The following is a 115,343-nucleotide window of genomic DNA, read 5'->3' on the forward strand; positions in this document are numbered from 1 at the left end:
ATCATTTCTACTCATGAGGTAACCTCTTTCATAAAAACAGCACACGTAATGTTACTTCGAACGCTAGTTGTTCATACGATGCTCAATGTTACTTGGAGTGCCTATTGTTACTCAAGATGCTCATTGTTACTTGGAGTGCTCGACGTTACTCGGGATGCTCAATATTACTTGAAGTGCTCGACGTTACTCGGGATGCTTAATGTTACTTGAAGTGCTCGACGTTACTCGGGATGCTTAATGTTACTTGAAGTGCTCGACGTTACTCGGGATGCTTAATGTTACTTGAAGTGCTCATTGTTACTTGGAGTGATCGCTGTCGCTTGGGTGCACGGTGTTACTTGGACTTTCAAAGTCGCTTTCGGACTCCAGAGCCGTTATTTCCCCACAAACACCTCTTTTCATGAGCTATCGGACTCCAGAGTCACTATTGCCGCAAAATCACCCCATTATGAGCCAACTTACGAGGATTAGCGCCTCTCCAGTCCGAAACTATCCAAAAAAGGACCTAAACCGGCAAATAGCTGCAGCTGAGTCCGAAAGCACAACGCCAGAGCTCCCGTAACCGCCCTACTGCCCCTAAACTAATCAATTTTCGAGCCGCAGAGTTGCTCTTGTTTAATCGGGATGATCATTGTTACTTGAAGTGCTCATCATTACCTAGAGTGCTCGACGTTACTCAAGATGCTTAATGTTACTTGAACTGCTTAATGTTGCTTGGGTGCACGGTGTTACTTAGACTTTCAAAGTTGCTTTCGGACCTCAGAGCCGTTATTTCCGCACAAACGCCTCTTTTCATGAGCTATCGGACTCCAGAGTCACTATTGCCTCAAAATCACCCCATTATGAGCCAATTTACGAGGAATAGCGCCCCTCCAGTCCGAAACTATCCAAAAAAGGCCCTAAACCGGCAAATAGCTGCAACTGAGTCCGAAGGCACACGCCAGAGCTCCCGTAACCGCCCTACTGCCCCTAAACTAATCAATTTTCAAGCCGCAGAGTTGCTCTATGTTTAATCGGGATGATCATTGTTACTTGAAGTGCTCATCATTACCTAGAGTGCTCGGCGCTTCTCAAGTTGCTTAATGTTACTTAGACTTTCAAAGTTGCTTTCGGACCTCAGAGCCGTTATTTCCGCACAAACGCCTCTTTTCATGAGCTATCGGACTCCAGAGTCACTATGGGTGCAAAACGACCCCATTATGAGCCATTTTACGAGGAATAGCACCTCTCCAGTCCGAAACTATCCAAAAAAGGCCCTAAACCGGCAAATAGCTGCAGCTGAGTCCGAAAGCACACCGACCCGCCCGCGAGCACCCTACTACCGCCCCTAACCACCCTACTGCCACCCGCAACCACCCTACTGCCGCCCGCAACCGCCCAACTACCGCTCTCCTGCAGCCGCCCTACTGCCGCAACAAACACTACTCAACAAACAACGACCGACTCTTAAACCACTCCATTGCCCATCAAGCTAGGCTTATAGAGTCCCGCTTATGTGGTTAACGAGGTGCTTCTTTTCCCGGCTCCATGTAGTGAAGCATTCTCTTCACTCAAGCCGATATCCGCTTGGCGGAGAACCTTTCGCCCCCTCCAGCGCGCCAGGACAAGCAAGCCTCTCACCAATTCGTCGGCTATCATACAACAATAGATACCCATAAGTCCCCAGCCGACGCTGATTCCTAACCAATAGGAGCAGCCCACGCCAATTAGGGACATAGACACGATGGAAGTATACATCGTATAACGCGTATCCCCGATGGCATTCAGCGCGTTGCCGAGGGCCATATTCAGCATTTTGGAGGGCTGGAGCAATAGATTTAGAGCTAACAAAGAAACCCCGATCGCAATAATCTTCGGATCAGATGTGAAATAACCGAGCAGCTGTTTTCCGAACAGGAATAGTAACAGCATGTTAGCTGACACAATGCTCAAACCAATAAAGAGTGTACGATACGCACTGCGATAAGCTTCTTTCAATTTGCCTGCTCCAAATAAATGAGCAATCTGTATCTGCCCCGCCAGCGCAAAAGCATAACCAAGTGTGAAGCAAAAGGACTCCAAGGTATTAAGATACGTGCGTGCTGCTAACGCTTCGGCTCCAAGTGCAGCCAGAAAGGAATATACAATAAGCTGGGAGAATACCCAACAGGAAGAATTGATCCCGAGAGGCCAGGCAATCTTCAAAATTTGCTTGAACAGCTTGCCATTGAATATGCGGAAATCTCTAAGTCTAACCTTGATCTCGAAAGAACGCCGGAATAAGGAGTAGAGAATAATCACTCCGACCAGTCTACTGACAATACTGGAGATCGCGATGCCCGCAAGGCCTAGCTGTGGCAGACCGAATACACCAAATATAAAAATATAGTTCAGAATTATATGAATCACGTTGATTATAATCCCTGTGTACATCGGTCCTTTGGTATTCCCTGTGTTACGGATAGCGGTACCGAGGGAAGCGATCATCCCGACCATAAAAAGTCCACCGCCGACGTAGGAGATATAGACATTGGAAAGTGACAATAGCTCAGGTGCTATATTTAGAACCCCACCAATAGGGCCCGCATAGAAAAACAACACAATACTCACGACAATCCCCAACACGAGGCTAACCGATACTCCCATAATAGCAATCGTGCGCGCTTCACCAAAACGTTTGGAGCCCATTCTCTGCGCGATCAAAATCCCCGCTCCACCCGCAAATGTTGTAAAAAGCGTGGTCAATGCACCGAACAATTGATTGGAAATGCCGACTACGGCGACTGCATCATCAGAGATACGGCTGACCATTAATGTATCTACCGTACCCAGCAGAGTCTGTAGAAATACCTCTATAAATATAGGCCAAGCCAATACCCAGAGTCCAAAACCCTGTCTTTCTTTTTTCACTATACAAACCCTCCTCGTAAACCATGCCTACAGACTTAGCCTAAAAAATAACATCTTTATTCATTAGGTCAGACTAAATTATAGATGATATACTTTGGATGATGGTACAGATTTCAAACCAATTATTACATTATTCCAACCTCACTAAAAGGAGCTTCTGACATGAACATCTTGAACTTCACCGTTCCTCCGTTGCTGTACTACATTGTAAGCGGATTCCATACTTTCTCCCCCGGCCATTATCATATGAGCCGCCATAATACCCGGGTGTTCGATTTGCTTGTAGTTAAACAAGGCAGTTTATATATGAGTGAAGGCGGCCTCCCTTTTCAAGTAAAAGCGGGTCAGGCGCTCTTGCTTCGTCCAGACAGCCATCATTTCAGTACGGACAGCTGCAAGGAATCCACCTCTTATTATTGGCTGCATTTTCAAACGGTGGGTGAATGGAATATGACCGAGGATACGGCTGCTGCGCTTGAGAAGGACAACGTCAAAATAGAGAACTCCCTGCAATCTGACGAATTTGATATCCGGCCGTTTAGCTTACGCCTGCCTCAGTATACGACTCTGCTGCAGCCGTCCAAGATAGAAGAGCTGCTCTCACAGCTGAATCAGCTTGTGCCTAATTCCCATTTAAGCGATACTCCATTTCAGCAGCAGCTGTTGTTTCAGGAGGTTATTCAGCAGTTATCCGCCTCCCTCAGCCATGAGCGCCCCTCGCCCTCCAAAACATGTGCAGAGCAAGCGGCCTCCTATTTACGCAGCCATTTTCGTGAGCACATCACTGCGCAGCAGCTAGGGGAAAGCCTAAGCTTTCACCCTGTATATATCGCTCGTTGCATGAAGAAGGAATACGGCTGTGCGCCGATGGAATATCTGCTGCATTATCGAATTCAGCAAAGTAAACTTTTGCTGATGCAGACCAGCTACACGATTGCCCGTATAGCCGAGGAAGTCGGCTTCAATCAGGCCCCTTACTTCAGCTCCAGCTTTATTCGAATAGAAGGGACCACTCCGCGGGAATTCCGCCAACGCTTTTCGTAGATCCTGAAGACTCTAAAAAACACAAAAAAAGGGATGCTCCCCATTTGGCTTAGGGAACATCCCTTGCTACTTTTATTATTTCAAACCCTTCTCCTGCACATAAGCGTCCCATTGCTTGATATATTCGGTCTGGATTTTCTCAAGGCCTGCTTGCTTAGCCTTTTCCATAAAGGTGGCTAAACCCGCATCAACATCCTCTACTAATCCAGCTTGCAATGGATACAGGTATTGCTTTTCCACCTGCTCTAGTGCTGCTTTTTCCGCCTGATAGGAGGTATAATCCTCAGCAAAACCCGTGAAAATATCCGGCTTCTGAATTTTGTCGAGCTCAGCGAAGATTTCCTTCACGCCGTCATAGGATTTATCAAACAACATGAACTCCGGATTCCGCCATGCCCAGCCGTTCATTCCCTCGCGTGTAAAACCGTTCGTTGAAGCATCTCCAATAAGTTCATAATAGCCGTTCGCATCAATCTTATAGTTCTTTCCTTCCACACCGTATTGCGTCAGCTGATTATAACGTTTATCCATGACCATTTTTTCATAGAAGGCCAGCGCACGTTCAGGGTTCTTGCTGCTCTTCGGAATGGCGAAACCATTATGAATAGGATGAACTGGTGTTGCATAACCAATGGTATTGCCATAAGGATAGTAACCTAGATCCCAATCCGGATGTGCTGCTTTCACCTTCATCAACGTATCGTTGAAGCGAGTCGGATTATCTCCGAAGATGCTTGCTGCCTTGCCCGCGATAATCGGTGCCTGGATGGTATCCTTCAAGTTCAGGACGTTTTTGGAAATCAATCCGTTTTCCTGCCAGCGTCTCATCGTCAGCAGCTCTTCTTTATGTTCCTCCGAGCCCCAATAGAGATAAGCTTTTGAAGGATCATCGTACTTAATACCAATACCGTAAGGCAGCGGACTGCCGACCTGTGCGGTAAGTGTTGAATATACATCATGAATGTTACCTCTTACATCACTGTTAAAAGAAGCCGGCGACATCTGCGGTTCATTTTTCTTGATTCCTTCCATGTATGCTTCATAGCTAGCCAGATCTGTCGGCTGAGGCAGATTGTATTTCTTGCGCAGATCCTCACGCCATACGAAGCCATTCGTTACATACTCCTTATAAGTCGCAGGAACGGTGTAAATCTTGCCATCAATCTTCACGGCATCCCACATTTCCTGTGGTACGAATTGCTGGAGTTCTGGGGCAGCTTTTGGCAGCAGATCATCTATAGCCAAAAAAGCTCCCTTTTTCGCATAAGCCTGATATTGTGTCCAGTCCGCGGTGAAGATCAAATCGATCGATTGGCCCGACGACAGCAGCAGCTTATATTTCTGATCCCAATCTGTCCAGGTTGTATAATTGAATTTAACGGTTGCATTCAGATCCTCTTCAGCCATTTTGTTAATTTCGGCTTCAATGCTTGAGAGATCCTTCGGCGCATCGCCTAGCATATAGAATTGCAGCTCTACCTTTTTGGAAGTGTCCAGTCCGGTCTTCTCCTCAGTAACTGCGTTCGTACTTTGTGCTGTGTTTCCTCCGCTATTGCTCTCTTTTACCGCCGAATTGTCTCCGTTTGCAGAATTAGAATTCCCCCCGCAGCCTGCCAGCAGCGTCAAGCCCAATACTGACGTAAGCAGAATAGACATGCGTTTGCCCCGTTGTTTATTCATCTGAATCCTCCCTTTTCACTATGCTTCTATGTTAGCCGACTGTACCTTAACCCGGTAGTGGGCAGGTTGCGGTTCTAACCTTTCACAGCGCCGATGGTTAGGCCTTTGACAAAATAACGCTGAACGAACGGGTACAGAAAAAGAATAGGTCCCGTCACGACAATTGCCATCGCCATTTTGGTAGACTCAGCAGGGACCTCCGTAGCCAGTGACACCCCGGTTCCCGCCCCCATCTGTGCGATAAACTGTGCTGAATTAATAACATTGTACAGATAGAACTGCAGCTGATATTTATGCGTATCATTGATGAACAGGGAAGAGGTGAACCAGTCATTCCAGTAATACAAAGCCAGAAACAAACCGACTGTAGCGATGCCCGGCATGGAAAGCTTGAGTACAATCTGCCAGTAAATACGGAAATCACCGGCCCCGTCTATTTTGCCAGAATCGAATAATTCCTCAGGAACTGCAGATTTGATGAAGTTTTTCATTAAAATGATCAAAAATGGCGTCATCAGACCTGGAAGCACCAGTACCGCATAGGAATCCAGCAGACCGAGGTATTTCGTAATCATGATGTACCACGGGACAAGTCCTCCCCCAAACAAAGTCGTAAAGTATATATAGAAGGAAAAGCTATTTCGATATTTGAAATCTTTACGCGCCAACACATAACCCGCCATAGTCATGAAAAAAAGTCCCATTACCGTTCCAATCGCAGTTGTGCTGACTGTGACCGCATATGCCCGCAGCACCTCATCCGGGAAGATGAATACCGTCTTGTAGCCCTCCAGTGAGAACTGTGCCGGAATCAGATGATAGCCATCGCGGATAATGGACTCATTGCTGGTCAAAGACGCAGAGATAATTAGCAAAAAGGGCAGCAGGCAAGCGATCGACAGGCCAATAATGACCACATAGGCAATCCAATGAAGCATTCGCGTATATTTATCCTTTTGAATTTTCATTCCTTATCCTCCTAGAACAGGGCGTAGTCATCGTTTATTTTGCGGATAATATAGTTGACCGTCATAATGAGGACGAAGCCGAACAAGGATTGATAAACCCCGGCAGCCGTTGCCATGCCCACATCAAAGGTTACTTTAAGCGAACGGTATACATAGGTATCAAGGATATCCGTCGTATTGTAGAGCAGCCCGTTATTGCCTATTAATTGATAGAAAAGATCGAACTGGCCCTTCATAATACTGCCGAGCGCAAAGAGCAGCAGCACCACAAAGGTTGATTTCAGCATCGGCACCGTTATATACCAAATCCGTTGGAAAATATTAGCGCCATCAATTTTGGCCGCTTCATAATATTCGTCACTAATCCCCGTAATCGCCGCCAGATAAATCACCATGCTGTAGCCAAGATTTTTCCATAGATAAAAGATAATGATCAGAAAGATCCATGCCCAAGGTTTACTGTAAACGTCGACCGGATCAAGGCCAAATTGGGTAAGCATTGTATTCAAAAAACCGCTGTCATAATTAAACAAGTTGTAGACAATTACACTGAGAATTACAAAAGATACGAAGTAAGGCAAAAACATTACCGATTGGCTAATCTTTTTAAACCATTTTCCATTGAGCTCACTCAGCAGGATCGCACAGACAATTGCCAGCACATTCCCTAGTACAATAAAAGCAATATTGTATCCTATCGTGTTCATCGTGAGCTTCACCAGCGTACCGGATCTCCAGAGGAACTCGAAATTCTGCAACCCGACAAACTTGGAATTGAACATACTGCTGTTGAAGTCGAATTGAGTGAACGCATAATAAATGCCTACCATTGGAAAATAGGAATTCACCAGAAAAAAGATCAAGGTGGGCAGCAGCATCAGAAACATTACCCGATTGTGCACCAGCTCATACAACAATCCTTTCTTCTTTCTTGTCGTTCGTAAGCGTGCTCTACCATCAGCCTGGATGCCAAGTTCGACGTTTGAAATTCCTTTGGATGAGGTTTGGCTCAAGATCTCTCACTCCCCTTAATATAGAAACTGCATAATTCCACTATAGGGGGATTCTTCTGAACACAGAAGTGAAGCTTACAAGCCTTACTGCACAAACTGGCGAAACAGGAACTGAACAATCAGGATGTTTATGTAAAAGTCTTCGGAGACCCACAGAGCTTCTCAAGCTTCGCTAACCCCGTATAATCCTTGTAGAAAAGGCTGTTTTGTACATGAATATTTAATTTGTTCACTCCCTTCAGATTGGAAAAATGCAGGATTATAAGGTTGCTCCACTGTTCCGTTCACTCTTGGGGACTTATAATAAAGGAACTTCATAATATGAATTCATCCAGAGTCTTGTCCGAGTAAGTCATATGATGATCAGGGGGGACGGTATGAAGAATAATGATCTACGGAGAAAAAGACTACTGTATGGCAAGCTGCTCACTACCATAACCCTGTGCATATCGTTAACCCTTCTTATCTCTACGTTTGTTTACTATACGTACTACATCGGTGTCGAGAAGACGCAGACCTTCCGCTCCGATCTAAGGGACCTGACCCAGACCGGCAAAAAAGTAGTCAACATGGCTGAAGTCGCGCAAACGCTTTCATTTCAACTGTATCGAACCAGCACGATTTCTCATCTGTTGTTCTACAACAAGCCTTCTATTTATGAGGTAACCGCAGCGATGTCCGATCTCGGAAACTACTTAAATTCCATGCCCTATATTGAATCCATCTATGTATATAATCCGAATAATGACACGGTTTATATTTCGGCAGCACAGGGCCAGAATGGCGTATTCACCACCCGCGAACTGGTGGACACTGAAATTATTCAGATGCTGAATCATTATCAGGATTACAAAACATTCACGCCGATTCCGCGAACCTATTCCGTAAATGAACCTGAGAAGAAAACCATCTCAGTCTATACTTACCTCTGCTATGATGCCATCAATTGGGACCGCTCTATTAACTCTGCGGTTATTGTTAACATATCCGCGGCTTGGATCAATAAAGAACTGGCTAACGGCAATACACCCGGTAGTGGCAGTACCTACATTTTAGATGACCAAGGCCGTTTTCTGTCAGGAAATAAGCTGACACTGGAGAAGCTCTCCGGGGATGAAAACAGTTGGCTGGAGCATCAAGTAAAAGCACGTTCTGCCGGCTATTTCACTGCCCCTTTTAGAGGGAATAAATCACTGGTGTCCTATACTTCGCCCGATTCGCTTGGCTGGCAATATGTGCGCATTACTCCTTATGAGGTAATTACTGAACAGACCAATCATATCCGCAATACTACACTTCTGATTTCTTTAATTATTTTATTGTTCGGTCTTGTTATTTCTAGGGTACTGTCCAAACGGCTTTATCTGCCGATTGATTCGATCGTAAGCCGAATGAACACCCTTGAGGCAGATAAACGCAACAGCATGTTCACGATCAGGCAGAATTCATTACGCAATCTGGTGCTTGGTATTAAATCTCCTCATAACAGCCGGCAAAATGATGTTCAACAGCTGGGTATTTCTTTTAATTTAAACGAGGGCTACCGGCTAGTATTACTACGCATTGATGAGTACGAAGCTCTGCGAAAGGAACGAGGCTCTTATCTCCTTCCGTACAAGTTTGCCATCATGAATATTGCCTCAGAGATCTGTGGACAGACTTATCAGGTGGAAACTGTAGATATGAATGACGATAGCGTGGTCATGTTGCTTAGCAGCATGACCTCCACTGAACATCTGGATACCGAGCTGATTGAAGTGCTGCTGCGGCAGATCCGCGTGGCCTGCTGTGATTATCTAAAAATCGGACTGTCGTTAGTGTACAGCCCCATCAGTGATAATCCAGATGTACTAAACCGGCTGTACAGTCAGGCCAGAGAAGCTTCCAAACATAGACTGTTTTATGGTCATGGCAGCTTGATCAATGCTGAGCGCATTAGCGAGCTTCAGAACAATCTTTACTCCTATCCGGCTGACAGCGAGAAAAAGCTGGTCGATGCGCTCACAAGTGGCAGAACAGACGAAGCCCGCAGTCACTTCTCCGAAATGGTACGTGAAATGGAGCAATATCCCTATCATGTGCTGGAACTTACTGTTTCAAGGGTGACGCTAACGATTAAACGAATCGTCGATAACATCAAGAAGCTTAGTCCTACCTCCACCGAAGGGATGATGGTGATGCCTTCGCTTGAACATTATGAAACGATAGAAGAATTTGAAGCGGCTTTTTACCAGCTTTTCGATCATATTCAGGAATTCCAAGCGGATAAGCGTAGCTCCAAGCAAAGCGATCTAATCCGGCAAATCAACCAAACCATTCAGCAATCTTACATGGACCCTTGCCTAAGTCTGAACCAAATCGCTGATGAACTTAATATGTCTCCGATTTATGTCAGCAGACTTTATAAGCAGCAGACCCTAACCACTATTGTGGATGTCATCATGGAGGTACGGATGAAGGAAGTTTGCCGCCTGCTTGTAGAGAGTGATTTGTCGGTATCGGATATTGCTGAAGTAACTGGCTTCACCAGCAGTTCTTATCTCCACCGGATGTTCAAACGCAACTTCAGCCTTACACCAATAGAATTCAGACGGACCAAAAACAGTTCATAACATGAATCACCTATCCCCCAAAAAGAAGGGTGTTCCAGCAGCCTTTAACCCAGCCTTTGGAACACCCATCGATATCATATGAAATATTAAAATACCTTCGCAATATTTGCTTCATTCTCACCTGCAAGAATGGTGTATTCTTTGGTCAACAGATTCGCTTCAAGCTTCGCCACACTGTTCTCATTTTTCCAAGTGATGTTCAGCTCATTCTCACTACCTTGTTCAATCTTGATCTCACCATCAAAAGCTGGACAGCTATTTCTGAATTTTAACAATGCGAACAGCTTTTGAACAACAGGACGTTGTACCTCAGCAGCAATTTCATCTTTAGAATAATAATGGCGGTTAATATTGCGTCCTTCTTTTGTGCTTTCGAGCAGCTCAATATCATTCTCGCCAGCGAATAGACCTACATAATAAATCTGTGGAATACCAGGGGCGAAGCACTGAATAGCTCTGGCCAAAAGATATGCCTGATCATCATTGCCAAGTGCAGAATAATAAGTGCAGTTAATTTGATAAATATCCAGATTATTATAAGCGGCGGAGCTATATTTTTTCTTAACATTCGCTCCTTGGCTATATAGGCTTTCTCTGGTCATTTCAGCTTCTTCGTCGGTCATCAGGTCCTTAACATCCACTACGCCGATGCCGTCATGCGTATCCAGGGTAGTGAATTGTTTTCTCGGACAGATTTCCAGCCAATGCGCAAGCCGATTTACTTTTCCACTATACAGAGCATGTAATACCAACATTGGCAGGGCAAAATCATAGACATAATAATCCTTGTCTGCAATCTTCAATTGAATGCTGTAATGCTCATGGATTTCCGGAAGAACAGTTACGCCATAAGGTGCTACTACTTCTTTAGACAAATTCAACATTTCCCAAATATCCGGTTCTACGAAAAAGCAGTTGGTACCGATCTTTTTGTTGGCATAGGCAAAAGCGTCCAGCCGGATAATCGATGCTCCTTTATCAGCAAGAAAGGTCAGATTGTCTTTCACGAATTTCTTCGTAGTTTCCGTAGTCACGTCCAGATCAATCTGCTGCTCATCAAACGTACACCAAACCTTTTCCTTCGTCCCATCTTTAAAAGTAACCTCTACGTATGGCGCCCGCGGTTTACGTTTATAAATTAAATCCACATCAACCTCAGTTGGTTCACCGTTAGGCCAGAAATCCTTGTAACGAATGAATAAATCCTTATATTCCGATTCATCCTTCTTCTCAAGGAAATCTTGAAAGTATGGAGACTGCTGTGAAATGTGATTGATCATGAAATCATACATCATGTAGAACTTCTGGCTCATCTGTTCAATTTCCGCCCAGTCGCCAAAAGCTGAGTCAACCTTGGTGTAATCCATCGGGGCAAATCCCCGGTCGCCCGAAGAGGGGTAAAACGGCAATAAATGAACCCCACCCACGACTCCTTGCAAGTGTGTATCCAGTACTTCGTTTAGTTCTTTTAAATTGTTTCCCATGCTATCTGCGTAAGTGATAAGCATAGCTTCATTTTTAATCTGCATATTGGAGTTCTCCTTCTATTTCAATTTATACACTCTTGCTTCATAAGGTCTGAGAAATCATCAAACTAATGTAATTTAATGAAAGCGTTCTCCTAAGAATCCTGTTCCTCCCTAGATGAACGTTTATTCAAAACCAATTTTATAGATGCGCAAATAATATGTCAAACGTTTTCATATAATTATATTCATATAATATAGACAAAATTATTGATATTTAATATTATACCTAAATATTTTGTGGTAACGTATAACATACCTATTATAACTATCAAAAACAATCTATGCTTTTACAATTGTTAGTCTTGATTAGTGTCAACAATCCAAGAAACGTTGTAGAATATAGATTAGAGCATTTTATGAAACGGGGATGAGGGTATGGCAAGTATTAAAGATGTTGCCAAGGAAGCGGGCGTTGCTGTAGCTACCGTGTCCAGAGTAATGAACAACCGGGGATATATCAGCAAAGAGACGCGTAAAAAAGTTGAACAAGCGATGGACGCCTTAGATTATCATCCTAATCAAATCGCCAGAGCCTTACAGAAGAATCAATCCTTTTTTATTGGGATTATTGTTCCAGATTCGAACCACCCTTTCTTTTCCGATCTCATCAAGTATGTTGAAATGAGTGCTAATGAAAAAAACTATAAATTGCTAATATGCAATTCTCTTGACGATCCTGAGAAAGAAGCCAACTATATTAGCATGCTTCGCCAGAATCAAGTAGATGGCATTATCATGTGCAGCCACACCATGAATATTGAAAGCTATAAAAAGGTCCCTTTCCCTATTGTCTCTTTTGACCGTTTTATTTCCTCCAACATTCCTTGTGTGGGATCGGATAATTACCGCGGTGGTGAGCTAGCTACCGAACATTTGATACAGCTGGGCTGTAAACGGTTGCTACATATCTCCGGCCCGCTAGATCTGGATATTCTAGCGAATCGTCGTCGGGATGCTTTTGTCATCACTAGTATGAAACATGGTGTAACCTACGATATTATCGAAGGTGCGCACAATAAGCTTACCTTTGATTATTTTTGGTCCTTTGTCACCGAAAATATCTCTCCAGCCCAACTTCGAGAATATGATGGAGTATTTTGCAGTAATGATATTGTGGCTTATGCTTTATACATTTATGCTGAACAGCAAGGCATTCGAGTGCCCGAGCAACTGAAAATCATCGGTTATGATTACCACAGCTTTACCCGCATGCTTCAGAGTCCTAAATTGACTACCATTATGCAACCTAGTGATCGGATCGGGGTCATGCTGACCAATACTCTCCTGCAAATGATCGAAAGTGCTGACGGAGAGCTAATCAACAACACTACTGTAGACGTAACTCTTATTAAAGGAGAGACTACTTAACGTATCTATTAAAAAGGTAGACTACCGTAATTAGCGGTGGCCTGCCTTTTTTTTGTATTGCTTCATTAATAACGACTTTCAGGAATAACGGCTTTCAGGGCAATTATTGTAACAACTTCCGCTTCTCAGAATATGCTGATTGGGCAGGTTCCCATTTTTTAAAGGAATGAACAGGAGAAGTTCAAGGAGGAGATATAGAAATATGCCTGATTACAGACCATTTAAAGGCGATGCTATCCTAAACAAGCATGGAAGGATCAGCAGTCCTATTAGAAAGAGGGAGTGTAACGCACTATTAAAAATAGTCACTGATCTCTCTGCAGTGGTACCCCCCGTACTTACGAATCCCACAACACTTCATATTGTCAATCTCCAAAGAGTGTTAAGAGAGCTATTGGAATTCTTGCATACTTCTAAGTTATGCAGCCCTTTTAGAACTGAGCTACTTTCTGTAGTAGAGATAACCATTGTATCGACCGAAGTCAGTCCCTTCTCAGTCGTAAGCGTTGGCACTAATCTTCAACTGCTATTAGCTGAGTTATTATCTTTTATTCTCGCCACGAAGATTGACCCTAATTGCAAAGATCAGCTGATTATTCAGATCAGACATATTCAGGCTTCTATTACACAAGCAATTGGATTACCTATTAAAGGTGTGACTGGACCTCAAGGGCCACAGGGACCACAGGGACCTCAGGGGCCGCAAGGATCTCAGGGGGTTCCGGGAGCAACGGGAACTACAGGGGCAGGGCTGCAAGGAATTGTTGCTTTTAATCCTGCATTAAGCCCTACTTATCCTGCCGGTCAAGTAGTAACCTTCAATGGCAGTACCTATATAGCTACTGTTGCGGGACCAACGGGAACACCTGGAAGTTCACCAGATTATTTATTAATTGCTGGGGGCTCCACAGGCCCCCAAGGACCTCAAGGCCCTCAAGGAACACCGGGACTTCAAGGACCTCAGGGGCCGCAAGGGGTAGGGCTGCAAGGGATTGTAATCTTTAATCCTGCACAAAGTCCTACTTATCCAGCAGGTCAAGTAGTAACCTTCAATGGCAGCACCTATATTGCTACCGTTTCTGGACCTACTGGAATACCCGGGAGTTCACCAGATTACTTGTTAATCGCTGGTGGCGCGATGGGACCTCAAGGACCACAGGGTGTGCAGGGGATTCAAGGGCCAACAGGTGCGCAAGGACCAGCAGGTCCAGGCGTAGGAGCAACTGGAGCGACTGGCTCGACTGGCGCTGCAGGCTTGGCAGGCCCTGCTGGTGCAACGGGCGCGACTGGCGACCCCGGCGCGGTCGGCGTTGCCGGAGCTACGGGTGCAACGGGTGCGACTGGTGATCCCGGTGCGGTCGGCGTTGCCGGAGCTACGGGTGCAACGGGTGATCCCGGCGCGGTTGGAGCTACTGGCATTACCGGAGTCACTGGTGCAACCGGTAACGGTGCAATTATTCCGCTGGCATCCGGAGGACCTATTATTATGACCACGGTTTTAGGTGGTTTGGTGGGAACAACAAGCCTTGTAGGCTTCGGAAGTTCAGCCACAGGCATTTCTCTTGTTGGCGGTAATGTTGATTTAACAGGTACTCTCCTTGGACCGCTTATCAACTTTGCATTCTCGACTCCTCGTGCAGGAGTGATAACATCCCTTGCTGCTTATTTCAGTAATACCATAGCTTTATCGCTGCTTGGTACTACAATAAATGTAACAGCACAGTTGTACCAATCGGCCACACCAAATAACACATTTACTGCTATTCCAGGGGCATTAGTAGCGCTCCCACCTATCACAGGTACTATTAATCTAGGAACTTTTGTCAATGGAATTACAAATGATATCAATTTTGCTGTAACACCACAGACACGTCTGCTTATGGTATTCTCAGCCACTGCTACAGGCCTCACCCTTGTAAATACAGTCACTGGTTATGCAAGTGCTGGCTTTACGATTGTATAATCATTAAAACAAATTCAAAAAAAGGCATCTGCCATTCCTTCTAAGGAGTGACAGATGCCTTTTTGGTAATATGCGGTACAATTACTTGATCTTTCGGACTCAAATGCCGCTATTCGTTAATTTATCCCTGTTTAGAGAGATCATCGGACCTGAGAGGCGCTATTGGGCAGAAATGGTGCTCAATAGCGTCTATTTTGTACAAATAACGCCTATGGGGTCCAATAGCAACTCAAAAATAGGAAAATATTGCAAATAAGAGCGCTTGAGTCCGATAGTCTGTCAATGCCACTCCCCGCTCTTCTTCTCTCCTACTCATGTCCGGAGGCTGAATCCCTATTACCGAAACCTTCCTTTCCTTTGGTCTCGATCAGGAGCTGCAGATACGCTGCTTATTACACCTCCTTCTATACACTTACAATCACTACTTAGAGTCTACTGTTTCTTTCCCACGTCGGATGAGCTGCTTACTATGCCTCCCTCTATACACTTACCTTAACTACTTAGGTCTACCGTACTCTCCCACGTCGGATGAGCTGCTTACTACGCCTCCTTCTATACACTTACCTTCACTACTTAGGGTCTACCGTTCTTTCCCACGTCTGATGAGCTGCTTACTACACCTCCTTCTATACACTTACAATCACTACTTAGGGTCTACCGTTCTCTCCCACGTCGGGTCAGCAGCTTATTACGCCCCTTCTATACACTTACCATCACTACTTAGGGTCTACCGTTCTTTCCCACGTCTGATGCGCTGCTTACTACGCCTCCCTCCATACTCTTACCATCACTACTTAGGGTCTACTGTTCTTTCCCATGTCGGGTGAGACGCTTACTACGCCCCTTCTATACTCTTACCTTCACTACTTAGAGTCTACTGTTCTTTCCCATGTCGGGTGAGACGCTTACTACGCCCCTTCTATACTCTTACCTTCACTACTTAGAGACTACTGTTCTTTCCCACGTCGGGTGAACTATATTTGATGCTGTGGTAGGGTAGGGACATTAAGTGGCGTTCTAGGTACAATATGCTTGTAAATGTTCAACATCCACCGGTTAGTAAAATACCAAAGGCTGGCTCATTCGTAGATTTCACTACTGATGAGCCAGCCTTTAGTTAGATATCCATTATATTAGGGAAATCCTCCCTAATATTCATCGATAATCGCTTTAAAATAAGGTTTTTAGGGAAATCCTCCCTAAAAATTCTTGCAAATACCCATTTATGGCTAAAAACACCCTATTATTAGGGAGGATTTCCCTAATCCACGTTCTAGGAGCCATAATTCCCTTCACTTTAGGGAGAATTTCCCTAATCCACGTTCTAGGAGCCATGCTCTCTATCACTTTAGGGAGAATTTCCCTAATTCACGTGCTAGAAGCCATAATCCCCTTCACTTTAGGGAGAATCCCCTAAAGTTCTACCCAGAAAGACGTCCCATAGCCAGCTCATGCTCCCTGGCTATGGGACGCCTTTTTCCACTTAAACGCTTCGCTTGTAAAGGTCTCCCTATAGATCAGCTAATCTGCTGACTGCCCTGCTGCTTCTCTAAGAAACGTTGAAGAATCGCATTGAATTGCTCCGGCTGGCATAGATTACTTGGATCTAATGCGTTCGGAATAATCGCCAACTGCGCATGTGGCAGCTGAGACACCATTTCCTTCATACAATTCACTCCAAATTCATTAAAGTCCCCTACAATACATAAAGCAGGACGTTTAAAAGCCTTTAAGCATCTGGTGTAATCAACATGGCTTGTAGCCAGTCTTTGCCGATATAGCTCCCGGGGACGTTTGTCCAGCAGCCCTCTTCTAATCTCATTGTAGGCCAGACTCCAGCGCTCTCGGTACATCATCCGAATCGAAGGCAACACCAGCTCGCTTGGGAGATAATACATTAGCAAACTGCAATATGCTGCCATAGTTTGTATTTTCCCTACAATTGTTGATCCGTGAGTCCTACAGAAGCTATCCGCGACCACAATGGCTTTCACACGCTCAGGATATTGTTTGGCAATATGCTGAACGACTAAGCCACCATAGGCGATTCCTACAAAAACTGCTTCACGAATACCTAGGTCATTCAACAGCATAATCAAATCCAGACATTGCGTCTCAATAATCTCATGTGGGGCCTCCAGCAGTTTACCAGACTTGCCATTCCCCCGTAAATCGCACAAAATCACTTTATATTTATCGGAAAAATACTCCAGCTGTGGTTTGAACATACTGTGTGTTAATCCATGTCCATGGATAAACACAACCGGAGTGCCAGTTCCATTGATTTCATAATAGAGCGAAGTTCCGTTCAGTTTAGCGATAGGCAAAGGTAACACCTCTTTCATAATAAATTCTACGTCTATATCTGCTTAAAAACGCAGCAAAAAACCACAGAGGGATTCTCTGTGGCTATTCATCACTAAACACGCCATTCATCCTCTCTCCATACGCTTACGAGGTTAGCTGTCGGATTCGGGCAGTGAGAGTTGCCCTACCTGCAGGGATGCATGTTATGCACCCGGAACAGGATTCACCCCATAACCAGTGCCGACTCTCACATCGGCTGCCAGTTGTTGGTTCCCCCGCTTTCCAGAAACGGAAATTAAGCGGATTGCTTATGTAATTGTAAATTTAAGATAATTGTCAGTTCTGAGATGAATCATACTCTTGTAAGGTTTGCTTGTAAAGGAGGGCTCTGGTCAAAATAATGTTGAAAGCAATGCTTTTCATTTCATATTGAGCATACTCTTCATTTTCTCTTTCTTTTGCTCTTGTTTACTCGTTTTATTTAAGAAAATGGCTCTGAACCAAGCCAAACGGAGGTTAAAACACCAGTACTTTCTATATAAAGGCCATCCTTTTCACTGGAGATATGAAAAAAGCTAAGCAGAATCAGAGGTATTCCCCTGTCCACTTAGCTTCCTCTTACAATACTATGGCTACAAAAGATCGGCGTTTTTCAATGCATGCTCCCAGCTTGGAAAAAAGAACAGCGCACTTCTCATAAGCTCAGGATCGCTCTGCTTTACTTGTTTTTTACTGATCGAGCTTCCGTCGCTTTGCAGCTTTTTGATCCGACTTAATACTTCATCAGCCTCCAAAGGAATTTCCATTGAAACACTCCTTTCTCAGTGACCTGTTTCCCTTCATTTTCTCCATAATATGTTTATTTATTCCGTACTCTTTATTTCCCCAGATTAAACCATCTGATAGATGGGTTGTTCAGCAATGAACCGGTTAGAAAGCATGGGATATTTGTCTGCTAAGATTTCAGCTAAATATTTCATCCCCGGCGCTTCACTCTCCGCATGACCTAACATGATGAGCGCTTTAGATCTGCCTTGGTGCCCTGCATCCCGCACATATTCCGGAGTCTCCCACTCTGGTCCCTCTCCAGCAATAATTAAATCAAGATTGTGATCATTAAAATGCGGAATAGCCATCGTCCCGCCTCCTCTGTAACCTACTAATATCCCTACGCGTTTGCAGGACAGAGACAGGTCACCGGCAGCGCGTACATAAGAGATCCCTAGCTTACTTTTAATATATTGAGCAGCTTCCAGTACAGTCATAGCAGGAATAGTGAGAATCGTAGCAGCTGCTTGCTGCTCTTCCACGTATGCGGACCAATCTAGTTCTCGCAGTAAACCCACCATAATTCCATCCGGCTTTTGCCGATGCCAATAATCATGATAACGAAAAATAGCAATTTGGGAATGTTCGATCAGACTTTTTTTCGCATGATAAACCGGATCACCTTCTAACCACTCGCTCGCCGCATGATGGCTATAAAATACACCTTCATGCGTGATCAGCAAATTGGCTCCTAACGCTATTGCTTGCTCCACAACATTTTGTGTGGCAGAGAAGGCCGTAATAATCCCTGTGACTTCAGTTTCCGGTTCCCCTGGGTTCAGAATATCGACAGTGCCTTCTACCTGTTCCACAGTTCCCATTAAATCTTCCAGAATCGCTCTAATCGTGAGGCTCACTATCATCATCCCTCGATTCGAAATCTAATAAATCTTTCTGCCTTTAAGATCCTCAATTCCGCTCTTGCGGTAAAAATACGTATTGATCCGATCTCTCCATTCCTGCGCATGCTCTGCTTGCTCTTCAAGACGTTGCTTCACTTGCATATACAATCCACTATCCACGCTGCCTTCAAGTGATTCCCATGTCGCTAGAAGCTGTGCAGCCTGCTCTGCCCCCTCGAAATGAGTATCGTAAATATGTTGTATAACCGTTTGCCCCGATTGCAGAACATGCGTGTATGGAACATGATGAAAGAACAGCAACAGCTCTTCTGGACAAGACGCTAGATTCTCATAGTTTGATGCATTAAGACCCATATACTGTCCACTATAACCCGTTCCCGATTTGACTGAACGATCCACACCAATGCCTTTATGATCCGCATAATGGTACGTTCCCCACTTGGCGTATTCATACCCATCCACATTCGGCCCATAATGATGATCCGGATTAACCATCCAACCCACACCTAATGGAGCTGTGTAAGATTCGTAAATCCTCCATGAGTCCATCAACATCCCGCGAATAGCAGCCACTAGACCTTCATCAGTGCCAAAGGTAAGCCGAATCCATTCCTCAGCTATTTCTTTTGCCGTCAGCTCCGGATTCCAAATTAATCTTCCATATCCATACAGATTAGCTTGAGCTAACCCATGCCCCGTCCAGTTCATGTCATCTCCAACATTAGTTACAGCAGCCACACCATTATACTTATTTCCCCACACCGATCCGTCCACAACATGTTTCACAAGCGTAGTTTGCCCTTTGGCATAAGTATTGAAATCAAGGACTTCTTTCCACTGTGGAACAAGATAACAGAGATGCCGCTGCTGCCCCGTATATTCTTGAGCAATCTGAAACTCCATCAGATGACTGGTATGTTCCAGTGCGCCAAACAGCGGAGATACCGGTTCTCTGACTTGAAAATCCATCGGTCCATTCTTGATTTGCAGCACTACATTATCATTAAATCGGCCATCCAATGGTTTGAAATGATCATATGCCGCTCTGGCCCGATCTGTCTTACGGTCACGCCAATCCTGCTTGCAGTTATATACGAAACAACGCCAAATCACGATTCCGCCAAACGGCTCCAGTGCTTCTCCCAGCATGTTGGCGCCATCTGCATGGTCACGCCCGTAAGTGAATGGTCCTGGTCGATTTTCTGAATCCGCTTTGACCACAAACCCGCCAAAATCAGGTATCGCCCGATAAACCTCACTAGCCTTATCTTTCCACCATTGCCGCACCGCTGAATCCAGTGGATCAGCTGTCTCCAATGCTCCGATCTGTATCGGGCTGGCGAAGTTAGCACTGAGGAATAGCTTAATTCCGTATACGCGGAATATTCCTGCAATTAACGCGATATCAGGCAAATATTGCTCCGTTATAAATAGAGATTCAAGCTCATGAACATTCACATTGTTAATCGAAATCGCGTTGATCCCCACAGAGGACATCAATCTGGCATAATCACGCAGCCGCTTTGTATCGTTAAGAAATTGATTGGACTCGTAAAAAAAGGACCGTCCAGCATAGCCACGTTCAATACTGCCATCAAAATTATCCCAGTGATTAATCATTCGCAGGCCGTTCACCGGACTCATAGACAAATTCAGAGCGTCTATTTCGCTTTCTGTTCCTATCAGCCGTAAAAGATGGAATACGCCATACAATATTCCAACAGGCGTTGAAGCACCGATAGCGATACATTTCTCAGCAGCGTTTGTACGTATAAGGAAACCTTCAGCACCCAGTGAATCGGTTCGCTCTCCTGCGAATACTCTACCAATTAACGGATTCCCCCCTTGGAAGGTTCCTATAACGATACACGGTCCTTCTGATTGCGCTGTGAGCAGTGGCGCTTTGCCCAGCATAGAGGTCATCCCCTGTATGAATTCCGCGGCTGCCGCCTGAATCGTTTCGTTGTCCTCCGTTACAACCAGCTCACCACACCAATTTGTATATTGATTGTATAGAGATCCAGATTTCAGCTGGCCATAGTTGAGCCAAGCCTCATAAGCGGTATTTGTCATGTATATTCCTCCCGTATAAATAACCCGCCCTGGATTGAAAAGGACGGGTTCATAATTCGCAAGCTTGAGCAGGTTACCCGCTCTATGATTTGGTGACAGCGTTAAGCAATTGGTGATAAGCCGGCTTAGGATTATGCTGCTCATCGAATAGAAATGGCCAATTTTTCCGTCCCCGAACAGGGAAGCCGTCCAGCCATGTATAGTCATCCGCTGCTCCCCAGAAAGTGACTGAGCTAATCACGTCGCGGTATTCTTTCAACAGAGCAAACATCGCTTCATACCGCTCTGCCTGCAGCTCGAGCAGTTCGGCAGGTGCAACCTTTAAATCCATTCGTTTGTCATCGAAACGGAACATGGACACATCCAGCTCTGTCAATTGGAGCTGAAGCCCTAAAGATGCATACTTCTCAATAGCAGCACGTATATCGTCTAAGTCCGGATCGTATAGATTCCAGTGTGCTTGCAATCCGACGCCATGGATCGGCACTCCTTGTTCCAACAGCGACTTCACCATTTTATAGATTTTATCGCGCTTAAGGGGATTAGACTCGTTGTAGTCGTTGTAGAATAATAAAGCCTTAGGATCGGCTTCATGAGCATATTCAAACGCTTTGCCGATAAACTCCGGTCCGACAATGTCCAGCCACTTTGACCGGCGAAGAAGTTCTTCTCCTTCATCTGCAATAACTTCATTTACAACATCCCAAGCATAGATATCTTCCTTGTAACGCCCAACCACGGTCTGAATATGTGATTTGAGCCGTGCAAGCAATGCCTCTTTGCTTACAGGCCCACCCTTCTTATCCTCAAACAACCAGTCCGTAGTCTGGTTGTGCCAGACTAAAGTATGCCCGCGCATAACCATATGATATTTTCGGGCGAAGGCAACCAACTCATCTGCTAGCTTAAAGTTATAAATATCTTCAAGCGGATGCAGACTTTCAAACTTCATCTCATTCTCAGCGGTAATGCTATTGAAATGATAGGCGAGCAAGTGCTCCTGTGATTGAATCGTCAACGGGTTAACGGCTGCGCCAATTTTGTAATCCTCAGCAAATATTGTTTTTAGTGCAGGTTCTGTGTAATCACTAGCTTGTCTCAACAAGTTCCCTCCTGACAAACGCATTTATATCAGTATTCGAATAATTAAGACTGATAATCGAACCAATCGAAGTAGGCAGGCACCTCAGCTACCTTGCCATGACCTGTTGCATATAATCCGATAAGTACACCCGTAAATCCATTTCCTTTTACAGCTTGAGGGGATAATGGATACGCTGCTGCTGTTGATAGCTTATTCCACTCCTGCCCATCCAAAGAATACAGGAAGCTGTATTCGGTAAGCTCAGCCTTAACTTTCAAATAAATTCGCTCGGCAGTAGTTGGAACCTCTGCCGCTGTATGGGTTACTCCATCCATGGTCACATGAGCTGTAATCACTCTTTGGCCGTTTTTTTGAACAAGTCCAATTTCATAATGAGCGTTCTCATCTAATCTGGCGCAAAGTCCAGCCTCCACATCAGCAATAGATGAAGCCATTTCAAGCAGTGTGCTCCATTCTGCTGAAGTATGCTGCTGTCTTCTGCCTACAAAAGCCACTTGGCCTACTTCACTGAGACCTTTCGGTTGTCCTCGAAGAGATAACCATCCCTGCCGTTCGTTTAAGGACCAGCTTCCCTCAGCCGGATTCCGCAGAAAGGCTAATCCCAGCGGCAATACATGTTCATCAAAATCATATCTTCCACTAGTCTCAGGTTTTGGTGATTGACCAGGTACACGTGAAACCTTCATTTCCAGTCCGACAGTGTCTTCATTATTATCGATCATCGGCCATCCGTCTTCAGTCCAGCTTACGGGAGCAAGGAAAGTCTCTCTTCCAAGCACAGTAAATTTTGCATCTACTAGTCTTACTCCAAGGAATACGGCCCACCAATCCCCGTTACGATCCTCAATCAAATCGGCATGCCCTAAATACTGAATGGGATTGTCAGTACCGCTGTGCGTCAATATCGGATGCGGCAATCGTTCAAACGGTCCATAAGGAGAGGAGCTGCGGCCAATGATCTCCCGATGTTCCTTAGCCGTTCCTCCTGAAGCCGTCATGATATAGTACATTCCATTTATTTTGTACAAATGGGGTCCTTCCGTCCAAGGTCCGCCATCCCCAGTCCAGATGACAACAGGTTCTGTTAATGCTGCTCCCGTAGCGATATCTATCTCATATTGGATGGCATGGGAGTCATAATCTGCCCCCTGCTGGGTGGTTACATATACTTTTCCATCCTCATCAAACATTAGAGAAGGGTCAATTCCTCCATAAGGAATACTAATCGGATCTGACCACGGACCCGCAGGGTCCGTAGCCGTAACATAGAAATTTCCTTTCCCGTGTACTTCGGTCGTTATCATGTAAAACGTTCCTTCATGATACCGGATCGTTGGGGCAAATATCCCTCCAGAGCTCTTGCTTTTACGAGTATCCAGCTGACTTACACGATTGAGCACATGACCTATTTGTGTCCAGTGAATCAAATCCTGACTATGAAAAATAGGTACGCCAGGGAAATACTCAAAGGAGCTGCAAACTAAATAGTAGTCATCCCCTGCCCGAGTGATACTTGGATCAGGATAGAAGCCTGGAAGTATCGGATTCGTGTATGTGATTGAAGATGGGGTCATAATTTAACAGACAACCTTCCTATTACTTAATAGTGATTGCAAGCTCCTTATTCCTTCACGCTTCCTACGTTCATTCCAACTACAAAATATTTCTGCATGAATGGATAAACTAGCAAAATTGGAACCGAAGCAACAATAGTAACGGCTGCACGAATGGACTTTGGAGTAACCATTGACCCCGCTGACTCAGCAGTTACCCCTGCCCCGTTAGCTACACTTGCGTTACTATTCGCATTCATACTAGATGATATTAATTTCATTAATTCATACTGCAATGTACTCAAGTGTTGGCGGGAAGAAGTGTAGATAAAAGCATCAAACCATGAGTTCCATGCACCTACCGCGACAAAAAGGGCGATGGTAGCAAGAACAGGCTTACACAAAGGGAAAACTACTTTCATGAAAATCTTGAATTCCCCTGCACCGTCGATTCTCGCGGATTCCATAAGACTTTCATGCAAGCCGCCAATGTAAGTACGGATGACGATCATATTAAATGCACTTATCATAGTCGGTATTACATATACCCAAAACGTATTAATCAAATGAAGATCCTTAATTAGGAAATAGTTCGGAATCAGACCCGCATTAAAATACATGGTTAGGACGAAAATAAAGGTAATCTGTTTGCGGAAAACATATTCTTTCCGGCTTAAAGTATAAGCAAGCATTGTGGTCAAAAATAGATTCAGGATCGTAGATATCACTGTTCGTGCTACCGAAATCCAAAAAGCAGGAATAATTGTACCAGAGGCAAAAACTGCCTTGTAGTTTTGTATGGTCCACTCTCTAGGCCATAGATAAATGCCGCCACGGATGGTATCATTCCCCGCATTAAAGGAGACTGCTATAGTATTCAGGAATGGATACAAGGTAACAATAACTAGACAAACCATAAATATAGTATTGAAGGTGCCGAACACTACGGGTTCGAACCCCAAATTTCTCATCCGTTTTCCAGCATTGCTTTTTGGAGATTTTTGAGGAATCAATTGAGTTTTTTCCATGATTATAACAGCCTCTCTTCCCCTAGCCGCTTCGAAGTCCAGTTAGCTAATAGCAGCAACGTTACACTTACGACTGTTTTAAATATACCACCCGCAGTGGCTAAGGAATAATTCCCTTGCCCAATCCCGTATTTCAATACAAATATATCAATCGTATCCGACCAGTCTACAGTAAGCCCGTTCCCTAATAAGTACGGAACCTCAAATCCGACATCCAGTACATGTCCTATGGACATTATCATCAGGATTACAATGGTTGGTCTAATTCCCGGCAATGTTACATTGAACATTTTTTTGTACCGGTTAGCCCCATCAATCTCAGCAGCCTCATATAAAGCTGGATCTATAGAAGCAATAGCAGCCAAGTAGATGATAGTACTCCATCCAACCTCTTTCCAGACGGTTGAAGCACCCACAATACCCCAGAAATACTTCCCTTCACTCAACCAAAGAATCGGTGAATCAATAAGATGTAATTTCATGAGTACGATGTTGATAATCCCGTCGTTAACCGAGAGGGAGACACCTACAATCCCTGTTACAATAATCCAAGAGAGGAAGTGAGGCAAGTAGGATATGGTCTGCACGGTTCTTTTCCAAAATACGTTTTTGATTTCATTAAGAAGTAAGGCCAATGTTATCGCGGTTATAAATCCTAGAAAGAAATTAATTAATCCCATAGCCAGTGTGTTTCGCAGTACCCTTAAAAAGGTATCGTCCGTAAATAGAAACTTGAAGTGTTTCAAGCCAACCCACGTTTGTTCGCCAAAAGCCTTAGCTGGTTTATAATCCTGAAAAGCCATGGTCCATCCCCAGACGGGTACATAAGCAAATAATATAATATAAAGCAGCAATGGAACCGACATCCAAATTAGCTGTTTCTGATTCTTAATCAAGGTCATAGTAATCGGTTGCTTCTTTTTTCTTTTAGGATGCCGGTTAACTTTTTTTCCCGTTAAAATCTCATCCATATATTTTCTCCCCACATCATCCATATATTTCAGAAAGTGGTTGGCTAATAAGCCACCACTTTCTGATTTTTAAGCAAGCTCTAACTATTTAACACTCCAAGTATCAAATCTCCATTTAAGCTGTTCATTGATTCTGTCTTCGTAGGCTTTGATATCCGCTTTATTAAGTTCTTTAACAAATTCAGCCCAAACTTTATCGAAATCGGAAGGACTAGCCAAGATTGCTTTTGGCAAGAACTTGGTTTTAACTTCTCCCATCTTCGTATCGGCAATTTTTGCTGGAGAATTTTCAACAAGATCTATGGACCAAGCAGGGTAAGCTACTGGGTTCGGTCCAGGCTTACTGAAGAAATCTACATAACTGTTGAATCCATATGCGTCGAGGACTTCCTTGTCAAACGCTTCCAATCCTGCCTTATATTCTTCTGGTTGGGCTGCCGCATCCGTTGAGTTACCGTCTGCAAAGTACCCTTGCATTTTCGGAGCGGTAGCATACCAAGCTTCTGCTTTGTTACTCAGCTTCCATGTAGCATCAACTGCGTTATCCCGTTGTTCTTGGGTTCTCATAAAGCGGCCGTTTTCCACAATATAATCTTCGCCTTCAATACCCCAAGTGAGAGTTCTTTGCCAATCTTCTTGAATCAATGTGTCCATCAGTTTAAGGATTCTCACTGGATCCTTAGCATTGACAGTGATCCCGAATCCATTATTCAAGTTAAGCGCAGGGCGATCCAGATAATAATCTTTGGTGTTGGTATCATACACAAGAGGCAGACCTACATAAGTTCTCATATCTTTCTCTTGTGTCTTGAGTGAATCTTCTGCTTTACCAAAGTTCCAGTGCTGATCAAACATTCCCAGAACGGCTCCGCTGGACAATTTAGCTAAATATTGGTCATAATCCATTGTAAATGCTTCTTTATCAATAATACCCAATGCATTCATATCATTAAGCTTCTTGTAGTACTGCTTAGCATAGTCTTTATCCGCAAAGACTTCTGCCACGTTATCATTAACCACTACTCCGCCATCATTAGGATGCCCGATCAGATGCTGAGGAGCATTAAACAATCCCCAGTTTCTCCAGTCTTTGTTATGAATCTCAAACCCAACTGTTGGTTGTCCATCAATGGTTGGATTCTTCTCTTTATACTTAACGATAAGATCGAAATACTCATCCAAAGTTTTAACCACTGGATAGCCAGCATCTTTAAGTACAGCTTTCTGAATCCAGAAAGCTGGGCCAGAGTAATAGGTTGAATTCACATCACCGTTATACGCACCATAGTTTGGAAGTGTATAAATATGTCCATCATTTGGATCCTTCATCATGTTCCAGTAAGCTGCGTAATGCGCTTTCAAATTTGGAGCGTGTTCTTCAATCAAGTCCTCGAGAGGAATAAATGCACCTGCTGCCGTCAGTTGGGTATTAGAACTCATTAGATCTGGATAATCCGAACCGGCAATCATAACGCCAAGCTTCTGTTTAAGATCTCCTGCCAAGAATTCGAAATTGAATGAGGCGCCTGTTTTTTCTTTAATCATTTTATAAATTTTATTATCTGGTGTTGGTTGCTGGCCTGCTTCTCCAAGAAAGATACTAATTTCGAAAGGTTCAATCTTATCAGAATCTGTTCCTGCTGCAGTTGAAGTGGCTGTTTCTGCTGGTTTGTCTTCCCCCTTAGCCGTCGTATTGTTGCTGTTATTTCCTCCGCACCCTGCTAAGGTAAAGCTTAGGGATAACACAGCAATCAGACTAAGTTTCCATTTGGATATTAACTTGCCCCCCATAAAGCACCTCCATATATTTGTTGGTGTAACAATGTTGTAAGCCCTTACAAGTTAAATTATAGAGGTGATAATCTTCTGAAAATACGCCAGAATTAAAGATGTACCCCCAAAAAGTTTAGGTATTAGTGTTTTTAAATTCGTTAGGACTCATATGTAGCTTTTTTTCAAATTGCTTGAGGAACTGACTATAATTGCCATAGCCCACTTTCTCAGCGATTTCACTATTTTTTAACTTATTTTGTTGAAGTAAATGTACTGCCTCTTTTATTCGGAGGTTATGCAGCTGTTCATTGAAGTTAATTCCGTTCTTCTTGATCAATAATTGTCCCAGATATACCGGGTGCAGGAAAAACACCTCTGATAGCCTCTTAATGGTAAGACATTCGCGAAAATGCTCTTCAATATAATTGTTAATCTCCTGAACAATCCCCTGTGATCTTAGGTTTTGTTCCTTAAGAAGGATATCAATACTGGCCTCGCCGCAGAATAGCAAATTACGCATTAAGTCCGTCAAGGTGATCATTGAGTCTAACATCGCGGGGATTCTAATTTGATTAGATAAGGAGGACTCATGAACTTCACTGGCTTCCGAGGTAAACTCAATAATCTTATACATCATATGAATAACAATTTTCTTCACAACCTCTGGAGCGATGCGCTGTTCCCGGAAACTGCGGGCTGCCGAGTTCACAGCTTGGCTAAAGCCTGCGGAGTCCAGGGTGTTAATCGGTCTTATCAAGTCATCCATCAGTTGAATTTGATCATAATGATAACTGAAGGGACTATCCTTAATCTCTTGATAACTCAGGACCTCTGCATTTTCAGGATAATAAAAATAATACATTAATGCTTCTTTCGCCGTTCGGTAACTGTTCCCGATCTGAAGCAAGGAGCCTACGCCAGCGCCAGCTGCAATATACAAAGCTTGTTTAGGGTGTTCATTCAGCAAGGGAGTTGCGATCTGATCGATCACAGCTCCCTCAGTGGACAATGAATGGTATCCGTATACGATTCCAAAACAATGACTCTCCAGATCCATCAGAAACATCGAATCTTTATCGGTTAGGAGGGCTGAGGCTTGCTCTCTGATCTCTGTATATAAAACCGGCTCTGTCTGTATCAGACAAATATTCCAATGGCTTTTCCCTTCCGATAATCGGTTAAGTACCTCCTGATTCGACTGCTCAGCTTTCTCATGCAGTATTCCTTTCAGGAGAGAAACAGCCTCCTCCGCGGAGGCTATTTGATTTAAACTGCGCTTCTGAGCTTCCTGCTCCAGCTCCTGATAAATCTCCAGTAATTCTTCTGCCGCTTCTTCTGGAAACACTGGCTTCATCAGATAATGATTAATTCCATAGTGTATAGCTGTCTTGGCATATTCAAACTCACTATAACCACTTAGTATGGCAAACTTAATCTCCTTAATCTCAGCTCGTTGCCAAGCTGCGACCATCTCCAGCCCATTCATTAGCGGCATATTAACATCCGTAATTACAAGATCTGGTTCGAGCTGTTTCATTAACTCCAGCCCCTCTTTGCCATTGCTGGAGGTTCCACATACCTCAAAGCCAAGCTCCTGCCAATCAATCCATAGCTGCATCGCTTCAAGCGCACTAGGCTCATCATCGATCAACAATACTTTGTATTTCATAGGGGGTCCCTCACTTTCTAGCTATTCTTCCGTTCCAGGAGTTTTAATGGAATGTCAAAAGTGACAATGGTCCCTTCATCCGGAACGCTGCTGATATCAAAACGGACCTGATCTTCATAATACAATTCTAATCGGCGGTACACGTTGCGGATTCCGATATTCGTTCCCGAAGACGCTTCATTTTGAACATTACCTAATAATTCTTGCAGCTTCTCTGGCTCTATCCCTTTACCGTTATCAGAGACGGTAACTTTTAAGCGTCCCTCCTCCACTAACGTCTTCACTTTTATCACACCAAGTCCCTCTATGGCCTGTAGACCATGTTTGCAGGAATTCTCAACGAGCGGCTGCATGCTTAGCTTGGGAATCTTATATTGAAGCGACTGCTCATCGATCTCAAATTGATAATCAAATTTATCCCGGAACCGGAATTTTTCAATTTTTAAATACATCTCGATGAAAGTCATTTCTTCTTCCAGAGTGACGAGATCTTCTTTCCAGCTCAGCAGCCGTCTAAGTAATTTGGATAAACTCTTAATAATATCTGTAACATCCGAATAATTATTTTTAGTACAGACCACCAAAATGGCATTTAACGTATTAAACAGAAAATGCGGATTCATCTGGCTTTGCAGAAAATTCAGTTCAGCTCTTACTCTTTCCATCTCCAGATTATTTTTTTGAATCTCCAGTTTATATACATCATTGATCAAGGAATTAATGGTAGTGGTCATCCTGTTAAAATTACGGATCAGTCCCCCGATCTCATCCTGGCCTTCATCGATTCGAATCAGCTCAAATTTCTCATTGGATACTTTCTGCATATGTCTGGATAACCGTTTCACCCGATAATTATAGGATCTTAACATCACATATAAAAAAGCGGTGGTGATTAGCGTGACAATGGACGCCAGAATCCCTGCATAAATCCGAATCTCCATTATCGCTTGGGTAATACGCTCACCTTGTGTAATTCCTATTATCCGCCAGCCCTTTATATAACTAGCTCCGCCGACGGGTACAATATGAACGTCCTCCTTGCGCTCATCATCCTGCAGCTTGAACACGGGATAAGGTTCCGCGGTGCCTCTTTGATAGCCGCTTTGTGCAGACATAATAATCTCGTCCTGCTCGTTAACTAAATAAAGACTCAAGTAATCTTTTTCTCTGATAATCACGTCATATATTTTACTGAGATCCAAATCAATTCTAAGCAGCTTTTCAAACTTATTGTATGAGCTGTAAGCGTCCATTCGCTCAATAACACTCAAATAAGGCGCTGTAGAAATCACACTAGAGGTATCACTCATATGATAAGCGGCAAGAAACAGATGTTTATCCGCAGCCTTCGACTGCTTATACCATTCACTATTCATTACCTTTTCATTGATGACCTGATAGTTGCTGCCGGAAACAATGGAATCATTGTTCGTAAATACAGTAATCCGTTCAATCTGATTATTCACCGGCATATAGCTGTTCATGCGGTCTCTCAGCTGTTCATCAAAAGTGTCATAAAATTCAATAGAGTTCCCATACGTCCGCTCAAGCAATTCATACAGGTTCTTATCGGCAGAAAGCGTATAGCTGACAGCTACCCCACCTTCAATGAAATCATGAATGTCCTTTCGGGCTCTTTCTAAAGATATTTCCAGGTTCTGCTGCTCTCTCGATTTGATCAGATCGGAAATCCGATCCAAAAAAACAAGGTTAATAATAATGATAGGGAGAAGAACACCTATGATATAAATAAGGGAAAATTTATAATTCAAGGGAATATCATTCACTACTTTTCTAAATCTGAATTTTTTTCTCTCCATATGAAACACCTTGCTTCCCCTAGAGCTGTTGGTTCTTATTCTCATTTTTATACACGGATGGTACTACCCCTACAAGCAACTTAAACTTATCTATAAAATAATCAGTGTTAGAGAATCCCACCTGCACCGCTATATCCGATATCTTTAGCTGTGTTCGTTTCAGCAGACTTTTCGCCTCTTCAATCCGTTTGGCATTTAGGTATTCACTAAAGCCCTGACCCGTTTGCTTTCTGAACAGTTGTCCCAAATAGGTAGAATTAATATGAAATTGTTGTGCCAAATCCTGAAGCTTTAATTTATTCCGAAATTCACGATCCACATACTGAATAACCTTGTAAATCGTATTTCGTTCATTCTGCTGCTCTAATTCAGACAGATAGACGGCAGCCCGTTCACACAGACTTTGTACATAACGGCTTAATATAAAATAATCACTAAGCTCACCTAGATTTCCGTATTCTTGCTGAAGCTTAATCATAATCGTATCCGGGTCTCCATTCATTTGAGCTATAATTCTACAGATCGTAAGCTCTAAATGGGCCACTTTTGCTTTTACAACTTCAAGGGTCAGCAGATTCTCGACGAAAGCAGTGAACGCTTCTTTTACACAAGGCTGGATCTGTTCCGTATCATTCGTTTGGACCTTATGCAGCAGCTGTCTGAAATGATCCTCATGAGGTTCTTCCTTTTTCAGGTTTCTAAGCTCACTATAATAAAAGACCCCTCTTTTCTGCTGGTGCGTTTTTCGTTTCCATACCTCAAGTGCCTGCCTATAAATCTCTCGAATAGAGCTCACCCCGACCATTCTGCTGCTAAGTGCTAGAAAGACCAGCTCCTGTGATTGTTCAGTGAGATCTGAATGCATCTGGTTGACGATAGTCTCCAGGCTCTCATTGCCGATAGAAGCAGACTGAAGAATGATCCCCGCTCTTCCCGATCCGTCTTGAAAGAAGCAGAAGTGTTCCTCGGAAAAATAATCACTTATCTGCGGTTGGAATGGATTCGTAGAGGAGGCGGGTTCGATAAGAATACACATTAACTCTGCATCCGCTTGAAGCTTCAAGGTGTTTCGGGTTAGAAGCTCTAAATTTTCGTTATACTCCCCTTGGATCAGGCGGTTGATGATATTATTTACGATAAAAAATTGCTTTTTATCAAACTCCTCATTGGAAGCGATTTCATTTTGGATTATTGGAGTGATCCTGCTTAATAAAGCCTCTATTTCTTCATCATCAATGGGTTTTAATAAATATTCATTTACCCGCTGGCGCAATGCCGTACGTGCATACTTGAAATCATCATATCCAGACAAAATCACAAATTTAGGAGGTTTCTCCATCACCTCATTCAACTTTGTAATAAGCTCAAGACCGTTAATTACAGGCATATTAATATCCGTAAGAACCAGTTCCGGTTTATTCTCCTGGATAAGCCTCATCGCATCCGTGCCGTTTTGAGCTTCACCACAAACTTCATAACCGAATTTTCCCCAGTCGATCATCGTCCTTAGCCCCTCAAGAACCCAGGGTTCATCGTCCACGATCAGAACCTTAAGCATGATGTTCGCTCCAATCTTATTAAGATAAGCCCGCGCTTTACACCAAAATATATAGATCATGCTATCATACTTGGATAATGATGTGAATTCATAAATTTTCCTTCTTTTGTTTAAAACAGTACTTTTTTTACTTGAAAAAACATACTAAAAACAGCGTATCCTAAATTTCAGACACACCTTTACAAGGGCCCATCATTCCATTATTATAGTTTACATCGAGTAAACCTTTACACAGTGTAAACTATATGGGAGGGCTATGATATGAGCAGCTTATCTAAGTCTGCTAGATTTCCACTTTTCATTCTGATGTTGAATCTATTTATCGCTTTATTGGGGCAAGGTATGGTCATTCCCATTCTACCTGAATATCTGAAACTGTTTAATGCGTCAGGGGCTGCCGCCGGATATCTTATTGCGGCTTTTGGAGCAGCACAGTTTATTTTTTCACCTATAGGGGGACAGCTCTCGGATAAATGGGGCCGAAAATCAATGATCATTTCCGGAATGTTTTTAACCGTCCTTTCAGATCTGATATTTGCTGTATCTACGACATTGCCCCTACTTTACATCGCTAGATTTATTGGGGGTATAGGTATCGGAATCATGGTCCCTTCCAATATGGCCTATGTCGCTGATATCACCACCCATGAAACCCGTGCAAAAGGTATGGGGTACTTGGGGGCTTCCATGAATTTGGGTATGGTACTTGGTCCAGGGTTAGGCGGGATTATCGCTGGGTTTGGAATACGGGTGCCTTATTTTTTTGCGGGTGGACTTGGGCTTATCGCTACGATACTTTGTTTTTATATGCCAGAGACACTACCAAAGGAAAAACGGAAATCCGTTAACAAACAGGACCCTCGGGAATCCATTCGTAATCAAATCGTAAATTCATTCCGGACGCCCTATTTCCGCTATCTTCTGCTCATTCTGATCATGACATTTGGTCTGATGAATTATGAAACGGTGTACGCCCTTTTTGTGGAACAAAAATACGGTTTTGATGCAACGAAAATCTCAATCATTATTACGGTTGGTGCTATTATAGGCATTATTGTGCAGATCTGGCTGCTTGATCATCTGATTAAGAGACTTGGCGAGATAAAGCTTATACGTATATCATTGGTGATGACCGCTATAACCTTATTGTTGATGATATTCAAGATCAATTTAGGTTATTTATTAGTTGTATCAGGTTTATTTTTTGCTTTTAATGCTTTTTTGCGCCCCACAGTAAGTACATTGATTGCCAATTCAGCTGGCGATCGGCAAGGATATGCTGCCGGATTAAATACAACGTACACCAGTATAGGAAACATACTTGGACCCATTTTAGCGGGATTGATGTTTGACAAACATATTAATATTCCCTATATTTTTGGGGCAATTATCCTGGCATCTGCCTTTTTCATCACCTTACAAAAACCAAAAAAAGAGCAAGAAAGGAGTGTCGCCCATGACTGAGAACTGGCACCAGAATTTAAAAAACAAAAACCGGGAAGAATTAATTGCTGCGGCGAAGGATCTTTTTATGAAGCAAAGCTTTCTCAAAGTTAATATTAAGGATGTCTGCGACGTGGCTGGTGTAAGCCGGGTTACCTTTTATAAGCATTTCCAGTCCATGAACGAACTGATTTTTGAGGTCCAGATGGAAATTCTGGAGAGCATGACCCAATTTGTTAGAAGCGCACCTTCTTCAATTGAAATGAATGGTAAGCAAATGCTTGCTTCGATGCTTAATGCTTGGATTGATTATGCCCGGCAACACCCAGGTTACATCAAATTCATTCTTCTATTCGATTTGCATTTTGAAGCCTATGATTACAGTAAAGAACTCAAAGAAAAGTACAAAGATTTTGTGATGCGGGGAAAAGAACGACATTTCTTAATGGATGCTCTGGAGGCCGGAGTTAAAGATGGATCGTTAAAATTTGATACAGAACCCTTATCCACTGCTCATTTCATCTTCACGTCTATGATGGGTTTATTACAGAAAATGAGCCTGATTTCCAAAGACGATTTCAACAACGAACTTCAGGATATTCAAATTGCTAACCGATTTGTGGACATGTTAGTTCAGTATTTAAGTACAGAAAGTGATGAATCTCCTGCCTTGAAGTAAGGGGATCCATCACATTCTACGTAATAGAGAGGAGTAGTTTAAATGAAATTATTCTTATTTAAGGAGCGGTTAGACTCATGTTTGATTAACCATTCTTTTCTGGCAAGCCCGCCTCCATAGCCACCCAATTCACCATTGCTGTTTATCACTCGATGACATGGAACCAAGATTGAGAGTTGATTGGTACCATTCGCCCTTGCTACAGCGCGGCAAGCAGAGGGATTATTGATTTTCTCTGCAAGCTCCCTATAAGAAGCTGTCTGTCCCAGAGGTATTTTCCGGAGTTCATTCCACACCTTTTGCTGAAAGTCTGAGCCCAGATAACGAACCGGCGTTGTAAATTCCGTAAGTTCACCTGTGAAATACAGCTTCAATTCCTCCTCAATTTGGTGAAGGACGGCTACCTTTTCAGGTAATATAGTTGCATTTAAGCGAGTGCGTAATCTTTTGATTTCATTTTCAAGACCCTTGCGATCCACAAATTCCAGCAGTAAAAGACTCTCTTCATCGGAGATGGCCAGCATGGAACCCAATATCGTTTCTATCCAAGTACAGTACAGCACTTTAATCTGCTTGGAATGATTCGGGACAGTCCCCATCGTTCGTGAAAAGGCATCCCTAAACCCATTGCTCGAATCGTACCCGCTTTCCAGTTGTGCGTTAATGATTGAATCCCCATTCCTAATATGTTTGAATGCCAGTCCTAAACGTCTAGAACGTGCATATTCGATAAAGGTCATCCCGAATTGTTTCTTAAATTGGCGGCGTGCCGTGTTTGCACTAATAGACAGCTCATCAAAATCTTTATCTGTCCATTTTCGTTCCGGATTGCTCTCAATAGCTTCTACAAGCAGCTTTACTTCAGGAGACATTTTTGTTGGATTGGATAACGGCTGACACCTTTTACATGGTCTATATGATGCTAATAAGGCTTCCTTGGCTGTAGCAAAAAACTCACAATTTTCTTTTAATGGCTTTTTAGCGGGACAAGTTGGCCTACACATGATCCCCGTTGTCTTCACTCCTACAAAAAATACGCCCTCATAATTCGAGTTTTTCTCGACCAGCATCTTATAATATTTATTGATATCCTGCTCATTAGTTATCATAGTATGGTTAGCTCATTTCTAAATAAAGTCCTGAGGCGTCAAGCGTTTGCCGGGCATTTTCCTGAAGATTATGTTGTGCCTGAAAGAAACTACGCGGGCCATAGCTAATACGTTTCACGCCAATTTTTTGCAATTCATGATTTGAAAGCATACCGTCCATAACCATGATATTCACAGGCAGTGGCGATTTTTTGACAAATTGTTCAATCAAGCTTGGATCAGCGAGCCCCGGTATAAAAATCCCATCCGCTCCAGCGTCAGCATAAGCATAGGTACGTTCTATAGCTTGATTCACTAGATCCATCGAATGTTCCTTATCCTTGAAAAAAATATCCGTTCTAGCGTTAATAAACACACGCTTTTGCAGTTTGGAGGCTACTTGTTGTATGGTTTTGATCCTACGGCTTTGTTCGCTGGTCTCCCATAGTTCATTGTTAGGATGATTTACAATCTGATCTTCAAAATTGATACCACAGATGTCTAATTGAAATAACTGCTCCATGTTATGCGCTAAAGTATCCTCATCTATAGCATATCCACCTTCGATGTCTACGGTCAATGGAACCGCTACTCGTTCGGCAATCTTTGAAATCATCCAAAGCATAAGCTCAAATGTAAGCTGTTCACCATCCGAATATCCCCACGCTTCCGCCATGGAATAGCTGCTAGTTGCTACCGCCTTTGATCCAGCTTGCTCTATTGCTTTAGCTGAGGCTACATCCCAGCAGTTGTACAGGATCAGTGGATTTTTTTGATCATGCAGCGTTTTAAAATAGTCATAGTTTTTACTGTTCATAAGTGGTCATCTCCATTTAGTTAAGAATAGAACCACTATATATTAGACATCCATTATCGATACCAGAAAAATTAACACCAATCTTTTTTTCCACAAAAAAAACACCGATAGATAATCTAATCCTCTCAGGATCAGATCATACCATCGATGTCAGTTTGCCGATTAAAGTTCTACCTTACGGAGTGATTGTTTTGGTGATGGTTTGGATGACTTATTCCCTGTCCCCATCGGTAGGATTTGTGGAGCTGCGATCCCGATCAGAACTACGATAATCCCGATCCAGCGAAGTAATGATACCTCTTCTTGCAGAACTAACACGGAGGCTACTACAGCTGCCGGTAACTCCGCTGCCCCTAAAATCGCGCCTAGACCTGAACCCAGCTTCGGAACCCCGATCGAAAAGAACAGAACTGGAATTACGATGCCCAACAAACCTAGAGGTAGGCCGTATTTCCAAAGCCCATCGGTAATCGCACCGTCATATAAAAACGAAGGAGAAAAAACAGTCATAATAATAACCATTGCACTAGTGGTCATATACAAGCTTTTATTAACGGCAGGTACCTGCGTAGCTACTCTTCCACTCACAAAAATATAGAAGGCAAACGACACGGCTGACATTAAGCCAAAAACCACACCAGTGGTCGTGATTCCACCTACACTCGGCTCAAGGATGCCCCCCGCTAATACCGTACCAATTAGAAGGATAACCATCGAAATCACTTTTTCCCGACTAGGAAGTTTTCGATCTACAACCGCCTCCAGAATTACACCGATCCAAGTAAATTGGAATAACAGTACAATCGCAATCGAAGCAGGCAATTGTTCAACGGCGAAGCCATAAAATATGCCAGTTAAACTGATAGTGATCCCAGCGGCTAATAATTTCCCGCCTGTTTTTAGCCCTAATTTCTTTCGAGAAAATAATAAGACCAGCAAGAGCAGCATACACCATCCAAAAAAGTATTGTGATCCTACCAATTGTTTCATTCTAAAGCCATCGTTCATTCCAAGCTTGACGATCGTAGAGAGTGAGCCATAACTACAAGCACCTAAAAAAACTAGTAAAGCATATTTGAATAACTTCATATTCATCGTAAACCTCTTCCCTTTCTCTTGAGCAAGCTCATTAACATAATAAAGCCCCTTGTCATCGAAATGACAAGGGGCGATTGAAACCAAAGAATACATCTTTGACAAAATTCCGCCACTCCATCCACTGGATAGAGTTTGGTTTATTTACTTATAACAACTCCAATCATAATATGATAAATCACACAGGGTGTCAACTTGAAATTTAAGGATTTAGCTGGAACAATCGATAGACAATAACAGCTGCCTGAGCACGAGTTGTATTGGCTTTAGGTGCAAAGTTATCTTTGCCTACACCTTGAATAATCTTTGCTCCGCTCATGAATTGTACAGCCTCACGAGCGTAGGATGAAACGTCAGCGGCATCATTGAAACTCACTGGCTGGTCCACTCCCACGACCGTAAGTTTGGCGAGTTGTGCTGCACGATAAGCCATCAACGCCATTTCCTCACGGCTAATTGTTTCATTAGCACCGAAGGTTCCATCAGATCTGCCCTGAATAATTCCTAGCTTCTGAGCAGCAGCAACGGAGCTGTAGTACCAAGCATCCAGCGAAATATCCTTAAATGTACTTGCCGCACTACCTTCCTCCAGCTCTAGTGCAAGCATCAGCATCTTCAGGAACTGCGCCCGAGTTACATTCAGCTGTGGCCCGAAGTTATGATCTCCGGTGCCATTCAGAATATCTCTGGCGGCAAGGGCTTGAATGCTATTTTGTGCCCACCCTAGTCCAGCGATATCCTTAAAGGAATTTTCCGCATATCCTACTGCGAATCTGCTGGAATTGTCTGGTCTGAAGATGATCTTGCCAGTTGTCGGATTAAACTGGGAGTTTCTAACCACCTCTACAGTCCCGTCTTCACGGATTTGGTAGGCTACTATTTGTTCTACACCTGAAGTTGTCTTTGGTTTGTAATCCCGTTCAACCTTCAGTCCACGCCCAAAGCTGTCAAACTGTTTGCCATCAACAAAGAACTTAAACTCATAAATATCCCCGACATCCGTCTGAAGCGACAGTGTCTTCGCGTCAACTTTGCCAACTACAAGCTTAACGCTTGCGGCGTCAGATCCTGCCATCGCAAGAAGCAGGTCAGCATTTATTCGGAACGTAGACAATCCCATGTCTATTTCCAAAAGTTGAATTGCTTTTGCTCCCGCTCCAGCCAACTCACGAGCTGGCAAGGTCAGTTCAACCACCGAGCTGGCAGAGGATGGCTTCACTGTGATTCTCAATACTCCATTCTGCATTGAGCCAATTGCTTGTTGCAGAATCGTCGAGGATACCTCTGCAATAGCTTTACCATTCACATCCGCTGTCACGGAAAGAGTAACTCCATCTGCGTTCACAGTTGGTTCCGGTTGTTTCACTGGTTTGACTGTCGTTGAAGATGAAGTACCGCCCGATTCTGAAACCTGCGATTCTGCCTTAATCTCAATGGACATCGTACCTACAACACCGGAGTCATCTTTAGCTGTCGCTCTCACCGTTACTTTGCCTGCTGCAATTGCAGTGAGCAAGCCGGTATCCGTAATAGTTGCTCGCTCAGTAGCTGATCCATCCTCATTCACTACTGACCAGGTCACTGCTGGATCGGATGCATGGTCCGGCAGGATTACAGCTGCCATTTGCAGGGTTTGCCCTGACTTGATTTCGCTCACATTATCTTTGGAGGAGACTTTTATCTCCATGACGGATATAGGAATGACATGAACAACCGATTGTGCCTCATGCAGGATGTCAAAATCAACATCTGTGTTGGATCCTCGGAAAGAAATAAATCCAAGCGGCACGGCGATTTCACGATTTGTCTTCTTCGCTTTGAAGATGATTTCTAAGAATTCCGCATCATCGGTCAGGATATTTCCTGCCTCCGTTCCAGCTACACTAACTGTTATTAGACCTGGACTGTCCTCATTAATATGAGTGATGCTGAATCCGTCTGGCAAGGTCTGAGCGGATATGAATTCCACACCAGATACGTCATATGCCATGGTAAAGTCTACAGCATACACTTCCTTGTAGACGGAGGTAGTAACATTTGTAAGCCCTACACGGTAAGTGAAATCCTGTCCTGCCACCACTGTGACCGGTCCGTTCAGCGTTGCAGCGGGCAGATTACGGGCAATCTCATCTTGTCCGCTGATATTAATCTCTAGGCTTCCGGATACTCCACTTCCATCTAGAGCTCGCGCAGTTACTTGTACGCTACCGTTCTTTCTAGCTGTCAGCAAGCCCTTCTCATTAATAACCGCTTTATCCGTAGAGGTTATCCCATCTGCTTCAGTTACCGTCCAGATAACTTTAGGATTCGTCGCATTCTCTGGAAGCACAGAGGCTTGCAGCTGCAAGGCACCGCCCTTCGACTCAATGCTGCTAATTCCATCTTTACCCGTTACAGTAATTGAAGAGACTTGTACCGCAGGTATCTGCTCTTGATCCACTAAGATCTTGGATTGCTGTGGATTCCAGCCATCACTTCCACCAAGCACAGCTTCAATCGTATAGGCAGCTGCCTCTTCTGCTGTTAATTGTTTGGACCAGCTGTAACGTGAAGCTGCATTAGCCCCCTCTCCGTAACTTAAAAACTCAGAGAACCGTGCAGTTTTGGAACGACCTTCATACCATTCATGCCAGCCAGTAGCACGAATATGAGCTCCCATCTCCGTGTTAATGAAGGTAGAGCTGCCATATTCTCTCCATGGCCGGCCCAAATCAACGGTTCCAGCAGCAACGCCCTCACTGGCAGTTAGTCGATTATTGATGAACACATAACCAGGCTTACCCGTTGCCGTGGAAGGCGCAGTAACATAACCAGCACCCGCACTTTGAATCACATTATTCTCGAATACAGCAGCGGAATTACCAAAGATAAAGTCCACTGTACCTTCAATATGGCTGTCGACGAAATAAGCTCTTCCCTTGTCTGCGAACAGGGTATCCTGATATCCAAGAAGTTTAACATTTCTGTACACTCCCCGGTCTCCTTCAGCATATAAAGCGACTGCCTGACCGGCATCCCGCCCAGCACTGTTCTCAACCGTCATGTTCTCCAGTGTGAAATCAGTTGCCGCAACCTTTAATGTATAGCTACCGCTGGTGCCCATTTCTTTACCATCTGAGCCAATGGTTTTCGCGGAGTCACCGTTAATAAGTACGGTACCTTCCCGGCTCTCACCGATGATACTAATATTCATCTTACTAGAAGGTACAAGCACCTTCTCCTTATACGTGCCGTTCTTCACTTTAATAATCGTGGTTAGGGCACTATTATCAGGTGCTGCTTGAATAGCGTCATTAATCGTTTTATAATCTCCTGTCCCATTCTGAGCAACAATAATGACAGGAGCTGGAATTCCCTTGACCACCTCGGATGGAACACTGGCACCCTTATCACCGATGGCGATTACCGCATATTGATAGGCAGTCCCGTTGCTCAAGCCTTTATCGGTATAATCTGTTGCTTCGATGCCGTCGGCCACGACCGCATAGCTGCCACCGCTCTCCGAGCGTAGAATTTGATAGCTGCTAGCTCCATCAGCTACATTCCAAGTCAGATGGATATCAGTGTTGCCAGGCTCAACGCTAACTCCTTGTGGAGCCTGCGGCTGGCCGGAATTCTTGTATGGAACCGCTGGGGTAGCAGCTGAATCTAGACTACTACGGGTACCGCTTATTGCTTTGACTTTGTAATAATACGGTGTTCCGTTTACGAGCCCAGCATCAGTAAAGCTTGTGTCTGATAAATCAGACCCGAGCACTTCATAAGGACCATTCGCCGATGAGGCACGTTTGACAATGTACTGGCTCGCCTCCTCAATCGCTGGCCAGCTTAGTTTCATTACACTGTCACCAGCTTCCGTGGAAACGACAGGTGTTCCCAAAGGAGATTCCGGAGTAGCTTCAACAGGCGCTGATTCTTTTCCCTCCCCGGCCACATTTGTTGCAGCTACGACGTAACGGTAGGTTTGCCCGTTGGCCAAACCTCCGACGCGGTAAGTTGTGCCGGTGATTTCTTTTGCCACGAGTTCATAGCTACCTGAAGTCTCATTCCACTTCTTGATGCTGTAGCTGGCTGCATTCTCCACAGCTTTCCAACTGAGATCCAGTTGTGCATTCCGACTTACAGCCGCAAACGATTCTGGCGCAGGCAATTTCACCGCCAAAGCGGATGGGGTAATACTAATTTCATTGGAATTTCCCGATTCACCAGTGGGCGCCGTCGCCGAGATAACATAATAATAGGTAGTTTCGTTGGTAACTTCATTATCAATATATGATGTCTCTGTAATAGCATTGGCAATAGTCTCATAAGGCCCCCCGCTCTTAAGACTTCTCTTAACATTGTAGGAAGTTGCGCCTTCAAGAGCAGGCCATGATAGCTGGGCTGCTTGGTTTCCTGGAAGCCCAGTCAGTCCAAGCGGTGTTTCAATGGGCTCAACATAGATCTTTAAATTGTCTAAGTAATAATTTCCTGAGCCGCCGCCCGGTGTCTTGGACAAGATACGCCCAATGCCGTAGCTGGCGAAATTCGTGGTTGTGAACGGAAAAGAGCCAGCAGGCTGATCATCGATATATACATCCACTTTATCGTTGTTCACATCCACCTTTAGCTTCAGGTTGTACCATTGTTTTAGGGAATAAGAGCTCATCAGTTGATGATACTGGCTGCTCCCCCTGCTCATGGTTAGCGTATATTTACCTGTAGCTTCAGGAAGCGTTGGCTTTCTGCTCTCAATGGAGAATGCCGTTTTGCTTCCATCTGTACTCTGGGCCTGCAGGAACACCGAGGTTCCCGATTCTGTCGCAAACATAAAGTCAGTGTCAATAACCAGTGCACCTGTAATTGGCGCAAATTTACGGATAAACTGCACGCTGCCGTTCGCACCATCGAACACATTCAACACTTGATCTGACGTATTCCCTTTACTGTCAGACGGTGTGGGAGATACAATAACCTTTTGAATTTCAGTCTGTGGATTTGGAGTTACATCATAATACTCTGGTGTCACACCTACGGCAACCTGCTCGAAGTCTTCATCCACATAATAGACATTACCTGCTTCACCTTCAGCTGTAGCGCTGGCCTCATCGGAATCAAAGCTTTCACCAAGCTCATTCACCGCGCTGACCACGTAATAATAAGTTTTTCCGGAGCTGAGTCCGGAATCAGTATACAAGCTATCTTTAATTTCAGTATTAATCGTTTTGTAGGGACCGCCGGAAACCTCGCTACGTTTAACACTATACGACTTGGCAGAAGCAACGTCCTCCCAATTCAACTTCACTTTCTCTTCACCGGCTGTGGCTGTAAGTCCACGGGGTGCAGCAGGAAACTGATCACTAAGCGGTTTCAGCTCCACCTCACTGAAGACAGACGCATTATAACGATTAACCTCGTTATCTACCTTAGCAGCATCGGCTGCAAGACCAAAATAAACCGTATCATTCAGGTCAAGCTTCACCGTGCCTACCTTGCTCCATGTTACTTTATCCGGCGATACCAGACCTGTCACTTCGTTACCAAGACGAACCAGCTTCACCCAATAAGGTGTATTGATGAAACTGTCCGGTTCTGTTTTTACCACCTTGGCTCCTGTGGTGGAGCGGGTAATCATAACTCCCTTCTTGCCATATTTGACATAAGGGATTGCCAGCATCGTCATTTTAGAATTGTCATTGAGATTATCACGAATCATGACACCTGCTTTGGCATAATCATCAGTTCCCGTTACGGAGTCGATTCTAGCAATAATTTCACCATTGCCTGTCAGGGTTTGATAAGCAAACTGAAAGTTATCAACAGCAGTTTCGCTCTCCGATGTAGCTCCGATAAGTCCAGCCGATTTGAGCGTAATTTTCCCGCTATCTGGATGAAGTGTAGTCACTCCCGCTATCCCTGGACCACCAACATCCACTGAAGTCCACGGAAGAACGGATCCAGAGGTGTTGACATGTATAGCTACGTTATCGGATTGTGTCTTAAGCCCTTTATTGTCTATAGCCTGAACAACAAGATAATAGGTACCATCCTGCACATTGTTCCAATTGAAACTATAAGGTGCTGTGGTAGCTTCGTCTTGCTTCACACCATTAACGATAAATTCCACCTTAGCAATACCATCGCTATCACTGGCAGAAGCTGTAACATTCACCTCGCTGCCTGACTCTATGATTTGGTTATTCACAGGATAATTGATAGCGGTTACAGGATTGTCCGTATGCTCATTCCCTGATTTCCCTAACACAATGAGATCATTCAAATACACTTCTAAATTTGTATATCCCTCCGAAGATAACGTCGACTTCTTGCCATCCTCAGGATCGGTAGGATCTAGTCCATTAGCAATCTCCCAGCTATCATCCATACCGTCATGATCCATGTCGATTACATTGGAAGCTGTCTCTGTATAGTCTGGGTAACCGCCTATTTCAATAGGTGAATTAATATGCTGTCCAGTGCGATTCTTCACATCATTAATGACACGCGCATCGTAAGCATCACGTCTTGGCAAAGTGGCACCAGCATCAGCCATTACATTTGCGTAGGCTTCCTCCGCCGACACTGCCGTATATGGGTTAGGCATCTTTGCCGGCTCCGCAAGCTTAGAGATATTCGAATACTTTTGCACACCCTTCCAGTTGTCTTCGGTAACCTTCGGATTACCATCCATGATGTTCCCATCTATAAACAACCGGGTTTCTGGAGACACTTCCCCAAACAATTGATTTTTTACACTGGTGTAGGTGTTTGGACCATTTTTATAATAATTGTTAGTGATATTATATCGATAATCTTCTGCTCCCCCACCATAGGTCGAAGCGAATCCCCAGTTATAGATAACGTTATTAGACATTTCCGTCAGGTCCACCAATTTGGTCACCGTCGGCAAACGGGGGTTGCGGCTGGTGCTATGAGCAATCAGATTGTGAAGGAAACTGGCATTTTTCCCACCCCAGATTCCTCCGTAGCCGTGACGTCCCTTCTGGTGAGTCGTCATCAGCATACTTTCAGCGGATATCGACCATTGTACGGTAGTATTCTCGTTGTCATACAGACTGACCACTTCATCCACCGACCAGCTGAATGAGCTATGATCGATAATGAGATCCTTATGGTACCTTGATCCAAAAGCATCATCTTCACTAGCTACCCGGTCGCCTAACCGGAAACGCATATAGCGCATAATAATATTGTCAGCTTCAACAGAGGTTGTGTAGTCGGCAATTGTAATTCCGTCACCTGGAGCCGTTTGCCCGGCAATCGTCAGATTTGAGCCGGTAATCTTGAGGGATTCCTTCAGATGGATGGTTCCCCCCACTCGAAAAACAATGGTCCGATTACTTTGACTTACCGCATCGCGGAAGGAGCCGGGGATCGGAGTTTCCTTGATACCATAATCAGCCAACGTCGTCACTTCATACACAGGTTGAGCTCTTCCGCCGGTTACATATTTGCCGCCACCTTCCGCACCCGGAAAGGCAGGAAGCGCTTCCAAAGAAGCGGCCTCGACACCACCAAATGGCATACATGTTGCAAGAAGACTCGCGACCAGCGCCCCAGATAACCATTTTTTCTTCATACAAGACCTCCTAATATCTATTGGAATAAGAAGGGGGCCCTGTCCTCAGAGCAACCCCTTCCTTAGTAAAGCCGTGTGTATTATTCCTTGCCCTGATAACGGAAATATGCGAAATCAGCACTGCTGCCACCGAACTGCTGCATATCATGCGCCGCAATGCCAACAAAGTTCCCAGTGAAGCCTCCCGATAAAAAGCTGATATTCTGCGGATCGCCAAGTGGCTTCCACTCCGTATCGTCACCCTTAAGATAAACAAATTGCCCAGTCACTTCCTGCACCTCAACCGCGATCCGCAGTGTCTCCCCTGCATTTAGTTCAATCATTACAGGCTCCGCAGTGAATTCATCCCGCTGACAGCGCATTAACCGCAGCACCTTGCCACGTCCTTCTTCATGGCTGATATACGCATAAAGATAGTTATCTTCATTCAGGTATAACAGTAGTCCTGCCATCTGCAGATAAGTATTCGGTTCATATTCAAGCGCTGTTTCGGCGCGGAAGCTTATATCCGTCTGGCGAATAGCCAGAATATGATGCTCAAACAGACTCTGCACGGATTCCCCGGCCCTGATTCTTAACCAGCCCGGTCTTTCAGCAAGGGAACACCAGCTTTCATTCCTAGGAATCCGCAGTGTATTCCAGTTCTTTTTCAATTCCGGGCCGTTAAAATCATCCTCGAATTCAAGCGTCCGCACTTGTTTCAGGACCTTCGTTCCTTTAGGTGCTGGTACCTTGAGCTGTGGCGCATTTCCGCCTGAGGTTAGTCTTAACCAGCCCTCCTCATTCCAGTGCACCTGCTGAACGGCAGTCTCTCTCCCCAGTATGGCGTATTCGCCTTCCAGGGGTCGGGTACACAAATGGGCCATATACCATTCACCTTCTGGTGTCTCTACCAGACTTCCATGGCCGGCACATTGAAGCGGCAGCTCGGGATTATCCCGTGAGGTCAACATCGGATTGAGCGGATCCACCTCATACGGTCCAAGTAGCGCCTTGGAGCGCGCTACGGTTACGGCATGCCCCGATCCAGTGCCGCCTTCTGCCGTAATTAAGTAGTAATAACCTCCCCGCTTGTAAATATGCGGCGCTTCCGTCTTCTTCAGCGGCGTGCAATCAAAGATTTTCACAGGTTCACCTATTAATTGGCATTGCTCTGGATCGTACTCCTGAATTACAATTCCGCAGGACTTGTTGCCTTCCGTAATCCGGTAATCCCACAGCTCATTCAGCAGCCATTTGCGCCCATCCTCATCATGGTACAGAGATGGATCAAACCCGCTGCTATTCAGGTATACCGGGTCAGACCAAGGTCCCTCAATATCCCCCGCAGTAATCAGATAGTTATGACAATCTTTAAAAGGCCTTTTAGTGCTCTTAACATCGGTATAAATCAGATAAAACAAACCGTCATAATAGCTAAGCTGTGGAGCCCAGATACTGCAATTTTTCGGATTTCCCCGCAGATCCACCTGATGAGTCAGAATATCTGTGCAATGCTCCCAGTCTGCTAAGTCCGCTGATTGATACACCCTTACACCGGGCAGCCATTCAAAAGAAGAAACAGCAATATAATACATCTCCCCCGCTCTTACAATACAAGGGTCAGGATTGAAGCCTTTTAATATGGGATTGTGAATAATTCCAGTCTGAATATTATCTGTAATCATCTTCATACTCCTTCCTATTTCCATACATCCGCACCCTTCACCCTAAGCAAATCTGCAGTCTATCCTGTTCAATTATCAGTCTGTCTGCTCACTTAGATCTTCCTGTGACGGGATAACGGTCACCTGCTGTACTAATTCTTCCACTTTACGGGTGTTTCTCGATTGGCAACCGGTGATATCTACCGTTTCTCCATTTTCAATATAAAAAGCCGGTCCCTCATGATTCTCGATCGTCACTTGGCGGAAGCGGATATCTCTTACGTTGCCAAGATAGAACCCACGGTTGTTCATATCCTGGATTCCTGACATCATGGCTGGACGACCAGGGATTGCATTCTCTGCCATGGAAATATCAATATCGGAAAAGGTAATTTCTGAAATGTATTGCTCCGCAAGGCCGTAAAGAAAACCTGCAGCAGCATGAACATTCCGAGCAGTAATATTAGCAAAATGAATCCGTCGGAAGCAGGGGGTCTCCTCCGTCACCGGATAAGGATTCTTGTCCCATACGTATTTGTCCTTACCACGTGGTCCGCAGAAATAATAAAGATTAAGAATAAACGGACAGATCACGTCCTCCATCACGATATTACTGACACGAATATCTTCGACAACACCTCCGCGCCCGCGTCTGGACTTCAGCCGAATTCCGCGGTCTGTCTGCTTGAACACGCAATTGCTGATCACGATATTACGGATATCTCCGCTCATTTCGCTTCCCAGCACCACACCGCCGTGACCATGAATCATCGTGCAGTTAGTTATCGTGATATTCTCACACGCAACCCGCTCCTTCGTATCCTCCGTCCCTGCTTTAATGGCGATGCAGTCATCACCCACATCGATATTGCAGTTGCTGATGCGGACATTCACACAGGATTCTGGGTCAATGCCGTCTGTATTAGGCGAATCCGCCGGATTATAGATCGACAGATTATCAATCGTAACATCATGGCAACAGATAGGATTCACAGTCCAGCTTGGGGAGTTCACGAGTGTCAGATCTCTGAGCGTGACTCTACGGCAGTTGTCGAAGCTGATAAGCTTCGGGCGAGGATACAGCAGTGAATCAGGAGAATTCCGATGTTTATCCCACCAAGGTGCGCCCCTTCCATCCAGCTTGCCTGCACCTGTAACCGATACATTCTCTAGATTTATTCCAAAAATACATGAAGCATGGACATTCTGTTTCACACCCTCCCAACGGGAATCCACCACCGGATAATCGTTAGGATTAGAGCTGAAGCTAAGCTCAGCTCCAGGGCTAAGCTTCAGCTCAATATTGCTTTTCATGAAGATAGCGCCTGTCTGATAGTGCCCGGAAGGAACATAAACTGTTCCTCCCCCTGCCTCGCTTGCCGCATGAATGGCACGGGCTATCGCTTCCGTTGAAGGCTCTGCACTATTAGGATGTGCTCCGTAGTCATTTATATTGTAGATAGACATGCGCTTCACTCGCTCCCTTTCGTCACGGCAGGACGCTGCAAATATTCATATTCTCCGCAAGCCAGGAGGAATGCGCCAAGCCCCTTCTGATCATTGGTAACAATCGGTTCACTGATATAATAGGTGTAAGTACCATCTCTCCGGTCTTCACCACCGAGTCCAGCGACCTGGCAGTTTTTATTCAGGTTAACCCAGCCATTTTTGGTTTCCAGCACAAATTCAGTAATAAGGCCTTGATAAGCACGGTCAAGTGTCTCGAACCAACTAGCATCCAGTACACCAATCCGAATGCCCTTAGCCATTGCATAGGTGATCATACTTGAGGCAGAAGCCTCCAAATAATTGCCTTTACGGCCGCCCATGTTTACAACCTGATACCAGACTCCGGCATCAGCATCCTGAACCTGACGAAGCGCTGTCAGCGTATCTGTCAGAATACGTGCCAAGATCTCGTAATCCGCGTGTTCCTTAGGGAGCATTCCGAGTACATCCACTAGCGCCATCACATACCAGCCCAGCGAACGCCCCCAAAAGTTCGGAGACAACCCCGTTTCAGGATCGCACCACGGCTGTACCCGCTTTTCATCCCATGCGTGAAACAGGAGACCCGTCTCAGTATCCTTGGTATGACGCTCGCACAGAATAAATTGCCGGGTCACATCGTCCAGACCCTTGCCGCCTTCATACTCAAGTAAATACTCCAGATAGAAAGGAGAGCCCATATACAAGCCATCCAGCCAAATCTGATAAGGATATACATTCTTATGCCAAAACGCACCTTCCGAGGTTCGAGGATGCGTTGTTATCTGCTTTCTTAATAAATCTGCTGCCATTTTATATTTCGCTAACCCAGTTTCTTTATGGAGCACAAACAGGATCTTCCCGTTATTTAAGTGATCAATATTATGTTCGCTCAGGCGATACCCCTTCACAGAGCCGTCTTCCTCAATAAAATAATCCATATTATCTTTGATGAATTGATAATATTTAACCTGCCCGGTCTGTCTCCACAGCAGCTCAAAACCCTTCAAGATGACTCCATAATCATAAGACCATTTTCCATGATATCCGTTATCCTCATATAATCTTGGCGTTCGCTCCATAATCGAATCTGCCATTCGAACACCCCAGCCCATACTCCTAAGTGCATTGTTGTCTTTCATTTTTTCCTCCTGTTTGAATAGATATGGTCCTAAACGCAGCCTCCCCATTTAGGACCCATCTACTATTTTCTTAGAATATAGTCTGTAGTACTTCTTAAGGATTTACAGCTTTATAAGCAGCTTCATATTCAGTAATGATTTTGCTGCCGCCGGATTTCTTCCACTTTTCAACCTCAGCTTTAAATCCGTTCAAATCAATTTTGCCAAGAATATATTTATAAGTGGCATCTGTCATAATCTTCTGCAATTCAGATCCTTGAGTAGAATAGGTCTCAGATTCCAGAGAGTAAGCAGGATTCAGTACAGCATATTTAGCATTCTCAACGATCAGCTTATCAGCTTCAACTTTGAGTGGATCAGCATCATGGATAATGAACCCATTCTCTAATGGACGAGATGCCGAAAATGGCTGAACTTCTTGCTTCCAGAGATCCGTATCCTTAATCGTAACCGCTTGTTCTCCATCAATTGTGTAGTGAACATCCTTAATACCGTAGGTCATCAAGCCATAGACATCTTCATTCATAAGATCATTAACAAATTTCAGGATCCGTCTTAATTCATTTTCATCCTTAACTTCGGATTTCGGGAAAGACAGCAGTCCCCCAATTCCGTTATTACCAGCCCAGATGGCACGATCTGCTTCATTGCCAGTGGAAGTGATATCGTTAACCATAACCAAATCCATGCCATCCTGTATGCCCTTAGACAGATTTAGCAGGTTCTTGCTGTCAAACAAGGCACCCACATAAATTCCAGCCTTTCCTTGCGCAAAATTCTGCTGCTGATCTGTTTTAGCCGTCACAGCAAAATCCTGATTGATATACCCACCATCATAAAGAGTCTTCATATAATCCATGGTTTTAACATAAGCCTCTGTATCGAACTCAGGTGTCATTTTACCCGCATCGTCAACGCTCCAATAGTTCGGTGTTCCAAAGTATGAGCCCAACGTCTTAAATGCTCCATATACAAGATCGCTGCGGTCCATGAAGCCTGTGGTATCCTTCTTGCCATTACCATCAGGGTCTTTTTCGGTAAACGCTTTCGCAACTTCCATCAACTCATCTGTTGTTTTTGGAACCTGCAGTCCAAGCTTATCCAGCCAATCTTTACGGATAACAACGCCGTTTCTAGCCAAGGACTTCTGGAAAGGAACCCCGTACAGCTTACCTGCAATCGATGCCGATGTACGTGTATCCTGTGAAATTTTAGCCAAATTCGGGAACTCATCAAGATAAGGACTTACTTCCCAGAACATACCGGCCTTCAGTGCATTACGTACAGAAGAGTTATCAAGAATAGTCAGGGTAACGATGTCCGCTAGGGAATTCGATGCTAACGAAGTATTAATACGTTCTTCTTTGGAAGGATCCGGAATCCATGAGAATTCAATCTCTGTATTCGTTAATTCTTCAATTTTTTCCAGAATAGGACCCGTTGGTGTTGTAGACGTTTGTAAAATGTTCAGCCAGCTAATCTTTGCTTTAGCATCTAGCACATCTGCAGGTGCAGCAGTTGTTTTAGCAGTTGAATTCGTTTCCCCATTTGAAGAATTTGACTCCTTCGCGTTATTGCCTCCTCCGCATGCAGTGAGTACTAACCCGCTACACAACATTAAGGCTGCAATTTTTTTGTAATTGCGATTCATCAACATTACCCCTTTTACTAATGTATTTGTTGTTGTATCTTCCACCTCTGCCCTTAAGGCAGAGGTAAGAATTCAGCATACTGTGAAGCCTAATAAACACCATCTTCGCCGATTTTTTTAGCTAACTTGTTCGACAGCATAACGAGAATCAAGCCAACCACACCCTTGAACAGACCTACTGTGGTACTGAAACTCAATTGTCCGTTCTTTAAACCAGCTGTATAGATATAGGTATCGAAAATTTCTCCAACTTCGCGGTTCAAGGAATTGATCAGCAAGTACATATGCTCAAAGCCCAGATCCAGCGTGTGGCCAATCTTCAGAATAAGCAAGGTAATAATGATTGGACGAATCGCCGGCAGGGTGATATGCCATGTTTTGCGCAATCTTGCCGCTCCATCCATCTCAGCTGCTTCATATAACTGCGTATCCACTACGGTAATGGCTGCCAAATAAATAATGGTTGACCAACCAATTTCTTTCCAAATGATCTGTCCGATATACACGGTACGCAACCACTCGGGAGAAGTCAAAAAGCTGATCTTCTGCATCCCAAAGGCCGCCAACATCTCATTCAGCACCCCTCCATCCACATTCATAAATACATAGGAAATGGAGACGATGATAACCCATGACATGAAATGGGGGATATAAATAATCGTTTGAATGGTGCTCTTAAATAACTTGTGCTGAACTTCGTTAAGCATCAGCGCCACTATAATAGGTAGCGGGAAGAAAATAACAATGTTTAATGCAAACAAGATAAGTGTATTACTCAATAGCATAAAGAAGGTAGGTTCTGTAAACAATCGGACGAAATGCTTAAACCCTACCCACGGGCTATCCGCTATGCCCAGAAACGGCTGATAGTCCTGAAATGCAATGATAAGACCGCCCATAGGCAGGTACTTAAAAATAACAAAATACAAAAATCCCGGGAGTATCATTAGATACAATAACTTGTTTCTTTTTAAACTCAGCCAGCTAGGCCCCGTTCGCTTTTTTCTTACTGGATTAACTTTCGTGTTCAGCATGGTGACGTTTGCCTCTTTCACCTGATCGGCCTCCTTGATCGCGTTTCTTTACGATTCCCAGATTACGATCATTCGTCCATTACGTATATAATCATCAGATACTGATACTCCAAGAACCCTACAGCTATAAGGTTTTCCAGACCCGTGCATCTTATAGTGATTACTACAATACATAAAGATCATCTATGCCTTATCACGCTTTTTCCTCCCAAAACAAAGCCCAAGCTAATGATTATATACGGAATAACAGACCCCTGTTAAAGTTTCAATGAAACGATTACAAGGAGGATATCTGCATGTCGCAATCATCTTTTAAAAAAGAAACTATGGGTAGCCGGCTGTTTACTATTGTAAATACCACACTGCTTACACTCATTGCCCTAGCCTGTCTTTTACCCTTTGTCAATGTGTTTGCCAGTTCCTTTGCTTCAACACAGGAGGTAGTAGAAAAAAGCTTCATCCTGTTCCCGACGACATTCTCTTTGGATGCTTACCGTTATATACTGTCAACGCCTACTATCTTTAAAGGGCTTGGCGTATCCATCGGTGTAACCTTAGTGGGTACAGTTGTTAGTATGGTTCTTACCTCTTTAATGGCTTATGGATTATCTAGAAAATATCTGTACGGAAGAGATTTTATCAATTTCGTAATCGTGTTCTCCATGCTCTTCAGCGGAGGGATGATCCCTACTTTCCTAGTAGTTAAATATTTCGGGTTAATCGATTCCTACTGGTCCATGATCATGCCTGTTGCGATCAATGCTTTTAACCTGATCATTATGCGCAACTTCTTCCAGGCGCTGCCGGAAGGGCTAGAGGAATCAGCCAAGATTGACGGCTCTAATGATTTTGGTGTATTTTTCAAAATCATGCTTCCGCTGGCGATGCCATCTATCGCGACCCTCTCCTTGTTCTACGGGGTAGCTTACTGGAATACTTATATGAGTGCAGTTTTATATATGACGGACTCCACAAAGTGGCCTATACAAGTCCTGCTGCGCCAAATTGTTATCGTCGCCAGCGGGATGCAGGGAGATAATGCTTCTGTTGATATTATCCCACCTGCTCAAACCATCAAGATGGCGGTTATCGTAGTCGCAACCGTTCCAATGCTGCTCGCCTATCCTTTCGTACAAAAACACTTCACCAAAGGAGCCCTGCTGGGTTCTGTAAAAGGCTAAAACATTGCAGCTATACAAAACAGCCAGCCCCGGTCTCCCGGGGCTGGCTGTTTGTGTTCAGCGCCTTACTTCTCCTGTTTCTGGGTTCGGTATGCACCTGGTGTTACATGTTCTTTTTTACGGAAGGATCGAATAAAGTTCTGCGGATTATGGTACTGCAGCCTTTCAGCAATTTCTTTAATGGTCATATCCGTTTCTACAAGCCACTTCTTAGCCATTTCCAGGCGATAGTTCATTAGATATTCGCTAAACGTCATCCCGTACTCTTTTTTGAAAATACTGCTTAAATAGTTCGGACTGTAATGAAGGCGATCACCGATTAATTCTAACGTTAAGTCCTGATCAAATTCTGAGCGGACAATCACCGCAATTTTATCAGATAAAAGGCGGAACTGACGGTCTGTCTTCTCCTTAACACTGGTCACCATCGGATGAATAACTTCTTTGACCAAAATGCGTTCGATCTCTTCCGGATTACGGATGTCTAACAATCGGTGGTACAACGTAGAATTGTCCTCTGTCAGCAGAACCTCTACACCCAGCAGCTGCTCCAGCTGAATCAGATTGTTGACGAAACGTATTAATGTGACTTCGAAATTCAAAGGATTCTTACTGTGCTTCATCATTTCCCCGAGTAATGGATACAGAGAACAGGAGACTTGTTCTTCATCTCCAATCCGAATCGCGTCAAATAACTGGGACTCAAACTCAGACGGATAATGCAGTAGAACTGGACCCGAGATTACCTTCGATATATCCTCATAGAAAATGATGGACTCTTTGCCCAGATTTAAACGATGGTGCAGCGCCTGCTTACTCATCTCACAAGCTTCCTTACTAAATAATAAATTATCGTAAAAATTGCTTATTCCAACACTAACGGATAGTTTCAGGATTTCTCTAGCTGTTCGAATAATTGTCTTCGCATAGTCCAGTGCTATTCTCCGGTTCTCCTGTTCATTCGCTCCCTCAAAAATCAGGATGGTCGCTTGTGTACGGTCATTTAATAGGATAGGAATCATCCGCTTCTCCTGCGGAATCAGCTCTTCCACCAGTTTGTTGACCGCCACAAGCAGAAGGTCCTTGTCGCTAGCCTGCCGTTCCCCATAGTTATCCAGCTGTATCAGCAGCGTTGCATACACCGAATTCTGTGACAGCTCATAACCGAAACGAGGCAAACCTTGATTCAGCTCTTCTTGAGATATCCGGCTACGAAATAGATTTAGAATAAACTGAGTTTCCAACTTAGGCATCTCAGACTCAATGAGACCCTCTAGGCTTTCTTTCTCCGATAAGATGGTATCAATCGAATTAATAATCCAGTCTACCTCATTCTTGGGCTCTAGCTCTGCATTGGCAGGTAATAATCGGCGCTGAATCTGCCGGAATGGCTTGGTGAAATACAAAGAGATAACGTAAGCGACTACCGCAATCAACAATGTAATAAGCAGTACCATCATCACAATCCCGAATCGGGTTGTCTTTAGTGCATCTGAAATTTCCGATTTATCCAAAAGAGTTACGTAAATCCAATTATTATAAGAAGATTTAGCATAAATAGCTTTTATCGATTGGTGATCAGCCCGCTCCATGGCAATCGTCCCCAATTGCCCCCCGCCTCCGGCAACATTAGTAATATGGCTAAGCTGATTACTAGTCAGCAGGGACTTCCCGGTTTCCGACTCATATAGAAGCTCACCCTCCCGGTTAAGAATAAACACCGGTGTGTTTCCTTCGGTCTGAAGGGTGCTCTGCAAGGTCTGAAGTGATATATCAGATAAGGCAATCGCCTGTTTGGTCTGTGAGAATACCGGCAGGGTATTTACAAAGCGGATGCCTTTATCCGTCTTAACCCAAAATAAACCCCGGCTACGGTTATTGATATAGCTCTCATAAAGTGTCCTGCTCTCTTCTTCCGTTAAATGTGAAAGCTTCCCATTAGAAATCTGCCATTTCTGCTCCAAACTGATTAGAGAATAATTAACAAAATCCATCCCCATACTGGCAATGTAGTTAAGCTGGGAATTAATCTCGCGATACTCCTCAAAATCCTGCTCCGTGATCGGATTCTGCACAACCTCTCTGAAGGAACTGGTGGTACTGTAAGTATTAAAAGCGTATTCGATGGTCTGAATTTTCTGTTCCAGAGTGTTTTTAATTTGGGTAATTAAACTCTGTTTATCATCCGCTACTCTCTCATTTACCGAATTAATCGTCGTCAGATAAATATAGCCACCGAAGCTAATAACCAGGCCAATCCCCAGCACTAGAATAGGAACAAAAATCTTGTAGAATATCCTGCCTTTTTTCATGATAGACTCCTTAAGCATGTAATTATTTTCAATTATAGCGCTTCCAATAGGTTAAACCAAATGTTTTAAATGTGTATAATCGCAACCCTATTTTTATTAAAAATAGAAAACAAAAAAACAAGGCAAAAAACGCTTCATCAAGCCCAGTGCTCAATGAAGGTTTTTTGCCTTATATTATAATGCCTTTATTCCCTATCCTTATATTTCAATCTCTTCCGTTGAATCCGAAAGACCACCACTCTGCACGCCATTGTTATTGGCTACCGCAAGAACATATACTTTATATTTAACACCCTTAACAATTAATGCACCATTAACATCTCTTCTCGAGGCTACAATTGTAGGATTCGTTCCGTTAGGCGTTATCGACGTATAATACGAGGATTTCACCTCAATTGCTTCCGCTGATCCAAAACCTTGTTTGGACGGAACCACCAGGATTCGATATTCCGAAATGTTAGACTCGTTAGAGGAACGGTTGAAACTTACTAGTATTTTACCCTCATCCACACTGTACGTTACATTAGTGACAGAGGTTACCGGCAGCTTAGTGGATAAAGTGATGGCATTCGACTCTGAGGACAACACATTAGTGCCTGAGTACTTGCCGCTGCCAATCGTTAACACATACACTCTGTAACTGATTCCACTCTTTATTAAATTTCCGTTTACGTCTCTGGCTGAAGAATCCAAGACTTGACTGGTGTTATTTCCTGAAGTGCCTACCGCAGTGTAATTGGAGCTCGAAACAGCATTCGCCTGGGTTAAACTAAAGCTGCTGTAATAGGAAGTAGGAACAATCAGGATTCGATACTGGCTAATGTACGTTTCATCCGTGGCATGGTTAAAGGATACTTTTAAATCACGGCCGTCTTCGTAATCATTAACGTCCCTTACATCCAAGCTCGAAATAGGAGCCAATCTGTAATCTACATTCAACGTAATTAACTGTGAACCAGAAGAAAGAATATTGCTGCCCGAGTAATTCCCGCTTCCGACCGTTAACACGTACACTCTGTAATTGATTCCACTCTTTATCAGGTTACCGCGCACGTCCCTTGATGACGAGGTTAACACTTGATTGGTGCTGGATCCTGTTGTGCTCACTGCTGTGTAGTTGGAACTGTACACATTATTGGCGTCAGATAAACTGAAGCTGTTGTAATAGGAAGTAGGTACAACCAGGATTCGATACTGGCTAATATACGTTTCATTCGTAGCGTGGTCAAAGGATACTCTTAAATCCCGGCCATCATCATAGTCATTTACGTCGCTTACATCCAAATTGTAGACAGCACTCACATTGTAGTCCACAGCCAACGTAATTAATGTTGAATCCGTTGAGAGAATGTTGGTGCCCAAATTCTTCCCGCTTCCAATCGTTAACACATACACTCTGTAAGGTGTTCCATTCTTAATCAAATTACCACGCACGTCTCTTGCAGATGAGGCTAACACTTGACTGGTGCTAGATCCTGTTGTGCTCACCGTTGTGTAGTAAGAGCTGGAGACATTATTCGCCTCAGATAAACTAAAGTTGTTGGAATAAGCTGTAGGCACAACTAGAATCCGGTACTGGCTAATATACGTTTCATCTGTAGCGTGGTTAAAGGATACTTTTAAATCCCGGCCATCTCCAAAGTCACTAACGTCGCTTACACTTAAATTAGAAACATTGACCGAGGACAGCGTAATCGCAGATGAAGCAGCAGACAATAAATTATTGGCTGTATTACTGCCACTATCTACCCCCATAACAAACACACGGTAACCAACTCCCGTCTTAATGAGGGCACCATCCACATCCCTCGCTCCAGACGATAAGATCTGGGTAATATTGGAGCCTGTTTTGTTGACCTGTGTGTAATTTGAACTGCTAACAGCATTTGCTGCCGCCAAATTAAAAGAAGAATAATTAGTAGCTTTGACTACAAATATCCGGTAAGAACTCACCTTGGATTCATCCGATACCTTATTAAAACTTACGGCTAAATCGCGGCCATCACTATAATCGCTCACATCACTTACTTGTACATTACTTGGGGCAACGACTACAGTATTAGTGTTAAGTGATATAGTCGCAGAACTATACGAAAGAGCGCTGGTATTATTGCCTTTACCCACTGCGAAAACATAAGCTACATAGGTCTGATTACCTTTAATGAGATCACCATCAACATCCCTTGAATTTGCGGTCATTCTAATCGTAGGATTAGTGCCTCTAGCTAAAACAGTAGAATAATTGGCGGATGTAACCTTTTGTGCAGATGAGATATTAAAAGTGCTCCAAGCCTTTACAATCATTACCCGGTAATGATCCACAAGAGCTTCATTAGAAGATTGGGTGAAGCTGACCTGAAGATCACGGCCGTCACCGTTATCACTTACATCCTTCAACTGTACATTCGATGCCGGATTTACAGTTCCAGTTTTACCGCCGGAAGTCGTTATGGTCACTACTTTGGTGCTTGGGTTCCAACCCACATCATGACCCAGTGCCTCACTGACAAACCGTGTAGGAACCATCGTTCTCCCTTTCAAATTCTGACCAGGCACATCTAGAGTTACAGCTTTATTGTTAATCGTGGCTGTCTTTGAGCCAATCTTTAACATAATCGTTGTATCATCTTTAGTTGCTGTTACAGTTTGTGTTTTCTGATTCCACTTGATAGAGGCATTAAAGGCTTCAAAAATTGCCCGTAAGGGTACCATTGTCCGTCCATTCACCATCACCGGTGCTTGATCTGTGGACAATCGAACCCCGTCAATAAAAATACTGATGGGCGCAGTAGCAGCTTTCACTGAAGATTGAAACATCATCGGCAAAACTAATAAGCCCACTAAAATAGAAATCCATAACTTCTTCACAGATTCACCCTCCTGGAATGACGAATACATTTTTTCCCTACCCCTTTGACGCTCATACTAGGATAAAAGTTTCACGCTTTATGGTTACAATATTTTAATCTAGAACCCGTTCCTTTCATCCGCCACAAACCGCTCTGTAAAAAGAAAAAGAAAGCGCAGATCGCGCTCTCCTTTGTGTTATTCGCTGATACTTTTATCCACATTTTTCTTCGGAATTCCATCCAATCCGTACTCCCAATCATAAGCATCAAAAATTTTTCTCGCTACAGGTGCTGCACTACTAGATCCAAATCCGCCTTCAGGAATAACTACAGCTACAGCAAGTTTTGGATTTTCACGTGGTGCAAAAGCTATAAACACTCCGTTATCACGGTTTATGTTTTTACTATCCGTCTGTTGTGAAGTCCCTGTTTTACGTGCAAAATCATAGGGGAAATCACCGAAGGCACTTTTAACGTCACTGTTCATCCCTTTCTTTATCTCCCGCCAATAGGATTTATCGAAAGTAGTCACTTCATCAAGCACTTCCCGTTTGAATTCTTTGATAACTTTACCTTTGGAGTCCGTGATCTTGCTTACTAGCTGTGGTTTGATTCGTTGCCCTTCATTGGCTAGTGTAGCCGCATATTGCGCCAACTGTAGAACGGTATAACGTCCCTGCTGCCCAAAAGAAGCATAAACAAGTGCCGACTGAACTGAACCCGCTTTAGCTTCAGCTTTATAATTTAAATCACCCAAGTATTCCCTTGGTAAACCTATCCCTGTTGGAACACCCAGACCGAATTCTTTCATATATGTGTCCCATACCCCAATGCCCTTAGACTTGTATTTTTCGTACAATTTTTTCCCGATCATATCAACCATATATACGTTTGAAGATTTTTCAATGGCTGTATAAGGGTACAAAGAGCCGTATACATGATTGGATGAGTTCCTTACATTCGTCTCATGTCCTTCTCTACCAAATGAGGTGATCCCCTTATCTTGATAAGTAGAAGAAGTACTTATAAAGCCCTCTTTTAAGCCAATTAACACACTCAATGGTTTTATAGTCGAACCGAGCAGCACGGTAGATTCAAAATTATGCCCTGATCTTCCCGATGAGTATGGAGTTATCGTTCCATTTTGGTAATGCTTTTCAATTTTTTTATACACCTCTGGAGAGATCGAACCCGTAGCCCAGTTGTTGGTATCATAGTCAGGCATGCTTGCCATAGCAATAACATTACCTGTATCCACTTCCATGGCTACAGCGTAACCTGTTAAAGCATCAGGATGTGTTTCTCCCTGAACGGTGTGTGAATGCAACCACTGAATCTGATCTTTAATGGCTTCTTCGGTCTTTAGCTGAATTTTTTTATTAAGGGTAGTCCAGATAGTGCTTCCTTTGACCGGGGGTTCAATACTGACAATTTTTTCTGCCATATTCTGCGGATCTACGGAAACTTCCTTATAACCATTCTGTCCCCGAAGCTCCTTCTGGTATTGCAGCTCCAAGCCATCAAAGCCTACTAGCTCATCCTCTTTATAGTTAAGTCCAGGGTTCTGGTTATTTTTCATCGCCTGAAGTACATCCTTATAAAGATCTAAACTAGTAGAGGATTTGAAAAATTTCACGTAGCCAACAGCTTGTACAGCCACCGTATCGGTATCATAATGCCTGCTGCTTTCCTCTATCACTTCAAGGTTTGGATATTCGTTTTTGTGTTCTAAAAAATAAGCGATTTCTTTCTTAGTTAAACCTGATTTAATTCTTCGCGCTACATAACCAGAGAGTTTTTTTGAATATAAATCCATAGACTCAAGGATCTCTTCTGTGGTTAGTTTTTTCTCATTAGGATCACCATAAGTTTCGAAGGCTTCTGCTAACTTGCTGGCGAGTGCCTTTGATTTATTATTTGCCTCAGCAGTTAAGGTAACTTTTTTCGTAGTTTTATCTGTTTTTGTTGCGGTATATTCCTTATCCAAAGTAAGGTACAAAGATTGAACGGGCGTTGAGTATGCCAATTTCTCACCATCAGCAGCGAGGATATTCCCTCTCAGTGCCGATAATGCCACTATTTTCGTATCCCGGTTAGCCTCAGCTTCAGATAACGTAGGTCCTTCGACAAATTGCAAGACCGCAAGGCGTAGGATAATCACACAAAAAATAATAAAAGTGCTAAAGAAAAAAATATTGATTCTTAATTCGCCAGAGTTGTTAATAGTTTTGCTTCCGTCTTGTACACTTTTTCTGTCGAAAAGCCTCACATAATCCCACTCCTTATTTCCAAAATTCTACAGCATAAGATTAAAGTATAAACTAGCAAACGAAAATATACAAAATTAAGAATAATAGTTAAATAATTGTTCACAAATCGATAATATCCAATTAAAAAAGCAGCTTTCCCCAGTATGGGAGAATCGCTGCTTTTTGTTTATGGGCGTTGGTGGCCTGCACCAATAAATTGTCATCATTCGCCGAGGCTTAAGGACTCAGATGACGTTATATGCGGATTTTTAGCCTTTGGAGCTTGGTTTCGGACTCCAGTGACGTTACTCCTTAGGAAGAGGGGCAAATTAAGCACTTTTCATGCCAATTGCGACTATGCGGTCCGTTGTCACTTCAAATGCGAGATAAAGCTGCGTTTAAGGTCAGCTGTGTCCGATAGCTGTAGCGTAAGCGAAAATCTTAATCGAATGAAACGAAGTTTGAGGTGTTCTAGATGGAGTAAGCTCAAATTAATCAGGGGGTGCCCCAGCAGCTATTTTTACAGCTGATGGGACACCCCCTGATTTTTCCATAGCAAAATCTACACTTTTCTAACCTGTGACCGGTACATTAAAAACAAGAAATACGGAGCCCCAATCAGCATAATAATAAGGCCTGAAGGGATTTCTTTCGGCGCCATTATGGTTCTTCCGAGCGTATCGGCAATAACGAGCATCAAGCCGCCAAGTAACCCTGACAAAACAATGGATCGTCTCGTATGATGACCAATCATCATCCGCACCGCATGCGGCGCCATGAGTCCAAGGAACCCTATTGTTCCTACACTTGCAACGGCTCCCGCTGCAAGCAAAACACCGATAATCATAGCCCAAAGCCGCGTTCCTCGAACCGGCAAGCCCAATCCTGTTGAACTCTCGTCGCCAAATGCCAACAAATCGCATTTCCGTCCCAAATAGTATGCAATCGGTACAAGTACAAGCAGGAATACAAATAGGATGTAAAATTGATTCCAGCTTCGTCCATAAGTCGAACCGGTTAACCAAATTAAGGAGCTACTGCTCCATAAACTTCCTTTGACGATCATAACCTGGATTCCCGCAGAGGCAATAGCCGAGACTGCGATTCCAAGCAAGATCAGAACCGATGGATTCAAGGACCTGCGCCAGGCCATAAAAAAGACAAAAGCAGCAGCCAGTGCCCCACCCACGATTGCGGCAAGCGGAACTGCAAATACCGTCAATGCTGGCCAAACGGTCATTACGGCCAAAGCACCAAAGCCAGCCCCTGAGGTCACACCAATAATAGAAGCATCTGCCAGTGGATTTCGAACAGCACTCTGAATCAATACACCACTGATTGCAAGTGCGATCCCTCCTGCAGCCGCTACGAGTGTACGGGGAAGCCGTAAATTCAGCAGGACGGAATAGGATTGATCCCCCCTATGGAACAGGCTGCTTAGCAATTCACTGATCGGTATTTTTGTTCCCCCAAACGATAAGCTTACGAGGATAATAACAATGAGCAGCACGGTCATAACTATAGCCGTCGGCACAAAGCGCAGACGCAGCCCCGCCCCACCGATGCTCATCGATGATTGGCCAGAGCCTGAGCCCGATATATTTTTCATCTTGGTGAGTACTAGCCAAATGAGCCACGGGGCTCCAATAATCGCCATAACTGCACCAACAGGCATTTCACCCACACTGCTTCGCACTACACGCGCAAGCGTATCCGCTGCCGTGATGAGCAGTGCTCCCCACAATGCGCTTGCAGGAATGAGCAGGCGATGTTTGCGGATCCCGCTAAGCCGGACAAGATGGGGAGCCACTAAGCCGACGAAGCCAATCGGTCCAACCACGCTGACTACAACCGCAGCCATTAATACCGATAGGCCAAGACCCGTCGCCCGAATTAGCCCTACTCGCTGTCCAAGTGAACGGGCAGTTGACTCATCGAGCTCCAGCGCATCAAATTGTCTGCCGGCAAATATCGCTGCCAATAGCAGCACTACGACAAAAGGCCAGGCATATATAACACCGTCCCAATCCAACTGGATTAGGGAACCAGAACCCCATAAAAACAGATTTTGTGTTTCAGTTCTTTTAAAAATATGTATGGCCGATGTAAACGCTCCGAGCACCATGGAGACGATCATACCTGATAAAGCCAGCCGAACAGGTGTGGCTGCCTTGCCTCCACTCAGTAAATAAGCGGCTAAAGCAGCAAGCAGTCCCCCTGCAACTGCCAGCAAAAATGGGAATTCATGCTGCAAAGCAGGAAAAGCTACCATACCAAGAACGACCATAAAGTATGCCCCGGCATTAATCCCAAGTGTATCTGAGGAAGCAAGCGGGTTTTTCGTTATAGTTTGCAATAATGCGCCAGCCACAGCCAGAGCAGCCCCGGCCAGCAGACCAATAACTGTACGTGGCATGCGGATACCCCAGAGCAGATTATGTTCCATTATATCTTGGCGATTCAGCAAGCCATCTATTACAGTAGCTGCAGGGATCTTGGCTTCCCCAAAGCCTAAACTTAAAACGAACAGAATGAAGAGGACGGCAAAGCCGCCCCCAAATATTCCAATGATCCGCCAGTTCATTCCGATAGAGGCTTCTTTGCTACTCTTTTCGTTCATAACCGCACTCATTTCGTTAATGTATTTACAACTTCATCCACGATAACTTTGGAGGAGATCGGACCGCCGAACACCCAAGTAGTACTGCTCAATCCGAAGGTGCGATTCTCTTTTACAAAGTTAAGGCCATTCCAAACGGAATTATCCTTCAGTTCTTTCGTGAAAATATTATCATCCTCTTGGACGATGTAGATCAGATTTGTATCCTGAACCGCAGGTAATGCTTCAACTGTAGAGGTGCTGAATCCGTAAACCTCGAAATTTTCGGGTTTCCAGTCGTTTTTCAGACCGATCCGATCCAAAGTTTGTACCGCAAGTGAATTATCTGTAAAAAGACGCATCGTTGCTGCATTCTGGTAGCTGTATGCTTGTGTCAGTACATAGTTCAAGCCTTCCTTACCTGCATCAGCCAGCTTTGCTTTTGCGTCTGTATAATGTGCATCCAAATCAGCAAGAACCTTATCGGCTTCTGCAGTTTTGCCTACTGCCGCTGCAATCGTTTTGAAAGTATCTTCCATCAGCGTGTACTGATTGCCTTCTCCTTCATTCGGATACAAGCCGAAAATCAGTGTTGGAGCGATACTTTTAAGTTGATCATAAATTCCTTCGTGCCCACCCGTATTGGCAATAATCAGATCAGGCTTTAATGAAGCAATCGTCTCCAGATCTGGCTCGTCACGGGAACCAACATCAGTCACATTTGCATCAAGCGGTGCTTCAGAAGTCACATACAGCTTATAGTTTTCGTTATCTGCATTACCTACTGGCTGCACTCCCAGTGCAATAACATCCTCCGTAAAGGTCCATTCCAATACCACAACTCTTTGCGCAGGTTTGTCCAGCGTAATCTCACCTTTAGAATCCTTTAATACAATAGGACCGCTTGTAGATTCACTGCCCGCGTTTTCAGCAGCTGGTTTATCAGTTGCTCCCGCGTTCGATGTTGAACTGTTCTTTTGGTTAGTACCACAACCTGATACGACCAATATAATAGCAATAACCATAAATAAACTAATTAACCTTTTGTGCATTTGCTTTATCCCCCTGGATTCAACGTTCGAAGTTGATTCCATGATAACTGTTATCAATCTATTGATAATGATTATCACAGAAAACATATTAGTAATCTTATACGCGATTCTCCCGAAAGTCAAAGTTAAAATTTAATGCTTAACCGTCCCTACTCCATGATCTGGTTTGTAATTCTTTCAATGTGTATGGTCAGATACAGCATTTCATCATTTGTTAACTCACGATTGTATGTTTTATCAATATAGATTTTAATTTTCTCAACGCTTGCGAAAGCTTCCTTATACTGCTCCTTTACCAAAATAAATAAGCCATTCTCATTATCAGGAGGTGGAGTACCGTTGATGAGACGTTGTGCAAAAAATTTCAAATGAGTGATAAAACGGTAATAAGCAAGGGACTCCTCATCGTACTCTAGCCTGAAATGGCGCTTCACGATATTTAGGATGTCGTTCATGATCTTGGTGATATTCACCATGTTAGGCATCTCTTCATTTAGTTCAGCATTCACCAGATGGAGAGCAATATGTCCAGCCTCATCTTCGGGAAGTCTGACTCCGAGCTTGGAATGTATAATTTGAAGCGCAGCTTTCCCAACCTCATATTCTTCTTTATAGAATCTTTTGATTTCCCAAAGCATGGCGTTTTTAATCTTCATCCCTTTTGAGAATCTCTCCAGCGCAAAACTGATATGATCTGTCAGACTTACATAAATACTGTCATCCAGCATTTTACCGAGCTGCAGTTTGGCGAAGTTGATAATCTCTTCTGAGAGCTCCATGTGCTCGATTGGAATCTCAGAAAGCAGCGTTTTTAGCTTATCTGAAAGTTTTTGATTGCTTAAAGTGAATATCTTTTCAATTTTATCTTCTTCTAAAAAGTCTCCACGTTTTTTCTTAAAGGCCAGTCCTCTTCCCATGACTACTAGTTCAAAATTTTGGTCATCTATGACAGTAACAACATTGTTGTTTAACACTTTTTCGATCCGCATATTACAGCTCCTTACCTTTTCATTTTACAAAGCTAGCTCTTTTTTTATAGTATTCTATAATAAAAAATCGATCTCTAAGTAGCAGTACTAAGAGATCGATTCCATTCATACCTTATGACTCTTCAATAGATCACACTACAACAGTCAGCAGATCTTCACCCGGTGTAATAGCTGTTTTATTGGTACCAATCACATCACTATAATTAGCCGTATTGGTAATAATTATCGGCGTTGTGCATTGATAACCTTCATTTTTTATTTGTTCAAAATCAAATTCAATCAATAGGTCACCCTGTGTAACTGTTGCTCCTTCTTGCACCTTCACATCAAAGTATTTACCTTTTAGCTTCACGGTTTCTATACCGATATGAATCAGGACCTCAACACCCTCATCCGATACTACCGCAATACAATGACCTGTTCTGAAAATAGTGGATACAACTCCACTTACCGGTGAATAAAGCTTGCCTTCTGTGGGTTCAATTGCAATCCCCTTGCCCATTGCTTCAGAAGCAAAGGCAGCATCATCTACTGAGGTTAAAGGGATTACATTACCAGCCAGAGGGCTTACAACGGTTGAACTTTTCACGGCGTGAGAAAGGATAACCTCGCTTTTTTCAGTATTCGTTTTTTCTTCTACAATATTCACTTTCTTTTTATCTTCATAACCAAATACCATGGTAATTACCATAGCCAATACAATGGTCACACCTGCTATAATCGCTTGAACGGCCAGCGGAGAGAATGCGGGAAGACTTAATACGCTCACAAATGCGAATACTTCCATCTTCACTTTGAAAAGACCACTAAGTGCTCCACCTACACCGCCCGCAATAGTTACATAAATGAAAGTCCGTTTGTAACGAGTCAGCAATCCGTAAATAATAGGTTCTGTCACACCTGAAAGCGCGCCTGGTATAAATGTACTGCCGGCCAATGTTTTCAACTGTTTGTCTTTTGTTTTCAGGAAGATCCCCAACGCTACACCCAGCTGAGCGAAGATGGCCATGCCGGCCATTGCATATATCGGATCTCCACCCTTAGCAATGTTCTCAAGAATAATTGGCACAAGTCCCCAGTGCAATCCGAGGACAGTCAAATATGTCCAAGCTATTCCCACAATTGCCCCTGTAACAATACCGCTTTTCGTACTGAGGAACAAAATAGCGTCTCCAATTAAATTCCCTACATTCACGCCAAACGGTCCGAACGCTAAAATAGTTAACGGTACAATCACAATCAAACATATCATAGGGACTAAGAACATCTGCAAATCCTTGTGTATAAACTTTCTTAGCTGCTTATCCAATAAAGCGTATATACAGATGGCGATAAAAATCGGAAACACGCTTGATGAATAGTCCGAAATTACTAAAGGAATACCTAAAAAATGTGGAGATTCAACACTTGCTAATCCCGTAATATTAGGCTCAAGTAAGGCCGCGCCGATACTACCACCCACATAAGCATTCACGCCCAGCCTAATCGATAACGTAATCCCTAAGAAAATGGGTAGAAAATAAAACACGGCATTACTAGCGCCCGCTAATACTTTATAAGTTTCGCTATCCGCACTTAGAACATGTAACGAAGCCAGTACAGTTAATAGCGCTTTCAACATACCCGCACCTGCTAAAGCACCAATCAGAGGCGAGAAGCTTCTGGAAATAACATCAAAAATCAGAGTCCCTATGGGTTTCTTTACCTTGTTCTCGCCAGAGTCACTGTTAGGGGATATGGATTTGGCAATTTCTTTATACACATCAGCAACATGGGTACCCACTATAACTTGAAACTGTCCCCCTTTGCTAACTACCCCAATAATCCCTTTCATTTTCTCCAAATTTTCTTTATCAGCTTTTTGCTCATCATTAAGTGTGAATCTTAGTCGCGTGGCACAATGAATCACATTGTTAATATTCTTCTCCCCACCGACAGATTGGATAATGTCTTTACTTAGCTGTTCATAACTCATTTTTATACACCCCTTTGTAACAGATCAATTAATCACGGATATCAGGGAACACAAAAAAACCTAAATCACATCTATGTACGAGAGAGATTATCCCCGTAAACATAAATGAAACTTAGGTTTTGCCTGCTATGCAGTAGCAATCCTGATATCCGATTAATTTATTATTTACAAATTAACATGTTCAATTAATGATGTCAACAATAAACCAGGGTCTGTATAATATTGGATAACAAAAAAAGCCCTGATAGATCAAGAATATCTTGATTACCAGGACTCTTTTTATTAGAACAGGCTTTGTCCATTCGATTCGATTACTTCTTTGTACCAGTGGAAGGACTTCTTACGGTATCTCTCCAGTGTACCTGAACCATCATCATGACGATCTACATAAATGAAGCCATAACGTTTCTTCAGCTCGGCGCTTGTTGCGCTAACCAAGTCGATGCAGCCCCAGCTCGTATACCCCATAACTTCCACGCCATCGGCAATAGCTTCTGCTACTTGAACCAAATGATCTCGCAAATAATTGATCCGGTAATCGTCGTTTACTATCTTCTCACCGTTCCCGTCTACAACCAGCTGATCGACGGCGCCAAGGCCATTTTCCACGATAAATAGCGGTTTTTGGTATCGGTCATAGAACATATTCATCACATAACGCAAGCCCTGCGGATCGATCTGCCAACCCCATTCGCTCGCTTCCAGATATGGATTCGCTACCCCGCCCAGCAGATTTCCTTCTCCTCTGATCTGTTTCTCCGGATCGGCCGTTTCACATGTGCTCATATAGTAACTGAAAGATATGAAATCCACGGTATGCTTCAGAATTTCTTCGTCCCCTGGCTCAAAATGAATGTGGATTCCATTTTCCTTAAAGAACCGTTTCATATATCCTGGATAGTAACCTCTGCTATGAACATCCGCGAAAAACATATTTTTGTGATCGCTTTGCATCGCCTTGATCAAATCGTCCGGATGCGGAGTGAGCGGATAAATTGGCATGCTCAGCACCATACAGCCTATTTTGAAATCAGGATTGATCTCATGACCGATCTTCACCGCCAAAGCACTTGCAATGAACTCATGGTGAATGGCCTGATACAGATCCTGCTTACTCAATTTCTCCAATGGAGTATTGATTCCGCCGCTCATAAATGGGAACTCTAGGATAGAATTGATCTCGTTGAAGGTCAGCCAGTATTTAACCTTATTCTTGTAACGATTAAAGATCGTTCTCACATAACGCTCGTAAAAATCCACCATCTTACGGTTAACCCATCCATCATACTCTCGTGCCAAATGCAGCGGGGTCTCATAATGGGAGATAGTAACTAGCGGCTCAATGCCGTATTTATGACACTCATCAAATAGATCATCGTAGAACTGCAGGCCTTGTTCATTCGGCTCCAGCTCGTCCCCTTTCGGGAAAATCCGGGACCAGGCAATAGACGTCCGGAATACTTTAAAGCCCATTTCCGCAAACAGCTTAATATCTTCTTTATATCGGTGATAGAAGTCGATGCCAATCAACTTCATGTTATCGTCGGTAGGAACTTCTGTAGGCGCAGACTTAATGCCATGTGGCATGACATCTTGGGTAGACCAGCCTTTGCCATCATCCTGATATGCCCCTTCAAGCTGGTTAGCGGCTACAGCCCCACCCCATAGGAATCCTTCTGGAAATTGTAAGTTCATATTTCTTCCCGCCTTTGCTATTGTGATAGTATAGGTTTACTGCTCTAATCCGAATCCTAAACCTTGGAACGCGTTACATGTCAAGGATTAATCTTGCAAAGGAGATAAGCCGATGTCCACACTTGACGAAATTGCTAAGCTGTCGGGCTTTTCCAAAGCTACGGTATCCCGAGTCCTGAACGATTCTCCCCATGTCAGCAAGGAAACTAGGGAGAAAATTCTCGCCATTATGAAAGAGACGGACTATGTTCCCAATCGGAATGCCATATCTTTATCCAAAGGCCAAACCCAGCAAATCGGCATGATTACCTTAGACCTAAACGAGCTTATTTTATGCTTCATGAACAGCTTCGTCGAAATCTCCGGCCGTTACGGGTACCAGACGATTATTTATACCACCGGTGGAGATAAGCAAAAGGAACTTCAGGCCTTCGAGGATCTCAAACAAAAAAGAGTCGACGCCCTGCTTATTCTGACCGCTGTTAACGATAAAAATGTCATAACTTCCTACTGCAAATACGGCCCGATTGTGTCTTGGCAACGCATGGACCATCCTGAAATACCGTCAGTTGCCATGAACCAATATGACGGATATGCACTCGCTCTAGAGCATTTGATAGAGCGGGGTTATACGCGTATCGCTAATGCTTTTGGCCGCCCAAGCAGCATAAATACCCAGAGTAGACGACTAGCTTATGAGCAAATCATGACCAAATATAATCTTCCCATCGTTGAGAAATGGTATTACTCCACGATTTATGGAATCCCTGACGGAGAGCAATTGGTGCGAACCCTAATAGGACAACCAGATCAGCCGGATGCCATTCTGTGCTCCAATGATTTGGTGGCGGTGGGCGTTCTGAGCGAAGCACGTAGACAGCAGCTGGATGTGCCCCGTGATCTAGCCATCATTGGTTTTGATAATTCGGAACTGTCACAGACACTCGGAATTACCACTGTTCGGAATCCGATTGCGGGACAGGCGGAGAACGCCTTTCTTCTGCTGGCTCCAACCCTGCTTGGATTAGATATGGAGCTGCAGCCCCTATCGTTCCAACTGATCGAACGGGAGACAACATAGGTTGCCCATTCCCAGAAGATTACGACTGTACATTCCATAAAAAAATAATAAAATTGTATTGAAAATTATGATGAAGATGGGTGTTTTTTATGACAAATAATAAATTGAATCCTAGGGTTGATAAATTCTTAAGTAAAGCGAAACAATGGAGGGAAGAATATGAGCAGTTGAGAACGATCGTGCTTGATTGCGGGCTGACCGAAGATTATAAGTGGATGCATCCATGTTACACATTTGATGATAAAAACATAGTATTAATTCATGGATTTAAAGAATATTGTGCACTTCTCTTTCACAAAGGTGCCTTGTTACAGGATCCCAATGGGATTCTAATTCAACAAACAGAAAATGTGCAGGCAGCGCGCCAAATTCGGTTTACGAATGTGCAACAAATCGTTGAAATGGAAGCTGTTCTGAAAGCCTACATTCAAAATGCCATAGAAGTTGAAAAAGCGGGTTTGGAAGTCGAATTAAAAAAGAAAGAGGATTACCTCATTCCTGAAGAGCTTCAGACTAAATTCGCTGAACTTCCTGGCTTGAAAACTGCTTTTGAAGCCCTAACGCCTGGACGGCAAAACGCATATATTTATCATTTTTCTCAAGCCAAACAATCCAAAACCCGCGTATCACGAATTGAAAAATTCATCCCGCAAATCCTTGAGGGTAAGGGATTAAATGATTAGCGTTGCTGACAATGAGTCAATTAAGCCTTAGGGTTTATTGGCTCTTTTTTTATTTTGTCTTCTTTTAACTGCTTGTAATAATCCTCAACAAAGGCCTTGAACTTTTTAGCGACATTAGTCATGTATCGGTTGGTATACCATGAGATTTCAATGGTGCGGGTACTTATGGGTTCTTCAATGGGAAGAAGTACCACTGAGGATCCTTGAGAACCACCCCAAGTTACAGCGGGGATAAAAGAAACCCCTAGTCCCGAACGGACTAGACTGCGTACCATCGAAGGCTCATCGCATTCATAAATGATACGCGGAGCAAATCCGGCGGCGTAACATAGAGAATCCGTCGTTTCGCGCAGCTGCTTGCCTATTTTCAAACTAATAAAGCCGTCTTCCGCGAGTTCATTCAGATGTATACTTTTTCGGGTTGCGAGCCTGTGCTCATTAGGAACCGCCAGCATGATTTCTTCCGTTAATACCGGTGTGGACGCTGTTCCTGGAATCTTGAGCGGAGTAGAAGAAATACACAAATCAAAAGCCGGATAACGTGAGATCTCCTGATCCTGCTGCAATAGCTTAAATTGAGCTTCCGGGTACTTCTGGCGAAATAATGTGATCATATCCGGAAGCAAATAGGAACCCGCCTGGATAAAAATCACTACAGTTCCTGTCGGTCGCTCAGACAAGTCCAATAGCTCTGTTTTCCCCTCCTCTAACGTTTGTAGGGCTAAATCAACTTTCACAAGAAACCGCTTTCCATATTCATTTAATCGAATGTATTTTCCTGTGCGATCAAACAATTTGACGTTTAATTCGCCCTCAAGATTTTTGATCATTTTACTTATAGCAGGCTGTGAGATTTGGAGTATTTCGGCAGCCCGGGTCATATTCTCAAGCTTTGCAACCGTTTGAAAGTACCGAAGCGAAAGTAAATCCAACGAAACCACCCTCTTCTATAACCTTAGAGTTATGTATTTTATATATAATAATATATTTTTCATCATCATAGCAGAACACTATAATAAAGAGAATTAAAAATACATAAGAATCTGCAGGAGAAAGGGGAACTATAAATGAGCACACGAGAACCAATGAAAGAAATTATTACAATCTCCAGCGGTCAGCTTAAGGGCATACGTCTGCCAGAACTTGGGGCGATCGCATGGTTAGGAATTCCTTATGCGGAACCCCCCATATATAAGCTCAGATGGAAGGCACCACGTGAGATAAAAGCTTGGACAGGTGTATTGCCTGCAAGCCATTTTAAGAATAACAGTGTCCAATTCATTCAAGGGGAACCTGGCGGCAGTGAAGATTGCCTCTTTTTGAATATTTGGCGACCGGATCATGCCGAGGCAGGCTTACCCGTATTCGTCTTCCTCCACGGCGGCGGAAATATTGGGGGTTCGGGACGGGATTTTCAAGGTGGAGAATTGGCGTGTAAGACAAATAGTATAGTGGTTACAGTGAACTACCGTTTAGGAGCAATGGGATTTTTCCGGCATCCCTCACTCCGAACCGGGGACCCCTTGGATGACTCGGGAAATTACGGTCTCCTCGATGTTCTTCATGCGCTAAAGTGGCTGCACAAAAACATTGTTTGCTTTGGGGGGAATCCAGGAAATATAACATTAGGGGGCCAGTCTGCAGGTGCAAGAAATGCATTAGCTGCTTACCTTTCCCCGCTGGGCAGAGGGCTCTTTCATAAGCTCTTTATTATGAGTGGAGGTTTAACAACGGCTGCTACGAAGCAAAGCGAAGAAAAAGCAGACGACATTTTAACGGAGTTATTAATAAAAACAGGAATAGCCAGCACTCAAGATGAGGCGCGAGTATGGATTTCCACACAATCTGCGGATAAGATTTCCGACTTCCTATATCGTCAGAATGCCTTTCACTTTGTCGAAATCATTCGGGAGACTGGGCTTCAGATGGCTGCTTTTCCTCATTTGATCGAAGACGGCACGGTCATTCCTATTGGTGGCTTCGACAATCTAAATAACCGCGATCACCCTTGCCTGCCGATCATCCTAGGCAGCACTGCCAGCGAATTCTCCGAGTTCACTTTATGGGATACTCATTTCTTCTCCCTAGTGCAAAATGAAGAGTTAGCCGGAAATGTGGAAGAAAAGAAGCTCTATGAAGCATCAGTCCAATATGGGAGCGATCTGTATGCAGAATTTAATGTAGAGCAGACTACAGAGATATTTTTAACCGCAATTCCAGAGATGCCGATTTATGCTTACCGATTCGCCTGGGGGTTAAGAGACGGAGTGATCGATCCCTACATCCGTTTTCTTATTGGTGCCCCGCATGGTGCAGACATCCCCTTCTATACAGGTGACTTTTCCGGTGTCCAGGAAAGATTCCCTGCGGGAGTAATTTCCGAGCATAACGAGCCTGGGCGTAACATGCTTTCTTCCCTAATGAGGGACTATTTACGGCATTTCTTATATACCGGTAATCCTAATGCTGAGGGACAACCTACTTGGCAACGATACACCCCTAATCCCCGGTCTGCGGAAATTCTCTGGTTAGATGCTAGCCTGGATCAAACTATTGTTCAATCCGTCTGCAAACTTGTAAAAAAAGATATCCTGTCCCAAATGGACAATGATCCCCGTTTAGCAGCAGAACAGCGCATTTGGCTAAAAAACAATTTATTTGCGGGACGTTTTTTCTGGTAAGATAAATGATTGTAGAATTCACGCAGAGGAAGGAACATGCTGTTGTGCTAACTTACTTACTGCTCTTAGTCATCGGGCTAGCAGCTGGCATTTCCGGTTCATTGGTCGGACTTGGCGGCGGGTTCATCGTTGTGCCTGCGTTGGCTTTCCTTTTTCCTGATATGGAGCCTTCACATCTGGCTGGAACATCAATGGCGATGCTGCTTTTCAACTCCATCTCAAGCACTTATGTGTACGCAAAGCAGAAGAGAATCGATTATCAAGCAGCGCTCACCTTCGCCGCCGTTTCGATTCCGGGTTCAGTAATAGGTGCACTCTTTACCAAGCAAATGGGCGGGAGAATGTTTTTCGTAAGCTTCGGTATTTTCTTAATCCTTGTCGCTTTATTGCTCTTGTTCAAGCCGAACAAACCCATCCATTGGCCTTTCAAACCAACCGTGAAGCGAAGCTTTTCCGATAATAGCGGTGCTCATTTCGAATATGCTTATCATATGCCTACCGGCATAATCATCAGTTTTCTTGTTGGCTTTGTAGCAAGCCTATTTGGGATTGGCGGCGGGAGTCTTATGGTTCCGACAATGACCTTACTTCTCGGCTTTGCCCCCCATATCGCTGTTGCAACTTCTATGCTTCAAATTTTCCTGTCAGCTATCGTAAGCACCACAACACATGCCTTTTTATTGAATGTTGAATGGTTTATGGTGTTAGCCCTAGCACCTGGCGCAATTATCGGTGGTCAAATTGGCGCACGCCTGGCAAAACGCCTTCCTGCCCAGCTGCTTCTAAAGCTATTAGCCGTTTTTCTCATCATCGTTTCGCTTCGTTTGATGATGAAAGGGTAGGTCATTATGTAAAAAGTCCTGATGGATCAAGAGTTTCTTGATCCTCAGGACTTTTTTATTGTGACTGTGGGACTGATACTTGGCTAATTCTATCGAATTGTAAGTCTCTTCAGGATTTCTTTAGAATTCCCCCACCTAATTCCTCAGTTTTTTTAGTTAAGATTTCTGTATTGAAGTAAGCGAAGGAGGTGGCATATTGGCCAGTAATACCATTTTAGAGCTAATCAATCAGTATGGTTATCTGATTTTTTATCTTGCTTTCACGCTAGGCCCTTTTGGAATTCCAATTCCTAATGAAATTACGATCCTCACCGGAGCTACCCTAAGCCACATGGGGATTATCAATTTCTGGATGACTTATTTCTGCATTTTGTCAGGGTTATTAACGGCCTTTACGGTTGCCTACTTTGCAGGTAAATTCTTTGGGCAAAAGCTGAAGTGCAAATTTGAAGCTAATAGACATTTTAAAAAAGCAGAGCAGATTCTAAAAAAACGTGGGCGTACAGCTATGTATATCGGCATGTTTATTCCAGTTGTACGTTACATCATTCCCATGTTGATCGGGCTCAGCGGTACAAGCTATAAACGATTTGCCCTTATTTCATATCCCAGTGCTTTAAGTTGGACCTTACTGTTCTTTTTTGTAGGAACGTACTTTGGAGATCACATCCTATCAAAATTAATAAACATCTAGATCAATTCCAAAATTATGGAGGAATTCCAAATGAGCTTCAATGAAAAACTCTTATTTTTAAGAAGTTTTATTCATGATCCAAAACAGGTAGGCAGTGTTACCCCGAGTTCCCGGTTTCTGGCACACAGCATGGTTAACCAAGCCCCTTGGCATGAAGTTAAAGCAGTCGCTGAACTTGGATCAGGTACAGGTGCAATCACCCGTGTAATCAATACTAAGGTAACTAGTACAACGAAAGTGTTACTATTTGAGATGGATAAAACCATGAGGCATAACCTGAAGACAAGCTATCCGGACTTTTCCTGTTATCATAATGCTGCTAGTTTAGTAGAAACAATTAAAAGTTCACATATTCATCAGTTGGATTGTATTTTTAGTGGGCTGCCCTTTTTCAATTTTGAGCCCGAATTAAGAAATACATTGGTTGAACAGATCTACCAATCCCTTAAACCTGAGGGATTATTTATCGCCTTTCAGTATTCACTTCAAATGAAGAAGCAACTCTCCGGATATTTTAATATTGATACAATAAAATATGTGCCATTTAATTTCCCTCCCGCTTTCGTCTACGTCTGTCGTAAAAGGGAAACATAATAAAATAAATATAGAAGAGGGGCAGCGTCCATTGAATACTATTCTTGTTGCAGATGATGATTCTGAAATTCGAGATGTGATTCATGTTTACTTAAGAAATGAAGGTTACCAAGTGCTTGAAGCTGCAGATGGTCAAGAGGCGTTGAGTACAATACAAACAACATCCATTCAACTGGTTATCCTGGATGTGATGATGCCTCAAATGGACGGTATCACAGCCTGTCTCAAAATTAGGGAAATATCAAATATCCCAATTATTATGCTCTCAGCCAAGCAAGAGGACATTGATAAAATCACAGGTCTAACTACCGGGGCAGACGATTACATGATCAAACCGTTTAATCCACTGGAACTACTGGCCCGTGTAAAAGCTCAGTTACGGCGTCAGTCCTTAGTTGGAAAGGAAGAATTCAACTCTCTGCTTATAATTAAAAACCTGATCATAGATAAAAATAAACATTCCGTAAAGTTAAATGGAATTGAAGTTTCATTAACTCCGCTAGAGTTTGCGATTTTAACCCTGCTTGCAAGCCGGCCTGGGCAAGTTTATAGTTCGGAGCAAATTTACGAGAGTGTATGGAAAGAGCCTTACGGATATTCTGACAATACCGTAATGGTTCATATTCGTAACTTAAGAGAAAAATTAGAGGAAAATCCAAGAGAACCTCTGTATATTAAGACAGTCTGGGGAGTTGGTTACAAAGTTGATTAAAATCATACGAAATCTACAAATAAATAAACGCATTCAATCCAATATCTTAATCAGGATGGTGTTGAGTTTCATAATTACCATTGCGATAAATACCTCACTTAGCATCTTGTTCTTTCATTTTGGAAATGCAACAAAATTGGATTGGGTGTTCAATTTTCTTGCCTACCTTCTTACTCCGATGTTTTTCATTATTTTCGTTATTACATTTTTTACATTGACCCGGCGAATCGTCAAAGATTTAATTGCGCTGGAACAAGGACTTCAAATTATATCCGAAGGTGATTTGAGTTATCGGGTAAATGTTGTTCGCCAAGATGAACTAGGACTGGTGGCTTTGAACATCAACCGGATGGCAGAGCGCTTAGAGCAACAGATCATCAAGGAACGCGAAATAGAAAAATCCAAGATGGAGATGATCACGGGGATTTCACACGACTTACGCACCCCTCTTACAAGTATTATCGGGTATATTGAGCTTTTACGTACAGAATCGTACCAAGATAAAAAAGAATATACACGTTTTATTCAAAACACCTATAACAAGGCGCTTCATTTGAAGAAACTCCTCGATGATTTGTTTGAATATACCCGACTTAATTCGGCTGACTCCCGTTTAAATCTGGAGAGAATCGATTTGTCGCAGCTTTTGAATCAATTGCTATTCGAATTCGAACCGATCGCTCAAGAAAACAATGTCCACCTTATAAAAGATATAGATAAGAGTCCAATCATCACCTTAATCGACAGTGAGAAAATAGCCAGAGCCATAGATAATCTACTTATGAACGCCTTAAAATATTCCATCAGCCCGGGAAGCATTAGCATACGAATTACAACCGATTCTGAACACTGTACCATTGAGATTGAAAATAAAGGGACTCCCCTCTCACAGGATCAAGAAAACCGTCTATTTGAACGATTTTATAAGGTTGACCACTCAAGAAAAAGTCAGGGAATTCAAACCGGGGCAGGACTTGGTCTTTCGATAGCTAGGAATATTGCTGAGTTGCACAAGGGTACTTTAACGCTTAAACACACTCATGACGTCTTCACATTCCAACTGAGATTGCCTTTCGGAGAGGATTACTAATTGATTATGTCTGAATACTTACTTTTCTTACAAGGCTTCCTCAAAGATCCAAAGCGGGTAGGAAATATTCTACCCAGTTCGCCATTATTAGCCGATAAAATAGTTCAGTCTGTACAATGGCATAATGTAAATGCCGTTGCAGAGCTTGGAGCTGGTACAGGTGCTATTACACGTCTCATGACATCACAATTAAAGAATTCTACAAAAGTGCTTTTGTTTGAGCGGAATAAAAAAATGAGAGAACACTTAAAAGCAATTTATCCGGAATGCATTTTCCATTCCAACGCTAGCTACTTACTCAAGAAATTGAATCAGGAAGGCATCCGTGAGTTAGATTGCATAATTTGCGGATTACCATTTTTTAATTTTTCAAGTGAAATGCGTGACAAAATCCTACATCAGATTGTTAAGTCACTTAACTTAAACCAGGCGGAATTTTAGTTGCATATCAGCACTCGCTGCACATGAAAAAAAGATGGGCTAAACAACTACTTATTGAGAAAATTGAATTTGTGCCTTACACTTTTCCTCCAACATTCGTATATATTTGTCGTAAAAAAGAATGACATATGAATATTCGAAAAATAGTAATTTCTAAAGAATATATAAGTATTGAGAATGGAAATGGCCAGGCCAATACTGTTGCAGGATTATAAAAAAGTCCTGATGATCAAGATTATCTTGATCATCAGGACGGGATTTACTGTGAAAAACTACGTTCCAAACGGTGATAATTTATCCCCGCTGTCTCATTCCCTCAAACAGCAAAATCGTCGCCGCCATTGCGGCGTTCAGCGATTCCGCGCGGCCTGCCATCGGGATGATGATACTCTTGTCCACGAGACGCGCCGTTTCCGGTGAGATGCCTTTACCCTCGCTGCCAATCAGCAGCCACTGGGTGCCGTGGAAATCGTGCTCATAGCACGATTCTTCGCCCTGCAGCGAAGTGCTCACCAGCAGCGCCCCATTTTCCCGGGCCTGTGGCAAAATCTCACTTAACTCTCCCTCCACCACCGGAAGATGGAACATCGAGCCCATCGTGGACCGGATGGTCTTTGGATTATAGAGGTCGGCACAGCCTTGTCCGAGGATCACGCCGTCTGCTCCCGCTGCATCCGCGCTGCGGATAATGGTGCCGACATTGCCGGGATCCTGCACGCCGTCCAGCACAACCACAAAACTGTCCTTCTTCGCTAGGATAGCTTCTACAGCCTGCTGTTCCTTCCGCACGATGGCAAACACAGGCTGCGGCGTATTGGTGCTGCTGCATTTTGAGATGATCGCCGCCGAGACACCAATCACTTCCATTCCCTGAACAGCCTGAAGCAGCCCCTTAAGTTCAGCTGGCATTCCCTTGTCGAGGTCATAAGCAAGGCATTCCACATCTGCTTCAGCCAGCAGTGCTTCCTGAACCAGGTGAACGCCCTCTACGATATATTTACGAGCCTTGTCACGGTGCTTTTTCTCCTGCAGCCCGGCCCACTCTTTAACCCGCGTATTTTGCGGAGACATGATTTCCATAAAGTCTTCCTTTCTTCTGCCTTGCCATTTATTCTTTGTTCCTACTGATACGCCATCTCCAGCTTCGTCAAGTTATCCTTATGCCCAACAATAACAAGGATATCTCCATCGATCAGGCGATCTTCTGCACGGGGAGAGATGTTCATCTCTTCACCTTGGCGGATGGCCATTACGTTGCAGCCAAATCTTGCGCGGATGTCGAGCTCCTGTAGATTTTTTCCGAGCATCGGTCCGGATACCTTCATATCCAGAATACTGTAGTCCGGCGACAGCTCAATATAATCCAATATATTAGGCGAAGCAAGATGATGCGCAACCCGCATTCCCATATCCCGTTCAGGATAAATCACCTTGTCCGCACCAATTTTGCTTAATACTTTGCCGTGCAGTTCACCTTTGGCTTTTGCCAGAATTGCAGGCACACCCAGGTCTTTTAGAATAAGTGTTGTCAGGATGCTAGCTTGAATGTCCTCGCCAATGGCTACAACCACCACATCAAAATTGCGAATACCAAGGGCACGCAGCGCCTCCTCATCCGTGGAATCTGCAGATACGGCATGAGTTACAATACTTGAAATCTCCTGTGTTCGCTGCTCGTCAGCATCAATCGCAAGTACATCAAACCCCATGCCGCTGAGCGCCTTAGCAACACTAGATCCGAAACGCCCCATACCGATGACGGCATATTGTTTTTTGGCCATGTCTATGTACCTCCCGTAGCATTCTATATCTCAAACAGTATAGCATAAGCCAAGAAGAAACGTCATTGCCGTCCTTATGGATGGCAACCGTTTCTCGTAGAAATGTAAGGATAATGTATAGTGTTAAACTTATACTATCTTATATTTGGACAAAAACTTGAATTTCCAGCACCTTTGCAGGGCACATTATAACGAGGTCAATATCACTATATTTTCAAAAAAGGAGGTACATTATGCCCGTTACCATTGACTTGCGCCAGGCGATTCTTCATAAAGTGCACGGTCAATCTGAAGAGGATTTACGTCATATGATTGAAGGCTCTGTGGACGGTCCGGAGGCAGCACTCCCGGGACTTGGCGCCGTGTTCGAAATGATCTGGAAGGATTTAGACCCCGCTAAGCAAGATCGGTTGGTTACCATGCTGCATGATCACCTGGAGACTATTACCCCTGGGGATATCACATCGTAAACTGACGGCAACTAGTCAAAAACCTCCGCTCACCATGGTGTAACTTCACCTATGGAGGCGGAGGTTTTATTATTACATTCAGAAAGTTATAGCATCCTAATTATAGTAATGCTTTTGGAGCCATTTCCAGGAATTTAGCTGTCGGGTTCTTATCCATCGCTGTCCGCATAGCATATTCGTTCTCGAACAACACGACAAAATTGCCCTTCTTATCCGTCACCAGCGTTGAGTTGATTCTGAATTTGCTCGCATCCGGCTTAGTTTCATCTACGATCCAACGTGCAAACTGGTACGGCATTCTCTGCAACTGAACATCCACACCATATTCACCCTTCATGCGGTACTCAAACACTTCAAACTGCAGTTGTCCAACTACACCAAGCAAAATATCGTCAAAGTTGACCGTGCGGAACACCTGGATCATGCCCTCTTCAGTCAGCTGATCGACACCCTTCTGGAACTGCTTCGATTTCAACGCATTTTTAATACTCACTTTAGCAAAAATCTCTGGTGAGAACGTTGGCAGCTCATCGAATTCCATATCTCCTGCTTGGCTCAATGTATCACCAATTCTAAAAATACCTGGATCAAACAGACCGATGATATCTCCCGGATAAGCTTCCTCTACGATATCGCGGTCTTGCGCCAAAAATTGCTGCGGTTGCGCCAGCTTGATATCTTTACCGGCACGTACATGCTTCACGCTCATACCCCGTTCGAATTTCCCGGACACAATACGCAGAAAAGCAATCCGGTCACGGTGAGCCGGGTTCATATTCGCTTGAATTTTGAACACATAACCAGTGAATTTCTCATTCGTTGGTTCTACTACCCCTGTAGTACTGCGGCGTGGTTCAGGCTTCGGTGCCAGATCCAAGAAATTATCGAGGAAAGTCTGTACGCCAAAATTGTTGATCGCACTGCCAAAGAACACAGGTGTGAGTTCACCACTTAATACTTTTTCATAGTCAAAAGCATCGCCTGCTACATCCAGCAGCTCCAGATCCTGACACAGTTGATCATGCAGATACTCTCCAGCCATTTCACGAATGATTGGATCACGGTATCCGTCAACCTTTTGAACCTTGATTATGGAGTGATCGTCACCTTGGAACAGCTCTACCTGATTTTTCATCCGGTCATATACGCCGCATAGCTCACGTCCACTACCGATCGGCCAGTTCATTGGCACAGAACGAATACCAAGAACCTGCTCCAGCTCTTCCATCAGATCAAACGGGCTACGTCCTTCACGGTCCAGCTTGTTAATAAAGGTGAAAATCGGAATGCCCCGTTTAGCACATACCTGAAACAGTTTGGTAGTTTGGGCTTCCACACCTTTTGCCACGTCAATAAGCATGACCGCACTATCCGCTGCAGTTAGGGTACGATAGGTGTCCTCACTGAAGTCTTGGTGACCCGGTGTATCCAAAATGTTCACGCGATGATTCAAATAATCAAACTGCATTACGGAAGACGTTACAGAAATCCCCCGCTGCTTCTCAATTTCCATCCAGTCACTCGTCGCATGTTTATTCGCTTTACGGGCCTTAACCGTTCCCGCCAGACGGATCGCGCCACCGAATAACAGCAGTTTCTCCGTTAAAGTTGTTTTACCCGCATCCGGGTGGGAAATGATCGCAAAGGTTCTGCGTCTATCCACTTCCTTTTGCAGCTTCTGATCTATTGCTTTGTTCATTACACATATCCCTTCATATATAAAATTCCTGCTTCTGCTTCAATTACACTGGGGTTCATCAAATCGGTGCTCTGCTCATTGTTCATACCCCTTCATTTCTGAATGAATAGCTCTTAGGTCTAGCTCCAGTCCGCTTCAAGTGAAAGCATCCTCTAAAGTATATCAAAATCCGGCAGACATTATCTACTAAAAAGCGCGTGCCGCAAAATATCTCCCGAATGGTCTGGATTATGATCCCCACATATCATTGCTCAAAAAAATAGATGTATTTCCTACACTTACTTGAAGTATTAGCATTTTCATTAGCCTTTAGTTGCATTTGATGCAATTAAAATTAAGTTGTGCACGCTTTTCTGCCTTATCCGGTGATTATAGTTGCAGAAAATACATCTAAAAGACTAATCACAACGAGATAAGCGATTTTAATTGTACAAAGTGCAGTTATTAGAAAAGTGCCCAGATCCCCAAACACCGTCTGAAGTCCAATCTTTTAGATCTTAGCATTACAAAAAATCTCCCTGCATCCTCTGCAGGGAGATAGCATTAACTCAAGGTTTAGTTATTCTTCAGCCAAACCACATTATCTTCATCTTGGCCGTTTACAGGCCACCAATGGAAACCTTCTTTAGCAAGCAGTTCATCTGCTTCCACTGGACCCCAAGAGCCAGCAGGATAAGAAGATAAGTCGCTAGACTCTTCGCTCCATGCTTTCGCAATACGATCCACGAACGACCATGCCGAGGATACCTCATCCCAACGAGTGAAATAAGTTGAATCTCCGCGTGCCGCATCATGTAGCAAGCGCTCATATGCTTCCGGAGAATTGATTCCAACCAGGCAGCTCTGACAGAAGTCCATAGCCAGCGGTTGAATCTCAGACTCGGAACCCGGTTTCTTGGCATTAATCTTTACGTAAATGCCTTCCATTGGGTTCACACGGATTACAAGGAGGTTAGGCTCAAGTTTATGCTTTTGTCCCAAATAAACGTTGGTTGGCATACCTTTGAACTCAACTACCACTTCCGTCGTCTTCACCGGGAGACGTTTACCTGTACGGATGTAGAAAGGAACTCCAGCCCAGCGGAAGTTATCTACAAATACACGGGCAGCAAAATACGTCTCTGTATTCGACTCAGGATCAACCTTATCTTCCTGACGGTAAGCAGGAAGGGTTTTGCCTTGGTGTAAGCCTTGAATATATTGTGCTCTTACGACATTCTCACGAACCTCATCAGATGTCGCATAAGGACGAAGGGAACGAAGTACCTTCACTTTCTCATCACGAATATCTTCTGCGAGCAGACGGCTTGGTGGTTCCATAGCAATCATAGTCAGCAGTTGCAGTATATGATTCTGGCCCATGTCCCGTAAGGCTCCCGCATGGTCATAGTAACCACCGCGTTCTTCTACACCTACGGTTTCGCCAAGTGTAATTTGAATATTGGCAATATGTTTATTATTCCAGAGCGGTTCGAAAAAAGCATTAGCAAAACGAATCACTTCGATATTCTGTACCATTTCTTTACCAAGATAGTGGTCAATCCGGTAAATTTCCTCTTCTTTGAAGACCTGACGAATCTGTTCGTTCAGCTGTTCAGCCGACTCCAGATTATAGCCAAAAGGCTTCTCAATTACGAGGCGATTCCAACCCGTACTATCCAGCATCCCGCCAGCTTTAAGGTTGAAGGAGACACTGCCGAATAATTCAGGCGCCAGCGCAAGATAGAACATCCGATTGCCCGGAATACTGAATTTCTCTTCAAGAACTTCAGTTTGTGCTCTTAGCTCGCGGAAACCATCAATATTGTTTATGTCCAGAGATTTGTATTCGAAATGCTGTACAAATTCATTCCATTCGCTCTCTTCTCCCGCTTTGTAACGGCAGAATTCAAGGATGGATTCCTTCACATCACTTCTAAATTCTTCCTGAGTACGCGGGCGCCGCGCCACGCCAATTACCGCAAAATCTTGTGCCAGCTTACCTTCACGGTACAAGCTGTAAATCGCCGGGAAAAGCTTACGCCGGGCTAAGTCTCCGGTTGCCCCAAAGATAAAAAAGACAGCACCGGGTGTGTGCAGTGCATCAAGGGTTTGATTTTCAGCCATGGCTCCTCATCTTTCTGTATGTAATATAGTTTATTGACATGCTCAGCGTCGGTACTAACATAAGGTGAATAACGACGTTATGTCATTTTAGCATATTCCTAAAAAGGATGCTATCACATTCCTGACAAATACTCTCGGGATTTCGCAAATTTCAATTAATATTTCTTATTATTAACTATATCTGCACTTATATAAGAGAAAAATGTCAATATTCGATGGTTATTAAAGGAAAGCCTATAGTTACGCGGTTTGTCCCCTTCTGATCTTCATGATGCACTGCGATTTGGGCAGAAACTGACTGATTTCCACTCATCACAGAGCGATTCAAATTAGGAATCGAATACGTACGGCTAACCGTTGAGATATCCTTGTAGCTTTCTCCTCCGGTCACAGCTTCAAACCGGTCATGCATCAATGACTCCGTCTGTGCTAGAACTTTTTCAGGTGCTCCCTGTTCTTGCGCGCTTCCTTGAAGGGATACATTCCATTCGGCCTTAATTTTATTCTGTTCAAGAATCATACTTATTTCACGAGCAGCCGCTTGAAAGCCAGCTTCATTTTGCAGATCAGCCGTATCTAACGTTACAATCACATAACTGTTTCCTGCACTAAGCTCACTCCAAAATAAGGAGAGCCGCGATTCATATGGTTTTACAGCTTCTGTACGATAAGTCATATGTCCATCTTCCTCAGTACCTGACGGTACATTCAATCCGAGACTTGTGCTTAACTTAGCAACTTCGGCAGACAGATCCGCGTAATTGCTGCTTTCTCCCTGCCACTTTAACACTAGACGCAGCGGTGAACCAGAAACCGTCGTTTCTTTTCCAAGATCTATTAAACTCCCAAGAGCATGATTTAGTTCGGCTCCTGTTGAAGCTTGGTTAACGCCCTCATCAAGAACGGTTGAATTCGCTTTAACACTTTGCAGATTAACTAGCAGAGCCGCAGCGCAGCACACGATTATCATTATAAAAAAAGTCCCTTTTTTTGTTCCGTTGTTCAGCTTCATCTTCCGCATATGTCATTCTCCCTTCGAACCTCTCTAGCAATCTACTAGACAGTATGTTCGAATTAGGAGATTCTATACCTGAAATATTCCCACAAAGAGAGGGATTTGTTTCAATGCGTACTCAGATACTTTGCGGAGGCCCCAAAACTACTTTCTTATATTATAACAAAAGACTGAAGCAGAGGCTTCAGTCCTTTGTTGTTATTCAGCTAGTCCATTTTTATATGCATAAATTGCTGCTTGGGTCCGGTCTTCCACGCCCAGCTTCGCGAGAATATTCGTTACATGAAATTTCACAGTTTTGATTCCAATAATTAGTTGATCAGCAATATCCTGATTCGATTTACCCTGCGCCAACAGACGTAATACTTCCATCTCGCGCTCCGTAAGCTCTTTATAAGCAGGTGATTCTCCTTTTGCATTGTTTCGAAAACGGTTCATCATTTTAGAGGCCACCTGTGACTCGAGCACGGACTGTCCTCTTGCCGCAGCGCGGATCGCATCCGCCACTTCACTAGCCCGCGAAGTCTTCAGCAGATAACTAAAGGCACCCGCTTCAATAACAGGATACATCTTTTCATCATCCAAATAGCTTGTAAGAACAATAACTTTGATCTCTGGGTATTGCTTCATCAGCTGTTTAGTCGTTTCTATGCCATCCATCCCATCCATTACGAGATCCATTAAGACCACATCGGGATTGTACTCTTGAGCCAGCCGAATACCTTCTTCTCCACTTCCAGCCTCACCTACGACCTCAATTCCATCCTCGGTACCTAAAACAGCTGCTAGCCCGATCCGTACCATCTCATGATCATCTACGAGTAGTACTTTAATTGCTTCCTCCATCTCCATGGTTACTCTTTCCTCCTATTATTCATTGACTAACGGAACGGTAATTTCAATACGCATCCCTTTACCCGGAGCGGTAATGAACTGAATGGAGCCTCCGATTTCATTAATCCGCTCCTGCATGTTCGACAAACCATAGGAAGCTTGTTTGGTGTCGTCCATCTCAAAGCCGATCCCATCATCACGCAACGTCAAGCGAACTGTATCTCCCCGTCTATGCAGCCGGATTTCTATTTTTTCTGCTTTCGCATGACGAAGTGTATTAGAAATCGCCTCTTGGACGATACGGAACAAGTGATTCTCTACCCCTTTTAACAGCTGCACATCAGGGTCCATCTCAAATACAATTTCGATCGGTACCTTGACCTTAAGCTCCTTGATCAATTCCTGCAGACCTTGTTCGAGTCCCTTTCCTTCCAAATAAACAGGTCTCAAATGCAGCAGCAACGCCCTCATCTCCGATTGGGCTACGGCAGACATTTCTTCTATAAGCGCAATTTGCCGCTGGGCTTTATCGAAATCTTTCTCCAACGTCCGGCCTACCGCCGTGGCAGTCATGGAGATTGCAAATAGCTGCTGGGAAACAGCGTCGTGCAGTTCACGCGCAAGCCGCTGCCGTTCCTCCATAATAGCAGATACCCGCGCCTGCTCCGCAAGCTTCGCGTTATTCGTGGACAACCGCTGCAGCGTCGTCACTTGATTCTCCCATTTGCCGCTAATCCGGCCAAGCTGTTCTCCGAGCCTTCCCAGCTCATCATCACCTAGATCCGGCATGGACAGCGTCAAATTTCCCTTTTCCCATAATACGAGGGTCTGCCTAAGACGTTCCAACTGTCGCTTCACACGGAAGCTCTGATAAAAGCCATAACCAATCCCAAAACCCATAGGCAGAAGAATTAGGGTAACGGCTGTCCGCACGCCAAATTTCCAGCTTTCAAAAGGCTTCAAATAGCCATATGTATACATGACATACATTATCACAAGCAGCATGACAAAAGAGAACAGAGCCCCCTCACCCATGCTGCGTGATATCATGTTTTTGTTCTTTTTTTCCATACGGGGACTCTCCCTTCTCTATCAAGCTTATCAGGATAAACGTACATCTAGATCTCCCATTAAATAAGAAACACTAAATTTCACTTTGTATTCACTGCTGTCATAATTGGCTGATTTCCAATTCAGACGGTTTAACATTCCTGTATCCCGCTGGTTGCCGAATTCAATGGACCCGAAGAGAACAAAAGCTTCAATTTCCACGCCGTAATCATCGGACAGGTTAATGTCCATATCGCCAAAAATCCCTTGAAACAGCATGACCGTTTCCTTATGATCCGCCATAGCTAATGAAAGATCCACATCGGCCTCACCCAGTACATGCCAAGAGCTAAGGCTGTGCATCACCCAAGGTGAGCGGTCCCAGTCAAATCTGGATGAAAAGTTCTGCTTCTGCATAAACCCTTCCTTGCGCTGCACTCTTTTGGATTTGGTGAAAAACATCCCAAGTGAGATTAAGCAAATCCCCAGCACGAGCACCAAATGGTCCAGCAAAAGCAATACAGCACCTATCCCGAGCAGTTTATAGCCCTGCTTTACTTTGCCTGATGTCGTACGGTAGACGCCCAGCAGCAGGAACAGAAGCGCGACAATGGAGAAAAAGCCGAGCCATCTACCAAAAATCATCATGCAGCCAACAGCAATCAGTCCGATGGCAATCAAACGGTTTCGTTTATCCATTTCGCACCTCCTAAAAGTTTTGCGAAGCAAAACTCATTTTATAATATCGGATAGATATCCGTCACTATGAGGAATATTATCACCGTTAAATATTATAGCAAGCCGCTATAAAAGCCATATCGGTATGGAGATCCATACCGTATGGCTTCTTCTTGTCCAGCATATCATATCCGTCCAAGTTTTAGGAACAGGATTTATTGTTCTTTTTTGTTTAGAGAAGGAGCCGCAGGTGTATCGTTCAGCTTGTTTTTCAGTAGCGCCAATTGCTCATCCACTTTCAGTTGCTTCTCAACATCAACGGGTTTGCTATAAGCAGCGGATGGGCTGTAAGGTGCACGCATTACATCTGCTTCAGCCTCAAGCTGCATAATTTTCTCTTCCATCCGGTGGAATCCGAGTGATGCACTGCCACTTTCAATGGAATGTACACTGCTGATTTGCGACATTTGTTTTTTAGCCTTAGCCATTTGAGCACGGGATACAAGCTCATTACGTTTGTTGCGCAGCTTGTAGAACTCATCCTTCATGTCATGCAGTTGTTGCACCAATTCCTTAGCGTGTACTTCAGCTTGTGCGTGAAGATCACTGTATTCCACTTGCTTTTGGTCAAAGTAGATTTTTTCTTCCAACAGCTTGCGAGTTACTTCTTCTTGGCCATTTTTCAGTGCCAGTTCAGCTTGTGATCCACGTTGTGCAGACATTTTTGCTGCTTCTTCCACACGTTGCTTCATACGGCGTTCGTTAGCCATTTGTTTAGCAACTGTTACTTCCGCTTCGTGAATCTCAGCCTCCATATCGCGCAGATATTGGTTAAGCATTACAATTGGGTCCTCTACCTTATCCAACAAGTCATTTACCGACGCTTTTGTCATATCTTTAATTCTTTGAAATACTCCCATGATTTACAATTCCCCTTTCTCATATTTAGACAGTTTTTGTTTGAGTTCTTCTACTTCTTTTTGCAAAGCCTTCTTCTCAATATCCTTCATCATCGCATCCAAACCGGAGTCCGGTGCGGAATAAGCGTTGTTCTTCTCAAAATTAGGATTGTAATTTGGCTGGCGTCCATAAGGTCCATATCCGCCAGTAGCTTGTGGTCCGTGTCCATGTTCCGGTCTGCCTGAGTAGGGTCCGCCGTATGGGCCACCCGGTGCCCCAGGCCCTGGTCCAAAAGGATTATAATGCGTCGGTTCCTTAGGAATGACCATTGCTGCAATGAAGTATACCGGAATCACCGCACCACCTGTGAACGGAATGCTGACCAGTAATAGAATCCGGAATAACGTGGAATCAATACCGAGTGTCTCAGATAATCCACCTGCAAGACCCGTCATCACTTTATCTCTAGTTGAACGATACAATCGACTCATAGCGTTACTCCTTTCCACCATTGTTCAGTTTCTCCTTTAGGCGAGCCATTTCTCTTTCGAGTACGGTCGCTACGGTCTCACCCGCTTGCACCGCATATTCCTGTCCCATGCGCCGCAAATCACGCAAGCTCTTTGCTTCTAATTCCCAATCCGACATCTGATCCTCCAGACGTCCGAACATTTTGGGAACATCACCACCATTGCCATAAGCACTGGCTCTTTGATTCATCCGTTGCTGCAATCGCAGCGACTCCATTCGTGCCGAATAATACTGACGTTTGCTGTACACCGTTTGATACTCTATTTTCAGCTCATTCAGCTGTGCTTCAAGTTCAAACAAGGATTGCTTGCTCTGTTCTAACAGCCCGCTGTATTGCTCCAGTTTTTCCTCGTGAATGATCTTTTCTTGTAAAGCCAGCTTCGCGAGATGATCCTCGCCTGCTTTCAGTGCCAACAACGCCTGTTCTTCACGTTTGTTTCTCATGGCAGTTGCTTGGTTCACTTGCTGCTGCAATTGCTTCGTGTGGGAAGCATATTGCTGGTACAGCCTTTCAGCTTCACTGATTTCCTCACGGGTTGAATGTAGAAATTGATCAATTAGTTTCACGGGATCTTGGCTTTGCTCCAGACGTTCGTTTAGATTAGCTACAGTAATATCCCTCATGCGACGAAAAACACTCATGATCTCCTGCTCCCTCCCTGCTTCTTGTTTAAGTACATTGCTTCTTAATAAGTACCATTATTACTTCTGCCCTTTAATGCTGATACGCCCCAGACGATCAACGCCACTCCTAGAAGTGGTCCAATGATCCAGGAAAGCTTCGCGATCAGGGACATCACACCAATGAACATCAGTACCCAACCGATAATCTTGCGTCCGCTCTTAATCCCGTAGTACCCGAGAACAACCAGCAATACCGGGAAAAGTAATCTGAACATTCCGTGGATCAGAGGAAGCGCAATGCCGAGCAGCATAACCGCACCAATCACAATCAGTACAACCGCTAATCCGTTTCCTTGTCTTCTTTGCATTTTTTCTCACCGCCTTTCGTTGTCCTTAACCTTATAGCCTTATTCTAGGGTAAATCGCAGACTTTCAAAACAGACCAACGACGGTTTTTCGTACTGGACCTTAGTCGAGGTAGCTGTACGACTACAGACCACTGTTGGGCTAGTTGTAGGTCATAACCAACCTTTTCAATATAAAAAGGGGATGCGCCCCCATCGAAAATTGAAAGGACACCACCCTACATAGGTGATGTCCTTTTGAACTTTCCTTTATGGTTTAACTATGTGGCTCTTTATCAAAAAACCTCGCTCCGTAATCTTTCAATAATAGTATTCTTAGATATGAAGCCCACTTTCAAGTGCCTACTAAATAAAAATCTCGCTTTCGAATAAATCCCGAGAATGTATAATGATCAAATAAGAAACAAAGGAGAATTACTATGAACATACTGATCGTTGAGGACGACCGTAGTTTAAATAAAGGGATCGCTCTCACTCTTTCTCAAAACAATGTTGTGATCCATCAAGCCTACGATATTGCCGCGGCGGAGCATATCTTCGCAGTTAACCCTATTGATCTCATCATTCTGGACATCAATCTGCCAGACGGCAGTGGGCTGGATTATTGCGAGCAACTTCGCAAGACCTCACGCGTACCCATTATTTTCCTCACCGCCAATGATATGGAGTCCGACATTATCACCGGTTTTGCATTGGGGGGCGATGACTATATCACCAAACCATTCAGCCTAATGGTGCTTCGCGCCAGAGTAATGGCAGTACTCAGAAGAACGGAATCGCTAGGGACTGGAAAAATAACATTGGGTCCGTTAGAACTCGATTTTGAGAAACTGGAGTACAGCAAAAACAAACAATCGCTCCAACTGAGCAAAACTGAGCAAAAGCTGCTGCGGCTGCTGGTGACGAATACGGGCAATATTTTGACCCGAGAACAGCTGATAGACAAGATCTGGAGCAAGGATGCCGAATTTGTGGATGAAAACGCATTGACAGTAGCCATCAAACGGCTGCGTGCTAAACTTGAGGATGACCCGGCAGCGCCTAAATATATCAAGACCATTTACGGACTTGGATACATGTGGACTGAAGGGCAAAAACCATGAAAACCAATAGCCCACCTGCTAATTTCAAGCAAATTCATAGGCTCTTTTTACTGATCATCCTTATACTAGTGGCCTGTTTTATCGGCAGTATAATGTTTCTGTACGGGTTCGACCCCACTCTGCTCCAACTGACTTCTCTATTCATCATCTGTATATTAGCGACAGGAGCCGTATGGGTCTGGTTATGGAACCGTCAGATCACAATCTATATACAGACCTTGGATACAGCGATTGAGCGGGCTATACATGACCAGCCGCCACTCACTAACTATGAAGAAACCGCTCTGTCTTCGATGGAACATAAACTAAAGCGGTATATAGGGATGGCTAAGGCGAATGAACTAAATATTCAAACAGAGAAAAACAAAATAAAAGAGCTGATCTCGGATATCTCCCATCAAACCAAGACCCCCCTCTCTAATATCATGGTATTCAGTCAGTTGCTGGAAGAGATGCCCGGACTAAATGAGAATGTCCGGCACTACATACAGCATATTAAAGCGCAGTCAGATAAGTTGGATTGGCTGATCCAGTCTCTAATCAAATTATCACGTTTGGAAACAGGAATGATCTCCCTACAGCTGATTGAGGCGAAACCGCTCATACAAACTCTGATGCAGGCTTTATCCCAGATTTATGCACAAGCGGAAAACAAACAAATTACGATCAATATTGACTGCGGGACACACATCTTAGCCTGCCACGATGTCAAATGGACAAGTGAAGCGCTATTCAACCTGCTCGAGAATGCTGTGAAGTACACGCCGCATAGGGGACAAATCTCCGTTCTTGCTGAAAGCAATGAGATGTTCACCTGTATTCACCTTACCGATACTGGGCTTGGAATCCCCAGCGAAGAAATCCCTCACATCTTTAAGCGGTTTTACCGAGGGAAGCAAGCGCGTGAATTCGAGGGGGTCGGCATCGGGTTGTTTTTGTCCAGAGAGATTATCACGGCGCAAGGCGGCCATATCAACGTCATTTCTGAAACTGGAAAAGGTACAACTTTCTCTGTTTACCTGCCCCAGCGCTGAAATAGAATGTGTCATTATGGTCAGAATTCAGACACTCTCCTGTCAGATTGATTTGCTACCCTTAAATTATGGACAAACAGATCTCATTGGAGGGGAAGAGTTATGCCGATTCTACAGACTGAAAATTTAAAAAAACACTATGGAAAGGTGGGCTCAAGCGTTAAGGCTTTGGACGGCATATCACTGTCAGTGGAAAAAGGGGAGTTTGTCGCCATTGTCGGCACTAGCGGCAGCGGCAAAAGTACCCTTCTCCATATGCTTGGCGGATTAGATCGGGCAACAGAGGGCAAGGTTTACGTGGACGGGAACGATATTTTTGCGATGAGTGATGAGAAGCTGACCATTTTTCGGCGCAGATCGGTGGGGTTTGTTTTTCAGAACTACAATTTGGTACCCATACTAAATGTGCGGGAGAATATTGTGCTGCCCATTGAACTGGACGGTGGCAAAGTTGACGAAACTTATCTTGATCTGATCATCCGCACTTTAGGCTTGCAGGAAAAGATGAATACTCTACCTTCTAATCTGTCTGGCGGACAGCAGCAACGGGTGGCAATAGCCAGAGCATTGGCGACCAAACCTTCAATCATCTTAGCAGATGAACCTACAGGTAATCTGGACAGCAAAACAAGCCAAGAAGTGCTGATTTTACTTAAACAGATGAGCGAAAAATTCAACCAAACCATTGTGATGATCACACACAATGAACAAATCGCTCAAACTGCTGACCGTATTATCCGTATTGAAGATGGCATCATTTTCACTGGACAACCCCGTAGCTCCGGAGTGAGCCAGCCATGATCAGCACGAATAACCATAAGACTATTGCTACTTTAGCCAAAAAAAGCCTCAAAGCCAACCGTGCTCGCAATTTCACTATCATCTGTGCCATCGTACTGACTACGCTTTTGATCACCACCGTGTTTACCTTGGCGCTCAGTATTAACAAATCGATGCAACGCGCACAAATGCAGACTACTGGCAGCGATTATCATGGAAGCTTCAAATATCTGAATCCTGCCGAGTTGGAGAAGCTGAAGAATCACCCATCCATCAAAGAGTATGGCGTTTTTCTTAAGGTTGGCGATATAAGCACCAGTCTGTTCAAGAATAACCGGGTAGAGGTCCTTCGAATTGACGAGAATTATGCCAAACACGGATTTATCAACTTTATAGCTGGCGGACTGCCCTCCCAAGAGAATGAAATCGTCCTAAATACTTGGGCGCTTGACTTGCTTGGAGCAAAACATGAGTTAGGCCAGACTGTGAAGCTGGATATAGACATTGGTGAAAAAGTCATAAGCCAAGACTTTAAGCTCTCCGGGTATTACGAAACCGATCAAAATTTGGCGATGTCAGGATTAGCTTTTGTATCCGAAGCATTTACACAGAAGAACATTTCCCATATTGACCCGGATATCTCTGAGGCAACGGGTTCTTATGTAAACACCGCAGGTCTAGGGGTGATGTTTAACAATTCTTATAATATTGAACAGAAGGTACAAAAGATTTTGACGGACACCGGCCTGGATGTACCTTATGGTGTCAATCCGGCTTATACAAGTGTGTCTCTCTCCGATAATCTAATGAATATCATTCCTTATGCAGTTGTCATTCTTATCACCATGCTGAGCGGCTATTTACTAATCTACAATATCTTTTTTATTTCCGTCGTGCGGGATGTCAAATTTTATGGCCTGCTAAAGACCATCGGTACCACACCCCGACAACTAAAAAAGATCATCTCCATTCAGGCCCGCTCACTTTATCTAGTCGCATTGCCTTTTGGATTGGGGTTGGGATATCTGCTAGGTCTGCTGATTCTCCCTATGACCTCCTCATTTTTAAACGGTTCTACTGATAATGTCTATTCTGCTAGCCCGTGGATATTTATTGGTGCAGCAGCATTCTCGTTTATGACCGTATGGATCGCCGCAAGCAAACCGGGCCGGATGGCTTCGCGAACCTCGCCGGTAGAGGCTGTAAAATTTGCCGGAGTCAGCAGCGGCGGAAAACGGAACGCCAAAAAATCAAAACATGGCGCAAAACTTCACAACATGGCGTTCTCCAACCTGTTCAGAAGCAAAAAGAAGATGATCCTGATGCTCTCTTCACTCTCCTTGAGTATCATCTTGTTCAGTACCATTTTCACAGTAATTTCCTCACTGGATGTGAACAAATATCTGGCTTCCTTTATCTCCGGTGATTTTTTGGTTCAGAATGAAGTGTTAGTCAGTATTACAGGGCCTCGAGACGGTGATCCATACAAGCTTTCAGAGGATTTCGCCAACAATCTAAGTAAAATTGACGGTGTAGAAAGTGTTGATAAGGTTTACCACAGATATGTTCCATCTCCTGTCGATGATGCTGTCCGGGCTATTTTGGAGCCAATGGCAGCTGCTGATCCACATCCCTATCTTCTCTCCACTTTAGATAAGAGGGGGGTGATCTACAATAATTTATATGGATTAGATCCGGGCTGGTTTGATCTTGTGGACAAGGATATTATTGAAGGGGAGTTTAACAGGCAGAAGTTTGCTTCAGGAAAATATGCGGTCATAGCTGAGGCCATGTTTATAGAAGAAGATAGCTACCGCGCCTATTATCATCCTGGAGATACAGTCACTTTCGAGAAGTCGGGTAAATCTTATGAAGTGATGGCAGTAGTAAAAAATGATGCAGTATATGCTGCCACAACAAAATCTTTCTCTTTGTTAGGGTACAACGTCTTCCTCCCTGCTTCGGAGCTGCAGAAGGAAATGCCGCAAGGTACAGATCCAGCCAATATTGTTTCAGCCACACTTCATGTCGATCCAGCTAAAATGGATTTAGTAGAACAAGCAGCCAAGGCTCTAACAGATTCGACAAATGAATTATCCTTGAAATCCAGGGAGGATTATAAAGATGAGCTCGGTGGATTCATTCGCATTTTTCAAACCGTGGGGTATGGGCTTAGCCTGGTCATTGCTCTAATCGGGGTGCTGAATTATATCAACACTGTACTCACCGGGGTAGTCTCACGCCGCAATGAATTTGCCATGCTGGAGAGTATTGGCATGACCAAAAAGCAGCTAAAACGTATGCTGATCCTTGAAGGATTATACACCGTTTTGCTAACCGTCCTCATAACCTCAACATTAGGTGTATTGCTGACCTATAACCTTTCCAAAAGCATCACGGATAATATGGCCTTTATGGTATTTCAGATGAGTTGGCTGCCGTTTATCCTCACCGTTCCTATTTTGTTAATTCTCGCTTACACAGTGACACTGAGAGCCTATAAAACGTTATCCCAAGCATCCATAGTGGAACGGCTGAGAGAAGCCGAGTAATGTAAGACACACCTAAATAGTCCTATTACAAAAAGGGCAGCCCGGTAAATATCGCCGGGCTGCCCTTTTTTTATAGATCCATATTCAGCTTATTTAAACGCAGGCAACGCAATATCCGCGTAATTATCCTCAAGGAACTTCTTCACTTCAGGACCGCTGATCCGTTTAGCCAGCTTTTGAATGGCGTCAGAATCCTTGTTGTCTTCACGTGCCACCAAAGTAATTGTGAATTCGGAATCTTCGCCTTCCGTAATCAGCGCATCTTTCTTCGGTGTCAATCCTAGTGGGCTCGCATAAGCCGGAGTCATGGCTACTAAATCGCCATCATCAAGCATACGGGCCAGCATTAGGAGATCGACTTCTTCAAACTTGAATTTTTTTGGATTCTCAGTAATGTCTGCTTGTGTGGCTTGAATGCCTACGCCTTCTTTTAGCTTAATAAGATCAGCTGCAGCGAACATTTGCAATGAACGACCGATGTTAGATGGATCATTAGCCATTACAAGCGTAGCCCCTTCAGGAAGATCAGCTATAGTCTTGTAACGTTTGGAGTATCCGCCATAAATAGCGTCATAGACAGGCTGTACCTCTACCAGATTAGAGCCTTTGCTTTCATTATATTGCTTCATATAAGGAACGTGTTGGAAAAAGTTAGCGTCTACCTCTTTATTAGCTAAAGCCTCATTAGGCTGCACATTGTCAGAGAGAACAACGATCTCCAGATCAATGCCATCTTCCTTAAGGAGCGGCTTCACAATATCCAGAATTTCTGTCATAGGTGGGATCAGTGTAGCGATCTTTAATTTGGTTAACTCATCATTACTACCTTTTGCAGCATTATTCTCGGCTGCTTTATTAGAGCCACAACCCGCTACGACCAATACCATTAATGTAAGCACAAGTATCATTGATTTTTTCATTAGTACTACTAACCCCCAGTTTATATATTGAACTATTTTGTATTAACGCTTATCCAACAGCCTTGCGATAGTCCCCCCAGTGAACTGAACCAATTGGACCAATACAATCATCACTAGAATGGCATAGATCATCACTTCCGTCTCAAAACGCTGATAACCATAACGGATAGCGAAATCACCAACCCCTCCCCCACCAACAACTCCCATCACGGTCGAGAAGGAGATAAAACTAATTGTAGAAGTAGTAAGTCCAAGGACTAGACCCGAACGAGCTTCCACGTACAAAAATTTAAAGATCAAGCCCAGCTTCGAGGCTCCCATCGATAATGCTGCTTCAATGACCCCTTTAGGAACCTCCAGCAACGACTGCTCCACTAACCGAGCATAATAGGCAATAGCGATTATAGATAATGGAACCGCTGCTGCAATCGTCCCAATGGCGGTCCCGACCAGGAAACGAGTGACTGGAATTAGCGCAACGACCAGCAGCAGGAACGGAAACGAGCGGATAATATTAACGATACTGTTGAGCACCAGAGACAACGTTGTATTCTCATAAAGCTGCCCTTTTCGGAAAAAAAACAACAAGGTGCCCAGTGGAAGCCCCAGCAGCACTGCCGCTCCAACAGAAATACCAACCATCACAAAGGTTTCACCGATCGAATCCCACATCTGTGCCTGATATTGAAGTACACTATCAAACATGATCTTCCCCCGCTTTACCAAGAATCTGATCGCGGTATGTCCCGGCGCTGGCTGCTGCTGGACGGAATTCACCGTCTTCACGAGAGAACGAATCTACAATGCACCCTTTTTCCATCACCGATACATGAGTACATATGCTTTTGACAACATCCATCTCATGCGTAACAATGACAACCGTTACTCCAAGACTTGAATTCACATGCTTCAGCACGTTCAAGATATCTGTAGTGGTTCCTGGGTCCAGAGAGGACGTTGGCTCGTCACATAGCAATATTCCCGGACTGTTCGCTAGCGCGCGGGCAATCGCAACACGCTGACGTTGTCCTCCGCTGAGCTGTGCAGGATATTGTTTTGCCTTATCTGCCAGTCCAACAAAATCCAGACACTCCTTCACACGTTTCATTCGTTCATGCTTTGGGACATCTGCCAGCTCCAGCGGGATCGAAACATTCCGCTCTACTGTGACGTTATAAACAAGATTAAATTGTTGAAAGATCATTCCAATCTTTTGCCTTGCTTTACGCAGTGCTTTACTAGGCATTTCGGTCAGGTTGTGGCCATCTACAGTAACCGTTCCCTGATCCGGCTGTTCCAGAAGATTCATCAGTCGCAGCAGCGTAGATTTCCCCGCACCACTCTCACCAATGATCCCGTGAATGGATCCCTGCTTTACCTCCAGCGATACCTCATCCACAGCCTGATAGATGCCTTCCTTCAGCTTGAACCCTTTACTTACCCGACTCAGCGACAGTATTAGAAGCTCCCCCTTCCTTTCCCTTATATAATGAACCTCCATGAAGTGAGACATTGTATTACAATTTTCTAAAATCTGTTTTATTAAAAATCTCCTTAAATAATAAGACATTTCTTCTGCTGTGTCATCATTTTTATTTAAATGATATACCAGGAAGTTTGATAAAAACCTAAAAACCCTTTATACCGGGCTCTTTTTACACATTTATTAACAAAATAAAAAGGGTTAGCAAAGGTAATCCTTCCCTCTTGAAATCATGATTCTCCTATTGCCCCACCACTAAACGCTCCACTGTTAATATAGCCATATTTGGTTTTTTTAAGTGTATGAAATGCAGTTAAAGCTACATTTGGTTCGTTGGAGTGTGATTTAAAGACCTGCTGTTACGCAAAAAAGGATGTCTAAGCCAATAGCTTAAGACATCCCATAATTCATATAGTAATCCCTGAATCCCTGATCTATCGAGTCCCATACTCGCTAAATCTTTTATGCCTTCTCGCCAAGCTCTCTGCGAATCTTCAAGAACACTTGGTAGCTGCGTTCCGCACATTCCGAAATCGCAATCGGATGAAATCCGGGCAGATCCGCATTTAACGTATCGTGAAGCGGTTCAATCCATGAAGCCGGCAACTTACTTGCTCCAAGCTTCGCTCCCATAATTGAGCCCACAGTTGCCCCGTTACAGTCTGTATCCATTCCACCGTATACGGAAGTGACGACTGTTTTTTCAAAATCATTCCCGCCATAAACAAGCGACGCAGCTACAAGAGCAGCATTATTATTTGTATGGACCGCATCATAGTGGCTAAAAGTATCCCAAATGTTACGAACCAACTCCCGCTCACTTTTGGCCTTCTGCGCAATATCTATCCCCCGCAAAACATCACTGGCCAGACGACTGGTACGCGGAATCTCGCTAAGGCCAATCTCTAGGATCCGTTCATTATCCTTCTCTGCAAAAGCTGCCGATATCATCGCCGCATTAAACATCTCACCGTAGATGCCATTTTTCACATGTGAAAATGTAGCATCACGCCAGCCTAATTCTGCCGCAAGCTCAGGATAACCTGCTGCACCATAAGCCAGTCCATCTGCGCGTATAGCGGCACCAATCCACTCGCGGTAAGGGTTTAAGTGCATCCGCACTCTTTCCTGCCGCACCAGCCAATCCGCAGGCTTCTCGCCATGCAGATGAGAGGTCTCCTGCGCAAAATTCATATATGACTGTGTCTCCGCCGTGCACACCTGACTATATGTTAAATGTGTATGCCACAGCTTTCCGATATCCCAAGAATCCCAGTTCAGACCTTTCTGTTCCAGCAGCATAAGACCCAGGACAGTGTAACGAATATCGTCATCGCTTTCCATATACTTGATCGTCTCGCGGGTACTGGCATGTGTCCATTCGCTTAAGCCAAGACCATATTCAGCCTCTGCCCGTGAATGCCCAGGTGTGTAGCCAGTAATAGGCCAGGCGTCCGCACCCTGAAACCATAGCTCAATATTCTCCCAGCCCGGACGGCCATCTTTCCCATAGAGATAGTCCCAATACTCCAGCGGTTTCCCAAGTGCGCAGCCGACACTTCTACCGAGCCAGGCTCCATAGAACTTATCTCTCCATTCCGCCTCACTCCAGTCCGCCTCAAGCTTACGTGGGCCTTCTGGACGTAGATGACGAATCTCCTCCAGAGAGGATGGCTCTTGATACGGAAAATCCTCACTGATCGTAAGCTCCATTAGCTCATTGTATACCTGCATCAGCTTGAGCTCATCGGCACCAGCAGCCGCTAGCTTATCCGCGAACCCATCAATCTCGCAACCTTCTTCTCCACGCTGAGCAATTTCAAACTGCACGGTCTCTTGAAGTCTCTCCCATCCTGCCATAGGCTACTTCCCTTCAGCCGCTAGCAGCAGCTCTTGATCAAGCTTTTCCAGTGAATCAAAGATCAGCTTCATAAATGCTTCCCGGTCAACTCCCACCAATACTTGCACATTCGCTGGACGATCCGTCTTCTTCCGTCTGTCTGCAACTGTCATTCCCCGCGTCAGCTTGCCTTCTGTCTCCACCGTTACATATAGATGCTCAAATTCAAATAGTTCCGGATGCAGCAGCCAGGCAACAGCACATGGATCATGCAGCGCACTGCCGACATAGCCCATTTTTTTACCGTAAATCGAATAGAAATCCAGCAATTCTCCGACCATTGTAGACACTGGTCCCCGCTCTTTCAATGCTAGGATCTCATCTTCAAAAATAGCAGCCTTATCGGTCACATCCAGACCACTCATTATGATCGGAATCCCCGACTCAAACACAATACGGGCTGCTTCAGGATCTACATAGATATTAAACTCCGCAGTAGAGGTGACATTCCCATACGAGATACCTCCGCCCATCAGTGAGATTTTTTCAATTCTGTCTTTAATCTCTGGATAAGCCGTGATTAGCAGTGCGATATTTGTTAAAGGAGCCATCGGCACAAGCGTAATCTTCTCCTCTGAAGAACGGATGATATCCAGCATAAACTCCACAGCACCCTGCTCTACAGGGCGGAATTTACTTGGGGGCAAAAGCGGCCCATCCATGCCCGATTCACCATGCGCTTCCTCACCTGTAACAAGCTTGCCGAACAGTGGGCCAGCAGCCCCTTTAGCTACAGGAATGTCAGCATTCACGAAGCTGATCACCTTCAGGGCGTTATCCGTGATTTTATCTAAAATTTGGTTTCCACCAACCGTTGTAATCCCGCGCAGATCTAACTTCTCCGAATTTGCTATGGCAAGCAGTATCGCTATTGCGTCATCATGCCCTGGATCGCAGTCAATAATAATAGGTGTTGGCATAGTTACTCACTCCTTGTCTGTGTATCAATCATTTCAATCGCTATTTAACTAGCGGGCTTTTAAGTTTTTTATTCTTTTTTCGTGTCTCAGATACTGCGTAGATCACAAGTCCAATTACTGTGGCTACATAAGGAAGAGTAGCGATTAGCTCCGCAGGAATCTTCAACACCTGTAGCGCATTCGACAATGCATCTGCAGTACCAAATAATAAAGAGGTCAGCGCCGTGCCTACGGTCGTACTTCTTCCCATCGACTCAGCGGCAATGGCAATCCAGCCCCGGCCAGCGATCATATCGCGGGTAAACAGTGACAAATACCCCATCGACATATAAGCACCGCCTAAACCGGCAAAAAATCCGCTAAGCAGCAAAGCCATATACTGTATTTTCACAACACTTACACCCACGGATTGAGCCGCATGTGGATTTTCGCCCACTGAACGAATGCGCAGTCCAAGCGGTGTACGATTTAATAGATAGTAGACAACAAACACAGCCAATATAGAAACATACGTCAGAATGTGATGCCCCGATAAAATAGGTCCAAGCACCGGGATATCCTTCAACAAAGGAATCTGGACACTAGGCAAAACTTTACTCGCCAGAGAAGTGGAAGAACCCTTGTCGCCACTAAGCAGATAGAGGATAAACACAGTTCCTCCCGAAGCGAACATATTAATGGCCACACCCCCGAGAATGATATGTGTTTTGAATTTCAGGGTGAAAAAAGCTAATATTCCAGCGATCAATGTTCCAGACAGCACCGCCCCAAGCAGACCTACCCACGCGCTATGCGTATAGCTGCTTATGATGACACCCGCTAAAGCGGCAACAAGCATGATGCCCTCCATCCCAATGTTAATGATCCCTGCACGGTTGGAGATGAGTGCGCCGAGCGCGGCGAACAGAATCGGAGTCGTCACGCGAAGGACAGAGAACGCAAAGTCAGTTGTAAAAATTACATCAAACAAACTATTCACGCTTCCTTCGCCTCCTTCAAGAGCATCCGATTTTTCCAGAACTTCAGAAATTGCTCAGCCGAAATCAGAAGAATGATAATTGCCTGTATAATTGAGATCATCTCTGAAGGTACATCAGACAGACGCGCCATCATGTCAGCCCCAATTCGAATGTACGCTAGGAACAATGCAGAGCCGATTACGGACAGCGGATTATTTTTGGCTAACATCGCTACAAGGGCACCATCCAAACCATAACCAGGCAGTGACGTCCATTGGAAACGGTTATACATCCCCAGCACTTCTACGGAACCCCCCATACCTGCGATAAAACCTGCAATCAAGTGAACGAGAATAATAACCTTGGCTGTCTTCATACCGGAATAACGGGCAAAGTCCCGGTTGATGCCTGTCATGCGCAGCTCATATCCCCATTTCGTTTTGTATAGGAATAGATGAGCTGCAATAATAAGCACGATAACGATAATAAGACCGGTATGAATACGGGTGCCCGAGACCATTTTACTCAGCAGTGCCGTTTTCTCGAATTTGTAGGATACATTGGCAAAAGCTTTAGCATCACGTAGATGATAGTTCAGTAGGAATAGCCCTACTCCGAACAAAATATTATTGAACATTAAGGATGTAACCAACTCATTAGCATTCCATTTTGCCTTCAGAATACCAGGTATTGCCGAGAGCAACGCTCCTACAATTGAACCTGCAGCAATAGCTACCATCGGATGCAGCCAGCCGTCCAACGTTAAATGAATAGCCAATACGGAAGTTACAACACCGGAGAAATAGAAAATCCCTTCAGCTCCCAGGTTGAACATATTTGCTCGAAACAACAAGGATACTGCCAACCCAGTGAACATGAGCGGAATCGCCATCTCAATCACATTACCAATATGACCTTTACTGGATAACGGCTCTAATAGGAATATACCAATCGTCTTCACAGGCTGATTACTGACCAAAGAGATGATCAGAAAGGCAATAGCGAGTGCAATAACGATTACCGCCGATGTCCGAATGTACTCAAAATATTTAACTTTAAACATGATTTACGGCCCTCCCGATGTGCTCCTCGTCCTGTCGATGAATCCCCAGCATATAAAGACCTAATTCTTCCTCACTAACCTTAGATGGCTCCTCGAAAAAGGCAACAATCTTACCCTCGTACATTACTAACAGACTATCGCTGATCTCCAAGATCTCATTCAAATCTGCCGACACTAGCAAAATCGCGCAATCGTCTGAACGTAATTCCAACAACTTTTGATGTATGAACTGGGCTGCGCCTATATCCACACCCCGTGTCGGCTGTTCTGCAATAAGCAGCTGCGGTTCAGTCGAACACTCTCTAGCTACGACTACCTTCTGCATGTTACCACCTGACAACATTCCTATGGGCTGAGAAGGTCCTGAACAGCGGACTTTAAATTCCTCTACAAGGGATACTGCTAGCTTGGCAATTCGTGAGCCATTCAAAAAAAGACCTTTATTCATTGCTTTTGTACGATACTGAGTAGATAGCAGATTATCAGCTATACTTGCCTCACTAGCGATCCCTTGCCGCATCCGATCCTCCGGTATATAGGAAACGCCTAGCTTACGAATATCCAAAATATCCGATTCACGGATATCCTTTCCCTTCACTAGTACAGAGCCCTGACTTGAGACACCTCTCAAGCTACCTGTAAGAGCTTCAATGAGCTGTGTCTGCCCGTTGCCTTCTACACCAGCAATCCCAACGATCTGCCCACCACGTACCGCAAAATTGATATCCGACAATAATGCTTTGCCATCTGCATCATTCACACTGAGTCCCTGCACCGTTAGTACTGGCTCACTAACAGCCAGAATCTCTTTGTCATATTTCAGCACGACGTCTCTGCCGACCATTAGTCGCGAGATTTCCTGTTCTGTCACATCCTGTGTTTGAAAAACACCTTCACTACGGCCGCTGCGCATAATCGTAATTCTGTCGCAAATCGCTTTGACTTCCTTTAATTTGTGCGAAATAAAAACTATCGTATGACCCTGTTCCCTTAATTGCTTAAGCTCGCGGAACAATTCCTCTGTTTCCTGTGGAGTCAACACCGCAGTCGGCTCATCAAGCACCAGAATTTTCGCACCACGCAGCAGCGCCTTAAGAATCTCAACCTTTTGCTTCATCCCAACTGTAAGATCCTCTACTTTTGCTTTAGGATCCACGGCCAGATTGTATTTCCTTGCGGTCTCTTCCGTCATGCGCACAGCCTCGGCATAATTAATGCCAACTCCTCTGCGCGGCTCCATACCCAGCACCATATTCTCTGCCACCGTAAAAGAAGGTACCAACATGAAATGCTGATGGACCATGCCGATGCCTCTATCAATGGCGTCCTGAGCGGATTGCAGCTTTACTTTTTCACCCTTGATATAGATCTCGCCTTCACTTGGCTCTTCCATGCCGAACATAATCTTCATTAAAGTCGATTTACCAGCACCGTTCTCACCTGCAATCGCATGTATTTCTCCCTCACGTAAAGAAAAATGCACGTCTTTATTTGCAACGACGCCATTGGGATATACCTTGGTAATTCCCCGCATTTCCAGCAGAGCTTTGTACATAGGTCTCAACGCCTTTCAACTTGGAGGTCTGCAAAAATATACAGCTGGAATTCCCCTGACTAGAAGAATCTCCAACTGTAGGTTTAACTCTATAGAGCTGATCTTAAGATTTAAAGCTTAAGGCTTAACTGCGTTACGAATAGCTTCTACCTCTGCGGTTTCCATCCCCATCGCATTATCCACTTTAATTTCTTTATTGATCAGCTTTTGCTTCACTTCTTCAGCCTTGGCCTGAAGATCAGCCGGGAATACATTTTTATAAATATCATTCTCAGCAATACCTACACCATCATCTACAAAGCTCAACACATCACGTTTGCCCATTTCTAGCGTACCCTCTTGCAATCTCTTCACTGCACCTAGAATAGCCGTATCAATCTTTTTAATAGATGAAGTAACGATTAGATTTGCTTTTTCACTATCCGTATCGTTAATCAACATTGCCTGATCGGAGTCTACACCGATTGCATATTTTTTCTTCTCTTTAGCTGCGTCAAAGATCCCAAGACCTGTACCCCCAGCCACGTTAAAAATAACATCCACACCGGAGTTATATTGAATTAGAGACAGCTCCTTACCTTTTGCCGGGTTAACAAAATCACCAGCGTACGACACAGCCACTTTTACATCAGGATCAACGTACTGAGCACCTTGAATGTAGCCGACCAAGAAAGCATTAATCCCCGGAATATCCATACCGCCCACAAACCCAATCACATTCTCAGGGGTAGCATTCGGCATATCCGATTGTGTAGCTAATGCTGCTACGGCACCTGCCAAGAAAGATACTTCATTTGTCGCATAAGACATGTTGTACATGTTATCTGGTGCTTCATCGATGTCGGTATCATAATTAATGAATTTTTTGTCTGGATACAATTCTGCCGTTGCATTAAACATCTCTGTAATTTCAGAACCGCCAGAAATAATTACATCCCAATCCTCGGAAGCGATATCGTTAAATGTAGGCTCCCATTTCGTTTTATCAACGCCCATTTCAACAACCTTTGTTACTGCACCTAGTTCATCCTTAACCTTTTGCAAGCCGTTATTAGCGGAATCAAAAAATGATTTATCCCCAAGTGTCCCCGGAATCAGCAATACAACCTTGAGTTTATCCCCTGAACCTTTTTCTCCACCCTCAGCAGCGTTTGATCCAGTATTCGCAGAAGAACCGTTATTGGACGTGTTATTCCCACATGCTGTGACCAGAACCATCACCATTAATAACAACAAAGAAAGAACTTTTTTATTCATTACTCTATTCCACCCCTAATTTTAGTTGGTTAGTAATCCGGCAGAATCCCCATCTTCACCCATTGTATAATTCACGGTTCAAATGGAAATTCTCTTTTTTCCAAATAAAGTATCATTAAAAGTAATAAATTTAACGTTTAGGCTCAAAAATAGCAATAAAAATACCATTATTATTAATAATCCGCTTTATTTCCGAACGAGATGGCCAGTCAGGTTGCGAACTTTCGGATTTATTGATACGATCATAACAAATATTATTAAAAATAATTATATGATTTCGGTCATAGTTTTGTACGATTCGGCTAAAACATAAGTATTGGAGGATCATCATGGATCGTGTTCTATATATTGTAAGTGCCACACATGAGCTAAATACTTATATCCCTCCACACCAGCATGAATGCTACGAACTGGTCTATTATTTACAGGGGGTAGGGACAACCAATGTTGGCCCACGAAGTTACCATTTTCGCTCCTCTTCTTTCGCGCTTGTGCCACCCAATCATAAACATGACGAGCACCACCGTGAGGATGCAAATGTATTATTTGTAGGCTTCCACTCGGAACACCCTAATATGAGTAATCTGCTCGGCGTATATGAAGATGATAAAGATCAAACCGTTCTTCAAATCCTGCTGCGAATGAAAGCAGAGTTTACACGCAAGCAAGACGGATTCTCTGAGCTTCTAAACCTACAAATGAGCGAGATTACCGTCCATCTTATGAGGCTTCTTAGTGCCTCTGGATATCAATCCCCATCAGAAGATCGAGTACAATATGTCCTTAATTATATGAATGAGCATTATCGCCATAAATTGTCCGTCGAAACACTATCAGAAATGTCCGGATATAGCTACGATCGTTTTCGCCATCTATTTAAAGAACGTTTCGGGTCCTCACCCCTGCGGTATTTGCTGTTAAAACGCCTGGAGTATGCAAAATCTCTATTACGTCATACTCAGATGCAAATCTCTGAAGTATCTGCTGCTGCAGGTTTTGTGAACGATGCCCAATTCTGCAATATGTTTAAACGAGAAATAGGTCATACCCCGCGAGCATTCCGCATTAATAATCAATCAGGTTAATCACTAATCAGATTAAAAAAAGCCGTTGAAATAGAGAAACTCCTCTATTCAACGGCTTAATCCTGTAAAACTAAGAACATAAAGAAAAAAGGTTAGTAAGATTGCTTATAAAAGCATTCTTACTAACCTTTTTAAGATACCGGCGAGAGGACTCGAACCTCCACGGTTTCCCACTCGATTTTGAGTCGAGCGCGTCTGCCATTCCGCCACGCCGGCACATATGAACTAAATGGAGGCGCCACCCAGATTTGAACTGGGGATAAAGCTTTTGCAGAGCTTTGCCTTACCACTTGGCTATGGCGCCATGTAAATTTTGGAGCGGACGACGGGAATCGAACCCGCGACCCTCGCCTTGGCAAGGCGATGCTCTACCGCTGAGCCACGTCCGCATAAAATGGCTGGGGATATAGGATTCGAACCTATGAGTGACGGAGTCAAAGTCCGTTGCCTTACCGCTTGGCTAATCCCCAATAACATTTTAAAGTAAAATGGGGCGACTGATGGGTCTCGAACCCACGAATGCCGGAACCACAATCCGGTGCGTTAACCCCTTCGCCACAGTCGCCATATTAAGTTGATATTGTTGCCATTATTCATTTTTAAAGAAAATGGGGCGGCCGATGGGTCTCGAACCCACGAATGCCGGAACCACAATCCGGTGCGTTAACCCCTTCGCCACGGCCGCCATATTAAACTTTAGAAAGAACTTGGCAGGGGCAGCAGGAATTGAACCCACACCAACGGTTTTGGAGACCGTTGTTCTACCTTTAAACTATGCCCCTAAAAACTGGTGGAGGATGATGGATTCGAACCACCGAACACTTACGTGAGCAGATTTACAGTCTGATGCGTTTGGCCACTTCGCTAATCCTCCAAGGATGGTGCCGGCGAGAGGACTTGAACCCCCAACCTACTGATTACAAGTCAGTTGCTCTACCAATTGAGCTACACCGGCATGGCACTCATTCTTTTGTGATGATAAATGGTGGCTCGGGACGGAATCGAACCGCCGACACGAGGATTTTCAGTCCTCTGCTCTACCGACTGAGCTACCGAGCCATGATGAAAATGGCGGAACCGACGGGATTCGAACCCGCGATCTCCTGCGTGACAGGCAGGCATGTTAGGCCAACTACACCACGGTTCCAAAAGATATAATTGCTTAAGTTAATTGGTTGCGGGGGCAGGATTTGAACCTGCGGCCTTCGGGTTATGAGCCCGACGAGCTACCGGGCTGCTCCACCCCGCGTCAGTAAAAATATGTTATGGTGGAGGCTGAGGGGATCGAACCCCCGACCCTCTGCTTGTAAGGCAGATGCTCTCCCAGCTGAGCTAAGCCTCCATAAACAACAATTGTTATTGTACCAAAGTCCACTAGGATAAATCAAGTGAAAATTTGGTGACCCGTATGGGATTCGAACCCATGTTACCTCCGTGAAAGGGAGGTGTCTTAACCCCTTGACCAACGGGCCATACTAATTAAAAATTTGTGGCGGAGAGAGAGGGATTCGAACCCTCGAGACGCTTGTGGCGCCTACACGATTTCCAATCGTGCTCCTTCGGCCAAACTCGGACACCTCTCCATATGGCTCCCCGAACAGGACTCGAACCTGTGACAACTCGATTAACAGTCGAGTGCTCTACCAACTGAGCTATCAGGGAATATTCATACCAAGCTTAATCGCCTGAAAACTGAATCCGAAACGAATCTGCATTCTAAGTATAGGATAAGCCCTCGACCGATTAGTATTGGTCAGCTCCATGCATTGCTGCACTTCCACCTCCAACCTATCTACCTCGTCGTCTTCAAGGGGTCTTACTAATTGGGAAATCTCATCTTGAGGGGGGCTTCACGCTTAGATGCTTTCAGCGCTTATCCCGTCCGTACGTAGCTACCCAGCCATGCTCCTGGCGGAACAACTGGTGCACCAGCGGTACGTCCATCCCGGTCCTCTCGTACTAAGGACAGCTCCTCTCAAATTTCCTGCGCCCACGACAGATAGGGACCGAACTGTCTCACGACGTTCTGAACCCAGCTCGCGTACCGCTTTAATGGGCGAACAGCCCAACCCTTGGGACCTACTTCAGCCCCAGGATGCGATGAGCCGACATCGAGGTGCCAAACCTCCCCGTCGATGTGGACTCTTGGGGGAGATAAGCCTGTTATCCCCAGGGTAGCTTTTATCCGTTGAGCGATGGCCCTTCCATGCGGTACCACCGGATCACTAAGTCCGACTTTCGTCCCTGCTCGACTTGTAGGTCTCGCAGTCAAGCTCCCTTATGCCTTTGCACTCTGCGAATGATTTCCAACCATTCTGAGGGAACCTTGGAACGCCTCCGTTACTCTTTAGGAGGCGACCGCCCCAGTCAAACTGCCCGCCTGACACGGTCCCCGTACCCGATAAGGGTACTAGGTTAGAACCTAGATACGATCAGGGTGGTATCCCAACGGCGCCTCCACCGAAGCTTGCGCTCCGATTTCTACGGCTCCCACCTATCCTGTACAGATCGTACCCAAATTCAATATCAAGCTGCAGTAAAGCTCCATGGGGTCTTTCCGTCTTGTCGCGGGTAACCTGCATCTTCACAGGTATTAAAATTTCACCGGATCTCTCGTTGAGACAGCGCCCAAGTCGTTACGCCATTCGTGCGGGTCAGAATTTACCTGACAAGGAATTTCGCTACCTTAGGACCGTTATAGTTACGGCCGCCGTTTACTGGGGCTTCGGTTCATAGCTTCGGGTTACCCCTAACCACTCCCCTTAACCTTCCAGCACCGGGCAGGCGTCAGCCCGTATACTTCGCCTTGCGGCTTCGCACAGACCTGTGTTTTTGCTAAACAGTCGCTTGGGCCTTTTCACTGCGGCCCCCTCGTGCTATTCACACTACCGGGGCACCCCTTCTCCCGAAGTTACGGGGTCATTTTGCCGAGTTCCTTAACGAGAGTTCTTCCGCGCGCCTTAGAATTCTCTTCTCGCCTACCTGTGTCGGTTTGCGGTACGGGCACCTTCTCCTGGCTAGAGGCTTTTCTTGGCAGTGTGAGATCATGACCTTCGCTACTATAATTTTCGCTCCCCATCACAGCCCAGCCTTAATGATGTGCGGATTTGCCTACACATCAGCCTCACTGCTTAGACGGACATCCATCAGTCCGCGTCACTACCCTCCTGCGTCACCCCATCGCTCATAGCGGATTACGGTGGTACAGTAATTTCAAACTGTTGTCCTTCGACTACGCCTTTCGGCCTCGCCTTAGGTCCCGACTTACCCTGAGCGGACGAGCCTTCCTCAGGAAACCTTGGGCTTTCGGCGGATCAGATTCTCACTGATCTTTTCGTTACTCATACCGGCATTCTCACTTGTGTAGTGTCCAGCGCTCTTTTCAGTACACCTTCAACCCCTACACAACGCTCCCCTACCCCAGATACATAGTATCTAGCCATAGCTTCGGTGGTGTGTTTAGCCCCGTTACATTTTCGGCGCAGAGTCACTCGACCAGTGAGCTATTACGCACTCTTTCAATGGTGGCTGCTTCTAAGCCAACATCCTGGTTGTCTGTGCAACTCCACATCCTTTCCCACTTAACACACACTTGGGGACCTTAGCTGATGGTCTGGGCTGTTTCCCTTTTGACAATGGATCTTAGCACTCACTGTCTGACTCCCGGCAATAAGTATATGGCATTCGGAGTTTGACTGAGCTTGGTAATCCTTGCGGACCCCGCACCCAATCAGTGCTCTACCTCCACTACTCTTATACCGAGGCTAGCCCTAAAGCTATTTCGGGGAGAACCAGCTATCTCCGAGTTCGATTGGAATTTCTCCGCTACCCCCACCTCATCCCCGCACTTTTCAACGTACGTGGGTTCGGGCCTCCAGTGCGTGTTACCGCACCTTCACCCTGGACAGGGGTAGATCACACGGTTTCGGGTCTACGTCCACATACTAAATCGCCCTATTCAGACTCGCTTTCGCTGCGGCTCCACCTTCTCGGCTTAACCTTGCATGTTAAACGTAACTCGCCGGTTCATTCTACAAAAGGCACGCCATCACCCATAGATCGGGCTCTGACTTTTTGTAAGCACACGGTTTCAGGTTCTATTTCACTCCCCTTCCGGGGTGCTTTTCACCTTTCCCTCACGGTACTGTTTCACTATCGGTCGCCAGGTAGTATTTAGCCTTAGCAGATGGTCCTGCTGGATTCATACGGGGTTTCACGTGCCCCGCACTACTCGGGATCCGTCTCGGAGAGAACACAGTTTAGGTTACAGGGCTTTTACCTCTATCGCGGGCCTTTCCAGACCTCTTCACCTACCATATTCCTTTGTAACTCCATGTGAGACGTCCCACAACCCCTAAGAGCAAGCTCTTAGGTTTAGGCTGTTCCGCGTTCGCTCGCCGCTACTGACGGAATCACTATTGTTTTCTCTTCCTCAGGGTACTTAGATGTTTCAGTTCCCCTGGTCTGCCTCTACACACCCTATGTATTCAGGTATGAGTAACTGCGAATTACCACAGCTGGGTTTCCCCATTCGGACACCCCCGGATCAAAGCTTGCTTACAGCTCCCCGAGGCAGTTTCGTTGTTCGCCACGTCCTTCGTCGGCTCCTGGCGCCTAGGCATCCTCCGTGTGCTCTTATTAGCTTAACCTTGATTCTTCCGAAGAAAAATCTCACTAATAACATTTACTTGTTTGCACAAGTTGCTAAAAGATGTTCTAAAACGCAAATTCGTTTCGGTATCCAGTTTTCAAGGATCAAGTCTTACTTGAGAGCTTAAACTCTCAAAACTGAGCAACGAGTGAGTAACAGGCCTAAACCTGAGTTTTGGAAGCTAAGCTTCCGATTTGAATGTCCTCATTGCAGAGAACGATTCTCCATAGAAAGGAGGTGATCCAGCCGCACCTTCCGATACGGCTACCTTGTTACGACTTCACCCCAATCATCTACCCCACCTTCGGCGGCTGGCTCCCTTGCGGGTTACCCCACCGACTTCGGGTGTTGTAAACTCTCGTGGTGTGACGGGCGGTGTGTACAAGACCCGGGAACGTATTCACCGCGGCATGCTGATCCGCGATTACTAGCAATTCCGACTTCATGCAGGCGAGTTGCAGCCTGCAATCCGAACTGAGACCGGCTTTGATGGGATTGGCTCCACCTCGCGGCTTCGCTTCCCGTTGTACCGGCCATTGTAGTACGTGTGTAGCCCAGGTCATAAGGGGCATGATGATTTGACGTCATCCCCACCTTCCTCCGGTTTGTCACCGGCAGTCACTCTAGAGTGCCCAGCATTACCTGCTGGCAACTAAAGTTAAGGGTTGCGCTCGTTGCGGGACTTAACCCAACATCTCACGACACGAGCTGACGACAACCATGCACCACCTGTCTCCTCTGTCCCGAAGGCCGCTGCTATCTCTAGCAGATTCAGAGGGATGTCAAGACCTGGTAAGGTTCTTCGCGTTGCTTCGAATTAAACCACATACTCCACTGCTTGTGCGGGTCCCCGTCAATTCCTTTGAGTTTCAGTCTTGCGACCGTACTCCCCAGGCGGAGTGCTTACTGTGTTAACTTCGGCACCAAGGGTATCGAAACCCCTAACACCTAGCACTCATCGTTTACGGCGTGGACTACCAGGGTATCTAATCCTGTTTGCTCCCCACGCTTTCGCGCCTCAGCGTCAGTTACAGCCCAGAAAGTCGCCTTCGCCACTGGTGTTCCTCCACATATCTACGCATTTCACCGCTACACGTGGAATTCCACTTTCCTCTTCTGTACTCAAGCCACCCAGTTTCCAGTGCGACCTCAGGTTGAGCCCAAGGTTTAAACACCAGACTTAAATAGCCGCCTGCGCGCGCTTTACGCCCAATAATTCCGGACAACGCTTGCCCCCTACGTATTACCGCGGCTGCTGGCACGTAGTTAGCCGGGGCTTTCTTCTCAGGTACCGTCACTCCGGTAGCAGTTACTCTACCGGACGTTCTTCCCTGGCAACAGAGCTTTACGATCCGAAAACCTTCATCACTCACGCGGCGTTGCTCCGTCAGGCTTTCGCCCATTGCGGAAGATTCCCTACTGCTGCCTCCCGTAGGAGTCTGGGCCGTGTCTCAGTCCCAGTGTGGCCGTTCACCCTCTCAGGTCGGCTACGCATCGTCGCCTTGGTGGGCCGTTACCCCACCAACTAGCTAATGCGCCGCAGGCCCATCCCTCAGTGACAGATTGCTCCGTCTTTCATTCTTCTCTCAGGAGAAAAAAGAAATTATCCGGTATTAGCTACCGTTTCCGGTAGTTATCCCAGTCTGAAGGGCAGGTTGCCTACGTGTTACTCACCCGTCCGCCGCTAAGTTACTTTGAAAGCAAGCTTTCAAAGTAACTCCGCTCGACTTGCATGTATTAGGCACGCCGCCAGCGTTCGTCCTGAGCCAGGATCAAACTCTCCAATTAGTATTGAAAAGAGCGATATGCTCATTTTGAAACATCTGACGAGAAAATTAATTCTCTAATTTTGGATTTCACTTACGTGATTTCCTACTCACTCGTTGTTCAGTTTTCAAAGATCAAGCCGTTTATTTCGTCGATGTGTTGTTCAGCAGCGACCTTTATAATATATCACAGCACCCTCGTTTTAGTCAACCTTTTTTTTAATTTCTTTTTTCGGTTGTCTTTCGAATGTTTTCGAAAGCACATCTCTGTGTCAGAGGGACGAGTTATAATTTAACACATGAACAAGGAAAGAGTCAACCATTAATTTTTCTGAATAAATATGAGCGTTTCATATTAGTAAACAAATAAAAAAGAGAGTGCTCAGCCTCTCCCTATCCTTGCTCATCTCTCTATAATTAAACATCTTCTACTGTATCTAATTCATCTCTATAATGTATAGCGGATCGCATGCCCTTCTCCCTCGTGAACATCAGCCCAAGATGTAATCTCTCGGATTAGCGAACGAGAAACCAGCTTTCGTAAAACAAGGGGTAGTTCAGACTCTAATTGACTCAGACCTGAATGCTGCAGTAATTCTTTAATGCTCCATGCTTCCTTACGGCTATTCAAAATATTAAAGAGCAATAGACAACAGTCCGTCATTTTGGACATAATCCCAAATTCACATGCAAGAAGCACAAGCTCCACACGTTGCTCTAAGGTCTCAGTACTGACCGTTAACTCCTCATAAAGTTTATGAACAGAGGTATTCATGCTTTTAACCTGCTCCCAAATAGCTGGCTCGGGGAAAGCACCCACTTCACTCACTTCTATTCTTGCCCAATGATATAAGGCTATCAATACACAGTTGTAAGCATCCATAATAAAGCCAGCCTCTATATAGCGCTTGGATTTCACATACATATGCAAAAAGCGGGCAAACTCCATAAATGCGACCCGTTCCTTGATCGGTCCTTCAAATTGCAATATCTCGCTGCGCATTTCCTCGAGTATTCCCTTGGGGTCCCAGATCACTTCCCCCCTCATCAAACTGATAAGAAGTTCGTTATTATCCCCTGCCATAACAGCCTGCTCCAAAGCAAATAGGCCGATATGGACTGACTGGGTCCGTTGGTCACCGGCAATGGTATGGCGAACAATATGCTCTCTATCCTGTTCTTCATGCAATACTAACACTATCATATCAAAATCTTGAAGAAGTGCGCTTTGAAACGGAATATCCCCATTCTGCCGCAAAACGACCGCTCCTAAAACATTCTCATCAAACGTTTCTCCACTCAACAAAGTTACATTGGACAGTTCCATGCTTCCCTCCATTAAATTTGGCGATTTTGCGTCCAGTCAGTTATAATTCAGTTATAATTATTATTCTACATATGAAAGACAGTTCCTTCTGGACAACCCAACTATATTTAGTTAGGAGCAAACACTCATGAAGTTTAAAACGGCTAAGATCAACGCTTTTCGCACATGGGGATTACTGCTCACAATGCTCGGAATGGGACTTATGGTTTTGGGTACAGCGGGCATCGTGTTTTGGGGCTCAACTGGAAAAGTATTCGCTGGAATCGGTCTTGTAATCGGTTTAATCTCAATGATGGCAAGTCTTGCAATCTATTTCTGGGCTGGGATGCTGTCAACTAGCGCAGTCCAACTGGAATGCCCTGAATGTCACAAGCTGACCAAAATGCTGGGCAAAACAGACCGCTGTATGTTCTGCCATACCATCCTTACTATGGATCCAGCTGAGGCCAATATTACTGCGGAACAACTTAAGAGTCAGCAGCTTAATCAATAAAACACATCTTACAGAAGCTTATTACTAGCGATTTATAATGCAATCAAACATTTGCTTAATACAACAAAGGGGCCCCTATATTGGGAGCCCCTTTGTTTATTATGAATGAAATAATAATTACTTATGAATCCCTTGTAATGCCTCCCACGCAGACAGATTACTAAAGCTGCGATTCCATGAACCGATGCCACCAAGCCCTAAAGACTTAGCAAGCTCAACTCTAGCTTTTAAAGAAACTTTGTCTTCGATCCATATTTTTTTAAGAGCGCCATCTTCCTTATACTCAACGTAATTCTGCCCAGCTGCCTTATCAAAGGTTGGGGTTAGCTTCTTCTCTTTAATAATTTTTTCAACGGCATTCATACTAACCGATTTAGAGCTTACTTTGGTCTTGCCATCCACCTGGGCCTCAGTCCAAATTCTAGTATACAGTGGAATCCCTAGAAT

At 44.3% G+C, this 115,343-nt stretch carries 81 protein-coding genes, 16 tRNA genes, 2 rRNA genes and 1 riboswitch (1 of these 100 cut by a window edge); of the genes, 23 read left to right on the forward strand and 76 right to left on the reverse strand.

Annotation, left to right across the window (positions count from 1 at the left end; genetic code table 11):
- Positions 1-1,491 precede the first annotated feature (1,491 nt).
- Positions 1,492-2,892 (reverse strand): MATE family efflux transporter, encoded by a 1,401-nt coding sequence (locus tag MKZ16_RS27625; RefSeq protein WP_076104897.1) that lies wholly within the window; start codon positions 2,890-2,892, stop codon positions 1,492-1,494.
- A 159-nt stretch (positions 2,893-3,051) separates the two neighbouring features.
- Between MKZ16_RS27625 and MKZ16_RS27630 the strand changes: the two genes are divergently transcribed.
- Positions 3,052-3,933, forward strand: a complete 882-nt coding sequence (locus MKZ16_RS27630; RefSeq protein WP_076104896.1) for an AraC family transcriptional regulator — start codon at positions 3,052-3,054, stop codon at positions 3,931-3,933.
- 75 nt (positions 3,934-4,008) lie between these two features.
- Here MKZ16_RS27630 and MKZ16_RS27635 read toward each other — a convergent pair whose 3' ends face one another.
- From MKZ16_RS27635 to MKZ16_RS27645, 3 genes are all read right to left on the reverse strand, one after another.
- Positions 4,009-5,619 (reverse strand): extracellular solute-binding protein, encoded by a 1,611-nt coding sequence (locus MKZ16_RS27635; RefSeq protein WP_143758575.1) that lies wholly within the window; start codon positions 5,617-5,619, stop codon positions 4,009-4,011.
- A 68-nt stretch (positions 5,620-5,687) separates the two neighbouring features.
- Positions 5,688-6,581, reverse strand: a complete 894-nt coding sequence (locus MKZ16_RS27640; RefSeq protein ID WP_036685379.1) for a carbohydrate ABC transporter permease — start codon at positions 6,579-6,581, stop codon at positions 5,688-5,690.
- Positions 6,582-6,592: 11 nt separating this feature from the next.
- On the reverse strand, positions 6,593-7,468 hold the full coding sequence (locus tag MKZ16_RS27645) for an ABC transporter permease subunit (protein ID WP_094903677.1): 876 nt from the start codon (positions 7,466-7,468) through the stop codon (positions 6,593-6,595).
- Positions 7,469-7,971: 503 nt separating this feature from the next.
- Here MKZ16_RS27645 and MKZ16_RS27650 point away from each other — a divergent pair.
- Entirely contained in the window at positions 7,972-10,206 is a 2,235-nt protein-coding gene (locus tag MKZ16_RS27650; protein WP_076104894.1) for an AraC family transcriptional regulator, read from the forward strand.
- 86 nt (positions 10,207-10,292) lie between these two features.
- Here MKZ16_RS27650 and gtfA read toward each other — a convergent pair whose 3' ends face one another.
- Complete coding sequence (gene gtfA / locus MKZ16_RS27655; protein ID WP_076104893.1) at positions 10,293-11,735, reverse strand: sucrose phosphorylase; 1,443 nt, start codon at positions 11,733-11,735, stop codon at positions 10,293-10,295.
- A gap of 375 nt (positions 11,736-12,110) precedes the next feature.
- On the opposite strand from gtfA, the gene MKZ16_RS27660 reads away from it, so the two are divergent.
- Positions 12,111-13,103, forward strand: coding sequence for a LacI family DNA-binding transcriptional regulator (locus MKZ16_RS27660; RefSeq protein WP_036685385.1), 993 nt, complete (start codon positions 12,111-12,113; stop codon positions 13,101-13,103).
- A 202-nt stretch (positions 13,104-13,305) separates the two neighbouring features.
- Positions 13,306-15,066 carry an exosporium glycoprotein BclB-related protein gene (locus MKZ16_RS27665; protein ID WP_076104892.1) on the forward strand — a complete coding sequence of 587 codons (1,761 nt, stop codon included), beginning with the start codon at positions 13,306-13,308 and terminating at the stop codon, positions 15,064-15,066.
- A 1,517-nt stretch (positions 15,067-16,583) separates the two neighbouring features.
- On the opposite strand, the gene MKZ16_RS27670 is transcribed toward MKZ16_RS27665, so the two are convergent.
- The 12 genes from MKZ16_RS27670 to MKZ16_RS27725 form a co-directional block, all read right to left on the reverse strand.
- Entirely contained in the window at positions 16,584-17,411 is an 828-nt protein-coding gene (locus MKZ16_RS27670) for an alpha/beta hydrolase (RefSeq protein WP_080742622.1), read from the reverse strand.
- Between the two features lie 87 nt (positions 17,412-17,498).
- Positions 17,499-17,685, reverse strand: a riboswitch (cyclic di-AMP (ydaO/yuaA leader).
- Between the two features lie 320 nt (positions 17,686-18,005).
- Positions 18,006-18,179 (reverse strand): hypothetical protein, encoded by a 174-nt coding sequence (locus MKZ16_RS27675; RefSeq protein WP_169744809.1) that lies wholly within the window; start codon positions 18,177-18,179, stop codon positions 18,006-18,008.
- Positions 18,180-18,263: 84 nt separating this feature from the next.
- Positions 18,264-19,022 carry a Nif3-like dinuclear metal center hexameric protein gene (locus MKZ16_RS27680; protein WP_256715485.1) on the reverse strand — a complete coding sequence of 253 codons (759 nt, stop codon included), beginning with the start codon at positions 19,020-19,022 and terminating at the stop codon, positions 18,264-18,266.
- 60 nt (positions 19,023-19,082) lie between these two features.
- On the reverse strand, positions 19,083-21,137 hold the full coding sequence (locus MKZ16_RS27685; RefSeq protein ID WP_076104890.1) for an alpha-glucuronidase family glycosyl hydrolase: 2,055 nt from the start codon (positions 21,135-21,137) through the stop codon (positions 19,083-19,085).
- Between the two features lie 82 nt (positions 21,138-21,219).
- Complete coding sequence (locus tag MKZ16_RS27690) at positions 21,220-22,239, reverse strand: endo-1,4-beta-xylanase (RefSeq protein ID WP_256715484.1); 1,020 nt, start codon at positions 22,237-22,239, stop codon at positions 21,220-21,222.
- 44 nt (positions 22,240-22,283) lie between these two features.
- Positions 22,284-23,816, reverse strand: coding sequence for a glycoside hydrolase family 43 protein (locus MKZ16_RS27695; protein WP_081386566.1), 1,533 nt, complete (start codon positions 23,814-23,816; stop codon positions 22,284-22,286).
- 47 nt (positions 23,817-23,863) lie between these two features.
- Entirely contained in the window at positions 23,864-24,766 is a 903-nt protein-coding gene (locus tag MKZ16_RS27700; protein ID WP_076098843.1) for a carbohydrate ABC transporter permease, read from the reverse strand.
- Between the two features lie 59 nt (positions 24,767-24,825).
- Positions 24,826-25,794 carry an ABC transporter permease subunit gene (locus MKZ16_RS27705; RefSeq protein ID WP_076098803.1) on the reverse strand — a complete coding sequence of 323 codons (969 nt, stop codon included), beginning with the start codon at positions 25,792-25,794 and terminating at the stop codon, positions 24,826-24,828.
- 84 nt (positions 25,795-25,878) lie between these two features.
- The gene (locus tag MKZ16_RS27710; protein WP_076098804.1) at positions 25,879-27,585 is read right to left on the reverse strand and encodes a sugar ABC transporter substrate-binding protein; all 1,707 of its coding nucleotides are present in this window, start codon (positions 27,583-27,585) and stop codon (positions 25,879-25,881) included.
- Between the two features lie 115 nt (positions 27,586-27,700).
- Complete coding sequence (locus MKZ16_RS27715; RefSeq protein WP_076104888.1) at positions 27,701-29,236, reverse strand: response regulator; 1,536 nt, start codon at positions 29,234-29,236, stop codon at positions 27,701-27,703.
- A 17-nt stretch (positions 29,237-29,253) separates the two neighbouring features.
- Positions 29,254-31,056: a sensor histidine kinase gene (locus MKZ16_RS27720; RefSeq protein ID WP_036685623.1), complete on the reverse strand. Its 1,803-nt coding sequence runs from the start codon at positions 31,054-31,056 to the stop codon at positions 29,254-29,256.
- A 19-nt stretch (positions 31,057-31,075) separates the two neighbouring features.
- Positions 31,076-32,614: a response regulator gene (locus MKZ16_RS27725; RefSeq protein ID WP_076104887.1), complete on the reverse strand. Its 1,539-nt coding sequence runs from the start codon at positions 32,612-32,614 to the stop codon at positions 31,076-31,078.
- A gap of 261 nt (positions 32,615-32,875) precedes the next feature.
- Here MKZ16_RS27725 and MKZ16_RS27730 point away from each other — a divergent pair, with 261 nt between their 5' ends.
- Positions 32,876-34,078, forward strand: a complete 1,203-nt coding sequence (locus MKZ16_RS27730; protein WP_076104886.1) for an MFS transporter — start codon at positions 32,876-32,878, stop codon at positions 34,076-34,078.
- Positions 34,071-34,736, forward strand: coding sequence for a TetR/AcrR family transcriptional regulator (locus MKZ16_RS27735; protein WP_076104885.1), 666 nt, complete (start codon positions 34,071-34,073; stop codon positions 34,734-34,736). The genes MKZ16_RS27730 and MKZ16_RS27735 overlap by 8 nt, the downstream gene beginning before the upstream one ends.
- Positions 34,737-34,774: 38 nt before the next feature.
- Here the strand turns inward: MKZ16_RS27735 and MKZ16_RS27740 are convergent, their stop codons facing one another.
- The 9 genes from MKZ16_RS27740 to MKZ16_RS27780 form a co-directional block, all read right to left on the reverse strand.
- Complete coding sequence (locus tag MKZ16_RS27740; protein WP_076104884.1) at positions 34,775-35,845, reverse strand: trifunctional transcriptional activator/DNA repair protein Ada/methylated-DNA--[protein]-cysteine S-methyltransferase; 1,071 nt, start codon at positions 35,843-35,845, stop codon at positions 34,775-34,777.
- Between the two features lie 7 nt (positions 35,846-35,852).
- The gene (locus tag MKZ16_RS27745; protein WP_076104883.1) at positions 35,853-36,641 is read right to left on the reverse strand and encodes an isocitrate lyase/phosphoenolpyruvate mutase family protein; all 789 of its coding nucleotides are present in this window, start codon (positions 36,639-36,641) and stop codon (positions 35,853-35,855) included.
- A 162-nt stretch (positions 36,642-36,803) separates the two neighbouring features.
- The gene (locus tag MKZ16_RS27750) at positions 36,804-37,730 is read right to left on the reverse strand and encodes a DMT family transporter (RefSeq protein WP_081386569.1); all 927 of its coding nucleotides are present in this window, start codon (positions 37,728-37,730) and stop codon (positions 36,804-36,806) included.
- Positions 37,731-37,938: 208 nt separating this feature from the next.
- Entirely contained in the window at positions 37,939-45,315 is a 7,377-nt protein-coding gene (locus MKZ16_RS27755; RefSeq protein ID WP_076104882.1) for a pectinesterase family protein, read from the reverse strand.
- Between the two features lie 80 nt (positions 45,316-45,395).
- On the reverse strand, positions 45,396-46,982 hold the full coding sequence (locus tag MKZ16_RS27760) for a glycoside hydrolase family 43 protein (protein ID WP_076104881.1): 1,587 nt from the start codon (positions 46,980-46,982) through the stop codon (positions 45,396-45,398).
- Positions 46,983-47,057: 75 nt separating this feature from the next.
- Positions 47,058-48,428, reverse strand: a complete 1,371-nt coding sequence (locus tag MKZ16_RS27765; protein ID WP_076104880.1) for a glycoside hydrolase family 28 protein — start codon at positions 48,426-48,428, stop codon at positions 47,058-47,060.
- A gap of 5 nt (positions 48,429-48,433) precedes the next feature.
- On the reverse strand, positions 48,434-49,591 hold the full coding sequence (locus MKZ16_RS27770; RefSeq protein WP_076104879.1) for a glycoside hydrolase family 88 protein: 1,158 nt from the start codon (positions 49,589-49,591) through the stop codon (positions 48,434-48,436).
- 94 nt (positions 49,592-49,685) lie between these two features.
- Positions 49,686-51,242 carry an extracellular solute-binding protein gene (locus tag MKZ16_RS27775; RefSeq protein ID WP_076104878.1) on the reverse strand — a complete coding sequence of 519 codons (1,557 nt, stop codon included), beginning with the start codon at positions 51,240-51,242 and terminating at the stop codon, positions 49,686-49,688.
- A gap of 89 nt (positions 51,243-51,331) precedes the next feature.
- Complete coding sequence (locus tag MKZ16_RS27780) at positions 51,332-52,297, reverse strand: ABC transporter permease subunit (protein WP_038573247.1); 966 nt, start codon at positions 52,295-52,297, stop codon at positions 51,332-51,334.
- A gap of 275 nt (positions 52,298-52,572) precedes the next feature.
- Between MKZ16_RS27780 and MKZ16_RS27785 the strand changes: the two genes are divergently transcribed.
- The gene (locus MKZ16_RS27785) at positions 52,573-53,457 is read left to right on the forward strand and encodes a carbohydrate ABC transporter permease (RefSeq protein WP_036685426.1); all 885 of its coding nucleotides are present in this window, start codon (positions 52,573-52,575) and stop codon (positions 53,455-53,457) included.
- A 65-nt stretch (positions 53,458-53,522) separates the two neighbouring features.
- Here MKZ16_RS27785 and MKZ16_RS27790 read toward each other — a convergent pair whose 3' ends face one another.
- The 8 genes from MKZ16_RS27790 to ascB form a co-directional block, all read right to left on the reverse strand.
- Positions 53,523-55,769, reverse strand: coding sequence for a helix-turn-helix domain-containing protein (locus MKZ16_RS27790; protein ID WP_038573249.1), 2,247 nt, complete (start codon positions 55,767-55,769; stop codon positions 53,523-53,525).
- Positions 55,770-55,967: 198 nt separating this feature from the next.
- Positions 55,968-58,637, reverse strand: a complete 2,670-nt coding sequence (locus MKZ16_RS27795; RefSeq protein ID WP_076104877.1) for a copper amine oxidase N-terminal domain-containing protein — start codon at positions 58,635-58,637, stop codon at positions 55,968-55,970.
- 177 nt (positions 58,638-58,814) lie between these two features.
- Positions 58,815-60,887 carry a penicillin-binding transpeptidase domain-containing protein gene (locus MKZ16_RS27800; protein WP_076104876.1) on the reverse strand — a complete coding sequence of 691 codons (2,073 nt, stop codon included), beginning with the start codon at positions 60,885-60,887 and terminating at the stop codon, positions 58,815-58,817.
- A gap of 542 nt (positions 60,888-61,429) precedes the next feature.
- Positions 61,430-63,487, reverse strand: coding sequence for an iron ABC transporter permease (locus tag MKZ16_RS27805; RefSeq protein WP_076104898.1), 2,058 nt, complete (start codon positions 63,485-63,487; stop codon positions 61,430-61,432).
- Positions 63,488-63,495: 8 nt separating this feature from the next.
- Positions 63,496-64,518: an iron-siderophore ABC transporter substrate-binding protein gene (locus MKZ16_RS27810; RefSeq protein WP_076104875.1), complete on the reverse strand. Its 1,023-nt coding sequence runs from the start codon at positions 64,516-64,518 to the stop codon at positions 63,496-63,498.
- Between the two features lie 149 nt (positions 64,519-64,667).
- Positions 64,668-65,507, reverse strand: coding sequence for a PRD domain-containing protein (locus MKZ16_RS27815; protein ID WP_076104874.1), 840 nt, complete (start codon positions 65,505-65,507; stop codon positions 64,668-64,670).
- A 130-nt stretch (positions 65,508-65,637) separates the two neighbouring features.
- The gene (locus tag MKZ16_RS27820) at positions 65,638-67,482 is read right to left on the reverse strand and encodes a beta-glucoside-specific PTS transporter subunit IIABC (RefSeq protein ID WP_076104873.1); all 1,845 of its coding nucleotides are present in this window, start codon (positions 67,480-67,482) and stop codon (positions 65,638-65,640) included.
- Between the two features lie 282 nt (positions 67,483-67,764).
- Positions 67,765-69,177, reverse strand: a complete 1,413-nt coding sequence (gene ascB, locus MKZ16_RS27825; RefSeq protein WP_076104872.1) for a 6-phospho-beta-glucosidase — start codon at positions 69,175-69,177, stop codon at positions 67,765-67,767.
- A gap of 112 nt (positions 69,178-69,289) precedes the next feature.
- Between ascB and MKZ16_RS27830 the strand changes: the two genes are divergently transcribed.
- Entirely contained in the window at positions 69,290-70,258 is a 969-nt protein-coding gene (locus MKZ16_RS27830) for a LacI family DNA-binding transcriptional regulator (RefSeq protein WP_076104871.1), read from the forward strand.
- Positions 70,259-70,347: 89 nt separating this feature from the next.
- Positions 70,348-70,941 (forward strand): YdeI family protein, encoded by a 594-nt coding sequence (locus tag MKZ16_RS27835; RefSeq protein WP_036685448.1) that lies wholly within the window; start codon positions 70,348-70,350, stop codon positions 70,939-70,941.
- A 20-nt stretch (positions 70,942-70,961) separates the two neighbouring features.
- Here MKZ16_RS27835 and MKZ16_RS27840 read toward each other — a convergent pair whose 3' ends face one another.
- The gene (locus MKZ16_RS27840; RefSeq protein WP_076104870.1) at positions 70,962-71,873 is read right to left on the reverse strand and encodes a LysR family transcriptional regulator; all 912 of its coding nucleotides are present in this window, start codon (positions 71,871-71,873) and stop codon (positions 70,962-70,964) included.
- Positions 71,874-72,008: 135 nt separating this feature from the next.
- On the opposite strand from MKZ16_RS27840, the gene MKZ16_RS27845 reads away from it, so the two are divergent.
- The 7 genes from MKZ16_RS27845 (at position 72,009) to MKZ16_RS27875 (ending at position 77,995) form a co-directional block, all read left to right on the forward strand.
- On the forward strand, positions 72,009-73,622 hold the full coding sequence (locus tag MKZ16_RS27845) for a carboxylesterase family protein (protein ID WP_076104869.1): 1,614 nt from the start codon (positions 72,009-72,011) through the stop codon (positions 73,620-73,622).
- Between the two features lie 5 nt (positions 73,623-73,627).
- Positions 73,628-74,464, forward strand: a complete 837-nt coding sequence (locus tag MKZ16_RS27850; protein WP_076104868.1) for a sulfite exporter TauE/SafE family protein — start codon at positions 73,628-73,630, stop codon at positions 74,462-74,464.
- Positions 74,465-74,660: 196 nt separating this feature from the next.
- Positions 74,661-75,158 (forward strand): DedA family protein, encoded by a 498-nt coding sequence (locus MKZ16_RS27855; RefSeq protein ID WP_036685454.1) that lies wholly within the window; start codon positions 74,661-74,663, stop codon positions 75,156-75,158.
- Between the two features lie 30 nt (positions 75,159-75,188).
- On the forward strand, positions 75,189-75,752 hold the full coding sequence (locus MKZ16_RS27860; protein ID WP_076104867.1) for a methyltransferase domain-containing protein: 564 nt from the start codon (positions 75,189-75,191) through the stop codon (positions 75,750-75,752).
- 31 nt (positions 75,753-75,783) lie between these two features.
- The gene (locus MKZ16_RS27865) at positions 75,784-76,464 is read left to right on the forward strand and encodes a response regulator transcription factor (protein WP_076104866.1); all 681 of its coding nucleotides are present in this window, start codon (positions 75,784-75,786) and stop codon (positions 76,462-76,464) included.
- 55 nt (positions 76,465-76,519) lie between these two features.
- Positions 76,520-77,554, forward strand: a complete 1,035-nt coding sequence (locus tag MKZ16_RS27870; RefSeq protein ID WP_143759046.1) for a HAMP domain-containing sensor histidine kinase — start codon at positions 76,520-76,522, stop codon at positions 77,552-77,554.
- Between the two features lie 6 nt (positions 77,555-77,560).
- Positions 77,561-77,995 (forward strand): phospholipid methyltransferase, encoded by a 435-nt coding sequence (locus tag MKZ16_RS27875; RefSeq protein ID WP_339815018.1) that lies wholly within the window; start codon positions 77,561-77,563, stop codon positions 77,993-77,995.
- A gap of 294 nt (positions 77,996-78,289) precedes the next feature.
- Here MKZ16_RS27875 and MKZ16_RS27880 read toward each other — a convergent pair whose 3' ends face one another.
- Positions 78,290-79,075 (reverse strand): RNA methyltransferase, encoded by a 786-nt coding sequence (locus tag MKZ16_RS27880; RefSeq protein WP_076104864.1) that lies wholly within the window; start codon positions 79,073-79,075, stop codon positions 78,290-78,292.
- Between the two features lie 41 nt (positions 79,076-79,116).
- Complete coding sequence (locus tag MKZ16_RS27885) at positions 79,117-79,776, reverse strand: TrkA family potassium uptake protein (RefSeq protein WP_036685517.1); 660 nt, start codon at positions 79,774-79,776, stop codon at positions 79,117-79,119.
- A 233-nt stretch (positions 79,777-80,009) separates the two neighbouring features.
- On the opposite strand from MKZ16_RS27885, the gene MKZ16_RS27890 reads away from it, so the two are divergent.
- On the forward strand, positions 80,010-80,246 hold the full coding sequence (locus MKZ16_RS27890) for a small acid-soluble spore protein SspI (protein ID WP_076098826.1): 237 nt from the start codon (positions 80,010-80,012) through the stop codon (positions 80,244-80,246).
- Between the two features lie 100 nt (positions 80,247-80,346).
- On the opposite strand, the gene MKZ16_RS27895 is transcribed toward MKZ16_RS27890, so the two are convergent.
- The 10 genes from MKZ16_RS27895 to MKZ16_RS27940 form a co-directional block, all read right to left on the reverse strand.
- Positions 80,347-81,945 carry a peptide chain release factor 3 gene (locus tag MKZ16_RS27895; RefSeq protein WP_076098828.1) on the reverse strand — a complete coding sequence of 533 codons (1,599 nt, stop codon included), beginning with the start codon at positions 81,943-81,945 and terminating at the stop codon, positions 80,347-80,349.
- A 555-nt stretch (positions 81,946-82,500) separates the two neighbouring features.
- Entirely contained in the window at positions 82,501-84,051 is a 1,551-nt protein-coding gene (zwf, locus tag MKZ16_RS27900; RefSeq protein WP_036685526.1) for a glucose-6-phosphate dehydrogenase, read from the reverse strand.
- Positions 84,052-84,256: 205 nt separating this feature from the next.
- The gene (locus MKZ16_RS27905) at positions 84,257-85,072 is read right to left on the reverse strand and encodes a YwmB family TATA-box binding protein (RefSeq protein WP_076104863.1); all 816 of its coding nucleotides are present in this window, start codon (positions 85,070-85,072) and stop codon (positions 84,257-84,259) included.
- A 192-nt stretch (positions 85,073-85,264) separates the two neighbouring features.
- On the reverse strand, positions 85,265-85,918 hold the full coding sequence (locus MKZ16_RS27910; RefSeq protein WP_036685532.1) for a response regulator transcription factor: 654 nt from the start codon (positions 85,916-85,918) through the stop codon (positions 85,265-85,267).
- Positions 85,919-85,936: 18 nt separating this feature from the next.
- On the reverse strand, positions 85,937-86,971 hold the full coding sequence (locus MKZ16_RS27915; RefSeq protein WP_036685535.1) for a sensor histidine kinase: 1,035 nt from the start codon (positions 86,969-86,971) through the stop codon (positions 85,937-85,939).
- 30 nt (positions 86,972-87,001) lie between these two features.
- Positions 87,002-87,649, reverse strand: coding sequence for a cell wall-active antibiotics response protein LiaF (liaF, locus tag MKZ16_RS27920; RefSeq protein ID WP_036685537.1), 648 nt, complete (start codon positions 87,647-87,649; stop codon positions 87,002-87,004).
- 194 nt (positions 87,650-87,843) lie between these two features.
- The gene (locus MKZ16_RS27925) at positions 87,844-88,548 is read right to left on the reverse strand and encodes a PspA/IM30 family protein (protein ID WP_036685540.1); all 705 of its coding nucleotides are present in this window, start codon (positions 88,546-88,548) and stop codon (positions 87,844-87,846) included.
- 3 nt (positions 88,549-88,551) lie between these two features.
- Positions 88,552-89,019 (reverse strand): PspC domain-containing protein, encoded by a 468-nt coding sequence (locus MKZ16_RS27930; RefSeq protein WP_036685653.1) that lies wholly within the window; start codon positions 89,017-89,019, stop codon positions 88,552-88,554.
- 4 nt (positions 89,020-89,023) lie between these two features.
- On the reverse strand, positions 89,024-89,701 hold the full coding sequence (locus MKZ16_RS27935; RefSeq protein ID WP_036685541.1) for a PspA/IM30 family protein: 678 nt from the start codon (positions 89,699-89,701) through the stop codon (positions 89,024-89,026).
- Positions 89,702-89,745: 44 nt separating this feature from the next.
- Positions 89,746-90,051 carry a hypothetical protein gene (locus MKZ16_RS27940; RefSeq protein WP_036685544.1) on the reverse strand — a complete coding sequence of 102 codons (306 nt, stop codon included), beginning with the start codon at positions 90,049-90,051 and terminating at the stop codon, positions 89,746-89,748.
- Between the two features lie 416 nt (positions 90,052-90,467).
- Here MKZ16_RS27940 and MKZ16_RS27945 point away from each other — a divergent pair, with 416 nt between their 5' ends.
- From MKZ16_RS27945 to MKZ16_RS27960, 4 genes are all read left to right on the forward strand, one after another.
- Entirely contained in the window at positions 90,468-91,151 is a 684-nt protein-coding gene (locus MKZ16_RS27945; protein WP_076104862.1) for a response regulator transcription factor, read from the forward strand.
- On the forward strand, positions 91,148-92,185 hold the full coding sequence (locus tag MKZ16_RS27950) for a HAMP domain-containing sensor histidine kinase (protein WP_076104861.1): 1,038 nt from the start codon (positions 91,148-91,150) through the stop codon (positions 92,183-92,185). Before MKZ16_RS27945 ends, MKZ16_RS27950 begins: the two co-directional genes overlap by 4 nt.
- Positions 92,186-92,287: 102 nt before the next feature.
- Positions 92,288-92,986, forward strand: coding sequence for an ABC transporter ATP-binding protein (locus MKZ16_RS27955; RefSeq protein WP_036685550.1), 699 nt, complete (start codon positions 92,288-92,290; stop codon positions 92,984-92,986).
- On the forward strand, positions 92,983-95,517 hold the full coding sequence (locus MKZ16_RS27960; protein ID WP_076104860.1) for an FtsX-like permease family protein: 2,535 nt from the start codon (positions 92,983-92,985) through the stop codon (positions 95,515-95,517). The genes MKZ16_RS27955 and MKZ16_RS27960 overlap by 4 nt, the downstream gene beginning before the upstream one ends.
- An 89-nt stretch (positions 95,518-95,606) precedes the next feature.
- Here MKZ16_RS27960 and MKZ16_RS27965 read toward each other — a convergent pair whose 3' ends face one another.
- The 9 genes from MKZ16_RS27965 to MKZ16_RS28005 form a co-directional block, all read right to left on the reverse strand.
- Entirely contained in the window at positions 95,607-96,437 is an 831-nt protein-coding gene (locus MKZ16_RS27965) for a MetQ/NlpA family ABC transporter substrate-binding protein (protein WP_036685556.1), read from the reverse strand.
- A gap of 42 nt (positions 96,438-96,479) precedes the next feature.
- Positions 96,480-97,142: a methionine ABC transporter permease gene (locus MKZ16_RS27970; RefSeq protein ID WP_036685560.1), complete on the reverse strand. Its 663-nt coding sequence runs from the start codon at positions 97,140-97,142 to the stop codon at positions 96,480-96,482.
- The gene (locus tag MKZ16_RS27975) at positions 97,135-97,896 is read right to left on the reverse strand and encodes an ATP-binding cassette domain-containing protein (RefSeq protein ID WP_080742734.1); all 762 of its coding nucleotides are present in this window, start codon (positions 97,894-97,896) and stop codon (positions 97,135-97,137) included. The genes MKZ16_RS27970 and MKZ16_RS27975 overlap by 8 nt, the downstream gene beginning before the upstream one ends.
- Before the next feature lie 486 nt (positions 97,897-98,382).
- Positions 98,383-99,780 (reverse strand): ADP-ribosylglycohydrolase family protein, encoded by a 1,398-nt coding sequence (locus MKZ16_RS27980; protein ID WP_076104859.1) that lies wholly within the window; start codon positions 99,778-99,780, stop codon positions 98,383-98,385.
- A 3-nt stretch (positions 99,781-99,783) separates the two neighbouring features.
- The gene (locus tag MKZ16_RS27985; protein ID WP_076104858.1) at positions 99,784-100,740 is read right to left on the reverse strand and encodes a nucleoside hydrolase; all 957 of its coding nucleotides are present in this window, start codon (positions 100,738-100,740) and stop codon (positions 99,784-99,786) included.
- Between the two features lie 40 nt (positions 100,741-100,780).
- The gene (locus MKZ16_RS27990; RefSeq protein WP_036685567.1) at positions 100,781-101,719 is read right to left on the reverse strand and encodes an ABC transporter permease; all 939 of its coding nucleotides are present in this window, start codon (positions 101,717-101,719) and stop codon (positions 100,781-100,783) included.
- Complete coding sequence (locus MKZ16_RS27995; protein WP_076104857.1) at positions 101,716-102,762, reverse strand: ABC transporter permease; 1,047 nt, start codon at positions 102,760-102,762, stop codon at positions 101,716-101,718. Before MKZ16_RS27995 ends, MKZ16_RS27990 begins: the two co-directional genes overlap by 4 nt.
- The gene (locus tag MKZ16_RS28000; RefSeq protein ID WP_036685571.1) at positions 102,755-104,317 is read right to left on the reverse strand and encodes an ABC transporter ATP-binding protein; all 1,563 of its coding nucleotides are present in this window, start codon (positions 104,315-104,317) and stop codon (positions 102,755-102,757) included. Before MKZ16_RS28000 ends, MKZ16_RS27995 begins: the two co-directional genes overlap by 8 nt.
- Positions 104,318-104,434: 117 nt before the next feature.
- Complete coding sequence (locus tag MKZ16_RS28005; RefSeq protein ID WP_076104856.1) at positions 104,435-105,574, reverse strand: BMP family ABC transporter substrate-binding protein; 1,140 nt, start codon at positions 105,572-105,574, stop codon at positions 104,435-104,437.
- A gap of 329 nt (positions 105,575-105,903) precedes the next feature.
- Between MKZ16_RS28005 and MKZ16_RS28010 the strand changes: the two genes are divergently transcribed.
- Complete coding sequence (locus MKZ16_RS28010; protein WP_076104855.1) at positions 105,904-106,659, forward strand: AraC family transcriptional regulator; 756 nt, start codon at positions 105,904-105,906, stop codon at positions 106,657-106,659.
- A gap of 137 nt (positions 106,660-106,796) precedes the next feature.
- Here the strand turns inward: MKZ16_RS28010 and MKZ16_RS28015 are convergent.
- From MKZ16_RS28015 to MKZ16_RS28105, 19 genes are all read right to left on the reverse strand, one after another.
- Positions 106,797-106,875, reverse strand: a tRNA-Leu gene (locus MKZ16_RS28015).
- 14 nt (positions 106,876-106,889) lie between these two features.
- A tRNA-Cys gene (locus MKZ16_RS28020) sits at positions 106,890-106,963 on the reverse strand.
- 10 nt (positions 106,964-106,973) lie between these two features.
- Positions 106,974-107,048: transfer RNA gene (locus MKZ16_RS28025), tRNA-Gly, on the reverse strand.
- 6 nt (positions 107,049-107,054) lie between these two features.
- Positions 107,055-107,129 (reverse strand) — tRNA-Gln (locus MKZ16_RS28030).
- A 19-nt stretch (positions 107,130-107,148) separates the two neighbouring features.
- Positions 107,149-107,224: transfer RNA gene (locus tag MKZ16_RS28035), tRNA-His, on the reverse strand.
- Between the two features lie 44 nt (positions 107,225-107,268).
- A tRNA-His gene (locus MKZ16_RS28040) sits at positions 107,269-107,344 on the reverse strand.
- A 23-nt stretch (positions 107,345-107,367) separates the two neighbouring features.
- Positions 107,368-107,441 (reverse strand) — tRNA-Trp (locus MKZ16_RS28045).
- A gap of 6 nt (positions 107,442-107,447) precedes the next feature.
- Positions 107,448-107,533: transfer RNA gene (locus MKZ16_RS28050), tRNA-Tyr, on the reverse strand.
- A 5-nt stretch (positions 107,534-107,538) separates the two neighbouring features.
- Positions 107,539-107,614: transfer RNA gene (locus MKZ16_RS28055), tRNA-Thr, on the reverse strand.
- Positions 107,615-107,642: 28 nt separating this feature from the next.
- Positions 107,643-107,718, reverse strand: a tRNA-Phe gene (locus MKZ16_RS28060).
- A gap of 10 nt (positions 107,719-107,728) precedes the next feature.
- A tRNA-Asp gene (locus MKZ16_RS28065) sits at positions 107,729-107,806 on the reverse strand.
- Between the two features lie 25 nt (positions 107,807-107,831).
- Positions 107,832-107,908: transfer RNA gene (locus tag MKZ16_RS28070), tRNA-Met, on the reverse strand.
- 17 nt (positions 107,909-107,925) lie between these two features.
- A tRNA-Val gene (locus MKZ16_RS28075) sits at positions 107,926-108,001 on the reverse strand.
- Between the two features lie 55 nt (positions 108,002-108,056).
- A tRNA-Glu gene (locus tag MKZ16_RS28080) sits at positions 108,057-108,131 on the reverse strand.
- An 18-nt stretch (positions 108,132-108,149) separates the two neighbouring features.
- A tRNA-Ser gene (locus MKZ16_RS28085) sits at positions 108,150-108,242 on the reverse strand.
- A gap of 3 nt (positions 108,243-108,245) precedes the next feature.
- A tRNA-Asn gene (locus tag MKZ16_RS28090) sits at positions 108,246-108,321 on the reverse strand.
- A gap of 61 nt (positions 108,322-108,382) precedes the next feature.
- Positions 108,383-111,308: ribosomal RNA gene (locus MKZ16_RS28095) — 23S ribosomal RNA — on the reverse strand.
- A gap of 232 nt (positions 111,309-111,540) precedes the next feature.
- A 16S ribosomal RNA gene (locus tag MKZ16_RS28100) occupies positions 111,541-113,098 on the reverse strand.
- The 16S and 23S rRNA genes sit together here with 16 tRNA genes alongside, the layout of an rRNA operon.
- Positions 113,099-113,524: 426 nt before the next feature.
- The gene (locus tag MKZ16_RS28105) at positions 113,525-114,403 is read right to left on the reverse strand and encodes a nucleotidyltransferase-like protein (protein ID WP_036680149.1); all 879 of its coding nucleotides are present in this window, start codon (positions 114,401-114,403) and stop codon (positions 113,525-113,527) included.
- A 127-nt stretch (positions 114,404-114,530) separates the two neighbouring features.
- Here MKZ16_RS28105 and MKZ16_RS28110 point away from each other — a divergent pair, with 127 nt between their 5' ends.
- Entirely contained in the window at positions 114,531-114,896 is a 366-nt protein-coding gene (locus tag MKZ16_RS28110) for a DUF2614 family zinc ribbon-containing protein (protein WP_036680151.1), read from the forward strand.
- 117 nt (positions 114,897-115,013) lie between these two features.
- Here the strand turns inward: MKZ16_RS28110 and MKZ16_RS28115 are convergent, their stop codons facing one another.
- Positions 115,014-115,343, reverse strand: the final stretch of a protein-coding gene (locus tag MKZ16_RS28115; RefSeq protein ID WP_076104201.1) for a glycosyl hydrolase family 18 protein. The gene runs 1,392 nt beyond the window's last position; only the last 330 of its 1,722 coding nucleotides appear in the window; its start codon lies off the right edge, out of view; the stop codon is at positions 115,014-115,016.

The sequence above is a fragment of the Paenibacillus sp. FSL R5-0928 genome, from assembly GCF_037970385.1.
GTDB lineage: Bacteria > Bacillota > Bacilli > Paenibacillales > Paenibacillaceae > Paenibacillus_AQ > Paenibacillus_AQ odorifer.

Coding starts and splice junctions, on each gene's coding strand:
- MKZ16_RS27980 (WP_076104859.1), bottom strand. CDS start 99,780: ATGGCAGGATGGGAGAGACTTCAAGAGACCGTGCAGTTTGAAATTGCT.
- MKZ16_RS27695 (WP_081386566.1), bottom strand. CDS start 23,816: ATGACCCCATCTTCAATCACATACACGAATCCGATACTTCCAGGCTTC.
- liaF (WP_036685537.1), bottom strand. CDS start 87,649: ATGGATAAACGAAACCGTTTGATTGCCATCGGACTGATTGCTGTTGGC.
- MKZ16_RS27885 (WP_036685517.1), bottom strand. CDS start 79,776: ATGGCCAAAAAACAATATGCCGTCATCGGTATGGGGCGTTTCGGATCT.
- MKZ16_RS27880 (WP_076104864.1), bottom strand. CDS start 79,075: ATGGAAATCATGTCTCCGCAAAATACGCGGGTTAAAGAGTGGGCCGGG.
- MKZ16_RS28110 (WP_036680151.1), top strand. CDS start 114,531: ATGAAGTTTAAAACGGCTAAGATCAACGCTTTTCGCACATGGGGATTA.
- MKZ16_RS27750 (WP_081386569.1), bottom strand. CDS start 37,730: ATGAAGTTATTCAAATATGCTTTACTAGTTTTTTTAGGTGCTTGTAGT.
- MKZ16_RS27630 (WP_076104896.1), top strand. CDS start 3,052: ATGAACATCTTGAACTTCACCGTTCCTCCGTTGCTGTACTACATTGTA.
- MKZ16_RS27835 (WP_036685448.1), top strand. CDS start 70,348: ATGACAAATAATAAATTGAATCCTAGGGTTGATAAATTCTTAAGTAAA.
- MKZ16_RS27640 (WP_036685379.1), bottom strand. CDS start 6,581: ATGAAAATTCAAAAGGATAAATATACGCGAATGCTTCATTGGATTGCC.
- MKZ16_RS27645 (WP_094903677.1), bottom strand. CDS start 7,468: ATGTTTCTGATGCTGCTGCCCACCTTGATCTTTTTTCTGGTGAATTCC.
- MKZ16_RS27665 (WP_076104892.1), top strand. CDS start 13,306: ATGCCTGATTACAGACCATTTAAAGGCGATGCTATCCTAAACAAGCAT.
- MKZ16_RS27775 (WP_076104878.1), bottom strand. CDS start 51,242: ATGAATCGCAATTACAAAAAAATTGCAGCCTTAATGTTGTGTAGCGGG.
- MKZ16_RS27965 (WP_036685556.1), bottom strand. CDS start 96,437: ATGAAAAAATCAATGATACTTGTGCTTACATTAATGGTATTGGTCGTA.
- MKZ16_RS27890 (WP_076098826.1), top strand. CDS start 80,010: ATGCCCGTTACCATTGACTTGCGCCAGGCGATTCTTCATAAAGTGCAC.
- MKZ16_RS27970 (WP_036685560.1), bottom strand. CDS start 97,142: ATGTTTGATAGTGTACTTCAATATCAGGCACAGATGTGGGATTCGATC.
- MKZ16_RS27670 (WP_080742622.1), bottom strand. CDS start 17,411: ATGAAAGAGGTGTTACCTTTGCCTATCGCTAAACTGAACGGAACTTCG.
- MKZ16_RS27710 (WP_076098804.1), bottom strand. CDS start 27,585: ATGGGGGGCAAGTTAATATCCAAATGGAAACTTAGTCTGATTGCTGTG.
- MKZ16_RS27860 (WP_076104867.1), top strand. CDS start 75,189: ATGAGCTTCAATGAAAAACTCTTATTTTTAAGAAGTTTTATTCATGAT.
- MKZ16_RS27960 (WP_076104860.1), top strand. CDS start 92,983: ATGATCAGCACGAATAACCATAAGACTATTGCTACTTTAGCCAAAAAA.
- MKZ16_RS27955 (WP_036685550.1), top strand. CDS start 92,288: ATGCCGATTCTACAGACTGAAAATTTAAAAAAACACTATGGAAAGGTG.
- MKZ16_RS27760 (WP_076104881.1), bottom strand. CDS start 46,982: ATGATTACAGATAATATTCAGACTGGAATTATTCACAATCCCATATTA.
- MKZ16_RS27715 (WP_076104888.1), bottom strand. CDS start 29,236: ATGAAATACAAAGTATTGTTGATCGATGATGAGCCTAGTGCGCTTGAA.
- MKZ16_RS27675 (WP_169744809.1), bottom strand. CDS start 18,179: ATGGAAATTCCTTTGGAGGCTGATGAAGTATTAAGTCGGATCAAAAAG.
- MKZ16_RS27660 (WP_036685385.1), top strand. CDS start 12,111: ATGGCAAGTATTAAAGATGTTGCCAAGGAAGCGGGCGTTGCTGTAGCT.
- MKZ16_RS27875 (WP_339815018.1), top strand. CDS start 77,561: ATGTCTGAATACTTACTTTTCTTACAAGGCTTCCTCAAAGATCCAAAG.
- MKZ16_RS27940 (WP_036685544.1), bottom strand. CDS start 90,051: ATGCAAAGAAGACAAGGAAACGGATTAGCGGTTGTACTGATTGTGATT.
- MKZ16_RS27830 (WP_076104871.1), top strand. CDS start 69,290: ATGTCCACACTTGACGAAATTGCTAAGCTGTCGGGCTTTTCCAAAGCT.
- MKZ16_RS27805 (WP_076104898.1), bottom strand. CDS start 63,487: ATGAACGAAAAGAGTAGCAAAGAAGCCTCTATCGGAATGAACTGGCGG.
- MKZ16_RS27995 (WP_076104857.1), bottom strand. CDS start 102,762: ATGTTTAAAGTTAAATATTTTGAGTACATTCGGACATCGGCGGTAATC.
- MKZ16_RS27785 (WP_036685426.1), top strand. CDS start 52,573: ATGTCGCAATCATCTTTTAAAAAAGAAACTATGGGTAGCCGGCTGTTT.
- MKZ16_RS27735 (WP_076104885.1), top strand. CDS start 34,071: ATGACTGAGAACTGGCACCAGAATTTAAAAAACAAAAACCGGGAAGAA.
- MKZ16_RS27685 (WP_076104890.1), bottom strand. CDS start 21,137: ATGACAAATACCGCTTATGAGGCTTGGCTCAACTATGGCCAGCTGAAA.
- MKZ16_RS27725 (WP_076104887.1), bottom strand. CDS start 32,614: ATGCTTAAGGTTCTGATCGTGGACGATGAACCCTGGGTTCTTGAGGGG.
- MKZ16_RS27845 (WP_076104869.1), top strand. CDS start 72,009: ATGAGCACACGAGAACCAATGAAAGAAATTATTACAATCTCCAGCGGT.
- MKZ16_RS27770 (WP_076104879.1), bottom strand. CDS start 49,591: ATGAAAGACAACAATGCACTTAGGAGTATGGGCTGGGGTGTTCGAATG.
- MKZ16_RS27935 (WP_036685541.1), bottom strand. CDS start 89,701: ATGAGTGTTTTTCGTCGCATGAGGGATATTACTGTAGCTAATCTAAAC.
- MKZ16_RS27650 (WP_076104894.1), top strand. CDS start 7,972: ATGAAGAATAATGATCTACGGAGAAAAAGACTACTGTATGGCAAGCTG.
- MKZ16_RS27810 (WP_076104875.1), bottom strand. CDS start 64,518: ATGCACAAAAGGTTAATTAGTTTATTTATGGTTATTGCTATTATATTG.
- MKZ16_RS27930 (WP_036685653.1), bottom strand. CDS start 89,019: ATGAGTCGATTGTATCGTTCAACTAGAGATAAAGTGATGACGGGTCTT.
- MKZ16_RS27950 (WP_076104861.1), top strand. CDS start 91,148: ATGAAAACCAATAGCCCACCTGCTAATTTCAAGCAAATTCATAGGCTC.
- MKZ16_RS27705 (WP_076098803.1), bottom strand. CDS start 25,794: ATGGATGAGATTTTAACGGGAAAAAAAGTTAACCGGCATCCTAAAAGA.
- MKZ16_RS27765 (WP_076104880.1), bottom strand. CDS start 48,428: ATGTCTATCTACAATATAAATGACTACGGAGCACATCCTAATAGTGCA.
- MKZ16_RS27815 (WP_076104874.1), bottom strand. CDS start 65,507: ATGCGGATCGAAAAAGTGTTAAACAACAATGTTGTTACTGTCATAGAT.
- MKZ16_RS27755 (WP_076104882.1), bottom strand. CDS start 45,315: ATGAAGAAAAAATGGTTATCTGGGGCGCTGGTCGCGAGTCTTCTTGCA.
- MKZ16_RS27850 (WP_076104868.1), top strand. CDS start 73,628: ATGATTGTAGAATTCACGCAGAGGAAGGAACATGCTGTTGTGCTAACT.
- MKZ16_RS28000 (WP_036685571.1), bottom strand. CDS start 104,317: ATGTACAAAGCTCTGCTGGAAATGCGGGGAATTACCAAGGTATATCCC.
- MKZ16_RS27870 (WP_143759046.1), top strand. CDS start 76,520: ATGGTGTTGAGTTTCATAATTACCATTGCGATAAATACCTCACTTAGC.
- gtfA (WP_076104893.1), bottom strand. CDS start 11,735: ATGCAGATTAAAAATGAAGCTATGCTTATCACTTACGCAGATAGCATG.
- MKZ16_RS27730 (WP_076104886.1), top strand. CDS start 32,876: ATGAGCAGCTTATCTAAGTCTGCTAGATTTCCACTTTTCATTCTGATG.
- MKZ16_RS27925 (WP_036685540.1), bottom strand. CDS start 88,548: ATGGGAGTATTTCAAAGAATTAAAGATATGACAAAAGCGTCGGTAAAT.
- ascB (WP_076104872.1), bottom strand. CDS start 69,177: ATGAACTTACAATTTCCAGAAGGATTCCTATGGGGTGGGGCTGTAGCC.
- MKZ16_RS28005 (WP_076104856.1), bottom strand. CDS start 105,574: ATGAATAAAAAAGTTCTTTCTTTGTTGTTATTAATGGTGATGGTTCTG.
- MKZ16_RS27945 (WP_076104862.1), top strand. CDS start 90,468: ATGAACATACTGATCGTTGAGGACGACCGTAGTTTAAATAAAGGGATC.
- MKZ16_RS27700 (WP_076098843.1), bottom strand. CDS start 24,766: ATGAGAAATTTGGGGTTCGAACCCGTAGTGTTCGGCACCTTCAATACT.
- MKZ16_RS27740 (WP_076104884.1), bottom strand. CDS start 35,845: ATGATAACTAATGAGCAGGATATCAATAAATATTATAAGATGCTGGTC.
- MKZ16_RS27820 (WP_076104873.1), bottom strand. CDS start 67,482: ATGAGTTATGAACAGCTAAGTAAAGACATTATCCAATCTGTCGGTGGG.
- MKZ16_RS27910 (WP_036685532.1), bottom strand. CDS start 85,918: ATGGAGATGGAGGAAGCAATTAAAGTACTACTCGTAGATGATCATGAG.
- MKZ16_RS27720 (WP_036685623.1), bottom strand. CDS start 31,056: ATGGAGAGAAAAAAATTCAGATTTAGAAAAGTAGTGAATGATATTCCC.
- MKZ16_RS28010 (WP_076104855.1), top strand. CDS start 105,904: ATGGATCGTGTTCTATATATTGTAAGTGCCACACATGAGCTAAATACT.
- MKZ16_RS27790 (WP_038573249.1), bottom strand. CDS start 55,769: ATGAAAAAAGGCAGGATATTCTACAAGATTTTTGTTCCTATTCTAGTG.
- MKZ16_RS27895 (WP_076098828.1), bottom strand. CDS start 81,945: ATGAACAAAGCAATAGATCAGAAGCTGCAAAAGGAAGTGGATAGACGC.
- zwf (WP_036685526.1), bottom strand. CDS start 84,051: ATGGCTGAAAATCAAACCCTTGATGCACTGCACACACCCGGTGCTGTC.
- MKZ16_RS27680 (WP_256715485.1), bottom strand. CDS start 19,022: ATGGGAACTGTGGAACAGGTAGAAGGCACTGTCGATATTCTGAACCCA.
- MKZ16_RS27905 (WP_076104863.1), bottom strand. CDS start 85,072: ATGCGGAAGATGAAGCTGAACAACGGAACAAAAAAAGGGACTTTTTTT.
- MKZ16_RS27745 (WP_076104883.1), bottom strand. CDS start 36,641: ATGAACAGTAAAAACTATGACTATTTTAAAACGCTGCATGATCAAAAA.
- MKZ16_RS27915 (WP_036685535.1), bottom strand. CDS start 86,971: ATGGAAAAAAAGAACAAAAACATGATATCACGCAGCATGGGTGAGGGG.
- MKZ16_RS27985 (WP_076104858.1), bottom strand. CDS start 100,740: ATGCCAACACCTATTATTATTGACTGCGATCCAGGGCATGATGACGCA.
- MKZ16_RS28105 (WP_036680149.1), bottom strand. CDS start 114,403: ATGGAACTGTCCAATGTAACTTTGTTGAGTGGAGAAACGTTTGATGAG.